Source organism: Psychrobacter sp. SZ93C1, assembly GCF_015864635.1.
Taxonomy (GTDB): domain Bacteria; phylum Pseudomonadota; class Gammaproteobacteria; order Pseudomonadales; family Moraxellaceae; genus Psychrobacter; species Psychrobacter fozii.
The window spans coordinates 173015-288357 of record NZ_JADYWY010000003.1; the positions used below are offsets into that span (position 1 = coordinate 173015).

Here is a 115343-nt window from a genome sequence, read left to right on the forward strand (position 1 = left end):
GTGAATACAGACGTCCGTGACAAGCTATTAGCAGGGTGCAAAGAGAACCAAGCACTGTCAGAGAAACAACTTGATGATTTTGTAGCGCTATTTTCTATACCCTCTCAAGATGTCAAAATTAAGCTAGATCTACCAAAGCTTGCAGCTATGCAGTTAGAGACTGCTGGCGTGACGGTTATTAATGACTTGCCTGTAGACTGTAGTTATGCCGACAGTCGTTATTACTCGTATCGTCGTCAGACACATTTACAGCAGCCAGCCACGGGACGTATGGCATTAGTGATTGCCCGTAGTACGCAGAGCAGTGATGGCTAGAAAAGTAGCGATGGCTAAATGAGTGTTGTCTGATTAATACAATATGCGTTATACAACAAAAAACAGCAGGTTAATTTTAACCTGCTGTTTTTTTATTCAATCACCACTATTTTTATTAACAGACTGAGTCGCTAGACTTTGGCACTGACAATCCAAATAAAGGACGTAAATACAGAGCCAAGAACGTGCCAGCCATCGCGAGTATGCCCCAGATATAGCCATGTAAGCTAAAAGAAGCGATACCACCAAAATAAGCACCGATATTGCAACCAAATGCTAGACGTGCGCCATAACCCATCATCAAACCACCAATCACTGAAGCTGCAAAGTTGCCCTTAGTAATGGTTGTAAATTTGAATAAGCCACCAGCCGCTGACGCAATGAAAGCGCCAATGATGATACCAATGTTTAGTACCGTCGTTGAATCAGCAAATATAGACGCATTTAGCGCTGCTGCGTTTGCGCCTTGCCAATAGCCCCAACTCGCGACATCAACCCCAAAAGCGCTCGCAATTTTAGATCCCCATAATGAAAATGCAGATGTGATACCCCAAGGCTGACCACGTGTTGCTAGCGTTAATGCATTCAGTACACCCAGTACAATCGCTGCTGCAAATAGCGGCCAAGAACCACGGAAAATACGTTTCCAGCCTTTTTCAGAAGGAACAGGCGCCATTTTAGGGGCTTTGGTTCTTTTTTCAACGACCAAAGTTATCCATGCGATTATAGCAAAAAGCGCCAAAGAAACCATCCAAGCACCGCTGTAACCAAGACCGGTAGAGGTAGCTAAAGAAAACGGCTCAAAGCTCGGTAGCTCTTCTGTCCAAAATGGCAGATGGTAAGCACCAATAGTGGCACCAACGATAAAGAAGATAAACGTGATGAACATCACTGAGCGGCCACCACCGACTGCATAGAGAGTACCAGAAGCACAGCCGCCACCAAGCTGCATACCAATACCGAAGACGAATGCGCCAACGAAGAGACTGACACCGATTGGCGCGACATAACCTGCGACTGGTCCACCAAAAATAGTCGTGCCAAAGGCTAGAATAGGGGCAAACAGCGTCACAGCAATGGCGAGCATCAGCATGTGTGAGCGCATCGCTTGTCCATTACCGACTGACATTAACCGCCTAAATGCAGAGGTAAAACCGAAGCGAGCATGAAAGAGGGTATAGCCCAGCAGCAAGCCAATGCCGAGCAATAGTGACTGAGAAATATGTTGCGTATCTAGCAAATAGACCAGCATGAGAAAGCTCACAATGGCACCGCCTGCTACCAGCATCTTTTGTGGATCATTCAAGCGAAGACTGTCTCTTACGATTGGATCTCGCGCCTCGTTTACGGGTTGAACTCTTAACGTGGTCACAGTAGTAGTCTCCTCTGCTTATAGGGTTGATTGTGATTTCTTTATAGCTTTCTTATGACTTTTTTAATTTATTAATTGTATTTATGAGTAACTTAGGAATAAGCGCTACATCATAATCCTATTACGGCAAAAATAAAAACAAGCCTGAAAGAAAATCTGGAATTAACATATGCGTATATGGAATAAATGATGTAATTATTAACGATTATTTTTTCTTATCTAATGCGCACATGGTGTGGTACATAACATTCGACAAAGTTTCGATTTACATAAGTGAGTTGATAATTTGCTGAATATTGCTACTCTATGACAGTCTGTTAATAGGTAGTGTGACTATCTTTGCACCTGACGATAGCGTCATTAACGACAGCTATCCGGTACTAACGATATGATTACAGGCTATAATGGCTGTAATTGCTCAGAAAATTCCAAACGTTACTATTATTTAGCCACTCATTATTCATCAATTCATTCATTACTAGAGCCCGTATGACTACATCTATATCGTCTGCTTCAACTGTCACTAACCAAGCTAATAATCTATCTATCGCGGTTATTTATCATAGTAATTATGGTCATACCAAGCGTGTGGCTGAGGCCATAGTGACAGGTGCTCGTCAGCAGTTACCAGAATCAAAAGCCAAGGCGGTAGATGTCCATGAAGTGGATTGGGAGTTTTTAGATCAAGCAGATCTGCTGGTATTTGGTAGTGCCGTGTACATGGGTAGTGTTACAGCTGAATTTAAGACTTTTATGGATGAAACCTCAAAGCGTTGGTATCACCGTAAATGGGAAGGGAAGTGGGCAGCAGCTTTTGCCAACTCTGGCGGATTAAGCGGTGACAAACTTGCAGTATTACAGCAGGTTTCTCTATATGCCATGCAGCATGGGATGAATTGGATTGGACTACCATTGATGCCGACAGGTCATGAAACTCACGACCTAAACCGTCTATCTAGCTTCCTAGGTTTAATGACGCAGTCACTCGATGGCCCACCTGAAGAAACGCCAGGATCTGGAGATATCGACACCGCTATTTGGTTTGGTGATCATCTGGCTAAAACTATTATCAAGCATCAACCAGCCAATACACAGAGTTAATATAACCTTATCGACCATAACCTGAATAAAAAAGCAGACTATAAAGTCTGCTTTTTTTGTGTCTCTCAATTCTATTACTGGTCATTCGATTGAGTCAAATTCGATGTGACAGGAATCGGACTATCAACAAACTGGAACGACTGACAACCTGTTAACAACAGAATAGATGTGAGTATATAAGTAAGCGTTAATGACTTCATAATGATGTCTCAGGCGGCGATTGGCAACGTGGAAATAGCGCCTATCATAAACAAAATATGGTGAGGTGCAATAACTATGTGTCATAGCATCATAAAAATATTATTTATAATCAGGTGATTTTGATTTAGGTCTATGTATCCATTATGTACAGACCAAACGAATAATGATAGTAAATATCGCTCATTTGCAATGTTTTCTCACAGTGATAGATCATTCATGAGAGACGTGATATTTTTAAACAGTCTATTTAGGTATTGTTTTTAAAGGGTTTTTTGAAATACGTATTATTACCCTATAAAAATACATGATAATTTTCTGGAAATAGATGGCCGTCAGGCAGTTCTTTAAGTTTTGTAAAAATTTTAGGCCAATAAGTTACCATTCAAGTAATAGTAGCGAAAAAGTCTTACATTGGTGAGGTGAGTAGACATTATCTAGAAACTATTTTTGCTAGATGCTTTCTTTACCAAGTGCTTCTTTGTTAGATGTCTTCTATAAAGATAGTTTGCTCGTTATTTTGTTTTTTAATGAATTGTTTGATGTTTGACGCATAGAGCAGCAAAAATAAATAGTTATAAAGACGCTACTCACTATCGAATGTGTCGTCAAACCTCTCTGTGAAATACCCTAGGTACCAGCTATATGAGGATATTATGAAGCCAATTCCTATGATGTTATCGATGCTCGTAATGGGTATTACTTCCAGTGCTGTGATGGCTGAAGGAACAAGCCTTCCTGATACAAGCACGGCCAGTGCTCGCTTGCCCACCACCACATTAGCTGATACCAGTTTACCTAATGCCAGTCTGCCTAATGTGCGTCCCGCTAATAGCGATATCGTCAACCGCGGTGCTTATATTGCTCGTGCTGCTGACTGTGTGGCATGCCATGGTGAAGATTATGCTGGCGGTACAGCGATTGACACTCCGATGGGAAGTATCTATTCAACCAATATTACCCCGTCTAAGCGTTATGGTATCGGTGACTATACCGAGATGGATTTGAAAAATGCGCTGCAAAAAGGTCGCGCTCCCGACCATATGTTATATCCTGCCATGCCATATGCTGCATATAGCGGCATGAAGGAAGAAGACATCAGCGCGTTATTTGCCTATCTGCAAACCGTGCCAGTCGTTGATGAGGCACCAACGCAAAAAACTGAATTGCCATTTCCTTTTAACATTCGTACGCTCATGCTGGGCTGGAACTTTTTAAATGTTCCTTCTACCGAGAACCGTGATGGACTCACCCAAACACAGCAACGCGGTGAATATATCGTCAATAACCTAGAGCACTGTGGCACTTGCCATACCCCGCGTAATAGCACCATGGGCTTTGATAAAGAAAAATATCTATCAGGCGCTCAGCTTGGTCATTGGCATGCGCCAAATATCACACCTGATGAGTTGAGCGGCATTGGTAGTTGGAGTGAGCAAGATATTGTCACGTATCTACGCACTGGCGAGCTTGACCAACGAGCTTATGCGGGTGGGCCGATGGGCGAGGCAGTTGCGCACAGTACCCGCTATCTTAAAAATGAAGACTTGAGTGCCATTGCTTCTTATTTAAAAGCCGTCCCTGCGATTCAGACAGGGGATAAGGTCGCAGCCGTTGATATCTCTCGTCTACCAACACCAATCAACGAGTCCATTACGCACGATTTACTTGCCCAAAATGAGTATTTGACTCAAGCTAAAGCAGAGGTTGGCAACGGTAGTGATTCATCAGAATCGCTATATTTGGCGGCTTGTGGCAGCTGTCATGGTGTCGATGGTAATGGACAGCCTGATGCACGTTATGCGCCTATCGTCGGACTCAGCAGCATTCGTCGCGACAAGCCTGATGCGCTCGTGAACATGATTCTTCATGGGGTAGAAGGAGCGACCAATACTTCGCCTATCATGCCAGGGTTTTCAGATGAGCTTAATAGCGAGCAAATCGCTGGTATCACCAATTATGTACGTGTGAATTTTGGTGGCCTTACGAGTAGTGAGGTGAGCGCTGATGATGTCGATCGCATCGCAACGACGGGTGCTGATACGCCATTTTTAATCAAATATGCGGGCCTGCTGGCAATAGTCGGCATTATCGTAGCCGTCATTATTATTGTATTTATCATACGAGCAATCTTGCGTGCTAGGCGTCGCCGTTAATCCAGTTATTTTATGAATACGATTTAAATACTTATGACAAGAAAGGCGTTAGAGGCAACACGGTAAGGTACGACAGCTTAAACAACAAAATGAAAAACTAAGCCAAGCTGATTCATCGTCTCAATGCCTCCTGTTTTGCACGAACGCCTACTTTAAGGACTTTATTATGAAAGACATGCCTCAGTCTCCAACGCGGCGCCAACTGCTCTCGATGATTGGTAAGACAGCGGGTGCAACGGCGATGTATCAGGCAATGACGACATTAGGATTTGCTTCAGAGTCGAGTTTCAAAGAGACCATGGATTTAAAAGGTGCACCTCCGGGCGCTAGCATTGTCATTCTCGGTGCTGGTCTTGGTGGACTGACAGCGGCTTATGAGTTACGTAAAGCAGGCTATGATGTCAAGGTTCTTGAATATCAGAACCGTGGCGGTGGTCGCAGCTGGACGTTGAACAGCGGTGATAAATATACAGAGCTTGGCGGTGAAGAAGTCACTTGTGATTTTGAAGAAGGCAATTATTTTAATGGTGGGCCATGGCGTTTGCCCAGTCATCACTATGCCATCTTCCATTATTGCAAAAAGTTCGGTGTTGAGCTACAGCCATTTATTCAGACCAATGATCGTGCATATCTACATCGTAGCACTCATTTTGGCGGTGTACCTCAACGTTTGGGTGATGTAAAAAACGATATCCAAGGTCACGTCGCGGAGTTGTTATCGAAGTCCGTTAATGTCGGCGCTCTTGATCGTTCTGTGAATAAAGAAGACAAAGAGAAACTGTTAGAAGGCTTAAAAGGTTGGGGCGTGCTCGATAAAGACTATCGCTACCGTGCCAGCAATGAGACCAGCAAGCATCGCGGTTTTAGTGTGTTTCCGGGTGGTGGCCTGATGCCTGATGCGACCCCATCAAAGCCACTGCCTATCAGTGAGATATTAGAGTCAGGTATGTGGGCAGATATCTATAGCAATCATATGACTTATGGGCATCAGCCAACCATGTTTCAGCCAGTGGGCGGTATGGGTAAAATCGGTGATGCATTCACCCGCGAATGTCGAGATATGATTGAGTTTAATGCAAAAGTCACCAAAATCCATCAGGACGAAAGTGGTGTGACGGTCGATTATGTCGACAGCAATAGTCCAGATGGCGCCACTAAGACCATCCGTGCAGATTGGTGCGTCTGTAATATCCCACTAACGATATTGACGCAGATGGATATCAATGTCTCAAAACCTATGAAACAGGCGATGGCCGCTGTGCCTTATGAGAGCTCTTATAAAGTTGGCTTAGAGTTTAATCGTCGATTTTGGGAAGAAGATGAGTGGATATTTGGTGGTCTGACTTATACCGACATGCCCATTGCTCAGATTGCCTATCCGTCACAAAATATGTTCAAAGATGGGACAGGGGTGTTGCTAGGCGCGTATGGTTACGGCCCGACATCTTATAAGTTCAATACCCTAACGCCGAAAGAGCGTATCAATGTTGCACTTGCCTATGGTAAATATATCCATCCTCAGTATCCCAAAGAATTCCGCGCAGGTACGTCAGTTGTCTGGCACCGTATCCCATGGACGCTTGGCTGCTATGGCATCTGGAACGAATCGACCCGTCGGCAGCATTACGATACCCTGTGCAGTATTGATAATCGTATCGTACTGGCAGGCGAGCATTGTTCACACATTCCAGCATGGCAGGAAGGCGCTATTCTATCTGGTATGGATGCCGCAAAGCGCCTACATAAAAAAGCAAAAATACTAGGTTAATACGAATAACTATAAAATTCAGAGGCTATCATGGATAATGCAATCGTGAAGAAGACAGTCATAAAAAACATGACACCCAAACTGCTGAATGTGATGTTGCTAAGTGTGGTGAGTAGTGCGACACTGCTAGGTTGTAGTCAGCGGTCGGATGATGCACAAACGATAGCCAGTGTACAAGAGAAAGAAGCTACGCAACCTGCTGATTATCAAGCCAGCCGTAATACAGGCGCTTGGGGTGCAGTCCATATGAGTCGTGATGAGCTTGCAAAACCTTCTACAAATATCGTCGATGACAGCTCACTGCCCAATATGGAAAATGACCCAAGTATTACTAAGTGGGAAGCAAAATTTGAAGGCACCAATGCATTTGTGACAACAGATGGTGAAAAGCTATATCACGACTCTTGTGCAGCCTGTCATATGCATAAAGGTGAGGGTGCTTACGGCGCAGGCTATTATCCACCACTGGCTAATAACAGTAAGATGCAATCAAAGTATTACATCATTGATATCTTAATGAATGGTTTTCGCGGTATGCCGTCATTTCATGGGATGATGAATGATGAGCAGATGGCTGCGGTTACTCAATATGTGGTCAGTGACTTGAATGGCTTTACCGAGACGGTAACGGCTGAAGACGTAGCAAAACTGCGTCATGACAACCCACCAGCAGGTGATCCGAGTGATGATTAATACTGTTTACACTTTTAGCTAATGGCTATTAAAGAAAAATATCTAGGGCGTGTCCTCATTTTAAAAATGGTGATAAAAATGAGATAAATCGCAGTCAAACAAGGAAAATAGCGCAGATAATATCGAGATATTAGTCAGCTATTTGACGTTGTTTGGCAAGATTTAGCCATTTTTAACCCATTTAGATGACTATCGATTGAATTGAGGACACGCCCTAATATACAAATTACTTCACTACTGCTCTTAGAAAAAAAGCGCTTAACAGATAGTTAGGCGCTTTTTTATATACAAGGATTTATAGATTGAGAAAGAAAGTAAGTGGATTATTTACTTCGGACTGGCTGACCATACTGGTGAGCGAATAGTACCTTGTCCGGACTTGCCAAACGTCTCACCACCATTTAGTGATTTTATTGTAATAATACCTTTACCACCTTGTTTTGAAGCATAGACTACGCGCTTACCGTTAGGCGAAAAGCTCGGTGCTTCATCAATGCCCGTATTGCCCAAATTAGCCGTTATTGCGCCATTGCTATTCATGATAGCGGCTGATGAGCCATTTAAAAAAGCAATTTGTGAACCATCGCTATTGAACTGCGGGCTAGTCGCATAACCACTATTTGATAGCTTCGTCGTACGTCCTGAGCCAAACTCATAACGATAGATTTGTGGCTTATTGAAACCTGCGCGGTCACTGACGAACACAAAAGATTGACCATCAGGCGCATAGCTTGGCTGTACTTCACTGCTTGGCCAGCTAGTGAGTCTTTTAGGTTGACCGCCACTGGCACTTATCTCGTAAATATCAGCACTGCCTTCAAAGCTGCTAGAGAATAATATTTTGCTGCCATCTGGTGAGAATGAGGGACTCAAGTTACTACCAGAAAAGGGCGTTAATGCGGTTGCGCCGCCGCCATCAACGTTTTGTACGTAGATGACTTGATAAGACTGATCACGTTGTACAGAATATGCAATGCGTTTACCGTCTGGTGACCAAGCGGGTGAAAAGATAGACCCTTTGACTTCAGCAAGTGTTCTCGCATTTTCACCATCAGCATCCATGATTTTTAGGCGTGAGACTTTATTTTTACCGCTTAATTCCTCTTCAATATAAGCAATACGTCCTGAAAAATCTCCTGGCGTCCCGGTAATCAACTCATATACTTTATCTGCGATGACGTGGCCAGCATAACGCATACTTTCTTTATCGTTATTAGCCGTTAGACTTTGTTTGCCTGCTAGTATTCGCCCTGACTTTACTTCAATGACTTCATAGTTGGTGGTCACTTTACCGCGATTGGTACTGCTGCTACCGACGACTAGGTAAGGAATGCCGATACTTTGCCATACGGGTAGTGTACCTGCTAACTCGTTGCTACTATGCGGTTGCTGTGGCAAATTTTCGCTAGTCACTTTTAGCTCGGTTTTACCTAAGTCATTTGAGATAATAGGAGACATGAGGGTGTCACCGGCGAAGGGAACGAAAGCGACTTGATTTTGTTGTTTTGGTACATCTACCACCACTTCAATCTCGAGTGGCGCAGCAGCTGCCATCAATGGAGCTAAAAATAATGGCGTTAATAAAAATAGTTTTGATAATCGATGAGCCGAACGAATATTTAAAGGTGTCATAAGTAGGCCGTTAATCTAATGAATAAAGTTTATTGGGGTTTTTTTAATTAATGAAAACTGTTTGGCAATCAGTATAGATAAAAAATATCGTACCATAATAGGCAATGGCTAGAGAATTAATAATTAACATTCAGCTAAATTATAAAGCAGATTTTGGCATTGTGAACTGAATAACAATTTGAGCGTAATCATGGGGTTTTTCTAAGTTGATGGGTAAAGGGCTGGCTTCTCTTATAGCTGACATTACGGCCTGATTTATTTGTTCACTTGGACCGGTTGCTGATACTGTGATCACGTTACCTTTATCATCAAGCCGTATGATAGCTTTCACTGGCTCTCTGGTGAAAGTAATAGGTGGCGTATAGTGATCACGAATAGCTGCCATAATGCTTTTTTTATGTGAATCAGAACTAGAGAAATTTGAGACGCACTCTTTTTTATTAGTTACTGAGTCTTTATCATTTATTTCACATGCTGATGCTGATGACGTAAATAACAAACAGAAAAATAAAGAACGGAGAGTTTTTGATACCGTTATTCGAGCAAGAAATAAACCCATCACTATATCCTTTCGTTATTTCATTTACTGATTTTAACTTTTACTCTTTTATCACTATTAGGTTAGGACGCTGAAGGTATTGTAACGGTCACTCGAATCTCTTTATAGTCTTCAAAATTATCAGCGTCTATATCTAATGGACTGGCTTGTCTTGTTGCAGTAATTGCTGCTGCTTGAGCCACGTCACTGCCTCCTGATTCTGGTGCCACTGTTACTGATGTTACGGAACCAGACTTATTAACTTTTATGATTAACTTTACCGTTTGGCCATAAGTGTTTTCTGGAAATGCAAATGAATTCTTAATTTGAGATACGATACCATTGATATATTGTTTTTTTGACTTGGAAGAACCACCACTAGGGCCAGATTGGCTGGACATACTTGCTGATAGGGTAGGTTTGCCATCGTCTGCCAAATTATAATTCTGAGGTGCGTTATCGGAACCACTGGGTTTAGACTTTAAATTATCATCAGCCTTAGTAGGACGCATGATAATATCAGGATGCTGTCGTTTATAGCGTAATTCCTCGAGCTCAGCTTTGCTCTTTTCTAGCTCCTTTTGTTTTTTTTCCTGAATTGGGTTATGACTTTCTGCTATGGACTCATCCAATTCCTCTGCCAACTCAGCCATCCGCTGCTCATACTCTCTATTTTGTTCAAGCAAGCGTTGATGATGCTCTTCGCTCATGAGTAAAGGGCGGCCAGTAGTGTCATCAGGGCGGCTAAAACTAGGTACTTGCTGAGAGCTTGATTGGCTGCTGTTTTGGTTGGCATCGTTACTGTCAGACGCATCTGCTTGCGTGAATGCCGTTGCACTGCTGTTGGCATTGGCTGCTTGAGCTTGTGCTGCAGCACGATTGGCCAGTATCTGACCTTGCATATCAGCCAGTTGCTCAGGTGACACCATGACCGTTTCGAGACTACCAGTCATGTCTACTTCAGTGTGTTGATAGTTATAAACGAGCAGGCCAATCACAAGACCATGTGCGAGTAAACTGAGTAACGTAGGCAAGGTCAGCCCATTGCCTTCAGGTTGGGTAGGCACATAGACGGCAGGAGCATTATGCATAATATTTATACTCATGAACGTGGTTCATTGGGTTGACTACGATTCTATTATAAGCTTGATCGAATGTGGTGCTTATTAATCTGTTTATTACAGTGAAGGCGTGGGTAGCGGCGCGCCTGTTAGTAGTCCTACCTTTTGAATGCCGGCTTGTTGCAACGTCGCCATTAGCGTCATGATTGCACCATATTGATTGTTTTGGTCGGCATTTATCATCACCTGTACGGGTGACGCTCCGGCATCACTGTTTTGAGTCTGCAAATTAGATAAGGTATTAATCAGTTCAGGTTCGCTCACTGGCAAATCGACATTACTTTCGTAACTGATAAAAATCTCTCCATTACCAGTTAGAGATACGATCACCGGTAGCTGGCTTTGGCTCATGGTGTTGGTTTGCTCTTTTGGCAGATCGACATCAACACCCGTAATCAACATCGGCGCTGTCACCATAAATATGACCAGCAACACCAGCATCACATCGATGTAAGGAACGACATTCATCTCCGCATTTAGCGCTTTCTTTTCACGGCGATAGGGACTTTGCTTCATGGCTTCATCGTCCTTATGCTTGACTAGTGGTAGATTGTGTTTCTCTGCTGACAGGGTTTGCTGCACTGGTCTCACGTTGGAGCATGCCGGTCATCTCATCACAGAACAGCGCCCGCGAGTCATATAAGCGGCTAGATTTTGCCGTAAAGTGATTGTAAGCCAGTACAGCAGGAATCGCTGCAAACAGACCCATGGCAGTGGCGATTAAGGCCTCGGCGATACCAGGCGCAACAGAGGCTAGGGTGGCTTGTTCTGTCTGCGACAATCCTAAAAAGGCATTCATAATACCCCAGACCGTACCAAATAATCCGATATAAGGCGCCACTGATCCGATACTGGCCAGCGTTGTCAGCCCTGATTCGAGCAGTTGCTGTTGACGACCTAGCCCAACTCTTAGCTTACGCTCAACGCCATCGATAATGTCATCTTTAGGTTGGCGCTTTTTATGCATTCTTAGGTACTCTGAAAACCCAACATAAAAAATCTGTTCAAGTCCTTGGCGTTCAGGTGATCCTTGCACACCTTGATATAGTTTGGCTAAATCCTCACCTGACCAAAACCAAGTTTCAAACTGTTGATCGAAACTTTGAGCTGTACCAAGCCGCGCACTCATACGAAAAATAATGATCCAACTGAATAAAGACGCTAATAATAATAGTGCCATCACAATCTGCACCAATAGACTGGCTTGGGTAATAAGATCAATAATATTTAATGACTCAGGCATGTAATGAACTCACGGATAATGGACAAGAGCTGGCATGGTGCAATACGCAGGCCAAATAGGGTATTGGATAACATAAAAACATGATGGAGCAATAATTCTGCACACTTATATTAACCGCCTAGTGTACTGCTAAATGAAGGAAAGGTCATTTAATAAAGTGTTAAATACCAAATAATTAATGAATGTTTAGCTATGTTGTTTTATTCAAAAGGTAAATTCTGCTGGTGCATCTATCGGTAGATATCCTGAACATGTTCTTTATTTACCTAAAATTCTGTCTAAATATGATTTCTAAGTAGCAGGAGAAATCGTGTTTGTACGCCTCGGGTACTGGTAGTGATTGAATTTATAGTGTAATTTCTCTAGAATGTTACACTTCGTTACTGCTGCCTTTCTATAGATGACGTCACGATTTGTCTGCTGACGTTATGTTTACTCTAGGCATTAATAAATTTGTTCTTTCACTAGCAAGCTGGGCGCGACACTTATGAATGCAATCGAACGCTATTTTGGGATTAACGGTGAAAACACCACGGTAAGAACTGAAATTCTTGCTGGCTTGACCACTTTTTTAACGATGGCCTATATTATCTTTGTTAACCCCAACGTGCTAGCAGATGCTGGCATGGATAAAGGCGCTGTGTTTGTTGCTACTTGTTTGGCAGCAGCAATCGGGTGTTTGATCATGGGGCTTTATGCTCGTTTACCTGTTGCTCAGGCTCCTGGCATGGGTCTTAACGCCTTCTTTACTTACGGCGTGGTACTTGGCATGGGGTACACATGGCAAGTTGCGCTTGGCGCGGTGTTCTTGTCTGGTTGTATCTTTGTGCTGTTGAGTCTGTTCAAAATTCGCGAAATGATCATCAATTCTATTCCCGTGTCGCTCAAGCAGGGCGTGGTCGCTGGTATTGGTGCATTTCTAGCGTTCATTGCATTACAAAGCTCAGGCGTCATCGTCAATCATGACGCTACGTTGGTTGGCTTAGGTGATATGACAAGCTTTGGACCGGCGATGGCTGCTGTTGGGTTTATTGTTATTCTCGCTTTGTCTTATAAGAAAGTCCCTGGTGCGGTGACTATTGGTATCTTGCTTGTGGCTTTGGTCAGCTTATTAACTGGCAATACGCATTTCACTGGTATTGTCTCTGCACCGCCATCGATTGTACCTACATTCATGCAGCTTGATATTGCTGGCGCGTTTGATGTGAGTATGATCAGCGTTATCTTTGCTTTCTTATTCGTCGATTTATTCGATACAGCAGGTACGTTAATTGCAACCACGCAACAGGCAGGCTTGGTAGATAAAGATGGTAAAGTTAAGAACATGGGTAAAGCGATGTTTGCAGACTCTACTGCGACAGTAGCAGGTACTTTACTTGGTACGTCATCGACAACCAGTTATATCGAAAGCGTTTCAGGTATTGCTGCAGGTGGTCGTACTGGATTGGTCGCTGTGACTGTCGGTGTGCTATTTTTGCTTAGTATATTCTTTGCGCCATTGGCCAGTATGATTCCTGCTTATGCAACAGCAGGCGCGATATTTTATGTGGCGGTATTGATGTTAGGCACTCTAAAAGACGTAGAGTGGTCTGACTTGACTCAAGCAGCACCAGTCGTTGTCGTATTATTATTTACCCCACTGACTTACTCTATCGCAGATGGTATCGCACTTGGTTTCATCACTTATACGGCGACCAAAGCATTGACGGGTAAGTTTTCTGACATTAGCATTCCAGTATGGATATTGACTTTCGTACTATTGGCAAAAATTGTCTTTGTTTAACGGTTTAAAGACAGTCAGCAGTCTTTGCTAAACGATACAATTTTAGCTTAGCTTGCAATAAAAACCCCTCCTTATCTGACATAGATAAGGAGGGGTTTTTTTGATATAAGTGCTATATCGAGTGTTAGCCCATTGAGATGAATATCGCGTGAATTGAAGGCATACGCTAGTATTTTTGATACTGATATCTAGTGCTGTAATGACAATCAATCGGCAATAGTAAACAAAAAAACATAACCAAAGCGTCATGGTCAGAAATATCTACATAAGCTATTGTTATATAAAGATTTATTTATCGATAAAAATAAAAAAAATCGTTAGTTCGAAATTTTTTTTCATGATATTATAGCCACGTTAAGCGCATCACCTCAATCAACGCCGTAGAGGTTTTTCTTACAGTGAATTAGCGTCACCTAAGATGATAGATTGGTGTTTATTAAAGCGACCGTATGTCGTTTCGATAAACTGGTATCTGACCATCATACTCCTTTCACTACTAACAAGAAGAAGGCACTAATGCCGCTTAGCTTTGCGTTGTTGCCTTTGTATTGTTAGCGTAGCCCGTTTAACAGTCGAACGACCTACTTAACCGTCTCCAGCCTCTGCTGGATTTTTAGTTTTGTGATGGCGCCGTTTGGTCTTTTGATTATTACTGTGAGTATCCGTTAATAACCACTATTCAATTTGATAGCGGTTGTGAGCCGTCACACAGAACGATCAGACTTCCTAAAGCACCATTTATTATGGTTTTTAAACGATAGTTATGGAGTTATTATGAACCCAGTAGACCAGTTTACCCCGCAAGAGCCTATCTTGTTTTCTGCTGTTGATTTGCTGAAGCCGGCATATCTTACCCAGTCATTAGAAACGCTACATACCCGTATTTCACCGCTATATAGTGTGGATGAAGTGCGTTGGTTGTCTGAGCTGTTACCCCTTGCCAAACCTAGTGATGAAGAGCGCGATGCTGCTGCTGAGCAAACGCGTAAATTGGTCGAGCATGTGCGTAATGACGGCAAAGCCGTCAAAATGGTTGACTCATTATTGCTTGAGTATAGCCTTGATACCCAAGAAGGTATCTTGCTCATGAGCTTGGCAGAAGCCTTGATTCGTGTGCCAGACAACTATACGGCCGATGCCTTGATTCATGATAAAATGAGTGTGGCTGATTGGAAAAAGCACATCAAAAATGACAACGGCTTTATGGTCAATGCTTCCACTTGGGGCATGATGATGACGGGCCGCGTCGTGAGCATTGATAGCAGCACGACAGCGTCAGGCTTCTTAGACCGTATGACCAAAAAGATGGGCGAGCCTGTCATTCGTAGTGCGATGCAAAAAGCCATGCGTATCATGGGTCATCAGTTCGTATTGGGCGAAACCATTGAAGACGCTAATAAGAACAGCCAGCCATATCGCAATAGAGGTTACACCTACTCATTTGATATGCTAGGTGAAGCGGCCATCACGCACAGAGATGCTGAAAAATACTTCAATGATTATCTGCATGCCATCAAAGCCACTGCGAGCATCAAAGTTAAAGATGGTATGCCAAAGCCATCAGTATCTATCAAATTATCAGCACTGCATCCTCGCTATGAAGCCACTCAAGAAACGCAAGTCATGGGTCTGCTGCGTCAACGCTGCATGTTGCTTATTGAAGCGGCACGTGAGGTCAATGTTGATCTTAGTATTGATGCTGAAGAAGCAGATCGTCTTGAGATTTCTCTAAAACTGTTTGAGTCTTTATACCGTGATAACTTGACGGCTGGCTGGGATGGTTTGGGTATCGTTGTACAGGGTTACTCTAAACGCGCTATCGCAGTCCTCGCTTGGTTGGCTTGTCTCTCAAGTGAAGTAGGCGACCGCATCCCAGTACGCTTAGTTAAAGGCGCTTATTGGGATACAGAGATCAAACTGGCGCAGCAAAAAGGTCTATCAGGTTATCCTGTGTGGACTCGTAAAGAAGGCACGGATACCGCTTATCTTGCGTGCGCGCGTTTCTTATTATCAGATCATTTGCGCGGGCTAATCTGGCCACAGTTTGCCACGCATAACGCTCACACACTTGCCTCAATCATTACGATGAGCGCGCACAGAGACTTTGAGTTCCAGCGTTTGCATGGCATGGGTGATGCACTCTATGATCATATTTTAGATGCGTATAAGATTCCAGTACGTATCTATGCACCAGTCGGCGCGCACAAAGACTTGCTGCCGTACTTGGTACGTCGTTTGCTTGAGAACGGCGCCAACAGCTCATTTGTCCATCAGTTATTAGACAAGTCTTATCCAATCGATAAGCTGACTGTGCATCCATATGACAAGCTGCTGGCCAATGCCACGTTGAACAACCCAGATATCCCATTACCATCAGGAATCTATGGTGAACGTCGTGCCAGCTTTGGTCCTAATATCTTTATTGACTCACAGTGGGCTCCGTTTACAGCGGCTATCGATAGCTACTTAGACAAGTCTTGGTCAGCGACACCTATCATCAATGGCAAAGCCGTTAATGATTACGAAGTAGATGGCACAACGCATCAGTTAGATGCTCAGACGGTACGTGCGCCTTGGAACCATGAAGTTAGCGCTGGTGAAGTCAAATACGCCAACGCTCAACTGGCTCGCCAAGCCATCGATGCTGCTGTTGCCGGTCAAAATGAGTGGCAAAATGTATCAGCTGCGAAGCGTGCTGAGATATTGCGTAAGATTGCAGAGCTATACGAAGAGAACTACGCTGAATTGATGGCATTGTGCCAAGTTGAAGCGGGTAAAACCCTGCAAGACGGTATTGATGAGATCAAAGAAGCGGTTGATTTCTGCCGTTTTTATGCAGACGAAGCCGAGCGTTTAGAAGCGACTGCTTATGAGTTTACCGATTTGTCTGGTAAACAAGCGCGTCAAGTCTACAAAGCACGTGGGACTTTTGTCTGTATCAGTCCATGGAATTTCCCATTGGCAATCTACACCGGTCAAATCGTGGCGGCACTGGCTGCAGGTAACACGGTAGTGGCCAAACCTGCCGAACAAACCAGTTTGATTGCGCACTTTGCTGCACAATTAATGTATCAAGCAGGTATTCCAGCAGCGGCTCTGCAATTGGTCACTGGTGCAGGTGATGTGGGCGGCGCATTGACGGCGGCTGACAACATCGCAGGTGTGATCTTTACAGGTTCTACTCAAACCGCGCAGCGTATCAATCAAAGCCTAAACGACCACGCCCAAGCCAGCGGTGAGCTGCCAGTATTTATCGCAGAAACGGGTGGCCAGAACGCGATGATCGTTGATTCAACGGCACTGCCAGAGCAGGTTGTTAGAGACGCGGTATTATCAGCGTTTGGTTCAGCGGGTCAACGTTGTTCAGCTTGTCGTATCTTGTGTGTACAAGAAGAAATGGCAGATGATTTGATTGAGCTACTACAAGGCAACATGGCAGAACTGTCTGTTGGTAATCCACTTTATGCTGCCACCGATGTGGGCCCAGTGATTGATGCGGATGCCAAACAAGGTCTAGAGGCACATATCGCGCGTATGGAAGCCGAGCCAACCGCGACGATTTTGGCACAGACGCCAATGAGCTCAACCTCAGTCGTGAGCCAAGATCAGTCTACGTTTGTATTGCCAACGGCGATTGAAGTCAAAAGCATCGATGTCATCGGTGGTGAGCACTTTGGCCCGATTTTGCATGTACTGCGTTATCAAGCTCGTGATTTGAACAAGCTGATTGATGCGATTAATGCAACAGGTTTTGGTTTGACTTTGGGTATCCACAGTCGTATTGAAACCACCACTGAAAACATCGAGCGCCGCGCGTTCGTCGGTAATACCTATATTAACCGTAATCAGATTGGTGCTGTGGTCAACGTCCAACCATTTGGTGGCTGTGGTCTGTCTGGTACTGGCCCTAAAGCGGGTGGTCCACACTATGTATCACGCCTCATGCAGCTAGTCTCAGAACCAGCGACTGATATCGAGGCTAGCAATAGCCAAGCTCAAACCACCACTCAAACAGAACTTGCATAAGGAGTAGCATCATGGCGACTGAATTCAAAAAAAATCATGCACAGGTCTGTGAGTCTTGGAGATTGCTGGGCGCAGTAAACCGTGCAACCTATCTACAGGCAGCCATTCCAAAGCTGGCGCTGCTAACTGGTGATGCCAACAAAGCCAAGCGCTTATTCAATCATCTATTGAGTGCAGCACCTAGTTTGGATGAGATGCATCGTATGGTTGGTGCCACTGGCGAATCAAACGACTTGTACGTCACTGGTCGCGGTAAGACGATGGTGGTGGGCGGTGAGTCTGCCCGTGCAATGGCCGTACTAGGCCAGCTGGTTGCAGCACTATTGACAGGCAATGAAGTCATATTGCATTGCCCAAGCCAAGATGAGATGTGTGTTGAAGCAGCAAAAGTGCTTTATGAAACGGGCATTAGCGAAGATGTATTGAGCGTTGCTAATGACTCACAGACCATTACTTTGTTGTATATCGATCGTCTTGCACAAGTGGCAGTGTCTGGTAGCCGATCTGATGCACAGACAATCAGCCAAGAGCTGGCTAAAACTGATGGTATTTTGACGCAGGTTATTAGCGTGACGGATATGGAAGGTTTGTCAGAAATGCTAACGCCTGATTATCTGCATCGTTTTGTCACCGAGCGTGTGAAAACCATCAATACCACGGCTATCGGTGGTAATGCTAGCTTGCTTGAGCTTGGTACATAAGAAAAATTAAATGTGCTAGGTAGTAAGATGCTACTTAGCATTGTTTGAATAACGGTTGATGTTTGTTTTCAAGAGCTTCAAAACTCTTAGTTAATGAGCATTAACCGTTTTTTTATGGCTGCTTTTCAAGTATTTCATATTTCAGGCGGTGAATACTTAAAATCTTATGACTTATGACTTATGACTTATGACTTATGACTTATGACTTATGAACGCTATTTTATCGCTTGTCGGCAAACAGCAGTAGTGATATCATCATAAAACCTGACCAAATGGTCATCTTTCAAATCGGTGTTATCACTAACACCAAATCACTCAGACCAAAACTATTAGCGAGGCTGCCGGCACCTGTTATCAAGAAGTGTTAGTAGACTTAAAAATATATTAATCAAGGATGATTAACAGTGCCTGAATCTATAGAGTCTCAAAAAAACAGCGAGTTGATGTATCAGCTCAATGACAATCCTAGTTTTTGGCCGGCAAGCTTCGCGGCTTTACAACACCTATTAGCCAGCATCGTTGCTATTGTTACACCCACTTTGATTGTCGCTGGGACTTTGGGGTTGGGTGAATATGTTCCTTATTTGATTAGCTGTGCTCTAATCTCCTCTGGTATTGGCACTTATATTCAATGTAAAAAAATAGGTCCCGTAGGCGCTGGCATGTTAAGTCTACAAGGGACTAGCTTTGCTTTTTTGACTGCGATTATTTCTGCTGGCCTGATTGTAAAAGGACGTGGTGGTTCACCAGAAGATATTTTGGCCACCATCTTTGGCGTTAGTTTTTGCGCTGCCTTTGTCGAAGTTGTACTGAGTCGTTTTATTCATAAATTAAAAAGAATATTTACGCCTGTTGTCACTGGTACTATTATTATTCTCATTGGTGTTCCGTTGATCGAAGTGGCCATGACCGATATTGCAGGTGGCTATGGTGCCGAAGATTTTGGTAGCTTACAGAATCTGTTTTTAGGTATGGTTGTACTGGTATCAGTGATTGTTTTTAACCGCTCAAAAAATCCCTTGTTAAGACTTTCCTCGATTGTTATTGCTTTAGTTTTAGGTATGCTAGCCGCCTTTTTTATGGGTAGGTTGGATTTCTCTTCACTGAGCAATGTTGGCTTCGTGACAGTTCCTATTCCCTTTAGGTTTGGTTTTCAATTTGATATCGCCGCCTTTATTCCATTAGCCATTTTGTATTGTGTGAGTGCGCTTGAGACGACAGGCGATTTAACGGCAAATGCTGTGGTGTCAAAAGAACCTGTCACAGGACCTGTCTATCTCAATCGCATTCAAGGTGGAGTATTGGCAGATGGTGTGAACTCTATGATTGCCGCGACTTTAAACAGTATGCCGTCGACGACTTTTAGCCAAAACAATGGTGTTATAGCGCTTACCGGAGTTGCCAGTCGCCATGTCGGGATTTATATTGCAGCGCTCATGATTATCATAGGGATGTTTCCTATCTTTGGCGCCTTATTACAAACCATGCCTCAGCCAGTACTGGGCGGTGCAACCTTGGTGATGTTCGGCACAGTAGCGGTGGCTGGTATCAAGGTATTGTCGACCGCCAAGCTCGACCGTCGCGATATGTTGATTGTCGCGACTTCTGTCGGAATGGGAATCGGTGTGTCTATGGTGCCTGACGTGTTATCACATGTGCCTGAATTGATACGTAACGTGCTGATATCACCTGTAGCAATTGGTGCTATCACAGCCATTACATTGAGTTTGTTTTTACCAGTGGATACTCAAGACACTGATATATAATAAAAATATAGTCAATCCTCTACAAAAGAGTGACAGCGTTAACCTCGCTTGAAGTATCACAGTTACATCTGCACTCGGTTGCCTTGACGCTCTTTTAAAATGAATTAACTATCTAGCCAAAAAGTATTATTAAATGCCATGATTGTTTAAGGTTTATTAAATATAGATTGATTGTTTTGAGCGATTTAGTAGATATTTATGTTGGTGGTTTATCTGAGCTGCCTAATTTTATAAAGCCCAATTTTTTAGCCGAGTCTTGCTATGATTAGTTTCTATCTGAACGGAAAGCACCATGAGATAACCCACCTCAATCCGAATACAACGGTACTTGAGTATTTACGCTTGCACGAACGACAGACCGATACCAAAGAAGGCTGTGGTAGTGGTGACTGCGGTGCCTGTACCATCATGGCGCAACGATTGGCTATAGATGATAGCGAACAATCTACCACTCCTTTTTATACTCTAAACTCCTGCATTACTTTGCTTTCACTGATGGATGGTCATCATCTGATGACAGCGGCTTATCTCGCGGACAATCCTGAGCATCATCCAGATCGCGCCTCATTGCACCCAGCCCAACAAGCGATGGTTGACTGTCATGGTTCGCAGTGTGGCTTTTGCACACCTGGTTTTGTGATGTCGCTGGCCAGCGTTTATGAAAACCATCGTCTGCAAAAAGTGCAGGATGCGACGATAGATGCGCTAAGCTATGATGATATTGTCGCTTCAATATCGGGGAATTTATGTCGCTGTACGGGTTATCGCCCAATTATTGAAGCTGGTCTGGCCATGGGTACTATTGGTCAGCAGCGCGACGAAGCGCATACAGCAGCGAAAGATCTCACGATAGCGCTAGCTACCGATGCGATGGCAACTAGCAAGGCGTCTGTTCCACCGAAAGATAATGCTATCGAACCTGCATTGACGCAAGACTCGCGGCAGTTGTTTATTCCGCAGTCAATTGATGCGCTGAATCAAGTACTAGCGGCCAATCCAAAGGCGACTATTTGGGCAGGCGGGACTGATCTGGGTCTAAGTGTGACGCAGCATTTGGTTGATCATGAAGTGATTGTGCAGCTCTCTGCGATTGATGAGCTAAAGACTTGGTCAGTGGTGGATGCTAATGATAATGCCAATGCGCTATCAGATGATAAGCAAAACGTAGCATCAGCATCTACAAAATCACTGATACTCGGCGCTGGTATGAGTTATAAAAAAATACTGCCTGTGCTTGAGCAGTATTTTCCTACATTTGCTGCGGTATTTGAACGTATTGCTTCACCACAAATTCGGAATATGGGTACTATCGGTGGCAATATTGCCAATGCCTCACCGATTGGCGATTTACCACCGATTCTATTAGCATTAGATGCGCAGGTTCATTTACGTCATTGTGATATGGCTAATCGTAACGGTGTTTCTCAGGCATCTTACTCTGATGAGACGATACCTTTATCAGCATTCTTTTTAGATTATAAAAAAACCAAGCTACGTGCAGGCAGCTATGTGGTCGCCGTCCATATACCACTTCTGCAAGACAATCAATATCTATACATCCATAAAATTAGTAAGCGTTATGAAGATGATATTTCTGCCTGTCTGCTTGCAGCAAGACTGGATATCTCAGCAGATGGCATGACCATTGAGGATGTCAAATTTGGGCTAGGTGGTATGGCGGCTATCCCTCTGCTAGCGACAAAATCTCAGCAAGCATTGATTGGACAGCCTTTGACGGTAGCTAGTTTTGAGAAGGCTGCAAAAATGCTACCAATGGATGTATCACCAATGACAGATGTGAGAGCGAGTCGAGAGTATCGTATGCATGTGGTGCAACGACTGCTCATTAAGTGCGGTAAGCAACTGGTAGCAGAGCTGCAAACGATAAGCGCTTGATAGAGACAGCTGGTATCGAAAGTGGATCTGAACTTCCTTTGCCCCAAATATAGATATTTATAACCGTTATGATTTTGCGACAGTGCTTTTGACAATAATATTATTAAGTTTAGCGTCTGACTTAACTTTCAATAGAGCCGTTCGCAACATAGCTTTTATCATACCGTCAAAACGCTAGAAGCCGAACATACAGGTTTGACCAAAAATATAAGAGAGCATCATCATGAGTCATCATTCTTCATTATTTGACAGCTACAGTATCCGTCGCGTACGTCCACCTAAAAACAAAATCGGTACTGGCGCAAAGCATGATAGTGCGATCAGTCATGTGATGGGCACTGCCACTTATGTCGATGATATGCTAAAACCACAAAGTACTCTACATTTAGCCATCGGCAAGAGCACTCATGCACATGCACGTGTATTGAGCATGGATCTGGATATGGTGAAAGCAGCCGATGGGGTAATAGACGTGATTACCTTTGAGGATATACCAGCTAAAACTGATATCGGCCCCGTCTTTGATGGTGATCCACTGATGGTGGATAAGATAACAGAGTATGTGGGTCAGACACTGTTTGCCGTCGTTGCTACCAGTCATCGAGCAGCCAAAAAAGCCACGCTCAAAGCAGTTATAGAATACGAGCCATTACCAGCGATATTGACTATTGAAGACGCATTAAATCAAGAGCAGTTTGTGCGTCCTAGCCATTTTATGACGCGCGGGGATGCTCAAGTAGCACTTGAATCTGCGTCTACTCGTATTGCAGGCCATATTCATATGCTGGGGCAAGAGCATTTTTATCTCGAAGGTCAGGTGTCATATGTGGTGCCTTGTGATGATGGTGGTCTGGAGGTTTACACTTCATCGCAGCATCCTAGCGAAGTACAGCAGCTCGTCGCTGAAGTAGTCGATCTGCCTTTTCATGCAGTGACTACCGTGGTACGTCGAATGGGTGGTGGTTTTGGTGGTAAAGAAACGCAAGCCGCTGCTTGGGCTTGTCTGTGCAGCATCGTGGCCAAACGCCATAATGTGCCAGTGAGTATGCGTCTAGACCGTCAGGATGACATGGTGGTGACGGGTAAACGTCATGAGTTTGCCAACCGATATGATGTTGGTGTCGATGATGCAGGTCAAATACTTGGCGTGGATATGCAATTATCAGGATTGTGTGGTTATTCACCTGATTTGTCTGATGCTATCGTTGATCGTGCGATGTTCCATTGTGACAATGCCTACTACTATCCAGCGGCACAGATAGCAGGTCATCGCTGTAAGACACACACCGTTTCTAACACGGCATATCGAGGTTTTGGTGGTCCGCAAGGGTTACTAACGGCTGAATATATGATGGATCATATCGCTTATACGTTGGGAAAAGATCCGCTACAAGTACGATTAACGAACTTATATAAAGATGGTCAGAGCACCCATTATGGACAGCCGATTGAGCATTTTGATCTTGCCACGATTATGAAGTCGTTGGCTGATGACAGCGAATATGATAAACGTCGTCAGCAGGTTCTAGAGGCCAATCAAAAAGCAGAAGCTGAGGGCAGTGATAAGCGCTTAGGTCTTGCATTGACGCCTGTCAAATTCGGTATCTCGTTTACCGTACAGCATTTGAATCAAGCAGGGGCATTGGTACATATCTATACTGACGGTACTATCCAGATCAATCATGGTGGTACTGAGATGGGGCAAGGGTTATATGTCAAGATTGCCCAGATTGTCGCCAATGAATTTGATGTAGATTTAGACACTGTAAAAGTTACGGCGACACGTACGGATAAAGTACCGAACACCTCGCCCACAGCGGCTTCATCGGGTACAGATATCAATGGTAAAGCGGCACAGAATGCTTGTATTACTATTAAAGAGCGCTTGGTTGAGTTTGCTGCTGAGCATTTCGAAGTTGTTGCAGAGGACATTAGGTTTGAGAATAATCACGTCTATATTGCCGATAAAGCCACGCTTACTTTTGCTGAATTAACATTGCTGGCTTACCAGCATCGTATTAGTTTGTCTTCGACTGGCTATTATAAAACGCCAAAGATTTTTTATGATCGCTCAAAAGCGTGGGGTCGTCCGTTTTTCTACTTTGCACTGGGTGCATCGTGTTCAGAGGTCGAGATTGATATTTTAACGGGCGAGTATAAAGTACTGCGCTGCGATATCTTGCATGATGTTGGACAATCTATTAATCCAGATATTGATATTGGTCAGATTGAAGGTGGCTTCGTTCAAGGTATGGGCTGGCTGACGGCGGAAGAGCTGATTTGGGATAAGACGGGCAAACTCGCTTCTAATAGCGCGGCTAGCTATAAGATTCCAACGGCTCATGACTTACCAAAACAGTGGAGCGTGAAACTGTTCGATCGCAAGAATGAAGAACAGACTATTTATAATTCTAAAGCGGTAGGTGAGCCACCATTTATGTTGGCCGCCAGCGTCTGGTGCGCGATTAACAATGCAGTCGCAAGCTTAGGTGATTATAAGAAAAATCCAGAGTTGACCATGCCAGCGACGCCAGAAGCCGTATTGAAAGCTGTGATGCGTATGCAAGGTCAAGCGTGGGAGATTGCTGATAAAGTAGATACGGACACTATTGAGAGCTTAACGTCTGTTGACGATAATTACGGTATCGATGATGATCGAGTACAGCCGCAGCAAGTACCTCATGGCAAAGATATTAATCCGACAGAAACTGAAGGCCAGTTATTCGACGATCAGCCCGAGGCGATAAAAGATCCAAATGTATCAACGGCTAGGGGTCCTGCGCACGGTGAGTAATATATCAGCGCCACAAACACCAGCATCACAAGCATCCGAGCCACACGTATCTGAGCCACAAATGTTATCGTGTTCAGCTGTACACTCGATGCCTTTGATATCCTCGATGCGTTGGTATGATGGACTGGCACAATATCAGCAGCGGGGTGTTGCACATGTTTTGGCCACTGTCGTTGCTGTTAATGGTTCAGCACCTCGAGAGTTACAGTCTAAAATGATTGTAACGCTTGATGACTGCTGTGACACCTTGGGCGGCGGTAGTCTCGAGCATGATGTGACGATAACCGCTAGGAAGCTACTCAAAGGTGAGCTAGATATAGATGACTCAAAAGGCTCCAAACCATCAAAAGAAGGTAAGTCTGAAAAAGCCAAAGCAGTACGCCGAGACGCTGTTTATACCAAACATTACCCATTGGGCGCCAAGTTAGCGCAGTGCTGTGGTGGTAGCGTTACGGTTATGTTTGAATGTTTTAATGTGACACCGCCCATGTCGTTATTGGTTTTTGGGGCAGGGCATGTCGCAGCGGCATTAATGACCATACTTGCCGATTTACCTTGTCAGGTCGATTGGGTGGATAGCCGCGCTGAGATGTTTGAGCGTTATGTGACGCAGGATGTTGATGCTATAGATGGCCAAGTTACTTATCAATTGCCTGCGCATATTCGTCCACATATCGAGGAAGATCCTGTGGACTTTGTACGCCCATTCATTGCAAACAGCCACCGGAATGCAGCAGCCAACAAAGGGTCTCAGTACTTTGTATTAGTCATGACTCATGATCATAGTCTTGATTTTGACTTGGTGCGTGCTGCATTGGATGCTTCTATAGATATAAATGCCGATGCTCATGAGGCCACTACCGACGATAGCGCATTACAATCTATACCTTATCTAGGTTGTATCAGTTCAAAAACCAAAGAAAATCGTTTTAGAACGCGTTTGCTTCAGCGCGGCTATAGTGAGCAAGCAATTGCCCAGCTAACCATGCCAATCGGACTTGATATTGGTGGCAAAGAGCCTATGGCCGTTGCGGTATCTATCGCTGCTCAAGTTTTGCAGCTTTATCATTGTGCATAAATGTCATAGGTCATAACTGATATTGACCCATAAACTTTGCATTACTGTTCAACTTTACTGTTTAACTTTCTATTATTCAGACATTACTTTCGTCTTTTATCTTTGTACGCCATAACGATATATAGGCTGCACTCAGTCACTTTGTGTTCAAAATATGCTCGTCATGTTTGAGTGTTTAACATGGCCTAATCTTGTGCCAAAGTGCTGATCCATTAATGTGAGATTTTTTATGGCCATACATATTTATCAAGCCCAATTACTGCATTACCTTACCGAAAATGATATTGCTATCCGATCAAAAGAATTGGAGGCTGCGGCAAAAGATTCAGACAATGCCCAGTATCTAAATACCATAGAGCTGGATAGCAGTATCTCACTATTACCTGTCATCGCAGGCATGAACGTTTATCCTGAGTATATTGCAGACGGTGCACTCGTAGTCGATGATGCAACAGGTCTAATTGTGGATTATGGTGATTGTGCCTCAATGATGTCGCAGTATGGCAATGAGAGCGAGCAAGAGAGTAGAGCATCAGTACAGATTCATAACTGTAAGCACAATCTCATCATGCCAGGTTTTATCGATACTCATGTGCATTACCCGCAGATAGACATGATTGCTGCTTTTGGAGAGCAGTTGCTTGATTGGCTCAATAATTATACTTTTGTCACCGAGGCAAATTTTGGTAATCCAAAAATTGCCCATGATACCGCGCGATTCTTTTTAAACCAGTTGTTGGCCAACGGTACGACGAGTGCATTGGTGTTTTCGACCAGTCATCCGCAATCGGTAGAGGCTTTCTTTACTGAAAGCATTCGACTGAACACACGCATGATTACTGGTAATGTTCTCATGGACCAAAATGCGCCTGATAACCTGTGTGTGCCTACTGAGCAGGGCATCCGAGATACACAAAATATCATCGATAAATGGCATGAGCGTGGACGTCAGCATGTGGCCATCACCCCAAGGTTTGCGATTACATCGACGTCAAAACAATTACAAATGACAGGTGAGCTATACCGCAGTTACGATAGTGTTTATCTGCAAACGCATCTGGCCGAAAACCTTGATGAAGTGGCTTTTGTACGTGAGCTTTATCCCAATCACAAAGGCTATCTGGATGTTTATCATGATATGGGCTTACTGGGTAGACGAACCACACTGGCACATGGTATTTACCTTGAAACCTCAGAGTACGAAGTGTTACGTGATACAGGCACTCAAATAGCGCACTGTCCAACCTCCAATTTATTTTTGGGTAGTGGGCTGTTCGATTTGTCCAAGACCTTGAGTTATACTGGCGTGAGTATCGCGACTGATGTGGGGGCGGGTACTAGCTTATCGATGCTGACGACTTTATCAGAGGCTTATAAGGTTCAGCAATTACAGAAGAAGTCACTATCAGCCCATCAAGGGTTGTATCAGATTACATTGGGCAATGCGCAGTCGCTATTGCTGGATGATAAGATTGGTAATTTTATGCCCAACAAAGAAGCTGATTTTGTCGTGATAAATATGGGCGGTACAGAATTGATTGAGCGTCGTATGACACAGACTAAGTCACTTGAAGAGCAGTTGTTTGTATTGATGATGCTAGGCGATGATAGAGTGATTGAGCAGACCGTTATCGCTGGCGTGAGTCGCTATAAAAGATCTACTATTTTATAGAGTAAGTGTTTGTAGAATTAGTGATAAAAATATGGTTTGTTTAACAAAGTATAGCGCTTCAAACGATAGCGTTTAAATGTGCATATCCGAATGGATTTTATTTGAATGGCTCTTATTTTAATAGCCTTTATTTGAATGGTACCCAGTGTCTATTTTACTAAAGTTACTCTGTAAATAGACACTGAGCGGATTATGTTATGAATGCTGTTTAAGCTTTAGTTAAATACCAGTATTAGCACATTATTCAGGATAATTAATCCAAACCCAGCCGTTTTCTAACCATTCACTCAATTCATCTGGATCAATATCCGTGACATCTTGATTTGTTAAGTGCTCGCCACTGGCCAAGCGTATCAACACCGTCGTTGACGCATCATCTAGCCCATCAATACGCTGACCGTTCGCATATAGTAGGATGCCATCAGCAGTGTGGCTGTAGATCAAGCGGTTGTTATAGTCTGCTTGCAGTGTTGCGCCTTCAGCCAAAGCTTGCATCAGCTCATCTGTATCCAAAGTTTCTTCTGGTACGAGGGCATCATATTGACGCTTGCTAACCACTTCAGACACTGCTTGGCGAATCATGTCGTCACCACGATCAGATTGTAGCATTTGCAATAGTTGGTTTTTGATCGCTTGGATACTGTCAGTTTGTAGCTCACCTGATGCTTGTAGCGCTTGTGGCAGTATCATCGGTATAAATAAATCGCTATCGTTGGTTGCGATATCAGCCATATTATCGATGACTTGCATCAAGTTTGGGCGACGGCAGCCAAAAGAAAACGTCAAACAGTCATCTTGTGCAACGCCAAAGTGCGATAATTTAGGTGGTACGTACAGTACATCGCCAGCTTCTAATATCTCATCAAATATAATCTCGCCCATATCGTCAAAAAGCCTGATTGGCTCATCGGCGACGAACTCTGTGCTTTTATCACAGAATTTGCCTAGCTGCCAACGGCGGTGACCGTAACCTTGTGCCAAAAATACATCGTAATCATCATAGTGTTTGCCCACTGAGCCGCCTTTTGGCGCATATGAGACCATAATGTCATCGCGCTGCCACTGAGGTATAAAGTCAAAAGCTTGCCACAGTTGACCAAGCTCAGGTGACCATTGCTCTAGATTCTGTACGAGCGCCGTCCATTGCTCAGGCAAGTTATCAAAATCAGCTTCAGTCAACGGGCTTTTTTTGAGTTGCCACTGTGCTTGGCCTTCGGTTTTGGTAGCAGACTGGGTCAGTAGGCGTGCTGATGCTTCTTCTTCTAGTGCTAGGCCTAGCATGTCATCAGGTTCAAACATGCCGATGAGTTGTGGTAAGCCTTGCTTAATAAGGAGCGGTTTTTTTTGCCAGTATTCTGCTAGGAATTGTTCAGCAGTGATAGAGGCTGGCAAGCATAGAGGTATAGAGGTCATGAGTAAATCCGTGTCTTTGGGTAGGTATAAGATTAATAATGAGGATTGCTTTATAGGAGGGGTTTAATAGTTTATGATTATCACCTATCTAATAGCGAGTATAATGCTTGCTATCGGAGCCTCTCATTAATCGTAGGAAATTTATGAAAAAGTTACATTTTATTGTCATTATCGCCAGTGTGTTCTTATTGCAAGGCTGTATACATAAGCTTGTGACTGTCCCTGCTAAGATTGCTTATAAAACCACTAAAGGCGTGGTAAAAGGTACGGTCGCAGTGGGTAAAGCCATCATACCGGGCGATAGTGATGACGACAAAAAAGATGATTAGTTTATTATTCAGCTGTTATTTTCGGCTACTTGATCATAGCCCTATCATGACGAATTTGAAATAGAGTAATCACCGCAGCAATTAGCCCACCGAGTAGTGCTAATGCCATGTCTTTGTGGGCATCCCAAACATCACCTTGCTGACCATTATAAGCTTCTGCTGCTTCTGGCGATAAGGTGGTTGCAATTCCCCATTCTAATAGCTCATAGAGCAAACTTGACGACATATTAATCATGAGTGCAATCGCTATCAAAAGTTTGATGGATGATATCTTAAAGATAAATTTTGAGCTCTCAACCATCGCACTGAACAGCAAAAGCCCATAGCTAAAATGTACGAGCCTGTCATACATATTCCGCTGCCAACCAAACAAATCGTTTAAGCTGACGCCAAATATGAGCTGTGTCCAATCATCGTAGGGCACATATGAGTATAGATAACGTGCACCGATAATATGAATGAATAGAAATATTGAAGCGAGAATATAGGAGCGTGAGCTAATATGCCAATAGCGATAGGCTAGCAGCATCAACCCTAAAAAAATCAAGGCACCCAACTGATGTAGTAGGTAGCTTGACCATTCTAGAGGCTCAATACTTGCCAGCACCATTACGATGAATACCGCAATGGTGCTGGCAACCACAGATTTAAAATTTCGCTGCATTTTGCCCGCTTATTTTTTGCTCGCTGTTAATAGCAGCCAATTAAAGCTTGGCAATCCAATCTTTAATGGTAAGGGCTTGCTCAGTGGCATTACCAATATAAGTGGCCGGTGTCATGTCACGTAGACGTGCTTTATCAGCGTCGCTCACGGCAGACAATTCATCACTTTCGACAAACGTTAGCATGGCTTCGCGAGTCATTGCGTTACCACGGGTCAATGCTTTAAGCTTCTCATATGGGTTCTCCACACGGTAGCGACGCATCACGGTTTGAATTGGCTCAGCCAATACTTCTTGTGCATTGTTTAAGTCGTCATTCAAACGCTGTGCATTCAATTCAAGCTTACCAACGCCTTTTAAGCAAGCGTCAAAAGCGATCATGCTTTGTGCCAGACCAACACCGATATTACGCAATACGGTTGAATCTGACAAATCACGCTGCATACGTGAGATAGGCAGTTTTTCGCCCAAATGTGCCAACATAGCATTTGCAACGCCCAAGTTGCCTTCTGAGTTTTCAAAGTCAATTGGGTTGACTTTATGCGGCATGGTAGAAGAACCCACTTCGCCGTCTTTTAGACGCTGTTTGAAATAGCCTAAGCTGATATATTGCCAAATATCACGGTTAAAATCGATCAAGATTGTATTGAAGCGTTTGACGGCATCAAATAGCTCAGCGATGTAATCATGTGGCTCAATCTGAGTGGTGTAAGGGTTAAAGGTTAGCTCAAGACGCTCACCGATGAAGGTTTCAGCATGTGATTGCCAGTCTACATCAGGATAGGCTGAAAAATGAGCGTTATAGTTACCAACCGCGCCATTGATTTTACCCAATAGCTCAACTTGACCGATTTGTTTGATTTGGCGAGCTAGGCGATAGGCCACGTTTGCCATTTCTTTACCAAGGGTCGTTGGGCTAGCAGTCTGGCCATGTGTACGCGACAACATAGGTTGCTCGGCATGAGTAATGGCCAAATCAACGATACTATCGGTCACTTGCTGCATTTTGGCAACCACAATCTCACGGCTGTCTTTCAGCATCAAGGCATATGATAAGTTGTTGATGTCTTCACTGGTACAAGCAAAGTGAATGAACTCTAGCGAATCAATGAGTGCGTCCTGACCACGGAATTTGTTTTTGATGAAGTATTCAACTGCTTTTACATCGTGATTGGTCGTGGCTTCGATGTCTTTGATAGCTTGCGCATCGGCTTCACTAAAATCATCAACGATAGCATTTAAGAAAGCATTCGTTGCCTCATCAAATGCTGCCAATTCGCCGATAGCGCTATTATCAGCCAATGACTGTAACCAGCGAATCTCAACGGTGACGCGAGCTTTGATCAGACCGAATTCAGATAAATAAGGACGTAAACTGTCGGCTTTAGACGCATAGCGACCGTCGATTGGAGAAAGGGCTGTCAAGGCAGAAAAAGAGGTGGTCATAGATATCCTTTAGCTTAGTCAGTGATTGTAGTGAAATAAATCGTTTTAAGTACAACAGTAAAAATAATCTAATAATGGTGTCGTGGTTCTCGAAAGTAACGCTATAATTCTTTTAGAAGCCGCATGGCGCATCAATCGAGGCAATCACGCCGCCGCCTAGACACACTTCGTTGATATAAAATACGGCTGACTGACCCGGAGTGACGGCACGTTGTGGCTCGTCAAACACCACGCGGACATCGCTTCCGTCAGCACTTGTCGCAAATACACGACACGCTTGATCTGGTTGGCGATAGCGAGACTTTGCCATACAGAGTAGACCCTCTGTGGTAAACACTTCTGCGGGTGGCAGGCCGTCGACCCAATCCATTTTATAAGCCGTCAGCTCATTGCTAAGTATCATTGGATGTTCGTGTCCTTGACCGACGATTAAACGGTTTTTGTCTAGGTCTTTTGCCAATACAAACCAAGGCTCTTCAGGACGATCTTTCACACCGCCAATACCAATACCGCCACGTTGACCTAAGGTGTAATACATCAAGCCATCATGAGTGCCGATAGTATGCCCATCGTCGGTCACGATATCGCCTTTTTGGGCAGGCAAGTACTGTTGTAAAAAGTCTTTAAAACGGCGCTCACCGATGAAGCAGATACCAGTAGAATCTTTCTTTTTAGCCGTTGCTAAATCATGCTCTTCTGCAATCTGGCGCACGACAGGTTTTTCGAGCTCACCGACTGGGAACAATGTCTTGGCAATTTTGTCGCCGCCGACAGCATGTAAGAAGTAGCTTTGATCTTTATTATTATCTAGACCACGTAAGAGCTGAGCAACTTCATCCCCACTGGCATTGGTATAATTTACACTGCGTCGCGTATAGTGACCAGTAGCGATGTAATCAGCACCAAGGGTCAAGGCATAGTCTAAGAATGCCTTAAATTTGATTTCTTTGTTGCATAAAATATCAGGGTTTGGGGTGCGTCCCGCTTTATATTCCGCTAAAAAGTGCTCAAATACGCGATCCCAATATTCCATGGCAAAGTTGGCCGTGTGCAGCTTCATGCCGATTTTGTCACACACGGCTTGCGCGTCTGCCAAATCATCCATCGCCGTACAGTATTCCGTACCGTCATCTTCTTCCCAATTCTTCATAAACAAGCCTTCTACTTTAAACCCTGCTTGCTGGAGTAGGACGGCAGATACAGAAGAATCAACACCACCTGACATACCGACAATCACATGCTTGGTGCTAGGATTATCAATATCGGCAAGCGTCAAAGTACGCTGGGCGCTGAAAGAATCAGAAACGGGTATGTTTGATGTATTTGGGATGGCTGACATAAGACGGCTCAACTATTTATACCTTAATTCAAAATTTAACATGACCATATAAGCTGGTGCTGCTTACTAAAGTTACTAGATTTAGTAAGTTGACCACATTGACACTGTCATCTCATCTTTCAGATTTGGTATTATGATAAAATAAGCGTCATATTATACCAGTTAATTGAAACTGGTGGCGACCTATGGCATCTTACTGCTCGTAAAACTGCTTTGGAAATTTAGATAGTAGTTTTAAATTATTTTAATCGCCTCTATTTTATTTGGAATACTAATGATAAAAATTGGACAAGGTATCGATGTTCATGCTTTCCATAATAATGGTCAGCAGCAGCAATATGTCATATTAGCAGGCGTGCCCATTGAGCATACTCACAGTTTGCTTGCACATTCTGACGGTGATGTGGTGTTACATGCGCTCGCTGATGCACTGCTTGGCGCACTAGCGCTTGGTGATATCGGTCAGCACTTTCCTGATACCGATGCGGCACATGCGGGTTTGGATTCGCGAGTCTTGTTACGCTACGTCTATGGCAAAGTACAAGAGGCAGGATATCGGTTAGGCAATGCGGATATTACTGTGATGTGCGAACGTCCAAAGCTGGCGCCGCACAGTCAGGCAATGCGTGAAAATATCGCCAGTGATTTGCAAACAGATATCAGTAATATCAGTGTGAAAGCCACCACGACTGAAAAGTTAGGGTTTACAGGTCGTCAAGAGGGCATCATGGCCAATGCCGTGGTATTATTAGTGCCTCATAGAGTTGATGTTTAACCGATATATAATCATACTTGTAATATCGTGTTGATTGCCCCATGTATCAGCCGTCTCTTTACTCAATTATGTTGTAATATTAATTACTGTTTTCAATGAACCGCTTTATCAATAGGAGCTTTTATGACTGAGCAAACCCCAAACACTGCTGCAAACGACGTTGAACAATTGATCCGTGATCAAATCCGTGACAATAAAGTTATTATTTATATGAAAGGCACACCGCAGTTTCCACAATGTGGCTTTTCTGCTAAATCGATTGAAGTTCTTACTCAGATCGGTCGCCCATTTGCCTTTGTAAATATTTTAGAAAACCCAGAAATTCGTGCGACTTTACCAAAAGTGGCGAACTGGCCAACGTTCCCACAATTATGGATTGACGGTGAGTTGATGGGTGGATCAGACATCATCTTGCAGATGTATCAATCAGGTGAGCTAAAGCCATTGGTTGAAGCAAACAGCCCAGCTGCTTAATGCTAAAAACACTTATCTAAGCTTTTTTATTATAGCCATTCCATTATAAAATTATTACAGCATTAACCTCGCTTGAAGTATCACATATACATCTACACTTGGTTGCCTTGTACTACTTTTAAATTGAATCGACTATATCAAGCTGATAAGTTTTAACAATAAAAGCTCGAGTCAGTCCTTAAGTGGTCGCTCGGGCTTTTATTGTTTTTGTCAGTCTTGCCCCCATATATGGCTCAATAGCAAATATTATAAAAACATAAATAATGAGAGAGTATTATGAGTAATCAACCAACAGAACAACAATTGGCTGAACCGGTATCTGCTGAGCAAGCAGCAATAGAGAAACGCCGCGAGCATTTAAAAAATGAATCGACACGTATCATCGAAATTGCCAGTAGTGAGTCCAACTCAGCACTGAAATGTATCCATCAGCTTAGTGTGGCAGGCGGCGCGACAGAAGCGACGTATGTTGCTATCGAACAGCGCATTGTCGCCGATCAAGATACGGCAGGTGCTTATCATTTGGCATTACTGGCACAAAACACACCAGATCTACCAATTGACGCGCGCCAGCTGATTGAGTTGGTGGCCAATAAAGGTGATAACCAACAGCGCTTGGCATTGCTTAAAAACTTATTATTACCGCCTGTTGAATTGATTAAAGAGCAGATCTTAGCCAGTGCTGACGGCGATGCGATTGGTCAGATGAATGCGTATCTACAGATTAATCCAGAAGGCTATGGTAGCCATCATATGCTGTCTAGTGGTCAATTCGATCAGATCGTACCGCTAAGCCCTGGGAAATAATTTTTATAGTAGACCCTAATTTTAATAGTTTTTGCTATGACGTTTTTTAAGCATCAAAAAATTGTTATAATGATGGGTTATCTACCCAATTACCAACGACTTATCTGAGTCGTTGTCTTTTTTATAAATTCGACTGACGTTTATTTGCCGATTGCCATACTATTTTATAATCACACGGTTTGATAATAAAATAGGGTAATCGGCAGCGTTATGAGTCAAGTGAGGCACACATGCAATACCCAAAACATTACGACGTGATAGTAATCGGTGGCGGTCATGCTGGCACAGAAGCTGCTTTGGCGGCCGCACGTATGGGCGCGCAGACCTTGCTGTTGACTCATAACATTGAGACACTCGGGCAGATGAGCTGTAACCCTGCGATTGGTGGTATCGGTAAATCACATCTGGTGCGTGAGATTGACGCATTGGGCGGTGCGATGGCGCTAGCAACGGACAAAGCTGGTATCCAGTTCCGCGTATTGAACAGCCGTAAAGGTGCTGCCGTTCGTGCCACACGTGCGCAAGCGGATCGTATTCTTTATAAAGCCTCTATCCGTCATACGCTAGAAAACCAGCCAAACCTTGATCTATTTCAGCAAGCTGCTGATGATATCTTGGTCGAAAATGGCCGCGCAACGGCAGTGGTCACCTCAACGGGTATTATCTTTAAGACTGAAACAGTGGTACTGACTTCAGGGACTTTCTTGGGTGGTGTGATTCATATCGGCCTAGAGAATTCCAAAGGTGGGCGTGCAGGCGATCAGCCTTCTATCAAATTAGCCGATCGTTTGCGTGAGCTTAAGCTGCCAGTCGGTCGTCTAAAGACAGGTACGCCAGCACGTATCGATGCGCGTAGCGTTGACTTTAGTGTGATGACCGTACAGCCGGGCGACACGCCGCTACCAGTCATGAGCTATATGGGTGATGTGTCTATGCATCCAGAGCAAGTGAACTGCTATATCACGCATACCAATGCGCGTACCCATGACATCATCCGTGAGAATTTAGATCGTTCGCCGATGTTCTCTGGAAAAATCGAAGGCGTAGGCCCACGTTATTGCCCATCGATCGAAGACAAGATTCACCGCTTTGCGGATAAAGATAGCCATCAGATATTTATCGAGCCAGAAGGCCTGACCACGCACGAGCTGTATCCAAATGGTATCTCAACCAGTTTGCCATTTGATGTGCAGTTAGAGTTTATTCATAGTATGAAAGGACTAGAGAACGCACACATTACCCGTCCAGGCTATGCGATTGAGTATGACTACTTTGATCCACAAAACCTAAAGCCAACGCTCGAAACCAAATCTATCGATCGTCTGTACTTTGCTGGTCAGATCAATGGTACGACGGGCTATGAAGAAGCGGGTGTGCAAGGTTTGCTCGCAGGTACAAACGCCGCATTAGTGACTACTAATAACAGTGAGTTTGATGTGTGGACACCGCGCCGTGATGAAGCGTATCTGGGCGTGTTGGTTGATGATTTGATTACCCATGGTACTACTGAGCCGTATCGTATGTTTACGAGCCGCGCAGAGTATCGCTTGCTGTTGCGTGAAGACAATGCGGATCAACGCTTGACTGAAACGGGTCGCAAGCTTGGCTTGGTTGATGATGTGCGCTGGCAGGCTTATCAAGAAAAAATGGAAGCGATTACGACAGAGACTTCACGCCTAAAAGACATGTGGGCAACCCCTGCAAATGCGCTAGGTAAAAAAGTGACAGAGCAGACAGGAGAGGTGCTTAGCAAAGAAGCGACAGCCTTTGATTTGCTCAAGCGTCCGCAGATACATTTTGCTGATATTGCTGCTATTACTGATTCGCAGGTCGATACACAAGTAGGCGAGCAGATAGAGATTTCTGTCAAATATGCAGGCTATATCGATCGCCAGCAAGAAGACATCGATCAAATGAAACGTCTCGAGAATACCGCACTACCGATGGACTTTGACTATAGTGTCGTATCTGGACTCTCAAATGAGATTGTGCAAAAACTCACGCAAGTCCGTCCTTCGACTTTAGCCCAAGCTGGACGAGTGAGTGGGGTTACACCTGCCGCCATTCAATTGTTAGCCATGACAGTCAAAAAACAGAAAAAAGCGAAGGCTGCGCTAGATTCATAATAACCGTATTAATTTTTGATGACAGCCTAACAAAGCCTTTCATAACAAAGTACTTATAGTATAAAAAGCCCGTAACGAGATATCGTTACGGGCTTTTGTTTGTTAGGATTACAGTTGGTTTCGAAAGAAAGGAGCATGTGACCTTGTCTTACTTGCTACTTTGTCTCTATACTAGGTCAGAAACTTTCTCATTACTTGTTAATTTATCTCGCTGATGTCCATATTATGATGGGCTTGTCATCGAACTGAGCCTATTTATGATTGATGCTATTGTATTTGCTATTACTATCGTCTTACCCAACCTTGCCTTAATGTGGTTGGGTTTTTTTATGCAAAGACGTGGCGAAGCGAGTAAGACGTTTATCGATCAAGCCTCTAGTTTTGTCTTTAATTACTGCTTGCCTTGTTTGCTATTTTTCAGTGTGGTCGACAGTGATGTCGATTATGCCAAGCAAATCACACTGATTATCGCTGGTATCTTAGTGACGTTCCTCTTATTTATTGGAGCGGAAATTTACGCCAAGTATTTTGTGAGCAAACCTGCTGACCAAGGCGTATTTGTGCAAGGTGTATTCCGTAGTAATATGGCGATTATAGGGTTAGCCACGGTTGCCAACGCCTATGGAGAGCGAGGTTTAAGTATCGGGGCCGTCTACATGGGAGTCGTCACGATATTATTTAACATCTTAGCCGTGATTACCCTCAGCCGTGTGTCTAAAAGTGTGGATGATACATGGTCCAGTCGCAGCATTATGATTGTCAAAAAACTATTGACCAATCCACTAATTCTAGCATTGGTCAGTGCTTTTGTTTATAAAGCGCTGCCATTGCCGCCTATTACTGGCGTTATTCATACGACCGGCGACTTATTGGCAGCAGTGGCCTTGCCATTAGCACTTATTTGCGCAGGTGCGAGCATCGATATGAAGTCTATGTTGCATCCATCAGGGTTGTCTATGCAAGCCAGTATAGGACGTATCGTCATTGCGCCAATCGTTGCTATCGCCATTGGCTTGGCATTTGGTCTATCTAGCGTACACATGGGTGTGCTGTTTTTGATGGTGGCATCCCCAACCGCCGCGGCCAGTTACGTGATGGCAAAAGCGATGGGTGGCAATGACATACTCGCGGCCAATATTCTAGCGTTTACCACCGTCGTTGGTATGTTTGGCATGGCAATTGGCGCGGCAACTTTACGCGGATTGGGTATGATGTAAGCTCTGTTTTGGGGCTATAAGATGACACATATAGTCAGTGAACTACTAAACCGCTACGGCGTTATCCTCCTTAGATGTACTACTTGTACAATCTGCAGTCGGCTGCCTTGTAGCCATTTTAGAGTTCTTTGACTATAAGTGAAATAATAAATTCATAAGTAGGAGCATTAAAAGTGCAATTGTTAAATAAAGCAGTCGTGACGGAACACCTTAATATGCAGGCAGCCGTTGATGCAATTGAGACATTGTTACATCAGCAAGCAGCACATCCTAATTGGATTAAATCTCCTGAGCGTTTGGTGATAAGCACCTTTACTGATTCTGATAGTCATCGTTCAGGCTCACATTTATCTATGCCAGCCACGATGTATGATGGTGAGAACGAATACACGGTCGTAAAGTTAGTGACTATCTGTCCTGATAATCCCAGTCGTGATATGCCAACGACTACAGCTATTGTTACCGTATCAAATAACGATACTGGCGCTATACTAGCAATTATGGACGGCATCTATATTACGCAGGTACGTACCGCCGCATTGTCAGGTATCGCGACCAAGTATATGGCAAAAGCCGATTGCCATAGTGTCGCAGTGGTTGGTTGTGGCGGCATGGCTTATGAGCAATTGCATGCAGTGCTAACGGTACGCCCAGAGATTGAGACGGTGTATTTATGGAATAGAAATCATGAAGGTGCACAGCAATTTAAAACGCGTTTTGCCCGTGATTATGCCCAATGGAATGTAGATATTCAGGTCTGTGAAGCGTTAGACGATGCCGTCCGTGATGCCGATATTATTAATGTAGCAACTCGTGCTACTGAAGGTTTATTTAGTATTGATCAAATCAAATCTGAGGTACATATCAATGCAGTCGGGGCTTATCAGCCTTCGATGAAAGAGATAAGTAATGATGTGATTGCCAATAGTAAGATGGTCATCGTGGATGATTTGGCTGGCAGCCATCACGAAGCGGGTGACTTAATTCAGGCGCATGACAACGATGACTGTACGTGGGTATGGGATGACCTGAGCGGTGATTTGCAAGCGTTGGTTACCGCAGAATTAAAAGAAGGCATTGCTAAGAGCGATAAAGGTATGACGCTATTTAAATCGGTTGGTGCAGCCAGTTTTGATGCGGCAGTTGCATTATATGTGGCAAAACAAGCCCAACAACAGAGTCTAGGTTCTTCAGTAGATTGGTAAAATCTGTTTATCGTTGAAACACAATAAGTTATTCTGTGACGGATAGTAAAATTAAATAAGCCCCCTTTTCAAATAAGAGAAGGAGGCTTTTTTTATGAATTCAAATTGTCTTTATTGCGTTTGTCTTCTCTACGCTGTTTACGTTTTGGGCTGGTACGGTATGTCAAATAACCACCAACGACCATCACGGCAAGAAACACGACAATATACAAAAATATCGATGAACCAATCAAAGTAGAAGTTTCCATAGCACTTGTCTTATTAGGGTTTATCAATAATTATGCAATTGTCCTATATCATTGTAAAGTAAACAAGTTTAGCTCAGATGTAAGTTCAAGTGAACGCAAACGAGCTGCCTGATCGTAGATATTGGCAGTCACAATTAGCTCATCTGGCTCATATTTTGCGAGAAATGCAGCAAGTTTTGGTTTGACGGTTTCGACAGAGCCGATGAACGATACTGACAATGCATTATCTACCATCATTTTTTCTGCTTGGCTCCAAATACTATCTATATCGTGAGTAGGCTTTGGCATTTGACCTGTTTCACCGCGGCGCAAGCGTACAAAACTCTGTTGCGCTGAGGTAAAATGATACTGTGCGGTCGCATCGTCATCTGCCAGTAACAAGTTCGCGGCTAGCATAACATAAGGCTTGTCTAAATAAGCGGATGGCTTGAACTGCTCACGATAAGCGGTAATCGCTTGCTCAAGCATTTGTGGGGCAAAGTGAGAGGCAAATACATAAGGCAACCCAAAATGTGCAGCTAGCGTCGCGCCAAAGAGAGACGAGCCTAATATCCAAATAGGAATGTTTGTTTTTGCTCCAGGGAACGCTTGCACAGCACTGCCATCTGTATCATTGCCTAAGAAATACATCAGCTCTTGCACGTCTTGCGGGAAGCGCTCAGCATCTTTCATTTGTCGGCGTAATGCCTGAAAAGTCGCACCATCAGTACCGGGTGCACGGCCCAGACCTAAGTCTACACGATCGCCATACAATGCTTGCAAAGTACCAAATTGCTCAGCGATGACGAGCGGCGCATGGTTGGGTAGCATGACACCGCCCGCACCGATACGTATACGCTTGGTTTGACTGCCAATATGAGCCAATAGTACTGAGGTTGCCGCACTAGCAATACCGGGCATGTTGTGATGCTCGGCCATCCAGTAGCGGTTCAGACCGAATTTTTCTGCTTGCTGTGCAGTGTCAACGGTCTGGGCAATACCTTCAGCGATGGTTTTGCCTTGAGGTACGGGTGCGAGATCTAAAAAAGATAAGGGAATGGTTTTACTCATAAATCACCTGTTTGGTCAGTTTAAAAGCATTCATCGTTTTTCTGACAGTCTTATAGGCTGTTTATAAAAACGTTGAGTGCTTGACCCTTAACATGATGGGGCAGTTCTACTGAATATAAAGGTCAGAGATGGAGACGATAACAAATTTTAATAATGTGATATGAATACAAGAGGAGAAGATTGAGAGTAAGTTTCTAACAGAAATGGCGGTATGAAAAGCAAACTGCACCCTTATCTAGTGACGAGGGTGCGGCCGAATTTTGTATGAATAGAAATATTAGCTAATTTGTCTTTGGAATTGAAAAGGTTTTTTAGCTAAGGTAGCTTTTTAACTAAACTGCTTTTGGCATAATTCCATAAAAGCACGTCCATATTGGCGAATTTCAGCATCGTCACGTACAGCCATCCAACTGGTAAAGCGACCAAAATGATCCACTGGTATCGCGGTCAAGTTCTGATAATGACTCGGCTCAAACGCCATCTCGGCAATAATACCAATGCCTAAACCAAGACCGACATACGTGCTAATAACATCAGCATCAAGTGCTGCTAGCACGATATCTGGCTCTAATCCTGCCTCGTCGAAAGTCTTATCAATCGCGCCACGTCCAGTAAAGCCACCGTGATAGGTCACGATTGGATAGCTGGCAAGCGTCGGCAAATCAATAGACTCTTGATTTGCAAGTTCATGGTCGCTTGGCACAATGACTCGATGCGTCCAATCATAATAGCGATAACAGCGTAGATAGTTATTGTGCAGCAAAGACTCGGTTGCGATACCAATATCGGCTTGACCACGAATAACCATCTGGGCGATGGTTTCTGGATCTGCCTGTTGTAAGATGAGATTGACCTTTGGAAAACGCTCTTTAAACTCTTTTACCACTTGCGGTAACACGTAACGTGCTTGTGTGTGAGTGGTGGCAATGGTTAATGTGCCGATATTTGGGTTATTAAAATCAAGACTAAGATTTTCAATAGTACGAATTTCAGCGAAGATAGACTCAATGTGAGGCATGAGCGCTGTACCCATCGTCGTCAGACCTGTTAGGCGTTTGCCTTGACGCACAAAAACCTCGGTCTTTAGCTGGTTTTCAAGCGCTGCAATATGCTTTGACAGACTTGATTGGCTGGTATGTAGCACGGTCGCCGCTTGACTTAAGTTATAGCCATTAATCACTGTATGCCATACTGTTTCCAGCTGCTTGAGCTGAATCTGTAAATGTCGCTGATTGACCACTACATCGATTGCCATAACTTAGTCCTGTTATATAAATATACAAACCCTGTCCGTATACATAAAATAAAAATGTATCAATATATAATAAGAGAACAGTGTAAAACAAAGTGGTTATTCTTGTATATACTAAATAGTTATCTATTTATATTTTTTTGGAATATGCGGTTAAAAGTATACATTGAAATTGTTTTTGAGTACTCAGAAGTGCTGATAGAATCTTTCATCTGCTAGACTCAGCAACGCTTCATCTTCTAATGTGTCTCCATAAGCATATATAGTGTCAAAATTACTCAGATTATATTTTTGTTCAACCAACTGCTTTTTCGTTATTCCGCTACAGTCATCATTGATATAGTTACCTGTCAATATACCATCAACGACATCTACCTTAGTACATATCAAGTCTAGTCCATATTTTGTACACCACGGACTGAGATATAAATCCAAAGATGCAGAGACGATAACGACGATGTCTCCTCTTTGTTGATGCCATTTTATTTTTTCGAAAGCATTAGCTCTTATATAATTAGGTATCATCAGCTCAGAAAATGCTTTACCTTTTATTCTAAGCTGTCGCTCATTTGTCCCTTTAAAAGCGAAGTTATAAACTTTTTTTCGAATCTCGCTACCGTGTAATCTACCTAGCTTATATTTAACGATAGTTGGTAATAAGATGATTTTACCTACATTAATTTTTCTTTTATTTGCTGCGAATAATATAAATTTGGTAAAGGTATCTGTGTTCGTTATGGTGCCGTCAAAATCAAATAAGGCTATATTCATAATTTAATTCTCTAATAGATAGGGCGTATTCATTATAATATTTACTTTGGATTAGATGTGATACAAACATAAAAAAACAGCCACCTTTCGATGACTGTCTTAGCTTGTAATTCAAATAACAATCTTGCCTTTAATGATTCTTAACTGAAACGATCCGCATTCATGACTTTGTTCCAAGCACGAACGAAGTCACGAACGAATTTCTCTAAGTTATCATCCTGTGCATACAGTTCAGCATATGCGCGCAAGATAGAGTTTGAGCCAAATACTAAGTCGACACGGCTGGCTTGCCATTTGACGTTTCCAGTAGCGCGCTCACGCAATTCATATAGTGCCGTGGCATCATTATTATCAGTCTTAACAGGATTCCATGTATTGCTCATGTCAGTCAAGTTCACAAAGAAGTCATTGCTAAGCGTACCTGCACGCTCAGTGAAGACGCCTTGCTGGCTTTGAGCATAGTTGGTATCAAGGACACGCATACCACCGACCAATACAACCATTTCAGGAGCAGTTAGACCCATTAGCTGGGTACGATCTAATAGCATCTCTTCAGGAGATACCACATAGCTACCTTTAATCCAGTTACGGTAACCGTCATGTATCGGCTCAAGATCAGAGAAGCTTTCGGCTTCAGTCATCTCGTCGCTAGCATCACCGCGACCAGCATCGAATGGTACTTCAATCTCAACACCTGCGTTAGCTGCGGCTTTTTCAATGGCAGTATTACCAGCCAATACGATTAGATCCGCTATGCTTACTTCTTTATCGAAGTTCGTTTGGATAGTCGTAAGCGCTGCAAGTACGCGATTTAATTGCTCAGGCTCATTACCTGCCCAGTCTTTTTGCGGCGCTAAACGGATACGAGCACCATTGGCACCGCCGCGATAGTCTGAAGCACGGAAGGTACGAGCGCTGTCCCATGCGGTAATAATAAGCTCGCGATGATCAATGCCACTGTCTAATATCTGTGCTTTTAGGCGATCGATATCATCAGTACTCAGATCAGCGTTACCTTCTGGAATTGGATCCTGCCATGTGAAGTCTTCTGATGGTACGTCTGCACCTAAATAGCGAGATTTTGGTCCCAAATCACGATGGGTTAGCTTAAACCAAGCTCTTGCAAAAACTTCATCGAAGTACTCTGGGTTGTTGTGGAAATTCTCTGAAATTTCACGATAAATAGGATCTTTAATCATCGCCATATCAGCATCAGTCATGATTGGGTTACGGCGTACACTTGGGTCATGCGCATCTAAAGGACGATCTTCTTCTTTAATATCGACTGGCTCCCATTGCCACGCACCTGCTGGGCTTTTCGTTAGTGCCCACTCATGATTGAGCAGTAGGTCAAAGTACTCATAGTTCCATTCGGTTGGATTCGTGGTCCACGCGCCCTCGATACCACTTGAGACGGTATCACCTGCATTACCCGTGCCGTTAGGGTTGCGCCAGCCTAGGCCTTGCTCTTTGATGTCAGCACCTTCTGGCTCATCTTCTAGTATCGTTGCATCACCATTACCGTGACACTTACCAACGGTGTGACCACCCGCTGTCAAAGCAACCGTCTCTTCATCATTCATCGACATACGGCCAAAAGTGGTTCGGATGTCTTGTGCCGTTTTGATTGGGTCAGGGTTACCATCGACGCCTTCTGGATTGACATAGATCAAGCCCATTTGCACAGCGGCTAAAGGATTCTCTAATGATTCACGTTCTTCATCATTGTCGTAACGGTTTTTGGTAGCGGCAAGCCACTCACGCTCAGAACCCCAATAGATATCTTTTTCTGGATGCCAGATATCAGCACGTCCACCCGCAAATCCTAGGGTTTTGAAGCCCATAGATTCATAAGCCATGTTACCTGCTAGGATCATCAAATCTGCCCAAGACAGTTTATTGCCGTATTTTTTCTTGACTGGCCACAGTAGACGACGTGCTTTGTCCAAGTTGACGTTGTCCGGCCAGCTGTTTAGAGGGGCAAAGCGTTGATTACCTGTATTAGAACCACCACGGCCATCAGCGCGGCGATAGGTACCGGCAGAATGCCATGCCATACGAATCATCAAGCCACCATAGTGTCCCCAATCTGCTGGCCACCATTCTTGTGATTCTGTCATTAGATTTTTCAAATCAGTTTTGACTGCTTCTAAGTCTAGCTGTTTGAATGCTTTAGCGTAATCAAAATCCGCACCCATTGGGTCTGTTTTGTAATCTTGCTGATGTAAGATATCTAGATTAAGCGCATTTGGCCACCAATCTGTTGCAGCAGATGCAGTGGTAGTATGTGCTTGATGCATAACTGGGCAGCCACCCATGCTAGGGCGTTTTGGCTCGTGTGAGTTATCAGCATTTTCACTATGAATAGTCGGTCCAGTGCCATCCCCTTTTTCATAGGTGGTATTGGTTGATGCAGTATTGCTGCCTTTATGATCTACAGGACAGCCGCTATTATCTGCTGTGTTCTTATTGTCAGTTGAAGTATTGGTTGAGTCAGACATGGTATTACTCCTGGGTTATGATAATCGAAAAGAACAAACCGTTAATCTTGGTAACCGTTGTTTATGTAAAGAGCATAACCAAACTTAGTAGATTTATAAAACTAATATATAAGAATTATATGTTTTAAATTATCAATCATAAAAATTTTGATGTTTTGTTTATTAAAATCGTTGTTAGTACCATCGCTCATTACTATTGGTTTAATAACAGCTGGTTGAACATACGGCAAACCTACCAAGCAGGCATCCATTCCATTTTTATTTATATATTGCCCATCTATTACATGTTGCCCATTGATAATGCCATTATTAGAACTCTTTAAAAAGGGGTAATAGTAAGAAAAAAGAAAGCCAAACCAACCCTATTGAAATATTACTACCATTTGCGTTACTACTTAGAAAGATAGTCTACTGTACAAAGGCTACGAGCCATAAGTTAATGTAAAAACATCTAGTCAAAATAAAGGTTCTCAAGTACCATAACTGAATTTTGTTGTAATCGTAATATTGGTGCAACGTAGAGCAATTTTTATCGATCCTTTCGTTTATAACTTATTCTAAAGATTGATAAAAATTGTGCACGGTTGTGTTCTTTGTCTGAATTGTTGGTGAGTTATTATGTCTGCTGTCAAATCTGTACCACCCAATCAACCGGCTATCAAAAAATCATGGGGAGAAGCTGCAAAAGCTTATTTAGACCCCCGTGTCATTATCATGTTGTTTTTGGGCTTTTCAGCGGGTATTCCCATACTGCTTATTTTCTCCAGCTTGTCCTTATGGCTCAGAGAAGCTGGTATTGATCGTAGCGTCGTGACCATGTTTAGTTGGGCAGCACTTGGCTATTCGTTTAAGTTTATATGGGCACCATTAATCGATGCGCTCCCTGTGCCATTTCTGACCAAATGGTTGGGCCGACGCCGTAGTTGGATGGTGGTATCGCAGCTGCTTATCATATTGGCTATCTTTTTGATGGCAAATGTAAACCCTGTTAGTGAAGACGTTTTAGTCTACATGGCAGGGGCTGCGGTGCTGTTGGGCTTCTCTTCTGCCACACAAGATATCGTGATTGATGCTTACCGTATTGAGTTAGCACCGCCATCGATGCAGTCGATTCTATCTTCTATCTACGTGTCAGGCTATCGCATCGGTATGATTGTGGCTGGGGCAGGCGCTTTATATTTAGCTGACTTTTTTGGCTCGAATGAGACTTTTTATAGTTATGAGGCATGGCGTAATACTTACTACATCATGGCAGGGGTCATGACGTTAGGGGTATTAACCACGTTTGCCAGCTATGAGCCAACGGCTGAGACGTTACAACACAAAAAGCAGAAGAGCAATCTTAAGGTATTTCTGATTTATTCTGGTTTACTACTAATACCGGGATTGATTTTTAGTTTGATATATCTAATCAATATTTTGGTCAATAAAGTATTTAGCAGTACCATAGCGATGATACCGTTAATGGCCATGCCAGCAATTAAGTTTTACTTTTTGGCCTTGGTCGCTTGTGCGCCTTTATTGCTGCTGTACTTCATTATCAACCAACCTAAAATTATCAATAAAGCCCCATTAGTTGCTGAAACTCGCGAAGATTACGTAAGATTGGTATTGCTATTTGTATTCTCTGTCGTTGCGTTTGTCATGGCTTATGTCTTGATTGGACCATTATTTCCAGAGTTCGAAGGCGCGTTTTCTAGCTTCTTTGTAGAAACATTACATCTGCTGATAAGCTTGGGTGTGGCGATGGCTGCAGGTTATGCACTCGTACAAGTAGGGTTGGTCAAAAAAGAAGTGGCGATGGCCACTTGGGTTGAGCCAATTTTAGATTTCTTTAGACGCTATGGTAAAAAGGCATTTTTATTATTGGCGCTCATTGGGTTATACCGTATTTCAGATATTGTGGCAGGCGTGATCTCCAACGTCTTTTATCAAGACATGGGCTTTAGTAAAACGGATATCGCCAACGCAGTGAAACTCGTCGGTGTGATTATGGCGATTGCAGGTGGGTTCTTGGGCGGGCTATTAGCACAGCGATTCCGTATGATGCATGCCATGATGATTGGCGCTATTCTTGCGTGTGCTACTAACTTGTTGTTTGTGCTACTCACTTACAATCCAGGCAGTTTGCCGTTTATGTATGTTGCGGTCATATTTGATAACTTAGCAGCAGGACTGGCCAGTGCGGTGTTTATTGCTTTCTTATCAGCGTTGACCTCCATACGTTTTACAGCAGTACAGTACGCTATTTTCTCATCACTCATGACGTTGATTCCTAAAGTAATGGGCGGATATTCGGGTGCTATCGTCGATAATATGGGCTATCCATTTTTCTTCATTTTTACCTTTGCGATAGGTATTCCGATTCTGGCGCTGATTTACTATGTCGATAAGCATATCGTCATTGGTGACAACGATGACATTTATGGCGATGATGAAGGTGATAATAGTGGTGGTAATAAATTAACAAAAGCCAATCCAAGTCTGTCCGATACCAAAGAGCCACCACGTGCTACGGAGTAGTGGCTGCATCTGGTTTTTATCTTATTCACCACGCACATTATTTTTAAGAGCTACCTATGACAGCATCCATTCGTCAGATAAAGCAGCACATTCAGCAATTGATGAATGAGGCTGTAAACAGCAAGCTACCGTCATTTTGGTTCACGGATTGGCTGTTGTATGTCGTTGATAAGCCTGCGATAGCGTTGATGACAGATGAAGATTATCAGCTAACAGACAGCGAGTTTGAGCAATTCAATGCAGGTGTGACCAAGATGCAGGCAGGAATACCGCTTGCGTATTTGACGGGTCAGCAAGAGTTTTGGTCACTGACGTTTACTGTTAATAAGCATACGTTGATTCCTAGACCTGATACTGAAGTGTTGATTGAGCAAGTATTAGGCTGGATAGCAACTCAATCAAAATGTACAGATGCTAGTCAACCAAAGCGCTTGCTTGACTTGGGTACAGGATCAGGCTGTATCGCGATCAGCCTTGCACATGAATTAAAGTCAAAAAATATTGGTGATATATCCGATAGCTGGCAAGTGGTTGCAGTTGATTTGTCGCTAGAGGCGCTGAAAGTAGCTGAGCACAATGCGGCTATCAATGACGTCGCTGATATTAAGTTTATACAAAGCAGTTGGTACGACAGTCTGCCTACTGATGACAGTCAGCTATTCGATGTGATTGTATCTAACCCTCCTTATATTGATGAGGAAGATGAGCATTTAGCTCGATTAGTCGCTGAACCTATTAGCGCGTTAAGTGCACCCAATCATGGACTGGCTGATATAGAGCATATCGTCCAGACAGCTTCGCAATACTTGCGTGCAGGGGGATTGTTAGCGATTGAACATGGCTTCGATCAAGGTGCACAGGTTAGACAGCTGTTTTCGGATAATGGCTTTGAGTCTATTCATACGGTAAAAGACTACGGTGATAATGACCGTGTGACGCTAGGGAAAATTTAATAAATAGATTCAGTAAACAAATATTGTACTGAACGGCTTACTGAGTTGCTTAGTGTTGATTTTTTTGTTTGAGAATAGATTTTAGACAGTAGTAGATAAGGGCTAAATATGGCAGATTCATTAGAGACAGCGCAGCTATCGGATGAAGAGCTGCTGCGTTATGCACGGCAGGTATTACTCGATGGCTGGGATATTGATGCTCAAATACGCTTGAAGTCGTCTCGTGTGGTCATTATAGGTGCGGGCGGTCTAGGTTGTCCTGCTTCTGAGACGCTAGTGCGGGCGGGACTTGGGCACATCCATCTAATCGATGACGATGAGATTGAGGCCAGTAATTTACAGCGTCAGACATTGTTTTTACCTGAAGATATCGGTAAGCCTAAAGCGATAGCAGCGGCGCAGATGTTAGAGAAAACGAATCCTTTAATCACTGCTCGAGGTACGGTGGCGCGATTGAATGAAGATAATGCTTATGAATTGCTGAATATAGCGACCGGTAAGCCTGATTTGCTCTTAGACTGTACTGATAATTTTGCCACACGTGATGTGATCAATCGTATTAGTGTGCGTTATCAGATTCCATTATTATCTGCCTCAGCAATTGCGATGCAAGGGCAGTTAGCCCTGTATGAGCCACAGTTAAACACTGGCTGCTATCATTGCGTGTTTGGTTCGGTGGTGAGTGATACAGAGTCTGATGAGCGTACTTGTGCCAACTCAGGTGTGCTTGCTAGTACGACTGCGATTATGGGAAATTTGCAAGCCAATGCCGCCCTGCAATACCTTGGATTAACCAAAAATCCACTGACAAATAAGCTGCTCATATGGGATGGTGGCCAAATGCAACAACGGCTAATGGGCTATCGCCAAGATGCAGAGTGTCCTGTCTGTAGCAGTCATTAATCAATAGATATGAGTTGGTGGCTACTTGGCTCATCTGCATATATTACCGTCTATTTTCCCACATCCTTTTTATGACCATAGTTGTTTCTTATGAAAATTCACCGTCCGCATTTATTAAAACATACGTTCAATGTTGTCAATCGTGTTCGCCAAACAGCGAGTGTCGCTGGTTTGTCGGCGCTCAGAGTCGCGAGAGGGGAAAAGCCCGACGCGATGCTATTAAAAGAAACATTTGAGCAATTAGGTACGACTTATATCAAGATTGGCCAATTCATCGCTAGCACGCCGTCTTTATTTCCACGCGAATACGTAAAAGCCTTTCAGAGCTGCTTAGATCAAACCACGCCCTTGTCTTATGCTTATATCGAGCAGGTACTAAAAGAAGAGTTGGAGGCTGACGGTATGACGCTAGATGATAAGTTTGCCCATATCGACTCAGAGCCACTGGCTTCAGCGTCTATTGCCCAAGTTCATGCTGCACGATTGCATAATGGCGATGAAGTGGTGTTAAAGGTGCAAAAGCCTGACGTTGAAACCATTATGCAGACGGATTTGGGCGTATTGCATGGCGTAACCAAATTACTTGAAATCCTTATGCCATCGATGAAGTTTGCCAGTATTGCGCCAATTATCGATGAGATTCGTCTGCGTATGTTAGCAGAGACAGATTTTATCGCTGAGGCACAGAATATCCGCGATTTTCAGCAGTTTTTAGCCGTATCAGGCAATACTCGTGTGGTAGCTCCGACCGTATATGAAGCGTTGACTACTAAGCGCGTACTGACCATGAGTCGCTTGTATGGTGTCTCTATGGTCGATGAATCACTCATGCGTCAATACTGTGCTGATCCTGCGCAAGTCATGGCAGATACGTTGAACACATGGTTTGCTAGTCTGATGCTGTGCAACAGTTTCCATGCTGATTTACATGCGGGCAACTTGATGTTATTGACTGATGGCCGCATTGGATTTTTAGATTTTGGTATCGTGGGTAAGCTAAAAGCGGAAAGCTGGCGCGCGTGTATGGGTATGATGCAAGCCATGCAAGACAGTGACTATCAAGCAATGGCGCGTCATATGATTGATATGGAGATGACGCATGGTGGCAATCAGGTCGATGTGGTGGCACTGGGTAATGATTTACAGCGTATGATGAAAACCATCATGGCAGAGGACAGAGCCTTTACGAGCGGTGTACCTTTTAATAGTAAAGAACAAGCCGATGAGCTCAATCAAATGATGCTTGAGATTGTGGAAGTAGGTAAGCGTCATGGTATTCATTTCCCACGTGATTTTGCCTTGTTGACCAAGCAGATGCTATATTTCGATCGGTTTATGCGTACACTGGCACCGGATATGGATATGTTTAGCGATCAGCGCGTACAAATGCTAGGGCAAGCATAAAAGTCATTGGCATTAGACGCTATTAAAAGGATGCAACCTTACCAGTTATATTGAATATAGTCGTTCCACTATAAAAGTATTACAGCGTTAACCTCACTTGAAGTATCACATATACATCTACACTCGGTTGCCTTGTACTACTTTTAAATTGAATCGACTATACTATTGAATATGTCATCGCTTTTAATGAGGGGTTGTATAGAGTGTCATTGACATGCATTGTTCAATTCTATACAACCGCTATGTTCTCAATACGTTCAATATCATTTGCATCCTCTGATACAGAGGGCTTTGTGTTCATTGACGACAGAGGATTGTGATCATTGCCGAAAAATGGCTCTGTCATGATTACGCCCTCTAAAAGCTTTTTTTTCCTATACTTAGTGTACTCACTCACGAATTTAGCAGCAGTTGTTTACACCACGCTACGACTAAACACCTCTCGTAACTCAAAACTGGTATGTACTTGCGCGACGCCTTCGATACGATTCAATCTGTGCAATAAAAACTCTTCATAATGCGCCATGTCACGTACTCTGACTTTGATGAGATAGTCTTCGGAACGTCCTGTGACAATGCTGCAGCTAATGACTTCATCGAAGCTCTGTATTTTGGATTCAAACTGTTCAAAACGCTCGGCAGTATGACGATCCATACTAATCGCAATGAACACGGCCAGCGGGTAGCCAAGCTTTTGCGCATCTGTTTTGGTGTAATAGCCAGTGATAACGCCAGCATCCTCTAAACGTTTGATACGGCGAGCACAAGGCGTGGCTGAAAGGTTCACGTGCTCAGCAAGCTCTGTGATGCTCATGCGTGCCTGAGTCTGTAATAAGCGTAATAATTGTCTATCGATCTCATCTATGTCAGCCAAAGATGTGCTATCAAAAGGACTACTTGGCATAATTTATGACCTTATTAGTGGATTCATCTAATTATACTTATCAATATAAACTTTTCCACTAAAAAAATCTAAAATTTAATAGAAGAAAGCCGGTTTCTATCTTACAAACTTTGATATTATAATGACAGAAACATTGGTTATCTCGTATGAGAAAGATTGACCTAGTCATCAACCATTTAGCTACAACATAAATTCCCATACTTTCTAAGGATTGATTATGTCTGACCAAGCCACACGCACTGTAGCCGCTAAGACTGCAAAGGTTACACCCAAAAATGCCACTTTTGATTATAAAAAGTATCGTCCATTTGCATTTGCACCATCGTTGCCAGATCGTACTTGGCCGAGCAAAACAATTGAGAAATCACCGATATGGGCAAGTGTGGATCTGCGTGATGGTAACCAAGCACTGATTGATCCGATGACTATCGAACAAAAAATGCGCTTTTTTGAAACCCTGGTCGATGTGGGTTTTAAAGAGATTGAAATTGGTTTTCCATCAGCTGCGCAAGTTGAGTTCGATTTCGCTCGTAAACTTATCGAAGAAAACCATGTGCCTGACGATGTGACTTTGCAAGTTTTGGTACAAGCTCGTGAGCATTTGATTGCTCGTACCTTTGAATCATTGAAAGGTGCGAAGCGTGCTGTTGTCCACGTATATAACTCAACATGCCGGATTCAACGTGAAAAAGTCTATGGCAAAGACAAAGCCGAGATTAAAGAGATTGCTATCACGGGTGCCAAGCTATTGCAGCAATATGCCGCGAAATATCCTGAGACAGAATGGGTTTTTCAGTATTCACCAGAAAGCTTTAGCCAAACAGAGACTGAATATGCAGTAGAAGTCTGTGATGCAGTCTGTGAAGTATGGCAACCACAACATGGCCAAGAAGTAATCTTTAACTTGCCAGCGACGGTTGAAGCATCTATGCCTAACGTCTTCGCTGATCAAGTTGAGTATTTTTGCCGTCATCTTGCCCAGCGTGAGCATGTGATTGTTAGTTTGCATACGCATAATGACCGTGGCTGTGCGGTTGCTGCTGCTGAGCTTGGTGTATTGGCTGGTGCAGATCGCATCGAAGGGACGTTATTGGGTAATGGCGAGCGTACCGGTAATATGGATATTATGGTCATGGCGATGAACTTGTTTAGCCAAGGTATCGATCCGGATCTTGACTTTAGCAATATGAGCGAAATCGTTCAGGTTGTTAGCGAATGTAATAATTTGCCTTTGCATCCACGTCATCCTTATGTCGGTGAGCTAGTATTTACTGCATTCAGTGGTTCGCATCAAGATGCTATCAAAAAATCTCTCGACTATAATGAAAAGCATCAAGACGAAACAGACAACGTTTGGGATGTGGCTTATTTGCCGATTGATCCGGCACATATTGGTCGTAGCTATCAAGACGTGGTACGTATCAACAGTCAGTCGGGTAAAGGCGGAGTTGCTTATATCTTGCAGCGTAATTATGGCTTTAATTTGCCGCGTTGGATGCAAATCGACTTTAGCGGTGTGGTACAAAAGCAAGCTGAAAGTGCAGCACGTGAATTGCAGAATGACGAGATTTTACAGGCCTTTGAAAATACCTATCTACAGCAAGGTGAGTTTGAGCTATTAGACTATAGTGTCAATAATAAAGCGGGTGAAGTGTGCTTTGATGGTCAAGTACAGATGAATGGCGAAACCATTAATATTGATGGTACGGGTAACGGTCCATTGTCATCATTCATCGATGGTCTTGCTCAGCATACAGGCAAGTCGATACATGTTATCAATTATGCTGAACATGCGATCAATCCGCAGCATAATAGCGGTGATGGCATCGATGACGATACCAATCGTGATAACAAAACCAATGCCAATGCAGCAGCTTACATTCAGCTAAATGTCGATGGTGAGGTGTACTCAGGTATTGGTACATGTAGTAGTACTGTGTCAGCCATGCTTAAAGGCGCACTATCCGCTTTTGCTCAGGCACTTAGTACTGCGACTACTGCTTAATATCAGAAAATATTAAGTTTAAAATAACATCATCGCTTCTTGCTTATTTATAGCAAGTGAAGTGATGATGTTATTTTTTTGCATAAGAAAAAGAAAAGCCATTTTAGAGCGTGCTACCGCAACACAGTCTATATTTGAGCTGCTTAGCGTGCTAAGACCAATAGCATAATATTACTTGTGTTTTTGGTGTCTAAGACTTACGCTAATGTATATAGTAACTATTATAATATTAATATAAACATAAGGTTAATCATGGAACCTCTATCCTTTGCTTCAGTGACATTGGCATCTATTCTGGCTTCAGTGCCAGCGAATGGTGAAATTATCACTAAGCCGACCATTACTACCCATATTAGTCCAGCTATTGCAGGACAATGGGAGATCGACTTAGATAGTCCAATTACGATGACAAAAGAAGCCAAAGCCGAGCAAGATACGCTGAAATCTCCCCAACAGGCAGAAAGTACCGAGCCTAAAGTAATGGCTAGTACAGAGGGCGGTATTTTCTCGCAAAGTGAAAGTCGTGTTTTTGATATCAAGCCTAATATGAATACAACATTGAGCGCATCTACGAAAAAGCCAAATCAGTGCCGTGAGCTGTATAATTTTGGGGCTGATAATGAGATGTGGGCAGTGAGTGGTAAAGAGCGGACTTATAGTCGTTATTTGGTCACGCACCGAGAGGAAGGGCTACCAGTCATTGCGATTAGAACGGTCTCTGACAATAATGAAATAGACTGCTCTGGCAATCAAGTTGATCAGACTGGCGAAGCATTGATTGCTTTTTTGAATCACGATGGTAATCAGATGCAGTGGTGTGCAGACCCTGAAGGTAAGGAATGTTTTATGAATTTTCATAAAGTGTTGCCATAGAGGTCAGGTGTTTATCACCTATCACCGCTATTGAACACCGCTCATCGATTTCTACATATGGCTATATGCATTAAAGTATAGCTATCTAGTATCAAGCACTTTACCTAACCCTATTATTTATACAAATAAAAAAACCGCTATCTATTTAGGTAGCGGTTTTTTAGGTTCTGAATCAGTTGAATAACTTATGACTTGGCTTTTTCTTTATTCGCAGTCAAAAGCTCTCTTTCTAGATAATGAATATTTTGCGCTTCATGAACAAAGTTATCATCTGCCAAAATCACATCACGATGTAGCGGTATATTGGTTTTGATACCTTCAATCACTAATTCATCGAGTGCATGCAACGTTTTAGATATCGCTTGCTGACGTGTTTGGCCATGGCAAATAAGCTTACCGATCAATGAATCATAATAAGTCGGTATCTCATACCCAGGATATAGATGCGAGTCAAAACGCACACCTGAGCCACTTGGCGCAAACAATTGACTAACGGTGCCAGGGCAAGGAACAAAGGTCGCAGCATCTTCAGCATTGATACGACATTCAATCGCATGGCCTTGGATTTCAATTTCGCTTTGACGATAAGACAAGCCATAACCAGCTGCAATCTTAAGCTGCTCAACGACAACATCAATGCCAGTAATCATTTCGGTCACAGGATGTTCGACCTGTACACGAGTATTCATTTCAATAAAGAAGAACTCGTTGTTTTCAAATAAAAACTCAAAAGTTCCCGCTCCGCGATATTTTACGAGCTCGCATGCTTTGACACAGGCTCTTAAAATAGGCTCGCGTACGTCGTCAGGGATATCTGGTGCAGGGGCTTCTTCTAGCACTTTCTGATGACGACGTTGTAATGAGCAATCACGGTCATATAGATGGATAGCATTACCGTTACCGTCACCAAGTACCTGTACTTCTACGTGGCGCGGGTTTTGTAGATAGCGTTCCATATAGACCGTATCATCACCAAACCATAGCTCAGCTTCTTGTTTGGCAGCTTGTACTTGTCCGATCACTTCTTCAAAGCGTTCAACGACACGCATACCGCGACCACCACCGCCAGAAGCTGCTTTGATCAATAGGGGAAAGCCGATATTGCGCGCTTGTTCTTCAGCGTTATGTAGTGTCACAGCACCAACAGAACCAGGTACGGTGGGTACACCTGCTTTTTTCATAGCATTAATAGCAGAAACTTTATTGCCCATTAAGCGGATATGATCAGCATTAGGACCAACAAAGGTCAAACCTGCTTCTTCAACTTGTTCAGCGAATTCAGCATTCTCTGATAAAAAACCATAGCCAGGATGAATGGCATCGGCACCAGTGATTTCAGCAGCGGTTAGAATAGTATTGATATCAAGATAGCTTTGATTGGCATTAGGTTTGCCAATACAGATTGCCTCATCAACAAAACGCAGGTGCATCAAGTTGGCATCAGCCGTGGAATAGACACCGACGGTCTCTATGCCAAGCGCTTTACACGCTCGAACGATACGTAGGGCAATCTCACCTCTATTGGCGATGAGCAGTTTTTTTATCATGGGGTCATCCTTGTCGAAGCGGCAGTCATTGATAGAGTCGTTATTTTGGCATCGTGACGCTAAGCTATTATAGTTAATGCACTATAACTCAAACTCAGATGCCAAATGGTAACGAGGTCTCAATCATAATGAGATAAAGTGTGGCGAAAGTTATCGTTATGCTTTGTAGCGTACGATAGGTTGGCCAAACTGTACTACTTCAGAGTTATCGACTAAGATTTCGTCAATGACGCCACTTTGAGTTGCCTCAAGCGGATTCATGATTTTCATGGCTTCAATGATACCGAGCGTGTCACCAGCCTGTACCTTTTGTCCAACCTTGATGAAAGGTGGGTCATTAGGGCTAGGCGCTGAATAGTAAACACCAACCATTGGTGATGTCTCAACGCTACCAGCTTTTACCGCAGGTTTTGCTTCGGCAGCAATGGGAGCCGCGCTCGCAGTAGGAGCAGCCATCATCGTTGGTGCAGGGGCATCATAGTGACGAGTCAAACTAATGTGTTCGTCGTCTGAGCTGATTTCCAAATTAACCAGTTCACTTTCTTCCATGAGTGCGATCAGAGTGCGTATTTTTTCAATATCCATAGTTTTAATTTTGCCTTGTACTAAATTCGAGAAATAGTGTAACTAAATATTGTGCAGATAATTGCTAATGATACCTATATTCACGTCAATGAGCAATCGATGTACAGTTGTTAACTGAGATTTTTTACATATTATGACGTATGCATATGTTATGCGTAAGAAATGCTCAATGATTTATCATAGTCTATGTGACCATATAGCGCCAGTGATGGTTACCAGATACTATAGTCAAATTCATATAAATTCGCTATATCGTCATCCTCACTAACCATACTAATGTATAGCTTGCACTCGGCTTCCTTGTATCGAAATTGTTTGGATCAACTATATGTTAGATAAACATGATTTAGATAGTCTATTAAGCCCACTTTACCGTTAAACGTCTCTGTTGATAGCGCAGTCGCAGAGTCAGTAGAATAGACGATAAAAACAACCCTGTGATTAATGCCATCCAAAACCCTTGGGCGCCAACGTCAGTGAAACGCACCAAATAAATACCGAGCGGTAGAGCGACTAACCAATAGCAAAATAGCGTGACCCACATTGGTATGGTCGTGTCTTGCATGCCGCGCAATATACCAGCAATGTTGACTTGCCAGCCATCAAATAACTGATAAGCCAGTGCAAAGATGAGCAAGTGCATGGCTTGTGCTCTGACCACTGGATTGTCAGTAAATGCTGCTGCCAGTTGTGGTCTAAACAGCCATATGCCAAGCATACAAGTGATGGCAATCAATACGGTCCAAATCAACCCTGTGGCTTGTACTTGTCGTAATGCCAGTAGGTTTTTTTCGCCGAAACGATTGGATATCATAATAGTCAGCGCCATGGCGACTGATATGGGTATCATAAACAGCTGCGAGGTTACCGCCAATGCTACTTGGTGTGATGCTGTTGCTATCTCACCTAAGGGACTGATAACTAGGGCACCTAAGCTAAATAGACTGGCTTCAAAAAATATCGAGATACCAATCGGAATGCCCAGTTTCAGCAGTTTTTTGATCTGTTCACGATTAGGACTGGCAAAGCCATAAAAAAACCGTGTGCTAGCAAACTGTTGTCGCTTAGTGAAGCTGGTATAAGCAGCAAGTAGCAGTACATTTATCCATAATACTAAAGCTGTCGCGACACCGCAGCCTGCGCCGCCCATCTCAGGCATGCCGAATAAACCATGAATAAAAATATAGTTAAGCGGAATATCTGCCAGTAGACCAATGATACTAATGACGGTGACAGGCTCAGGTCGCCCAAGCGCTTCGCAATAACTGCGTAGGACGGCATAGACAGCCAGTGCAGGGAAACCAAACGAGACACCATGTAAATATTGCGTAGCGATTGGCTGGATGTTTTCAGGCACCCCCATGATTCCAAGTACGTTTGGGGCCAAATTAACCACAATAAAGCCAATAATACCAATGACACCAGCAGTCCATAAGGATTGCTGCGTGATATGAGGTACTTGGTCATGCTTGTTTTGACCAATTGCCTCACCAATGAGCGGTGTGGTAGCAATCAAAATACCAGTGGCTAATAAAAATAATGGCAGCCAAATACCAGAACCAACGGCAACGGCAGCCAAATCGAGCGCAGAGACTTGACCTGCCATAATAGCATCGACTACGCCAAGTGCCGCTTGGCAAAATTGGGTAATCAAGATAGGTAGTGCGAGCACACCTAAACGTAAGCTGTAGCTTTTAAAATCTCTAAAGGATAATGGGAAAACCATAGTGAGCAACTTTTTATTCTTTACGGTATTTATTAGGAACGAGCAAAACCTGCCATCAATAAACTAATAGCGAGACAGGGAGATAAAACGAAACAATGAGATGAGAATAGTGCCGACGATAATACTCCGATAAATAATATGAGCAAGCCTATAATGTTGCCTAAGTAGATAAATAGAGTATGAAAAAAAGTGACGGCACTAAAATAAAAATAACCCGTCAATCCAAAGGGTGGATTGACAGGTCATAAATAAATAAGATGGTAAAGAAGCTGGGCTGTAATGTCAATGTTTCAAAGGCGAGCAATGATGGTGGATACAAGACAACTATAAAGAAATATAAAGAAAGAAAAACATGACCTTTTATATGAGATCCAGCGTTTCTGCCATATCCATAATCGTTTGCCAATGCTTTGGCTCTAGCGGAATGACCGTCAACTGCTGACAGCCTTTTCTGAGTAACAATGAATCTTCAAGCGCGGGCAAAAACTTAAGATCTAGTAGTGGTATGACATCAGTAAAGGCCTGCTCAAATTCGACGTCTACCATATACCAGCGTGGCTCATCTTCGGTTGCAATAGGATCGTAGTGGCGATGTTCAGGGTGAAACTGGGTGGGATCAGGATAGCCCGCTTTGCTAATAGTCATGATGCCAGCCACGCCTGATGGTTTGGCGCTAGAATGATAAAAAATTACTTGGTCACCGACTTTCATATCATCGCGCATAAAGTTGCGCGCACGATAATTACGTACGCCATCCCAACGATCCGTTTTTAAACGCTGCAAATCCTCAATACCAAAAAACTTTGGATTAGATTTCATCAACCAGTAAGCCATATTTTTATCCTGTTAATTATTATGGTTTTGTTAGGGGGTGGTGAATATTCACCAGCCGTTAACCGACGACAGTAGTAGCTATTTTGCCAATAAGAGGATGTAGTTAACATGAGTGTTTGTTACTGGTTTTGTTATTGCAGGGATTTTCTTTAAGAGAGTCTTTTTTTTACTGAATTTAGGCGTTATCCTAGCGCTACTTTCTGCTAATGACAGCAGCAACGCATTTATAGATAAATCCTTTTATGTCAAATATTCAATCTGTTCACGGTTCAACTGATATTAATGCCTTCAATAATGATAATGCGGGCGCAATAGAGGTGAGTACCATTCCACTAGCGTTATATATTCATATACCGTGGTGTGTAAAAAAATGTCCCTATTGTGACTTTAACTCGCATGAGCTACCGATCGATAGTCAGATATCGATGTATGACGAATACGTAGATGCATTGCTGCTAGATGCAAACATGCAGCAATCACTAGCCCAAGGGCGCGAGATTAGTTCAATGTTTATCGGCGGAGGCACGCCATCGCTATTACCGATTGCACAGTATCGTCGACTATTTACTAGCTTGCGTAATACTTTTACATTCGCTGATGATATAGAAGTGACCATGGAGGCCAATCCGGGCACGCTAGAGCATGCACCCTTTGCTCAATACCTAGACGTCGGTATCAATCGTCTGTCGATTGGTGTACAGAGCTTTGCTGCTGATAAGTTGACCACGCTTGGACGCATACACGATCCTGCTCAAGCACTGTCTGCCATTCATGCTGCACGCGCTGCTGGCTTTGAGCGCGTCAATGTCGATCTGATGCATGGGCTGCCACAACAAACGATGAGCGAAGCGTTGGATGATATTCAAATGGCGCACGATGCAGGGGCGACACATATCTCTTGGTATCAGCTGACGATTGAGCCCAATACCGTGTTTTATCGTAGTCAGCCTATTTTGCCAGACGAAGACAATTTGGCAGATATTGAACAAGCGGGTCAGGCGCTATTGCAGCAATTGGGCTACAACAATTATGAAGTGTCCGCTTGGGCAGGCGCATCCGATCAGCCGTGTCGTCATAATGTCAATTATTGGCAATTTGGGGATTATTTGGCCATTGGGGCTGGTGCACATGGCAAAGTGACAATTAGTCATAAAGCGACGATGCATCACAAAGCTAGCGAAACAGCAGAAACGAATAAAACGTTAAAGAGCGAGTTGTTAATACAGTCTGGTATTTATCGTTTTAGTAAGTCGCGATTGCCTAAAGACTATGTAGGGCATTTAGATGCTAATGAGCAATCTATCGTAAGCCAAAACACACCTAAGATGGTGGGCTGGCAAGAAATTGACAGTGATGAGCTGGTCAGTGAGTTTATGCTAAATGCACTGCGCTTACATGGCGGGGTGGCTTGGTCGCTGTTTCAAGAAAGAACAGGACTAAGCGCTAATAGTATTGCACCATCAGTAGATAAGCTCGTAGCTCAAGGTTTATTGACAGACAGTGCTGAGCGGTTACAGCCAACAGAATTAGGACAGCGTTATCTCAATCAAATATTACGAGAGTTTTTATAGCACTATATTTTTATGGCCTTTCAGAAGAAAGTAGTAGCGTAAGATAAGCATCAAATAAAGGAATAAAAAAAGGCTTACCAAATAAATGATAAGCCTTTTCTAAAATCTAAAAAAATCAAACCTTAGATTTTATCTTGTACGTCTTGAGCGCCACCAGTTACAGCATTACCAGCGCTTGATACGTCTTGTCCTAGACCTTTAAAAGTGTTGCAACCAGTTAGTACAAACATAGCGGTCAAAGATGCGATGATTAATTTTTTCATAATAGTATCCTCAAAAAATAAATGGATTGTTATAAATAATAACAGCGATGCCAAGCGCAACGCTTAACACTCACTGAAGGTTTATTAGATAAAGAGATAGTTATAAGTAATAACCATCTCTTTATCCGTTACAGACATCATAGTGAAAGTTAAAAACGGTGCACAGTATCAAAATGTAATTATTGGCAGTAAACTGTAACTTTCGATTACTTATCGATGATAAATACAAATAATAAGTTTTGTCCACTGACGGAGTTAGTATGACCATCCATATTGTGTTGGTAGCCCCTAAAATGCCCAGTAATACTGGCAATATCATTCGTTTGTGTGCCAATAGCGGGGCACAGCTACACTTGGTCAGACCTTTAGGGTTTGAGCTCGATGACAAGAAGCTACGCCGTGCAGGTTTGGATTATCATGAATACGCACATCTGCAAGTACATGATGACTGGGCAGCCGCAAGAGAGGCATTGGACGTTGCCGATTGCCATGTGGTCACAGCATTGACCACCAAACTGAGCAAACCATTTTACGATTATGATTTTAGTGGACTGCAAGCTAGTGAAAATTTGAATAATGCTCAGACAGCTAAGAAAATACCTAATATCGCATTGGTATTTGGTTCTGAAACGGCAGGTCTGGCAGATGATATACGTGAAGATATTGGCGCTGATAATTGGTTAAGATTACCTATGCTGGCTGATTCGCGCAGTCTAAACCTATCTAACAGTGTTGCGATATGTCTGTATGAGATATGGCGTCAGCAAGGCTTCGCTGGCGATGAAGGACGTAGTGTCGGCTATGAGACCTTGACGGTGTATGATCCCAAATAGCGTGGTTTTTGCTGACTAGTGAAATACTGAATATACAGCAAGGTATCCATATTTAGATCAAGGTGTAGCACCACGCTAATGAGCTATACCTTTAATGATGTACTATTGGGATAAATATAAGTATTTGATAGCTTATCTTTGCATCAATACAGCAAGCGAAAAATTTATCCCAATAGTTAGTAGGTGTTTTTAGTAGGTTGCTGTGTTCAGAATGACGTTAAGAGCGATTTGATATGGCAGTTAATCATTCATTACAAACAGTTGGGTGGTTTAGGTAGGCCTGATAGGCGATTGACATGGCGGGCGACCAACCCTGTTTTGAATAGCTGCTGTAGTTTTTGATTACTGATATCGTGCTCAGGTAAGGTTTTTTGTAGCCATTTAATCAATGGGCGCGTGGCTGGCGCATGATTGAATTTAGCAAAAAAGGCACGTACTTGTTGTAAAATCTGCAAATGCTCAGCTTCCAACTGGACGTCTAACGTGTCGGCCAGTTGCTGTGCGATATCAGGTGTCCAGATAGTATGATCACACAGGTGACCGTCTTGATCTAATTCAACACTGATTTCAATATTACTAGACGTCATAGCAGGGGCAGTAGTAGCGTTATTACTATTCATAAGGCAATGGTCACGACTTTATCAAATTGTGTGTCTTGAGTCAGCTCGACCCACTCGTCATCTGTCAATATTCTACTCAATTTTGCCTCTAAATTAAGCTTGAGAGTCGTATTGGTCGTTAGTTGCGCGACATCATCGGCTAGTGCATAAATACCAGCAATACCCTCAATCTCAATATCGCCCAAATAAGCATCTAACCAGTCGATAAAGGCAATGGTAGTGCCTAGCAGTAAAATGCTATCGCCAGTGCGCCACGTGCGTGACATCTCGTCAATACCGCGTCTCAGTGTATCCATCGGACTATGCAATTGATATAACGTTGCCATTTAGTTCTTCCTATCTGCTCAGTTAAAAGGTCAGTATCTGCTCAAAGTCTTGAGAGTTGACGACTTCTGGTATCAAGGTTAGTTGTGACGCCAGATCTGCTGGCAGCATACCTGTAACCCATCCACTGAAGACATCATCAGGCAGCCAAGCCGCTGGCATGTCGTACAGCTCAAGTGACTGAATCATGCCATGCAAACGCGATTCAGACTGCATCAGTAGGCCAAAAACAGGTGCATCCAAATATAATTGTACGTCATGGCCAAAGGTTGCTAGCGTTAGCGCCAGCGCGCAGCCCTCATAGCTGGCCATTTCAGTCGGCGTGTGCAACTGAATCAATAGTTTCATGGTGAAATCCTAATCTGATTACTGGCGTGACGATTGCTGTTTTCGCAATCACATCTTCCAAGCCAAAATATCTCAAAACGATGCGTTGTTAAAATTGAATCAGGCGGCAGTCTTCTTGCATCATCATCGCAAGCTCACTCAGGCCGACCAGCGAAAATCCTGTTGCAAAATTGTCACCATTGAGCTGATGGCGTGAGCTGTTATCCATGTCACTAATCCCTCGACTGAGAGCAGTACTGACGCAGATGGGTAGCGATAACTGATACTGCTCGGCAAGGTTTTGCCATTCTTTGGTTAAATCAACTTGCTCTGCTGACTGCCAGCGTAAGCGGTTGGCAGTATGGGCAGCATCTCCATAAAAAAAGACATTTAACGTTTTACTGCTATTCGTTTTTTCTTCGTTTGAGGTGCTTTTAAGATAAGCACGAGCATAACGTAGCGCTAGAGAGCCCAGTGGATGACTGGGATCAGCGGTAATCAAAAGTAAAGGGGGCATGGTTGTCATAAGGATTCTTGTCGATCATCAATGCTAAAGGTGTTTATGCTACCATAAAGCGCTCAAAAGCAAAGTGCGTCAGTGTGATTAAAAGTGGTTTTATCATAAATACTGGCATATATTAGTATGGTTGTCAGATTCGGTGACTACCTCGTAAGAAAAAACGCTAATATTATGCGCTAGGTTCACGTAGTCTTATCATTCCATGCAAGGAGTTTATTTACCTATGTTACCTGCTATGCCTTCACGCGAGACCTATGGTACAGATAGTCAGCCTACAGTAGAGCAGCTGCAAGTATTGCAGACGGCGAGTGAGTTTGCTTATCAGATTTGGGAGAGCCGTACGGTCTCATGTCAAACTTTTTTGCGCAGCTATCCATTAGATCAGACCCTAACGCGCCAGCAAATTGACGATCTGATACAAGACTATACTTTGGATGAGAACTATCAGATCGCTGATGAAGCCAAGGTAATGAAAGGACTACGTGATTTGCGTACTCTGCTAATGATGCGTTGGATCTGGCAAGATGCCTTACAGCTGATCTCACTTGAGCAGTTGACTGATGAGCTTTCTGAGTTTGCAGGGGGTTGTATCTCTTTTGCCAAAGATTATACCTATCAGCATTTGATTGAGCAGTATGGTGAGCCGACTTTTATTGATGCCAAAGGTAATGTGCAAATCGATGATATGGCCATCATGGCAATGGGTAAACTTGGTGCCCACGAGCTGAATCTATCTAGTGATATCGATCTGATTTTTGTCCATCAGGCGCTAGGTGAAACCAATGGTGATAAGGCCAAAGGCACTCGTAGCATAGACAACAAACGCTTTATGACTCGATTGGGTCAAGGTATTATCAAGCTATTGGATCATAAAACAGCAGATGGTTTTGTCTTTCGCGTTGATATGCGCCTGCGTCCGTGGGGCGATGGTAGTGACTTGGCCATTCATTTGTCGGCGCTACAAAAATACTTTTCTCAACATGGTCGCGCATGGGAGCGTTTTGCTTGGCTAAAAGCCCGTGTGGTTGGGCAGTTGGATCAGCCGTTCTATGATGAACTACAAGCACTCATCAAGCCATTCGTCTTTCGCTACTATGTCGACTACAGTGCTTTTTCAGCATTGAGAGAAATGAAGTCTCTTATTCAAAACCAAGTGGCACAGCGTGAGGATTTAGACAATATCAAGCTTGGTGCAGGTGGTATCAGAGATATTGAATTCATCGTACAAGCGTTTCAATTGATTTATGGCGGTAGGCATCCTCAGCTACAGATCAAATCCTGTCTGGACGCGATGAAGGTGCTATATCAACTTAAATATCTAGAGCTTTCGACCTATAAGCAACTGCAAGCTGCCTATCGATTTTTGCGCCGGCTTGAACATGCGATTCAGGCGATTAACGATCAGCAGACCCAGCGCTTACCACATGATACGCAGTGGCAATATAATCTGGCTATCACCCTTGGATTTGAGGATTGGGCTGCGCTACTCAGCACACTCAATCAGCATCGAAATAATGTAAATGTCCCATTCGAGCGCATGGTCACCGAACGTCAAGTACCGGATCAAGAAGATGCTAGCCTCGAGCCAAAAGATCTTGATGAGCAGATTGCACGATTGGACAACGTACTCACAGAAAAAAACCGAGATCTATTAGAGAATTTTTGGCAGTCAAAACTGGTTGCCAATTTAAGTGATGAAGCCCGAGAACGTTTAGATGATGCGTATCCTGTCATCGTCCACGCGCTGTTGGCACATCAAGACCAGCAGCAACTTGCTAATACGGCATTGCCTCGTCTTATCTCGTTACTCGAAGCGATTTGTCGTCGTTCCATCTACTTAGTGATGATTGCAGAAAACCCCAATGCCACGATTGAGCTGATTCCAATGCTGTCAGCCAGTCCTTGGATTGCAAAAGAGCTAGCGCATTATCCTGTACTGCTAGATACTTTTTTACAGCAGCGCTATCACCATCTACCTGATAAGCGTGAGCTGCGTGACATTTTACGTCAACAATTACTACGCGTAGAGCCTAATGACGAAGAGAAGCTGCTCAGCGTTGTGCGGCTGTTTAAAAAGAACCAGATACTGGCAGTAGCGGCTAGTGATATATTAGCTGCGCGTCCGATTATGAAAGTGTCGGACTCCTTAACTTATATCGCTGCGGTGGTACTAGAAGCGGTGTTAGAGCGGGCATTTGCAGAGATTGTCAGGCGTTATGGTTATCCTATTGGCCAAGATGGAGATCCTGTAACTGAAGCTGATTGTGGCTTTGCTATTATTGGTTACGGCAAGCTTGGTGGGCTGGAGCTGTCGTATTCTTCTGACTTGGATTTGGTGTTTTTACACAAGATAAAAGAGCAGGGCATGACCACGGGCGAAAAGTCTGTCAGTGGAATGAAGTTTGCCGCGCGCTTGGTACAAAAATTAATGAACTATCTCAATACCCAAACTCGAGATGGCCGTGCTTACGAGATTGATATGCGTCTGCGCCCATCAGGTAATGCAGGCATGATGGTGGTGTCATGTGACGCTTTTGAGACGTACCAACTAGATAAAGCCTGGTCATGGGAGCATCAAGCATTGGTGCGCGCGCGGGCGATTTGTGGCGATAAACGAGTCACAGCACGCTTTTGTGATATTCGCCGAAATGTACTAGCATTGCCGCGTACGCTAGAGCAGGTACGAACGGAAGTCACCAGTATGCGTATCAAGATGCAAAAGCATCTAGGAACCAATCAATGGCAGCAGAAATCTGGTAAGTTCCATCTCAAACAAGATGCGGGCGGAATAATCGATATTGAGTTTTTAGCACAATTTGCGGTATTGGCTTACTCGCACGAGCATCCAAGTTTGACCAAATGGAGTGACAACGTCCGTATCTTCGAGGAAGTTGCCTTACTTGGCATTTGGGAGGCGCAAGTCTGTCAAGATTTGACAGATGCTTATCTAAGAATTCGTGCAGCTACCCATCAACTGGCATTGTCAGAGCAATCATTGTTGGTTGACGAGTCATTATGGAAAGAAACACGGGCATTGGTACAAGACCAATGGAAGCATTTGATGGGTGTAGATACAGCAGATGAAGAGTAGTATGAATCTCCAGTTTTTTAACTATAAATAATAGCCTACTAGGTCCAAACCAAAAGAGTTCATTTGCTAGGACTGCCAGTGATATAATCGGTCACACATCGTAATACGACTGGCGATTATTCATCATTTATTAGTGACAATAATGCTGAATTTTAGCAATGAAATTTGACGCAGTGGTGTTATCATATGATGTCAATAAATACTATGAAATATAATTTACCTAAAAAAGTTAGACGTTAGCGCTAGCATAAGGACTACAAAATGAACATGGCAACACAAGACGGTAAGCTTTGGATGAATGGCACAATGATTGAGCAGCCAGATGCTAAAGTTCACGTACTGACTCACAGTTTGCATTATGGCATGGCTGTATTTGAAGGTGTGCGTGCTTACCAAACTGCTGATAATCGTACTGCTATTTTTCGTCTAAAAGAGCATACCGAGCGCTTGTTAGGCTCTGCAAAAATCTTTCAAATGGACGTACCGTTCGATGCAGCGACTCTAGAGCAAGCGCATAAAGATGTGGTTAAACAGAACAACTTGGCAGAAGCTTATATCCGTCCATTAATTTGGGTCGGTGCAGAAAAGCTAGGTCTGTCTTCGCGTGACAATAGTATCAATGCGATGGTTGCTGCTTGGCATTGGGGTGCGTATCTTGGTGACGAAGGTATCAAAAACGGTATCCGTGTGAAAACGTCTTCATTCACACATCATATGACCAATGTGACGATGTGTAAGGCTAAAGCATCAAGTAACTATCCAGTGTCTATCATGGCCAATCAAGAAGTCACTCGTAATGGTTATGACGAAGCTATCTTGATGGATTCACAAGGCTATGTTTGCCAAGGTGCAGGCGAGAACTTGTTCTTAGTAAAAGATGGCGTATTGCATACTCCGGATCTCGCTGGTGGTGCGTTAGATGGTATCACTCGCCGTACTATCATTCAGTTCGCTGATGACCTAGGTATCAAAGTGGTTGAACGCCGTATTACTCGCGATGAGTTTTACTTAGCGGATGAGATATTTATGACAGGTACTGCTGCTGAAGTGACGCCTATTCGCGAATATGATGATCGCACGGTTGGTAACGGTGGCCGCGGGCCTTTGACTGAAAAGCTACAAACTTTATACTTTGATGTAGTACACGGTCGCAATGAGCAATATATGGATTGGTTAAGCTTTATTGATTAACAATGCAGTTACTTTGAAAAACTAAAAAAGGCTGAACGTAATTGTTCAGTCTTTTTTTTATGCTAATATAGCCATCATATTTATTCATATCGTTAAAGTGAGCAGCCAATGCCAATAGATTCTAATACAGCAGATAATAAAAATATCAAACAAATCATTTGTATTAAATGGGGTACAAAGTACGGGGCTGATTATGCCAACAAACTATATGGCATGGTGTCTCGTAATATTACGCCGCCATTTCGTTTTGTTTGCTTTACAGATGATATAACCGATGTGCGTCCAGAAATCGAATGTCAAGCATTGCCGCCGTTAGATGTCACTATGCCAACCAATACACTAGGTAAGTGGCCAAAATCTCGTTTATGGGGTGAAAAGCTTGGCGATTTAACCGGTACAGTACTGTTTGTAGACTTGGATGTGATTATCGTCGATAGCCTCGATCCTTTCTTTGAGTATGGCAAGCCGGACGATGTTATTTTATCTTATAACCCGAGCAACCCACTAGAGCGTTTGGGACAAACTTCTTGTTTCAGATTCCAGATAGGTTCGCTTGTTTCACTACAAGAAAAATTCAAGGCAGATCCACAAGGTATCGCTGATGAGTATCGTTTTGAGCAGCGTTTTGTCACACGTAACGCACCCGGTGGTGTAAAGCTGTTTCCAAAGGCATGGGTGGCGCACTTTAGACGTAAATGTCGTCAGCCGTTTCCGTTCAATTATTTTAAAGAGCCAAAGATTCCTAAAGGTGCTCGTTTGGTTATTTTCCCTGGTGATTTATACCCTACGCATGCAATTGATGGCATGTATAATAAAAATGCGGCTAATAATGCTAAAGATCATTTGAAAAGAATTACTGAGCCCAAAAACTTGAAACGCCCTTTACGACATTTACGTCACTTTATCTTGCCAGTAACTTGGATTGAGAAATACTGGAAGGAATAGGCTTAGCTCTATATCTGAGTATTATCACATTAGACGTAATTAAAACTGATGTTTTATAGCCTTGTAAATAACTAAGGCTAGAGTATTTTTTAGTGAACGGATAGAACTATGAAAACAAACGATACCATTAGAGTCTTTGTGGGCTGTGACCCAAACAACTGTGATCTAGAGCAGATGATGGTTCTAGATTATAGTATCCACAAACATACCAGTGTACCAGTAGAAATAGTGTGGATGCAGCTCTCACGTGACCCTGATAGTTATTGGTATTCTAACCCTGAGACTGGTAAAGGCTGGGATACCACCAAGTGGTCAACGCCTTTTTCAGGTTTTAGATGGGCGATTCCAGAGTATTGCAATTATTCTGGACGTGCGATCTATATGGATGCTGATGTCGTTGTTTTAGATGATTTGGCAAAATTATGGCAACATCCTATCGAAGGACAGGCCGTAGTAGCAGCTAAAACGAATGCTGATATGACTCGACTATGTACTTGCGTTTGGGATTGTGAAGCTGCAGAATATGTTATTTTAACTATCGAGAAACTCAAAAAAGATCCTAAAAGCCACAAAGAAATGATGGCGGTATTTAAGAAAAATACTCAGCTGATTGAGTCTTATCAAAATAGCTATAACTGTATAGATGGTGAAGACTTAGCGATAGAGGAAATCAAAGTCTTGCATTACTCGGATATGGGAACGCAGTTCAGTCACAAATACTCGTTACCCAGAGTGAGTGAGGAAGGGTTCGAGCATTGGTTCGATGGTGAAATAATGCCACATCCAAGACAAGATTTGGTCGACCTTTTTGATAAGTATTATCATGAAGCGCTTGCCGCTGGATATCATTTAGACAGTTATCGAATTGAACCTTTCGGTAGTTTTCCAAAAAAATCTCAACAAGGCTACACTGGTAACAAAGTCACTCGTCCGAGTGCTTCCAAATCACTGTTTTCGAGACTCTTTAAGCGCTGATTTTTCGATCAAATAATTATAAGTTTCTTTAAGTGAATAAAGATATCACTCGATAGGTCGTAGTTTATGAAACAGCACAAAAAAATAGTGTTACTTGTTATTAATTGCTTACAAGGCGGCGGTGCGGAGCGTGTGGTATTGACGTTAGGTCAAGGGTTTTATGAATTGGGCTACGAAGTACATGTTCTAAGATTCAAACCCTTGGTAGAGTATGAGTTGAGCCCAGACCTTCATTATCATGTGCTCAAATTTAAACCTTACAAGCTCATACCAGGATCTGAAAGGCGTGATAAGCTTTTTGCGCGTTCTGTCGATAAGTATGTTTCACAAAATATCGGTCAGCCTGACATGATACTTTCTAATCTTGATCGTGCGGATAGTATCTTGAGTAATAGTAAGCTACCGAATATCACTTATATTATTCATAACACCGTATCGCTGCTCTACAAATTCAATAAAAATCAAGATGCTGAGCAATTAAAAAGAAAAATGGTCGAGATTTATTCTAAACATCCTTGTGTATGTGTGAGTGAGGGTGCTGAAAAGGATTTTGTCAAAAGCTTTGGCAATATCACACCAACGGCGGCCATCCACAATCCAATTGATAGAGACAATATCCAAAAACAGGCCAATGCTTTTGTTCCTGAATATCAGAACTATATAATACATGTAGGAAGTTTTAAAGATGCGAAGCGTCACGATGTATTGGTAAAAGCCTACGCAAAGACTGATCAATCTATGCCATTGTTGCTCTTAGGCCAAGGCAAGCATAAAAATGAGATAGAGAATTTAGTCACAGCGTTAAAACTAGAAAATAAGGTGGTGTTTTTAGGCTTTCACGAAAATCCTTTTCCTTATATCAAACATGCACAATTTAAGGTACTGACTTCTGACTGGGAAGGCTTTGCTTTAGTTATTGCTGAAGCTTTAGTGCTAGGTACGCCAGTTATAAGCACCAACTGTCCGTCAGGCCCGAGTGAGCTGCTACCTGAAAGCAACTTGATGCCGATGGGAGATATTGAAGCCATTGCCGAAAAAATGCGTCAGGCCATGAGCAACCCACAACAGTTCCATGCCCCGTTTGACGAATCACTGCTTCCAGTTAAAATAGCTGAGAAATATCTAGAATTCTCTCAAAGACTAGATGTCATAAAGTGATACTGTCAAATCCTCTTTATACTCAAAATACTCACTTTTAAGAAAGTTTAAAATGACTAATAATGCCACGAGCATAAGCAATAATTTACCCAGAGAAAATAAGAAAAAAATACTTTTAGTCATCAACTGCCTACAAGGTGGTGGCGCTGAGCGTGTTGTACTTACATTAGGGCAGGGCTTTTATGAGTTGGGATATGAAGTACATGTTTTAAGATTCAAGCCTCGGGTAGAGTATGACCTTAATCCGAACCTTATTTATCATTTAATTAACTTTAAGAAATATAAACTCATACCAAAACTAGAGCGCCGTGACAAATTTGTTTCAGGTGTGGTTGATAGATATGTCTCAAAGAAAATTGGTCAGCCGGATATTATCCTATCAAACCTTGATCGTGCGGACAGTATTCTTAGCCACAGCAAAATGCTCAATATTATCTATGTGATTCACACTACGCTATCATTATCATACAAGTTCAAAAATTTAGATGATGAGCAGAAAAAACTAGCGTTTTCTGACATTTACTCAAAGAATAGCTGCATATGTGTTAGTGAGGGTGTTCAAAAAGACTTTATAGAAATTTTTGGCGATATAACACCAACTGCAACCATTCATAATCCAATAGACAGAGATTGTATCTTAGAGCTAGCTAATGCATTCGTTCCTGAATATCAGAATTATATTATTCATGTGGGTAGCTTTAAAGAGGCAAAACGTCATGATGTACTGCTAAGAGCTTATGCTAAAACAGATCAGTCTCTACCTTTATTGCTTTTAGGTAAAGGTAAACTTAAGAATGATATAGAGCAATTGGTAGTAGAACTCAATTTGGAAGACAAGGTGGTTTTCTTAGGTTTTTTAGAAAATCCTTTTCCTTATATAAAGCATGCAAAATTTAAGATATTAACTTCAGACTGGGAAGGCTTTGCTTTGGTGATTGCAGAGTCTTTAGTTTTGGGAACACCAGTTATCAGCACCGATTGTCAGTCTGGCCCCAGTGAGCTATTGCCTCAAAACAACTTAATGCCAATGAGAGATATAGATGCTATTGCTGCTAAATTAAGCTTAGCAATGAAAAATTCAGAGCAATTTCATTCTGAATTTAATGAGGCATTGCTACCTATCACGATAGCCAAAAAATATATTGAGTTCGCTTCTAATTGTGAGAATGCAGGTGAGAAAGCTTAATCCCACCACCATTTAGACCAATCATCTCTGTGTAATTGCCGTAGCGTGGCAAACGCACTTTGATTATTTTGTAGTTTTTCGAATACAGCCAATAGTATAGTTGTCGCTAATTTGTCGACTTTAAGGAATTTACTATAGCGTTTGCGCATATTTCTTAAGCTATCGTCTGTACCTATACGAAAATAGGTAAGCCCGTCATATAAGGGTAAATCCCCAGCATAAAGTTGATCAGTTTTTTCATCCAGTAGTGGCATAGGTTCAGCCTTAGCACTTAACTGTAAAAAACTTCTAGTTTCATGCACTCTCAACGTATTCATTAGAGTAATGACGTTCATCAGGATTGCAGCTCTATTAGTATCATCTGAATAGTCGATGAAAGTATCGCAAGCAGAAACTATCCAACGTAATGAGAGATGCTCTAATAAATAATCGCTTTCTGCCTTCCAAAGTCTCTCAAATTCAGCAAAGGTTTTATCTGTTTTGTATTTGCGACGCATCAATATAACAAGCGTATTGTGATAAAAACAGAGCTCAGACTCACCCAACGATTGATGCTTTAGGTTATTTAAATGGATCTCTAAGTCTGTACTTTTACGCTCATCTGTTAGCGATTCAATATCGCACAATGCTTCAGTAATGGTTATTGCTTTCATCTCATCAAAGCTTTTGCCATCATAATTTTTAAAAACTTTACCCGCATTCAATCTTTTTTCACTTCGAAATATTAATAGCAGTTTTCTTTGCCAGTTTGTAGATGTGGTCATGTCACTAAAATCCTTTAAAAAGGTATGATGCGATTAGAGCTTAAATGTCCGAAACATAGGTGCCTACATTGTTTGTGAAAGATCCCTAATCATACTGAATAATATTGTTTATACCAAGTGACAAACTTTTCAATCCCATCTTCGATGCTAGTCTCAGGTTTAAAATCAATATCATCTACCAAGCCGTCTATATCTGCGTAAGTGATCGGTACATCGCCTGCTTGCATAGGTAACAAGTTCTCTTGAGCTTTTTTGCCACAAGCGCTTTCAATAGCAGTGATAAAACGGCGTAAAGTTACAGGTTGATTATTGCCAATATTATAAATCTTATAAGGGGCTGATGTTGTAGTGATAGTGGAATGTTGGGGAGAGGGAACTTTGTCTATTATTCGAATGACACCTTTTACGATGTCATCAATATAAGTGAAATCACGCTGCATATCGCCATTGTTGAAGACGTCAATTGGGTCGCCAGCCAGTATTCTTTTAGTAAAAGAGAAATATGCCATATCAGGTCGACCGTAAGGGCCATAAACCGTAAAGAACCGTAGTCCTGTCGTTGGAATGTTATATAGGTGACTATAGCTGTGTGCCATGAGCTCATTTGATTTTTTTGTGGCAGCATACAAGCTAATAGGGAAATCAACACAGTCAGAAGTTGTAAATGGCTGCTTGATGTTCATACCATAGACAGAGCTAGAGCTTGCATAGATCAGATGCTTGATAGCATGGTGACGACAGCCTTCGAGGATGTTCACAAACCCAACCACATTTGAATCAACATAGGCGTGTGGGTTTTCTATAGAGTAGCGGACACCTGCTTGTGCACCCAAATTAATAACCGTATCGAATTGATAGGTTGAAAAAAGTCCAGATATGGCTTCGCGATCAGCAAGATCCAATTTAATGAATGTAAAATTTTCTGGCTCTGATAAGTCACTTAATATTTTTAGACGTTCTGCTTTTAGATTGACGTCATAATAATCGTTGATGTTATCGATACCAACGATGAAATGGTTTTGATCAGTCGACTCTATTTTTAAGAGCGCCTTGATTAAGTGAAAACCGATAAAACCTGCCGCACCAGTGACTAATATATTCATCAGTCGCTCCCGAATAAGTCTCTTGTGAATACTTTATCCGCTACATCTTCTATATCAGTAGATAGGCGGTTTGCTACAATGACGTCACTCATTGATTTGAATGCTTCTAAATCTTGAATAACTCGCGAGTTAAAGAAGTTGCTTTCTTTCAATACAGGTTCGTAAACAACGACTTCGATACCCTTTGCTTTAATACGCTTCATGATGCCTTGAATAGCAGACGCTCTAAAATTGTCTGAGCCACTTTTCATAACCAGTCGATGAATACCCACAATTCTGGGCTTTCTTTCGATGATTTTATCCGCAATGAAATCTTTACGGGTACTATTTGAGTCAACGATGGCTCTAATAAGATTGCTTGGCACCTCATCATAATTTGCCAATAGCTGTTTGGTGTCTTTTGGTAGGCAGTAGCCGCCATAGCCAAATGATGGGTTATTATAGTGGTTGCCAATACGAGGATCTAAGCCAATGCCTTCTATAATTTGCTTGGTATCCAGTCCAAAGGTCTGGGCGTAAGTATCTAGCTCATTAAAATAGGCAACACGCATCGCTAGATAGGTGTTAGAAAATAACTTAATGGCTTCAGCTTCAGTAGATTCTGTAAACAGCTGAGGGACTTCTTTTTTTACGGCGCCTTCAAGAAGTAAGTTTGCAAATTGCTTGGCACGTTCAGATTGCTCACCAACGATGATTCTAGAAGGATAAAGGTTGTCATAGAGCGCTTTACCTTCTCGCAAAAACTCAGGAGAAAATACAATATTATCTGTTGAAAAACGTTCTTTAACTTCGTTGGTGTATCCAACAGGGACGGTAGATTTTATGATGATTAACGCAGTTTCATTGACACTAAGCACTTCCTCAATGACATTCTCTACACTTTTGGTATTAAAGTAATTGGTTTTTGAGTCATAATCAGTAGGAGTGGCAACGATAATGAAATCAGCATCTTTATAAGCAGATTTAGCATCTAACGTAGCGGTAAAGTTGATATTTTTATTCAGTAAAAAATCTTCAATCTCTGTGTCTTCAATAGGCGACTGCTTTGCATTAAGCAGCTCGACTCTTTCAGCGATGATATCAACAGCTACAACGTCATTGTGCTGAGCAAGCAACATAGCATTAGATAAACCGACATAGCCTGTACCTACCACTGTTATTTTCATAAAAATCCCAATATTATATTTTGTTTATTATTTTATCGACTGTTATCTAGGGCGTGTCATCAATTAGCACATTAATACATTTAGTGGCCTTAAAATGGATAAATTTTGCTAAACATCGTCAGTAATTTTGTCAATATGTTCATATTAACGGCAATTTCTTCCTCGTTTATCTACAATTTTTCTCATTTTAAGCCTCACAATCTAATTGATGACACGCCCTAGCATTTATTAGTTAGCAGCTTGTAATAGTGATGGCGGCAGATACGCTGAAAATTTATGAATCATAGCATCGCTAATTTTTTTGCATGAGCCTGAATCGAGTAAGTCTAAGCTTTGTATGCAGCCATATTTGATTGATTCTTTGTGCAAATCAGCTAAAAAACCTTCAACACTACTTTCATTTTTGAGGTAGTTAACGGATATCGGTGGTTTAAGAGAGGTTTCGTTCTTCTGAATCTTTAAATGATTCATTAGTGTAATAGGATTTATTTGAGCCACGTCTCTAAATTTATACCTAATCTGCTCGTTCAGCAACTGAGGGTTGTCTAGTAGATAGCTCTTTAAAACATTCTTATCAACGACATGTGGATAATGGTGAACCTCAAAAAACTGATTCATCCCAAGCGTTTTAGCACTTAACATCTGAGCAACGGTATGTTTGGGTTGAACAGCTTTACCCGATAATTTTTGTAGAGATTTCCGATAATTTAGCTTGGCTTGTAAGAGAGCGCTTTTTCTCCAATGTCCATAAATAATAATATTGTCATTGTCTAAAAAGTCTTCCTGAATCGCAGGCTGATTAAAGAAAAAATCATCATTCATGTATATAAAGTAGTCAGATAAACCTGAGATATTCCATAGCATGGTCTCAATAGATCTGGTATTGAAGGTCGGCAGAAATTGCTCATATCCAGAAAATATTTCTTTATGATCGACAATACGTATTTTATCTTTAGCACAAATACCTTTATTGGCAAATTCAGAGATAAGTGCTGGCTGCTGTTGGTCTGTAACCACATAAATATAGCGACAAAAAGGAACGTATTTTAAGATAGAAGCAATGTTGTAATAAATCTCATCATTACTAGCGAATCGTGTTGAGCTGACGGCGTCAGAGGCAGCGCTCGTTGTTTTTTGATACTGTGCTCTTTTTTGTTTAAGCGCTGGATCATCACCATCTACCCAAGCAATGACGATATCTATTTGTTTTTCATTATCTGACTTCATGGTTTATCCTCTGTTCGAGCCTATCGCCAATAATCTTTAAGCCAAGGGCTTGGCTTCACATGACGATACCATTTGCCGCCACTACCGTTGATGGCATCTGGCGGATTGATCTCACCATGAAAAATAACAATCTTTGCGTTATCAGGCAGAGTAGGTGTACGCACGAAATTAAATGGAATAGGGGCAATGCATTGATATTTGAAGCTGACACACCAAGTTTTATCCCAATACTCTAAATGATGATGCTCACGCAAATAGTTGGATAAATAAGCTTGCTCGTGGCGTACTTGCTGACGAATGGTGTCGAAGTTTCGCTCAAAATTTGCAAGCAAATCAGGATAAGTGCCCATACCAATGTTAAAGCGATACACGGAACTATTACCAATCATCCGCCATGGCTTTTTCCAATCACGAATAATCACAACACTGTCTCTATGCGCAGCTTCATAAGTGAAAAAAGCATCGATATTATCGACAATTACAATATCGATGTCTAAAAACAGCGCGACCCCTTTAAGGTCATATAGCTCTGGTTTAAACGTCGTGAGTTTTTTCCAACCACGCTCAGGACCCGCTGGTAGATCCATCTCTGGGATAGGGTGGCACGTAATAGCAGGATCAATGCCCGTACTATCATCGGTGAGACAGACCATTTGAAAATCTAAGGTAAGGTGGCGGCTGACCATATTATAAAGGCGATTGACGTATTCAGGACCGTATTTATCACCCCATTTCATACAGATAACATAACGCTGATCAGCAACTTTAAGCTTTGCTTTCGTGTGGTCTGTCGATGAGGTCTTCGTTACGTCAGTTGCCATAATGCACTCATATTGATTTCAATAAAAAATGGTTAATAAAATAAAAGATATAAAAATAAAAGATTTAAAAGTTAGCTAATATTAGCACGACTACGATTCACCACCTCTCTAAACGCTTAACTGATTGTACGGTTATTACTCATTGCTATTGGATTTGGCCGTATCACTAGCGTTATGATCGTGATGAATAGACTGCTTATTATTGCGAATGAATTTCGCCAAAGTTTCTTCATTGGTGTTATAAGGATTTCCCAATGAGGGAATGCGCTTGAAACGTCGATAGCCCCACATATAGTGACTACACTTGCTCTCAATCATCTGTTGCATGGCTTGGTTCAGCGCATGAGCAGCTGTTTCGGCATTGCGGTCGTAGAGTGCTGGGTCGTCGAGTTTATAACAATAGATATCAAACCCATGACCATCTTTACGGCGAATACAAGATATGCCGACTAGCGCACATTTGGTTTTGCTAGCGAGTTTCGAGGCCAGCGTACTGGTCAATGTTTCTACCCCAAAAAAGGGTACAACCACACCGCCCGATGGGTCAGGTACATGGTCAGGAAGCACGATACTAAAACCACCTTGCTTAAGGGTTTTAAAGACAGCTTTGACGCCGCTACCATCAGTAGGAACTAACGTGGCATTGAGCCGTGAACGACCTTGTAAGACAAAGTCATTGGTAATATTGCCCTTGACGGGCTTATACATGATGGTCGGCGAACCAAACTGGTTAAGCCAAGCATTCATCATCTCCCATGTACCGAGATGTGGGACGATTGCAAGCATACCGTTAGGACTCGCCAGTCCTTCTAATAAAATCTCTTTATTATGGACATCACGAATTTGAGCGATACTCCATTCAGGAGACATTGCCCAGCTTTTGATCGATTCAATACTGGTTAAACACTGGTGATAGATGATTTCTTTGGTTAACGCTTGTTTTTGCGTAGTGGATAATTCAGGGGCAATCAGCGCCATGTTGGTACTGACAGTACGCATAATACTTAAGCTGGGTATTTTTATAATCACCCACGCAACAAAACGTGCCAGCATCTGCAATACAGACAATGGCACGATTTTGAAAATATGATACGGATTCATGACCATTCACACGGTGATAAATCACGTAACCAGTTAGATAGCAAAGAACTAAACATTATCTTAACTATTTACTGTGCAGGTTGATTGGTGTCAGCCTGTGCTTTTTCACGCACACGGATACCAAGTTCACGCAGTTGCTTACCATCAACACCAGCAGGTGCTTGAGTGAGTGGGCACTCAGCAGTTTTGGTTTTTGGGAAGGCAATTACGTCACGGATAGAGTCAGCGCCTACCATCAACATAATCAAACGATCCAAGCCAAATGCTAAGCCACCATGCGGTGGTGCACCGAATTTCAATGCATCAAGTAAGAAACCAAACTTGTCTTCAGCTTCTTGCTCACCGATACCTAAAGCTTCTAATACGGCTTGCTGCATATCGTAAGTATTGATACGTAAGCTACCACCACCAACTTCTGTACCGTTCAATACCATGTCATAAGCGATAGATAGGGCAGATTCTGGGTTGTTTTTCAATTCTTCAACTGAACCTTTAGGCTTGGTGAACGGATGATGCATTGACGTCCAACGACCATCGTCAGTCTGCTCAAACATTGGGAAATCAGTGACCCAAAGTGGCGCCCACTCACAAGTCGTCATTTCCAGATCGAGACCAATTTTTTGACGTAATGCACCAATCGCATCATTCACGACACTGGCTTTATCGGCACCAAAGAAGATGATATCGCCATCTTCTGCAGCAGTACGCTCGATTAGGCTGACAAGTACATCGTCAGTCATGTTTTTGATGATTGGAGACTGTAAGCCAGACTCTTTGTCCACACCGTTGTTGATGCTGCTAGCGTCATTAACTTTGATATAAGCCAAACCGCGTGCGCCATAGATACCAACAAACTTGGTATACGCATCGATTTGCTTACGGCTTAATGAAGCGCCGCCAGGGATACGTAGGGCAGCCACACGACCTTTAGGATCGTTAGCAGGACCTGCGAACACTTTGAAGTCGACATCTTTCATCAAATCTGCAACGTCGACCAGTTTTAGTGGAATACGTAAGTCAGGCTTGTCTGATGCATAGTCACGCATTGCTTCTGCATAAGTCATGCGAGGGAACTGTTCAAACTCAACATCCATCATGGTCTTAAACAAATGCTTGATAAGGCCTTCGTTGATGTTCATGATTTCTTCTTCGTTTAAGAAAGAAGTCTCAATATCCACCTGAGTAAATTCAGGCTGACGATCAGCGCGTAAATCTTCATCACGGAAGCATTTAGCGATTTGATAATAACGGTCAAAACCTGACACCATCAATAACTGTTTAAACAGCTGTGGTGACTGCGGCAATGCAAAGAAGTTACCTGGGCGAGTACGTGATGGTACTAGATAATCACGCGCACCTTCTGGCGTCGCACGAGTCAGAATAGGTGTCTCAACATCTAAGAAACCATGATCATCTAGATAACGACGAATTGTTGAAGTCGCTTTGGCACGGAACACCATACGCTCTTGCATTTGTGGACGGCGCATATCGAGATAGCGATATTTCAGACGCAAATCTTCTGATACGGTAGTCTTCTCATCATTCAATGGGAATGGCGGTGTTTCAGATTTGGCCAGTACTTCAATCTCTTTGCCCAGTAGCTCGATGTGACCACTGGTCATATTGGCGTTTTCAGTGCCTTCATAACGGCGACGCACACGACCAGTAATTTTTAGCACATATTCAGGACGTACCGCATCAGCAGTAGCAAAAGCTTCTGGGGTATCAGGATCGACGACTACCTGCAAGATACCAGCGCGGTCACGCATGTCTAAAAAAATCACGCCACCGTGATCGCGACGACGATGTACCCAGCCTACGACACTAATGGTTTGCTCAATTAAGCTTTCGGTTACAGCTCCGCAATATTCGTCTCGGTATTCGCTATGCGTCATAATATAGTTATCCAGTTGTCAGCCCAATTCGAAATACAATAATGCAGCCATTACTGCGCGATTCAAGCTATTCGCTAAAAAAACGCACAAACAACGCGATTAAGACAAATGGTCATCACGTCGACTGCAGAAAATTTAATGTAAACGCGTATTATGCCTAATCTGCCCTTGTTATACAACCAGCTGAGTCCAATCGAGGTATAGGAATGCTTAGGTATCGGATGTATTTGTGCCCAAACATTTGTATTGGGTTAAAAATTGTCATTTTGCTTGAAAACATGAGTGACTGTGCACATATCAAGCTCACTTATAAAATCCTATTGATCCTATTACTATTGATCTTATTAAAGTTATCTTAATCATGTAAGGAATACTGCTCATGCTTTTTCATCCTGCCAAAAACCCTGTTGAATTGCGCGTCATTCATCTAAACAAAAACCAAGAGCAACGCCGTGAAGACTTAATGGAAGCCACGCAAGGTAAAGCGGCGCTTAAGCAGTTCAAAAAAACAATGGCTAAGAAAGCCAAGCAGGCGCTAAAAGTAAAAACCAAAAATAAGAAAAAACATGCTGATGATAAAGCACAAGTTTTTGTCCTTGATTTTGATGGTGATATCAAAGCAACAGCGGTTAAGCATCTACGCGAAGAAATCAGCACGCTTATCAGCACGGCAAATAAAGGTGATGAAGTCGTCGTGCGCCTTGAGTCGGGTGGTGGTGTGGTGCATGGTTATGGTTTGGCCGCAGCGCAATTGGTTCGCTTAAAAGATGCAGATCTAAAGCTAACTGTCTGTGTTGATAAAGTCGCAGCGAGTGGTGGATATATGATGGCTTGTGTCGCAGATAAGGTAGTGGCGGCACCATTTGCTATTATTGGCTCAATTGGCGTGGTCTCACAATTGCCAAACTTTCATAAATGGCTAAAAAACCATGATGTAGATTATGAGATGTTTACCGCAGGTGATTACAAGCGCACAGTTACTGTGTTCGGTGAGAACGATGCTGAAGATCGTGCCAAATATCAAGAAGAACTAGAGCAGACGCATGAGTTATTCAAACACTTTGTCAATAACTATCGTCCAACACTCGATGTGGCAAAAGTGGCCACTGGAGAGCATTGGTATGGCGAAGATGCGCTAAAACTTAATTTGATTGATAGCTTGCAAACATCAGACAGCTATATTTTAGAGCGCATGGAAGACAGTGAAGTGTACGCACTACATTCACGTCAAAAACCGACACTCGCTGAAAAGCTAGGATTGGCGCAAGCAGCTGAGGCAACGTTAAGTATAGCAGTTGATAAACTGCCTGATGCACTCGCGCGTTTTGATTTAAATAGTCGCTTAAATATTCTAAAATAATGTTAGATATCATTATGATAGTCAACCTCTAATACTTTAGAGTTCAAATGGTTTTTTATACATTGTTTGTATTTTGTAAAAGGCGTGGCCTAGCTGGTCGCGCCTTTTTGCTGTTTATTGATAATTGCTGTGATATAAATGTAGCATACAGAAAACAGTATACGTACGTGCACTATAGTCATTTCAATATAAAAGTATTACTGCATTAACCTCGCTTGAAGTATCACATATACATCTTCACTCGGTTGCCTTGTACTACTTTCAAATTGAATCGACTATAAGGTTCTCATGGAGCTTTTTATTAACAATTGATTTAGACGATCAATAAAGAAAAGGAAGTCATTTATGTCTAACGATAATTTAATGTTTACCGCAACAGAACATGGTCAAGCCATGCATGCCAAAGTCAAAGCGTTTATTGAAACGCACATTGAGCCAATCGAAGCGCAATTTTGGGAAGATTGTCATAAGAAAAACACTGATGGTAATTGGGAAAACTGGGAGTGGCCTGAAGCTTACGAAAGCCTACGTAAACAGGCCCGTGAAGCTGGCTTGTGGAATTTATTCTTGCCTGATGATACGTTAGGTGCAGGGCTTTCGGTAACTGATTACGCGCCCATCGCAGAGTTAACGGGTCGCAGTTTGCTTGCGCCGCATGTATTCAATTGTAATGCACCTGACAGCGGTAATATGGAGCTATTGTGGCGCTACGGCACCCAAGAGCAGCAAGACAAGTGGCTGACCCCAATCCTAGAAGGTAAGACGCGCTCTGTATTCTGCATGACTGAGCCTGATGTGGCATCAAGCGATGCAACCAATATGGAAGCAACCGCTGTAGTCGATGGCGATGAGATTGTCATAAACGGTAGCAAATGGTGGTCATCTGGTCTTGGCGATCCTGCGGTTGATATTCTAATTGTCATGGCATATACCGCTGATGAGAGCGCAGACCGTCATCATCAACATTCAATGGTGCTTGTACCAGTCAAAACGGCGGGTGTGAACATCAAGCGTATGCTCAAAGTATTTGGTGATTATGATGCACCGCACGGACATGGTGAGATTAGCTTTGAAAATGTACGTGTGCCAGTCAGCCACTTTATTGGTGGACCAGGTAAGGGCTTCGAGATTGCACAAGGTCGTTTAGGGCCAGGTCGTATTCATCATTGCATGCGTTGTATCGGTGCTGCCGAAAAGTCTCTAGAGTTAGCAGTCAAGCGTGGCATGTCGCGTACTGCCTTTGGTAAGCCATTACTACAATTAGGTGGTAACTTTGAGCGTATCGCTGAAGCCCGTATTAAGATTGATCAAGCTCGTTTGATGACCTTATATGCTGCACAGAAGATGGATGCGCACGGCACCAAAGCAGCATTGACTGAAATCTCTGCTATCAAAGTCGTGGCGCCAACTGTATTACAAGAAGTCGTCGATATGGCCATTCAGATTCATGGTGGTATGGGCGTCTGTCAAGACACGCTGCTACCGAATTTCTATGCGCAAGCACGTGTGCTACGTTTGGCAGACGGTCCTGATGAAGTACACAAAACCATGATTGCCAAACTAGAACTCAAACGTCAGGGCTTTAGCCGTTCGACTAAATCTGATAAAGCTTAAGCTTAATCTCAACAAACGGTTGTGTGAGTCAGTCTTGATCTGCTCATGCAACCTTTATTAGAAACAAGCCAATCGTAATGCTAATTGAAAATTCACTATTAACGACTTAGTAGTGAATTTTTCATCACTACTGATGTTTTATCACTAGGGCGTAACCTCATTTCAAAAATGGTAATAAGCATAAGATAAATTGAATTGAGAACTAGCTCGCATATCTGTTATAAAAATAAAAGACCACATGATAAGGAATATCTCATGGCAACTGATAATAAAGTACTAGACCAAGGCGGCGTGGTACGTGAGGGCGAAGAGCTCGATGCACAAGCAGTTAGTGAGTGGCTTCGAAGCCAAGGCGTAGACGTCATAGGCGAGCCTACCGTCACTCAGTTCTCAGGTGGCGCATCAAACTGGACCTATCGTTTACAGTACGAGGGCGCAGACGATGATAAAGGTCAAGATCTGATATTACGCCGTCCACCAAAAGGTACCAAAGCAAAATCTGCCCATGACATGGTGCGTGAGCATACCGTTCAAAAAGCCTTAAAAGAAGCCTATCCTTATGTACCAGAGATGATTGCTCTGTGTACCGATGAAGCTGTTATCGGTTCAGATTTTTACGTGATGGAGCGCATGGAAGGCATTATTCCTCGTGCAGAATTACCAGAGGGTATCGATCTAGATCCGGAGCAGATTCGTCTACTTTGTACCAATGTCCTAGATGCCTTGGTTGAACTACATCAAATAGATTATACCGAGCACCCTGATTTGGTAAATTTGGGTCGAGGCGATGGCTATTGCGCGCGTCAGGTGAGTGGTTGGGACAAGCGTTATGTCAAAGCAAAAACCCCCAATGTACCCAGCTTTGCGTTAGTCAGAGAGTGGCTTGCCAAGCACACACCTGCTGATAGTAAAACCTGTATTATCCATAATGATTGGCGTTTTGATAATGTGATACTTGATGTGGCTGACCCCACTAAAGTCATCGGCGTTCTTGACTGGGAGATGGCAACGCTTGGTGATCCATTGATGGATTTGGGTAGTGCATTGGCTTATTGGATTGAAGAAGATGACAATGTCGTGATGCAGCAGTTCCGTCGTCAGCCCACCCATCTAGAAGGAATGATGACACGTGACGAAGTGGTTGCTTATTATCTAGAGAAATCTGGATTAGAGATAGACAACTGGACTTTCTATGAAGTATTCGGCTTGTTCCGCTTGTCAGGTATTATCCAACAGATTTATTATCGTTATTACCACAAGCAAACGACCAATTCTGCTTTCAAAAATGCGTGGCTTGCCATACACGTGATGCATGCTAAATGTTTGAAACTAATTGCGCAATACGAAGGTGAAGCACTATTCAGTGCGCACGTTCAGCCACATTTAGAAGACATAGGCGTAGATGCTGCTGCTATCGAGCAGTTACCAAGCCATGTTCAACAAGTTGTCAAAAGTATTTTACCAAAAGGTTATTTTGCAAAAGCACCTCATTCTCCTGAAGCTTAAGCATTCAGAAAACCGTACTTTAGCAAATATGATAAAAGGTAATAATTTATGACAACCATACTTTTAGCACGTCATGGTCAAGCGTCTTTTGGGCAAGAAAACTATGATCAACTCTCAGAGCTGGGTGGTATTCAGGCGCAAATGTTAGGTCAGCATTATGCAGCCACACAGCGCCGTATCGATGCGATATTTACTGGCAGTTTGGTAAGGCAACAAGACTCTGCACGGCACTTTTTGGCACGCTATCAATTGTCTATTTCTTCTAATGAGAGCAATGGTATGACTGTGTTGCCTATCATGAATATAAATGAGCCTGATAGTTATATTTTGCCGCAATTTGATGAGTTTAATCACAAAGATGTATTCATTAAATCTGATCCTGACTTTATGAATAAAGGTGCGATTACGGCTGAGGTGGCTAAATCAGAGGTGCCAGCCACGCGTTTGGCTGAGCTATTTGATCAGGCAATGCAGCGCTGGCATGGTGGCGATAACGATCAGGACTATATTGAAAGCTGGCCGCAATTTAATGACCGTGCACAGCAAGCGCTTGAACAGGTACGCGCACATGTGACAAGCTTAGGGTTAAGTCGTGACAGTACGGTGTTGGTATTCACCTCAGGTGGTGTGATTGCAGCTATCACTGCACAGCTGCTAAAGCAAGGCAGTCAGACGGCTTATCAATTGAATAAAAGCTTGGTCAATACTGGGGTAACCTCGGTCACATTCAAAGATCAAAGTACTCGCTTGATGTCACTCAATGAATATAGTCATTTATTTTCTGATGGCAATTCTTTTGTGACGTGGCGGTAGGTTAGCAACGAATAAATAGAGATAAAGGTGGAGTGAGGCGGTTACTTAAGAGAGGTAGCCGTCCTTTATCTGATTAATCATCATCATTGAATATTATGGATTTATTTTGATCACTGACAAAATCAACCTAGAAATTTGCGATATGATAGATTATCGTTTTGATCTTATATCGATATGAAAAGGACTGTCCATGCAAAATAAATTGATAAATTTAGTCACCAAAAGCGCTAGGCAACACAAAGACCAGATAATCAGTGCTGTTCAGCCATCACATTATTTACGAAAGTTAAATAAGCAGCAGGTTGGACACGACAAAACTGTACTCATTACAGGGGCGAGTTCAGGTTTGGGTGAGGGGATGGCCAGACTCTTCGCTAAGCTTGGCTACAACCTTGCGATATGTGCTCGTCGTACTGATCGCTTAGAGAGCTTACAGTCAGAACTAGTAGCGGAATATCCTAATATTCGTATTGAGTACCGAGCTTTAGATGTCAGTGACTATGATGCCATATTTGAGGTGTTTGATGCGTTCACCACGGATTTTGGTCATATCGATAAAGTGGTTGTGAATGCAGGTATTGGCGAAAGCCGCCGGATTGGTAAAGGTCGTTTTGAGACGAACCGCCGCACGGTTGAGATTAACTTTATCTCAGCATTGGCGCAATGTGAAGCTGCCATGAATATCTTTCGGGCGCAGAGTAGTGGCCATCTAGTGGTCATATCAAGCATGTCAGCCATTCGTGGAATGCCCAAGCATTTGACAGCCTATGGCGCTAGTAAAGCTGGTTTGGCGCACTTAGCAGAAGGCATTCGTGCTGATATGCTACTAACTAAATTACCCATCAAAGTTTCTACTATTTATCCAGGCTATATTCGCACTGAAATCAATGAAAATGCGAAGCCATTACCGTTTGAAGTAGACTCCGATACAGGTACCAAGGCAATCGTTGCGGCGATTGAAGCTGGTGTTGACGAAGCTTGTGTACCAAGTTTGCCATGGTCGATCGTGGGACAGGCGATGAAGCATATGCCACTACAGGTGATTAATAAAGTAAATAAGTAGCTAGTGCGTGTCATCAATTAGCACATTAATACATTTAGTGGCCTTGAAATGGCTATGTTTTGCTAAACATCGTCAGTAATTTTGCCAATATGTTCATATTAACGGCAATTTATTCCTTGTTTATCTACAATTTTTCTCATTTTAAGCCTCACAATCTAATTGATGACACGCCCTAAAGTAAACATATTACAGAAGAATAAGAAAAGCCCTTTACCTAATTAGGTAAAGGGCTTTTCTTATTCTTTCCACCTTTAAGTGTACAGCGCTTAAAAATTAAAGGGTTTGAGGGTTGTCTGATATATGTTTTTCACGTAGTTTTTGACGCAGGACTTTACCAACAGCACTCTTTGGCAGTTCACTCACAAACTCAATATGACGTGGGCACTTATAACCAGTTAAATTTTCCAATGCAAATTCTTTAATATCACTTTTGGTGACATTGTTGTCTGCAGGCACGACATAAATTTTAACCGCTTCGCCTTGATGTGCATCAGGAATACCAATGACTGCGCAATCAACAATAGCCTTACAATCTAGCATGACAGATTCAATTTCATTCGGAAAGACGTTGAAACCTGAGACTAGCACCATGTCTTTCTTACGATCGAGTAGGGTGATATAGCCTTTTTCATCCATGCTAATAATATCGCCAGTGCGGAAATAACCATCACTGGTGAAGTCATTACTACTATCTTTGTTGAAATAGCCTGAAGTGACGTTAGGGCCTTTGATGCACATTTCACCCGCTTCATTCAGTCCCATACGTTTGCCGTTCTCATCGACCACGATGACATCAACACTAGGAACTGGTATGCCAATAGTGCCGTTGAATTTACGGTCAGTGATAACGTTGGCAGTACCTGCGGCTACTCCTTCAGTCATACCCCAACCTTCAACCATAGGGCAGCCAGTCACTTCAAGCCAGCGTGCTGCTGTCTGTTCAGTCGCAGCCATACCGCCCGCTTGAGTGATACGTAATGAGCTAAAGTTCAAATCTTTAAAGTTTGGCTGATCGAGCAAACCTTTAAATAGGGTATTTACCGCAGGGAAAATATGGAACGGTTGCTTTGATAAAGTTTTGATGAACCCTGGCATATCGCGCGGATTGGGTATCAATATAAAGGTGTAGCCAGAGCGCATACCGAGCAGACTTAGCATAAACGCAAATATATGATATAGCGGTAGGGCCATCACCATATTGATATAGACTTCATTAATATCTGAGGTCACGGGGCGGTACCATGCTTCTGACTGCATGGCAGCAGCAACGATGTTACGTTGAGTTAAAACAGCCCCTTTAGACAGTCCAGTCGTTCCGCCCGTATACTGCAGAATGGCTTTTTGTTGCATGGTGGCTTTTGGTGACTGAACAGGTAGGTGCTTACCTTTTTTGAGTACTTCAGGAAACTTAGTAACATGGTACTTAGGATCATTAAGATTATATTTGGGAACAAGTCGTTTAACTTGACGGATAACCGTATTGACCAAGATACCTTTTAGCCCCATCATATCGCCCATTTTTGAGAGGACAATGCGCTTGATGTTGGTCTCTTCGATGACTTGCTCAAGTGCTTGGGCAAAGTTGTCAACCACAAAAATAACCTGAGCGCCCGAATCATTCAACTGATGGCGCAGTTCACGACCAGTATAAAGTGGATTAATAGGCGTACACACGTATCCTGCGCGCAAAATACCAATCATCGTAGGCAAGTATTGTGGAACGTTTGGCATCATCAATGCCACAACGCTGCCTTTAGGAATGCCTTGTGCTTGTAACCATGCTGCAACCGCCATTGAGGCTTTATCAACATCGCCATAAGTATGAGTAACACCCATACAGATGGTCATAGGATGCATACGGAATCGCTCAAAACACTCCTCATACAGTTCTATAAGACTGGTATATTGATCAGGGTTAATAGTTTTGGGTACGTTTTTTGGATATTGAGCAAGCCAAGGTTTATCTACTGTCATACTTGAAGTCCCTAAGTGTTGAAATAAGTTAAGGTTCTATAAAAAAGTAGTCACATCCGTGTCAACAATATTTTATCGCTAAAATAGCAATAAATTGTCGAGTGACATCATAGTGATTCACAGACTGCTAGAATACGGTGGCCTTTACATGTATAAAGTTTTTAACTACAAATTGATTTAACCGCAAAAGGTAAGAATCTGAGTAGATTAAACGGCGGGTTATTTCTTTACTGCCAAAAAAAGTGAAGTAACTTATTTTGGTAATACATTAACATAACTACAATTGATTTCGTTATGACAATACAAGAACTTGATAGTTTATACTTAAATTTGATAAAAATAACAATATATGTTGTAACTAATACTGAGATAAACGGTTAAAAAAACTGATAAACGGTTTATTTTCGAGAAATTTGTTAAATTATTATACCAAGTATCTCTCTGGTAAAACAGTTCGCTACATAATTACTTTAATGTCATTGTTACAATTCTGCAATTTTTTTAATAACAATTATTAGCTCTGCACAAAAAAGCGCTCTATATTGATATAGAACGCTTTCTTATTATAGAACTTCTATCTAAGGTTTCGGATTGTCTGATATGTGTTTTTCACGTAGTTTTTGACGCAATACTTTGCCGACATTACTTTTTGGTAGCTCGTCAATGAACTCGATATAACGTGGACATTTGTAGCCAGTCATATTATCTAGAGCAAATTCTTTAATATCACTTTTGGTGACATTTTTATCAGCAGGAACGACATAAATCTTAACGGCTTCGCCTTGATGTTCATCTGGAATACCAATGACTGCACAATCAACAATAGCATTACAATCCAACATGACAGATTCAATCTCATTCGGGAATACGTTAAAACCTGAGACTAAAATCATGTCTTTTTTGCGATCAAGTAGGGTGATATAGCCTCTTTCATCCATGCTGACAATATCACCAGTACGGAAGTAACCATCATTGGTAAAGTCCTCACTACTGTCTCTATTAAGGTATCCAGAGGTGACATTGGGGCCTTTGATGCACATCTCCCCCGTTTCATTGATAGCAAGACGATTGCCCTCATCATCGACCACAATGATATCAACGCTCGGGAGTGGCAAACCAATAGTGCCATTAAATTTGTGATCCGTCACAATGTTAGCGGTACCTGCTGCCACACCTTCAGTCATACCCCAACCTTCAACCATAGGGCAGCCAGTGACTTCAAGCCAGCGTGCAGCTGTTTGCTCAGTTGCAGCCATACCACCCGCTTGAGAGAGACGCAGGGAACTGAAATTTAAGTTTTTAAAGTTTGGATTATCGAGTAAGCCCTTATACAAAGTATTAACTGCTGGCAATATATGGAATGGTTGCCTTGATAGCGTTTTGACAAATCCTGGTATGTCACGTGGATTGGGTACCAATATAAAGGTGTAGCCGGAACGCATGCCTAACATACTGAGCATAAATGCAAATATATGATATAGCGGTAGGGCCATCACCATATTGATATAAACCTCATTAATCTCTGAGGTAATCGGCCGAGTCCATGCTTCTGACTGTAAGGCCGCCGCAACGATATTACGCTGCGACAAAATCGCACCTTTAGACAGTCCAGTCGTTCCACCTGTGTACTGCAAAAATGCTTTTTGACTTAATTGCATGGCTGGTTTATGGAACGGAAGAACTTTACCTTTTTTGAGCACATCAGGGAATTTGGTCAATTCGTGCTTAGGGTCGTTCAGCTTATATTTAGGAACGAGGCGTTTGACCTGACGGATAACTGTATTGACCAAGATACCTTTGAGACCCATCATATCGCCCATTCTTGAGAGGACAATGCGCTTGATATTGGTTTCATCAATGACTTGCTCAAGTGCTTGGGCAAAGTTATCAACCACAAAAATAATCTGCGCACCTGAATCATTCAACTGATGGCGCAATTCTCGACCGGTATAAAGTGGATTAATAGGTGTACATACATATCCTGCGCGTAAAATACCAATCATCGTAGGCAAGTACTGTGGAACGTTTGGCATCATTAGCGCGACGACGCTGCCCTTAGGGATACCTTGTGCTTGCAACCATGCCGCAACTGCCAGTGAGGCTTTATCAACGTCACCATAAGTATGAGTCACGCCCATACAGATGCTCATAGGGTGCAAACGAAAGCGATCAAAGCACTCTTCATATAGATCTATGATGCTGTTGTATCTATCGGGATTGATCGTCTTAGGCACAATATTAGGATAATGGGCAAGCCATGGTTTATTCGGCGTCATAGTCAGCGTCCTTGAAATTTACTATTTAAAATTGTGATGTGGCAGTCGTATCCGTGTCAATGATGCTCATCAGCGCTGACGTGATCGTTTGCTGTTGAGAGTGATAAGTTCTTATCAATTGACTGACTGATGGGTTTGTTTCATTGTTGTATAATAGAATCTAGCTATCATTCAAAAAAATAAATCATTCGAGAGAATAATTTTTAGAAAGTATAATTTATCATTAAGAGCGTTCAAAAAACAGATGCCTTAATAATAAAAAAGTCTATTTTATATGGTTGAAGTATCCAAAAATAAATAGAATATTTATTCAATACATTAGCACGAATGTGGCTTAAGGAAATATTGGTTTGCAGCACTGGTCAGTACATAAATTGAGCTCAAATATATAGCTAATATTAAATATATAGAAGTATGTTTCAAACATAAGGTGATTGTTGTAGTTAGACATTAATACCGCAGTATTTACGGTAGGATAAATTGATGTTTTTTATTAAAAAAACGTCGATAGATAAGCAATGCATTGATTGTACAGCCGAGCGTGCTACTCACACATATCAAAAACATGGTTACAATCTGATAGCGCACTGCTTGAGTAGGGTCGGCGCCAGCAAGGATTTGACCTGTCATCATACCCGGTAAACTGACAATACCAACGACTAACATTGAGTTTAACGTTGGCGTCATGCCATTGACAATCGCGGCACGTATGGGTTCATGTACGGCTTCAAATGGTCGCGCAGATAAGCTGAGCATCATCTCGATGCGCCCGCGTTGCTCATGGAAGGATTCAATCAGTTGGTTGCTGGTCAAAGAAATGGCAGTGAGCGAGTTGCCCAGTATTAAGCCTAGTATAGGAATGATAAATTGCGGGGTGTACCAAGGCTGGACCCTCAAAATAATAATGATTGCGATTGCCGTGACGAATACGGCTGAAGTACTGACTGCGATAAACGTATCGGTGAATAAGCCTTTATAGCGACGCTTGACCCGGTTTTTGGCAGCGCTGCCTGCAATTAAGGTCATGATGGTTAAAATGAGGAGTACTTCATACCATTGTTCACGTGCAAAGATCCATGCCAATATCAAACCAATGAAACTAAGCTGGACCACGGTACGAATAGCAGCGGTTAATAGTATCTTAGTGAGATGCAAGCGCAGTCGCCATGATACGAGAAGTACGATGAGAATTAGACTACTAGCTAAAGCGACATCCCCATAAGTCAAAACCATCTGCATATCATCCGTACCACTCATAAGTGCTCATTATAGTTAATCCTCTATAAATTGGATACGGTGTCAGTCTCGCTTAGACTACTATTTGTAGCGCTTGCACTCGGCTTCCTTGTATCCAAATTATATTGAACCGACTATATTATAATATAAATATAAGATAGAACCAGTCAGTGAAGATATGACATGAGGGGGAAGTATTGATTGGGTATCGATACTAAAAAATTTCGGTTAATACGCCTGCTTGCATATGCCAATGATGATTGGCGAGTGGCATGATATCTTGCGTATCATGAGTGACCCATAGTAATGTGCGCTGTGTATCTAGTTGTAGCCAGTTCAGTAGTAGCTGTACCAGCTGTGCCGAAGTGTCAATGTCTAAAGCAGCTGTAGGCTCATCTAGTAATAATACCTGTGGATTCAACTGTAAAAGACGTAAGGTATTGACCAGTTGCCGCTCACCACCTGATAAGTGATAGGTATCTTGCTGTAAAAAATCAGTGTTTCGTTGCAAGCGTTCGAGCTGTGCGACGTGCCAATCTATATCAAAATCGAGATGCTGATGAGCTTGTAGGCGATACGGCATTGTTAGATTGTCAATGACACTGCCTTCTAGCAACTGTGGATGCTGTGCGAGCAGAGCAACTTGCGTGCGCCATTGTGTGGGCAACGTATCGTGAATATTCTGAGACGCACTGACATTTGATGCATCATTATTATTTAGATAGACGTCACCGTTGTTCATTGGCAATAGTCCCGCTAATACTCGTAACAACACAGATTTCCCACTACCAGAAGACCCTGTCAACACCGTGACTTGTCTTGATAGCAATGTACCAGTCACACCATTTATCAATACTCGCTTATCAGCAGGTAAGACAGGATCTGGCTTTACTGTTTTTCTTAGTTTGTCAGACCATTTTTGATAAATATGAGATGGTGTAAAGGGGTTTGTTTGAACGCTAGTGGCATTATTAGACATATTGTTAGATGCATTGTCAGAAGATGACGAAATCACTGTAAGTCTGCTGTGTACCCAAATATTTTCGAATGTAAGCATAACTTCAAACTCACCTTTATCAACCACACCTTTGTTATGGAGCAAGCTCATCTATTAGGATTATTGACTACCCATTTGCTCGCTAATAGCTTGCTCGATAGCACTACGTAATTTCTGTGGTACACGGATAGGGCGCATGGGTGCATTGTTCGCAGCGGTAGCATCTGATTTATCATTAGATATAGGCTCTGCTTGAACTTGATTTTGTACACAGGCGATAACGATTTTACCGCTACTTAGTAAGCTGTTGCTGCTGTCTGTAGCGGTGCTACCTACCATATGGCGATGAATACTTTGATAAAAAATCATACTAGCAGGTTTCAATTCGACTTTATCGACACGCACGCTGATCACTTCATCTAAGAGAATGGCTCGTTTGTATTGCAAGTCTGCCTGACTCACGACAAAGTGCTGTATATCACCATTGTCCGTCTGTAGAAAATAACCATTCAAACCAAGTTGGCCAAACCAATCACGGCGGCAGTTTTCAAAAAACACCAAGTGATTGGCGTGGTAGACTATACCACCGGCATCAGTATGGTTAATATAGACGTTATAATCTTTAGCAAATAATGGCGTCAATGCGGCAGTTGAGTTTTTGCTGTTAGTGGTTGTCATAATCATGCTCAGTATTTTTTATCAGTATAAATAAATAGAAATGGCTTAAAGTTTTTGCTTAATAAAAGGTTAGGGCGTGTCTTCAATTCACTCGTTAGTCATCTAAATTGGCTAAACATCGTCAAATAGCTGGTTAATATCCCGATATTATCTGCGCTATTTTTCTTGTTTGACGGCAATTTACCTCATTTTTATCACTATCTTTAAAATGAAGACACGCCTTAGTATTGCCTTTTGAATAAATAACAACACTGCTTTTAATAATAGGGTTTTGCGATAATAAAGTGTCATTCAAAACTATTATAGAAATAACAGTTAATAATAAGAGCTACTCTAGCTTAAGATATCAGGACACGCAATAGTTAGGTTGCGCTCCGTCTGTTATCATATAGTCATTCCACTATAAAAATATTACTGCGTTAACCTCGCTTGAAGTATTTAATATACATCGACACTCGGTTGCCTTGTACTACTTTTAAATTGAATCGACTATAGTGGTTTGTATTTTTTGCCTCTTAACTATTCGTATTAGCACCGTATTTCATCAATCAGTATAGGATAATTTATGACCCGTTTTGTCAGTTTTAATATTAATGGTATTCGTGCTCGCCAACATCAGCTTGAGGCTGTGCGAGACGTCATCGATCCTGATGTGATGGGTCTGCAAGAAACCAAAGTACATGACGAGCAGTTTCCCTTAGAAAACATAGAAAGCTTGGGTTATCACGTAGAGTATTTCGGTCAAAAGGCGCATTATGGTGTTGCACTCTTGTCTAAAGTCGCGCCTATTTTTGTGCAAAAAGGCTTTCCGAGTGAAGAGGAAGAAGCACAAAAGCGTTTTATCCATGCCCGCTATGAGTTTGAAGGCCGTGAAGTCGATGTGCTTAACGGTTATTTTCCGCAAGGAGAAAGCCAAGACCATCCGACCAAATTTCCAATGAAGCGTGCTTATTACGCAGATTTGATGGCTTATATTGATACGTTAAAAGCAGAAGGCCGCTCGCTTGTAATTATGGGTGATATGAATATCGCTCCAGAAGATATCGATATCGGCATCGGTGAAGTCAATGCCAAGCGCTGGCTGAAAAACAGAAAGACTTCATTTTTACCAGAAGAGCGTGAGTGGTATAGTGCATTGATGTCGCGTGAGCTGACAGATACGTATCGTTTGCATTATCCAGAAAGTACTGAGCTTTATAGTTGGTTTGATTACCGCAGTCGTGGTTTCAATGACGAGCCTAAGCGTGGACTGCGTATCGACCATATTTTGTGTACCGCAGACCTAGTTGAAGCATGTGTTGATGCAGGTATCAGCTATGATCTGCGCGCTATGGAAAAACCGTCTGACCATGCGCCAATTTGGTCAGCATTTGACTTAAAAAAATAGTAATACGTTTATATAGTTAATCCTCTATAAATTGGATACGGTGTTAGCTTCGATTGGTCTATTGTTTTTAGTACTTTTACTCAGCTTCCTCGTATCCAAATTATATTGAACAGACTATAGTATTGATCAAAACATAGTCTATAGATCATAATAAGACTTGAACAATAAGGATGTAATGATGGCTGTCGGAAATATTGAAGTACCCAATACGATTTATCCTATCGAAGGTATCAAGCTAAGTGCGACTGCAGCGGGTGTACGCTATAAGGATCGTGACGATCTAGTCGTCATAGAGATAGCGGATAAGGCGACTACTGCAGTTGTTACTACCAAAAATACCTTTTGTGCTGCACCTGTGCGTGTATTGCGCGAACACTTCGCTAAAGCCAGCCCTCGCTACTTGGTAACCAACACAGGCAATGCCAATGCAGGGACGGGCGCTGATGGCAAGCGTCGTGCTATCGATATCTGTGCTGCATTGGCTCATAAAGCTGGCGTAGATAGCAATGCTGTATTGCCATTTTCTACAGGTGTCATTGGTGAGCCACTAAATAGCGACGCAGTGATCGCAGGCTTAGACAATGCACTTGCTACTTTAGCCACTGACAGTTGGCTTGCTGCCGCGAATGGGATTCGTACGACGGATACTATTCCAAAACTTGCTAGCCAAAAAGTTGATGTAGCGGGTACCAGTTATCATATAACGGGTATGTCAAAAGGCTCAGGTATGATACGCCCGAACATGGCGACCATGTTGGGTTACGTGGCGACGGATGCCAACATCGCTGCTGACTTGTTACAAGAAATGCTAAGTGCCATCAATGAGCAGTCTTTTAATCGCATCACTGTCGACGGTGATACTTCTACCAATGATTGCTGTGTATTGATAGCCACTGGCGCTGCTAGCTCAGAGATGATCGATAGCCCAGAACATCCACATTATCAGTCAGTATTCACGGCGTTGACAGAAGTGTTTGTGCGTTTGGCGCAATTAATCGTGCGTGATGGTGAGGGTGCAACTAAGTTTATGACGGTTAAAGTCACTGGCGGTCAGACGACGAAAGAGTGCTGCGATGTGGCATATGCAGTTGCACATTCACCACTCGTAAAGACTGCGTTCTTTGCCAGTGATGCCAATTGGGGTCGTATATTGGCTGCGGTTGGTTATGCGGGTATCGAAGATTTAGATACAGAGCAAGTCGATGTGTATCTGGATGATGTGATGATTTGCCAAAGTGGTGGTGTTGCGCCTAGCTATACGGAAGAGGCGGGCAAGGCAGTCATGAGTCGTCCTGAGATTACCATTCACATTAATCTTGCGCGCGGCGATGCCAGCGATACGGTATATACCTGCGACCTATCTTATGATTACGTTAAGATAAATGCTGATTATCGTAGTTAGAAGTTGTTAGGTGTAAAATTATCGTTGAACAGGTTTACGATTGAGCCAGAGTGACTGTCACTCTGGCTTTTTGCTATCTGACGCTCACTCAGTATCAATTTGCCCTACTAGTTAATACGTGTCATTAACATCAGTTGCAAAAGCTGACGTTACTTTACAAAGCAGTTATAGAGGGATAGAGGGCTCGCACCTTATACTAATTTTAGTAAATAACACACGACAGGGCTTATAAATATTGATGACGTATTTCTTTATGACGAACTTGTAGTGCCGTACTTACTACTAAAAAGATTGGCTATTACAAAGACCAACTATTACAAAGATTAGATGTAAAAAAATAAATTTAAATAAGCTACTTATAATTAATAACAACTCACTGAGGATTTTATAATGAAAAAATTAGCACTCGCAGCATTGATGACGACTTTTGCACTCTCTGGTTGTTCTACCATGGACAATGAACGTACGATGGTGGTTGAAGGGCAGCCTATGAATGTAAAAGTGGTTAATATTCCAAGTTTTGAAGTAGAAGTTGCACCGCGCAAAGCCGTATGTGATTTGACGGCAACTGATGGCTCTATGGTTGAATCTCAGTGCTTGCAGTATCGTCAAACTTATCAGAAAAACTACACCACCTTAAACGGCAATATCCAAGGCTTTACTTATGAGCCTAACTATCGTTATATGCTCGATATACGCCAAGAAGCAATGACTGAAGAAGGCTCTGACGTCGTGCAGCCTGTTTGGATCTTAAATAAAGTTATCTCAAAAACTGCTGAGTAACACTTGCTTGGTTTACTGAATGTTCTATAACTTCTCTATAGAAAAGACAATAAAAAAGGCCTCTAATGAATTAGAGGCCTTTTTTATTGTCTTTTTTTAATTAATTATGGAGTAGTTTTAACACTGGCTGTAATTGACAGTAAAGCCGCGGGTTGCCGTAGGAATGCGATTGTCTGCATAGACGGCAAGTCCGCCACGCGATGTTTCTTTATACTTATCAAGCATATCAGCACCGGTTACTTTCATTGTCTCGATTACTTTGTCTAAAGAAACGAAGTGCTGTCCATTACCGCGGCAGGCAAGGCGTGCTGCGTTCACAGCTTTTACCGCACCCATCGCGTTGCGCTCGATGCAAGGCACTTGTACTAGTCCGCCAACAGGATCGCAGGTGAGACCTAAATTATGCTCAATACCAATTTCGGCAGCATTGAGACATTTGGCAGGATCGCCACCTAGGATTTCAGCCAATGCCGATGCGGCCATCGCACAAGCAGAGCCAACTTCACCTTGACAGCCGACCTCAGCACCAGATATAGAAGCATTTTGTTTGATTAAGCTACCGATAGCAGTGGCATTTAATAAAAATTTGCGAGCGCCTTCAATGCTGTAAGTTGATAGGAAGTCACGGTAATAATGCATGACAGCAGGAATAATACCTGCAGCACCATTGGTAGGGGCAGTCACAACATTACCACCATTGGCGTTTTCTTCATTGACGGCTAGTGCGTATAGATCAATCCAATCCATCGCCGCAAGCTTATCATTTTTCGTCACAGGTTGATTTTTTTCAGCGCACAGTTGCAGATGCAGCGCTTGAGCACGACGCTTTACATCTAGGCCACCAGGTAATATACCGCTATTTTGACACCCGCGTGTCACACAGTCCTGCATAGAAGCCCAAATAGAATCTAAATAGGCAAATACCTCTGTTTGATTGCGGTAGTGACACTCATTGGCCAGTACCAGATCACTGATGCTTAGACCATGCTGACGGCACTGATCTAAAAGCTCTCCGGCGCTATTGAATGGGTAAGGAACCACATCAATCGTTGGGCTGGCATGATCTTCATCTGGATTGGTGGCATCTTCTTCATTAATCACAAATCCGCCGCCGACTGAGTAATAAGTCTGCTGATAGTGAATACCGTCTGTCGATATGGCTCGAAGCATCAAGGCATTGGGGTGATAAGGAAGCACCGTATCGTCATACCAATAAATATCGCGTTCCGTATCAAAGTTAATGGCATGAGTACCCGATACATTCAATGTCTTGTCAGAAAATATAGGCGATAAATAACTACTGGTCATGCGTGTATCAATGGTGCTAGGAGCGTGTCCAAGCAGACCTAGCAAGATGGCAGTATCGGTGGCATGTCCTTTGCCTGTCGCAGCCAAAGACCCATAAAGTTCAATTTCAATCGCTTTAATCGTTGTCAGTTCTTGATGCTTACTTAGTGAAGCCAAAAAAAGATTTGCAGCAAGCATCGGCCCGACGGTATGTGAGCTTGATGGTCCTATGCCGATTTTAAATAAATCAAAAACACTGATCATAATAAGTTACCAAAAGTTTTGAGTGCTTTAGCCTGTTGTATTGATTGCTTTAGGCACTTTTATTGAGAATATGATAGACAGCCACCACCCTTATGCACCGAAAGCAAACGTGTGCAGGGCAACACCTATGAAAGTATGAGCGTAAAGGGGTACAACTGGTGATTGAATAATAACTTTTATTTATTTTGAAACTCCGTTATCATGCTCGGAGTCAACTGCCGTGTAACATCCTGTAAGTTGGTTGTCGCTATAAAGTACGTTGAGTACATAACGGCCGAAATCGTTTTTAGTAGAACATATCCGACCTGATACATCTAGCAAAACATGGTCATCATACCAAATAATACTTTTGGTTTGCCATATTGCAACATAAATGAATGAATTAGGGCGACATATTATAAATGAAAGGATGTGGAGCTTGCTATAGTCATTCCACTATAAAAGCATGACAGCGTTAACCTCGCTTGAAGTATTTGATATACATCTGCACACGGTTGCCTTGTACTACTTTTAAATTGAATCGACTATATTCATCTTTACCTCCATCTCTTTATCTATTGAATTCACGATTTGACTCAGTTTTGATTCCATCATTTATTGTCGCCTATTATTTTAGCTCAGCTCACATAGGATAAGCGCATGCCCTCTCAAAAAGACCCTTCCTCACATTCAGAAAATAGCGCCCAAGAGCCATCGGCTCACAACGCACTAGAAGCTGCAGGTATTGATTCAGCAGCCATGAGCTATCCAAAAAACCCAGATTTTGAAAACGGTCGTTGGTTTCCAACATGGCGTTCTTATCAGGGTGATCTGGATCGTGATCCAGTTGGTATCAATGAATACCTACCACCATCAAAAAGTGTATTGCTAGGTGTACAGCATACGTTTGCAATGTTTGGGGCGACGGTACTGGCACCATTGTTAATGGGTTTTGATCCTAACTTGGCTATTTTAATGTCAGGTATCTGTACTGTGATGTTTTTTATGATCACAGGCGGGCGTATGCCAAGTTACTTGGGCTCAAGCTTCGCTTTCATCGGTCCAGTTATTGCTGTTACCGCGTATGCAGGTGCAGGGTTCAATGATAATTTAAGTGTCGCTTTGGGCGGCATTATGGCGTGCGGTATCATCTATTCGTTGATTGGACTGTTGGTGATGAAAACAGGCACCGGCTGGATTGAGCGTCTGATGCCACCTATCGTTACTGGTGCTATCGTGATGATTATTGGTCTTAATTTAGCACCAGTGACTATTCAGGGAGTGTCTAGTAATCAGTTTGATGCTTGGATGGCGACATTGACAGTCATACTGATCAGTGGTGTGGCTGTGTTTACAGGTGGCATGTTACGTCGCTTACTACTACTGGTCGGTCTGATACTATCGTATCTTGCCTATTTTGTAATGACTAACGTCCTAGGCTTTGGGTCGCCGATTGATTTTAGTAGTGTGGCAGCCGCTTCATGGTTCGGTTTACCAACGATTCATACGCCTAGTTTTGACAAAAACGCCATTATTCTGATTGCGCCTGTGGCCTTTATTTTGGTCGCTGAAAACTTAGGGCATTTTAAGGCCGTCGAAGGCATGACCAAGGCTCGTGTAACGCCTTATATGGGTCGCGCATTTTTTGCAGATGGTTTAGCAACGACTTTTTCAGCAGGGTTTGGTGGTACAGGTGTGACCACTTATGCCGAAAATATTGGTGTTATGGCAGTGACTAAAGTATATAGCACGACGATATTTGTTGTAGCAGGTGTGGTTGCCATCATACTTGGGCTATCACCAAAGTTTGGTGCCATCATTCAGACGATACCAGGGGCATTATTGGGCGGCGCGTCCATCGTCGTGTTTGGCTTGATTGCACTTGCAGGTGTGAAAATCTGGATAGACAATCATATTGATTTTAGCAAAAACAGCAACTTAATTATTGCTGCGGTCACTGTCATCATGGGCACAGGTAACTTCAGCTTACACCTAGGTGGTTTTGATTTGGGCGGTATCGGTACAGCTACGTTGGCAGCTATCGTATTAAATGCATTGTTTAATCAAAGTGCTGAGATGAAGGCTGCTAATAAATTATTGGCTAAATAATCAGCTTTTATACCAGTTGGGTTTTACACTTTTAGATCATTCAAGTAAGAAAAAAAGCACCCATGCTATCGATAGCATGGGTGCTTTTTATTGGATGAAATTGCCAAGATTATTTATACTTACGTTTATAAAAGCGTGCAAAAAACCGATAACGTCGTAGGGCGCGTGGTTTGGGCTTTAACGATCCTAAATAAATGGCAAACATGGTCAACAAAGCACCGCTCCATTGCAAGGTATTGATAGGTTTGTCTAGCCAGCTATAGTCAATTATTAATGCGGCCACCGGCTCACTCAACAGAAGTAGCCCTGTTAGTGCCAGTGACATCTTGGGGATAGAGTAAGCAATGAGTCCCCATGCCAAGCATTGCATGACCGCGCCATAAATCAGTATCCACCCAATCTCAGACCATGTATTGGGTAATATGTGTCCCATATCAAATACAAACATAGGCACAATCATCGCTAATACACCACCAATACTCACCAATTGCATCAATACAAATATGGGTGTGGGTTCTGTGTCGTGAGTTTTGCGAATAAACGTCATAGATGCGGCTAACATGGCTCCTGATAGAATACCCGTCACAAACCCCCAAATGGCATCTGTGTTATGCGCAAACTCAGGGCTGCCAATCATGGCCACACCCAACATGGCAAGGCACAAGCTAATTAATTGCAAAATAGATTGACGCTCTGCAAAATACAAAAATCCGATAGCGGCTAAAAAGAAAATCTGTAAGCTATTAAGCAGGGTTGAAATACCAGGTCCGACCGCATAAATACTCTCATGCCATAGCGCCAAATCTAACCCCAAAAATGCCCCTGATAATAAACCATAAATGATGGCACGCCTTGAACGTGGCAAATGTTGCCCTGTTAGTTTGGCCAGTACGGTAAAGATGACACCGGAGATGGCCAGCCGCCAAAAGGCCATTGCCCAACCGCCAACATCCACATGAGCCACAATCAAACTGCCCAAACCAAAAATGATACAGCCGATGACCAAGCCGATAGATGCAGAGCGCGAAGAGGTCACTGCCATAAATTATCCTTACTTTAATACTTATGACTAAAGTGATGTTATGTTGGGAGAGTGCTGTCATTTATAGACAATAAAATGATGATTATAGTGCGATGAGCTGGTATGAGTAATGCTCGATTTTATATAAGTCTCACTGTAAACGTTTTGGCTTAAAAAATGAATGCCCTGCTAAGTAATTAGTAAACATTTTTACAGGGAAAACTAAAAACCTGAGAAAAAATAACATCATATTTTTTTATTTTGACGGCTGCACGATAGTATGGTCATGCGAGCCACCTTAAGTAGCTATTCGCTATTTATCAATGTGAAGGTTTATAATGATCATAAATCATAAGGGCGTGTCATCAATTAGTACCTTAATACATTATTAAGTGCGATATTAGTGCTAAGTGAATTGTCAGCCAGTCGTGAAGGTTTAAAACGCCACCATACTTTTAGTTTAGGGTTATTTATGCGTCAACGTTCTTTGTCTTTTTTGCCATTACCTGCTTTAGTCCGTTTATGGTCATCTCCAACATATGCGCTTTACCTGTGTCTTGGGGTTTTATTGGCCATTGCGATAGGTATGCCCGCGCATGCTGCAAGTTGTAAATTGCCCAAGAGCTATTATAAAAACGTCTCTTGTACGTCAAGTAGCGGTTATTTTTTGGCAATAAAAGATTTCGGTGCGCCAGTGGCTTTGATTAATAGTAAAGGCAAAGCTGTCGTTGATTTATCACGTTATCAAGAGATCAAGGCAGATAAAATCGCTGGCGGCCTAATCCCCGTACAACGCAGCAATAAAGTTGGTTACATCAATATGCAGGGTCGTGAGGTTGTACCAGTCGTTTATGACCTATTAGGCGAGTCAGCAGGCTGGGCAAGAGGAGTCTCGGAAGGCCGTATCGTCGTGAAAAAAAATGGTAACTATGGAGTAATTAACACTGCCAATAAAACCATTGTGCCATTTTCGGCAGCGATTAGTGATATCGATGATTATCGAGGTGGCGTAGCTCGCGTCAATAAAAGCCGAGCAATCAGTTGGTTGGATAAAAACGGCAATACGACCAGTGATCCAAATGGCAAAGATGATGATGGATCCTCTTCATCAGAATCTAATTCTGTCCAATCCGGTCTTGCCCAATCAAAGACAGCACCTCTCAATCGTTTTACGACATTGCAGCCGAGCCAACAAGATGGCAAGTGGGGTTTTGTTGATGACAATAACGTGATTATGATTACGTATTCGTTTGATGAGGTGCAGTCGTTTTCCGAAGGCTTAGCTGGCGTACGAATTGGTAAAGACTGGGGGTTTCTCAGTCTTGGTGGTGAGCTTGTGATTCCGTTTCGTTTTTCTTACAGCGGTGTGTCTGAGAATGATAGCTACAAAGGTAAGCCTGCGTTTGTATTTACAGATGGTAAGGCGTGGATTGGTAATCTAAAGAATGGTAATAAAATGTGCATTGATAAAGAAGGGAATAGTATCAGTTGTGAGTAGAGGCTGCCCTTATGTTTAAAGTCTTATATATAGTATTTAGGTCGTACCCTAGCAATAAAAAAGAGTGTAAGCCTATGAGTTGATAATAGGTTTTACACTCTTTTTTATGTGAAGCAGTTAAGCTACTATGGTGTATCTTCAATTCACTCGATAGTCATCTAAATGGGCTAAAAATGGCTAAATCTTGCCAAACATCGTCAAATGGCTGGCTAATATCCCGATATTATCTGAGCTATTTTTCTTGTTTGACGGCAATTTATCTCATTTTTATCACCATTTTTGAAATGAAGACACGCCCTAGTACTTTAAAAAACTATTTTTCTAATAAGTGCGAGCCAATCAAATCAACCATATATGGCTGGTAGTACTCAGGAATGTCATGCGCCATGCCTTCGATTAGATGGAATGTGGCATTAGGAATGGTCTTGGCAACGACTCGGCCCTGTGACGCAGGAATTAAGCCATCTGCGCTACCATGTAGCACGATAGTCGGTGCTTTGACTTGTTTGCTAAATCGGCTTATAGAACCTGATGCCAAAATAGCGTTGAGCTGTTGCACCGTACCGAGCGGATGAAAATTGCGTTGATAACGAATTTTGGCAATTTCACGCACCATACGCACATTGACATGTCCAGGCGTTCCGACAGTCTTCATAAACCAGACACTATGACGCACAATATCACGCTCAGAATGGCTTTCAGGACGATTAATGAGTGTATATAGCTGCTTTGGTTTTGGTGGTTTCAAAAAAGCACGGTTGGTCGTGGTAAACATCAACGCCATGCGTTGTACTAAGCTTGGATAACGTGCTGCCACAATTTGGGCAATCATACCGCCCATAGAGGCACCTAGAATGTGTGTTTTACCCAACTGCAGTGCCTTAATCAAGCGCACGGTATCTTCTGCCATATCAGTCAAATTATAAGCAACTTGCGTACTTTTATTAGACAGACCTGTTTGCAAGCGCATCATCATTTTCAGTTGACTGATACGTGGTAGACCTTCAATCTGAACTTTAGAAGACAAGCCAATATCACGATTATCAAAACGAATCACAAAGAAGCCTGCATCAATGAGGCGTTTAATGAAGTTATCTGGCCAAAATATCATCTGTGAGCCAAGCCCCATAATCATCAGCAGTGGTGGATTGTTAGGGTTGCCACCAGCCTCGACACAGAGTTCAATACCATCACCGATGTTGATCATCGATTGATACAGGTGTTTGCTCAAGTCAGAATCGCACCATTGATGCGCGCCAAACTTTTGCCATTCAGCAGTAGGGTAGCTCCCTACGCTGTCATCAAGGCTTGCAGATGGCTTGGCACTTACTTTGGCATTATTGATATCATTTGATATAGTCATGAAGTGTCCTAATTAGCGAGTCGTCTACTACAGCTCAATCATCTCAAAATCAAGCTTTCCTACACCGCACTCTGGGCACGTCCAGTCATCAGGGATGTCATCCCATTTGGTACCTGGTGCGATTCCTTCTTCTGGGCAGCCGAGCTCTTCATCATATATCCAGCCACAGACAATACATTCATAACGTTTCATAAATAGTCCTATCGATCATTACTAGTGTTACAGTGCGCTATTGACACTTATATTTGGGATTACAGTCATTATATTAGACTGCGAAAGCGCACGTAGTTTAGCATATAACCGTGATTTTCGTAGTTAAGTTTACACTTGTATATTGAGATTGCTTTGCTTTTATCAAGAGAGATATTGGTTCTGTCCCAAAACTAATAAGCGACAAGCCTGATAGCCTAGCCTCAATGCTAATATCGGTTATGCTATAATGACTGCCGCTAAACTCACCGTATTAGCCATCATTTATCGTTGATACATTATTATCCAGTTACTATTCAGTTATTGTCTAAGCCATATAAGCTAAGGGTTGTCCATGAGCACTAGTGCCGCTGCTACATCTACAAACACCGAAAACGAGCCGTCTAATATGCTCAATACCGATCATCCATTTTGGCAAGTTATTCGCACAGTACCAAACTTCCCAAAAGTTGGCATTGATTTTTATGATATTACACCGTTATTGCGCAGTCATATCAACGAGGTCATTGATGCATTACTTGCCGCACTGCCAGAAGGGTTGATGGACGAGGTAGATTGTTTTGGGGCTGTAGAAGCACGTGGGTTTGTGTTTGCAAGTTTGCTGGCAGGCCGTTTGGGCAAGGGTATGATTTTGCTACGTAAACCCGGTAAGCTGCCACCACCCGTTGCGAATAAAGCCTATGCTTTAGAGTATGGTAAAGATACGCTGGAAATGCAAAATAATTTGCCACCTGAGCGTGTATTACTGGTTGATGATATCTTGGCGACTGGTGGTACGTTGACTACGGCTTATGAGCTGTGCCGCTCAGCAGAACATACTGTCGTCGGCGCTTTGGTGTTGCTAGATTTGGTTGATTTGCATGGTGAATTTCCAGTACCTGTTTATACGGTGTTGAAAGCTTAGCAGTAGTATTTACATGCTAAAATACGCCCTAGGTATTTAAAATAAAAAAGCGCGCTGATATTATTCAGCGCGCTTTTTTATTTTAAGCGGTTTCTTTGGCTTGCTCGTAGTTTTCACAAGCTTGTTCTACTAGTGTCCGTCCGACTGTATTGGGCGTCGTGGTTTTAAAGTCCTTGGTGGTTAGTATTGGCTTTTCTGATTGCCAAGAGGCCAATACCTTATCCTTAGCCCCGTAGTTCACATAGGCACGTCTGTAGTAACTGGCATCTTTGCAAGAGATTAGTAGTTGCTGGTCGCTATGATGAATGTTGTCTTTTTTTGCTTTGTCTTTCTTGACGTTATCTTTTTTTGCGTTATCTTCTTTCGGCTCATTCGTTTGTGTAGGATAGGTTCGACGAATAGACACGGTAATATTTTCGACGTCTTTTTCGTCTATGATATTGATGTCGGAGCCTTCGATAGATTCCAAGTCTAAGCTAAAAATTGATCCAGTTTGACTCTCTGATACTTTTGACCAGTCCACTGCATGCGCACTGACTGCGAGAGCACCGCTTACTAATAACATTGATAGCCGCTTCATAATCAAGCCTTGCTTCTGGTTGTTGGAAATGGGCCATAATAGCCAACTTGCTATTAGCAGGCAACTTTCTTTTATTGCCTGTTGTTACAGTTTGCAGAGTATTATCGCTATTAGTGGCTGCGCCAGTGACTGCATCAGTGATTGTGAATCTTAACTTCGTGTTTTAACTTCGTGTCTTAACTACGTATAGTCGCTAGCATCTTAGCAAGCTCATCACGCGCATTGATAAAACCATCGATACCTTTTGGTAGTAAGTCTTGTGTGACCGTATCTTTTTGATAGGCCGCACTGAACTCTTCGTTGGTCAAACTCACGCGGGTCATATCTGCCATATCCAATGACATGCTCGATGACAGCTGCTGCACGACTTCAGTGTCCATCGCTGCGAGCTCGTCAATGAGATTAGGTGCAATGGTTAATAGGTCACAACCTGCTAGCGCCAGTATCTGCTCTGTTGAGCGGAAACTTGCACCCATGACTTGGGTGTAATAGTCATGCTGTTTGTAGTATTGGTAAATGCGCTTCACTGATTGTACGCCCATGTCGTCAGAAGCTGGCACGTTTTGACGATTTTGCTGGCGTTTTTGCCAATCTAAAATACGCCCAACGAATGGTGATATTAGTGTTACGCCAGCATCGGCACATGCAATCGCTTGGTGCTGTCCAAATAACAAGGTTAAATTGCAATGAATATTTTGGGTTTCAAGATAGCGTGCGGCCTCGATGCCTTGCCAAGTCGCGGCCATTTTAATCAACACACGGTCTGAGTTGATACCTGCCTTTTGATAAGCGTCCATAAACGCTAAGGCTTTATCAATCGTCGCTTGAGTGTCATAAGACAAGCGTGCATCGACTTCGGTAGATACTCGGCCTTCGATGAGTTCTAGAATATCACAGCCAATCTGAATGGTAAGTGCATCAATCACAGCATCTATATCGCCATTATGGCGGCTCATGGTTTCTGATAGCATGCCTTGATTGTCAGGGTGGATGAGTGCCTTGGTGATTAAACTTGGGTTGGTGGTTGCATCGATAGGTTTTAGACGCGCAATGGCGGTAAGGTCTCCGGTATCAGCGACAATGGTGGTCATGGTACGAAGCTGTTGTAATGCGTTCATCTAATATCCTCTATTTTTCAATTTATAATGCCATTCATTAATTGGTTGTTTTCTTATTTATAGTGCTATCTGTTGTTAGTTTTAAACTGTAACACAGTTTTGAGCCAATATTGCCCCATAGTTTGACCGTGCATTTCTGTCATATCTTATAACTTTGCTAATATTAGCGGGTTTACACGTATTTACACATGGGCACTGACCATAGTTTTTGTTATAGTAGAGCGGGTCAGTGGTTTGGCCGCTACATTTGCTAGCTGACGTGTCGTTGGCCTGTCGTAACAGTGCTAGACAGGTTTAGGCAGTTAACGTGTTTTTGATAGATTATTCGATAGAATGTCATTTATCCTAAGCATTATTGCTAGAATGCTTTATCTCAATAACGATAACTTCATAGCTGCTACCTAAACGTTTATGAAGTTTGACGATACGCCAAGCATTTAGAACCAATTTATTAGTATTTATTAGTAGTACCTAACAGTTATAAAACTCAGTAATAATATTAGAAAAAGGATGGGCGGTAATGAGTGAGCAGTCACCAGAGCAAAATATAGACAACCTAAATCAGAGCATTGCAGGCACTAGCGATACCGCGACTGAAAAAGAGTTTTTAAATAATATCCGTCAAAACATCGATGCAGTAGACTGCGAAATTCAGACGTTGATCAATAACCGTGCCAAGCTGGCTCAGCAAGTGGCAGCAGTTAAGAAAAACCATATTGCTAATAGCTCAGCGACCGAAAGTAGCAATCCTATTTTTTATCGTCCTGAGCGCGAAGCGCAAGTGTTAAAGGCCGTCATGGAGCGTAACGCTGGCCCAATCGCTGATGAAAAAATGGCACGTTTATTCCGTGAAATCATGTCAGTTTGCTTAGATTTAGAAGCGCCGCAACGCATTGCATTCTTGGGTCCTGTTGGCACCTTTACACATGCTGCCGCGCTCAAACATTTTGGCAAGGCTGCTGATACGGTACCGATGACGACCATTACCGATGTGTTCCGTGAAGTGGAAGCGGGTACAGCAATGTATGGTGTGGTACCGGTTGAAAACTCTTCAGAGGGTGTGGTCAATCATACTTTAGATGGCTTCTTATCGTCTACCTTAAAGATTATTGGTGAAGTTGAGCTGCCTATTCATCAGAACTTCTTGGTCGCTGAACACACCAAGGTAGAGGCGCTAAGCCGTATCTATTCTCATCAGCAATCATTGGCACAGTGTCGTCATTGGCTCGATGTGAATTTCCCTAATGTTGAGCGTGTTGCTGTATCGAGTAATGGTGAAGCAGCACGTCGTCTGAAAAACGAATGGCACTCAGCTGCGATTGCGGGTGATGTAGCGGCGGCAGAGTATGACCTACATAAGCTCTACTCAAACATTGAAGACAATCCAAGCAATACCACACGTTTCCTCATCATTGGTCATGAAGCGATTGCGCCATCAGGACAAGACAAAACCTCTATCGTCGTCTCTGCCCATGATAAAGCAGGCGCACTTATCGAGATACTCAAGCCTTTGTCTTATCATGGCGTGTCTATGACCAGTATCGAAACACGTCCTGAACGTCCTAATAAGTGGGCATACGTATTCTTTATTGATATGGACGGTCATATTGACAATCCAAATGTCAGCGCGGCCATCAACGATATCCGCCCGCTAGTTAAGGATTTACGTGTATTGGGCTCATATCCAAAAGCCGTACTATAAATCTCATAAGCGCTATCGTTATACGCTATTGTCTTTAAGCTATTGTCTTTAAGTCGTAGCGTATAACAACTGGCTACCACCACTAAGATTCACAGGCTTAACCAATAATAGGTGCGTTCTCACATCTAAGGATAAATCATGCAATCATCTCAGTCGATAGAGTCAAGCTTGTCACCGCTTGTACCTGCCTATGCCAGTATTTTATCATTGGCACCTTATCAGACAGGCAAGCCAGTAGAAGAATTAACGCGTGAATACGGCATCTCAGATGTGGTGAAGCTTGCGAGTAATGAGAATCCAGTAGGGTGCTCGCCGAAGGTCACGCTAGCGATTACTGAGCAGTTAGGTCAGCTGGCACGCTATCCTGATGGCAACGGTTACTATCTCAAGCAAGCATTGGCTGATTTTAATGATGTGAATGTCGACCAAATCACCTTAGGTAATGGCTCTGATGATTTGCTTGATATCTTGGCGCGTAGCTTTGTTGGTGCTGGTGATGCCATCGTTTATAGTCAGTATGCCTTTGTGGTGTATTCGATGCTAGCGAAGATGCAAGGTGCTATGGATGTTGAAGTGCCTGCACAGCGCTTTGGTCATGATCTAAAAGCGATGAGCCAAGCGGTTCAGGACAATCCCAATACTAAGCTCGTGTTTATTGCCAATCCTAATAACCCAACGGGCACTCAGCTTGCGCATAAAGAGCTGCATGCATTTATGGCGAGTGTGCCAAGCTCAGTCTTGGTGGTGCTAGATGAAGCCTATATCGAGTACAGCCCTGAAAGTAACAATCGGGCGCTGCTCGACGAGTTTGATAATGTCGTCATCGTCCGTACTTTCTCCAAAGCGTATGGGCTGGCTGGCTTGCGCGTGGGTTACGCACTTAGCTCAGTCGCCGTTGCTGATCTACTGAACCGTATTCGTCAGCCATTTAATGTCAGTCGTATCGGTTTGGCAGCCGCCGCCGCACTTGCGGATCAGGACTTTATTGAAAGAACGCGTCTGATGAATGATGAGCAAATGCGTTGGTTGGAAAAGCAGTTTGACGCGCTAGGATTAGGGTTTATCAAGTCACATGCTAACTTTATTATGGTAAAAATAGAGGTTGAGATGGAAGACATAACTGCTGCTTCTATCCATGAAGCGTTACTAGAGCAGGGTGTTATCATCCGTCCATTAGCTGCTTATGGTCTACATAACTGGCTACGTATCACTGTTGGTTTAGCAGAAGACAATCTACGCTTGATCGATACGTTACGCTCTATTTTAACTGACGATTAAATAATACTATTCGTGTATTTTTTAAAGTAAGTCAAACTACCCTAAAGTTTATAATGAGAACGTGAGTTCTTTTGAAACTGATATATCTAAACGGACGTTAATTTGTTCAATGAGAAAAGCCGTGAATAGCCAAAAAGACAGTCAACAAAATAATAAAAAATCGCTTACCAATATGCAGATGCCACGATTCAAGCAAGTTTGTGTCATTGGACTTGGACTCATTGGTGCCAGTCTTGCTCAAGCCATCAAAGACAATGGTCTCAGTGAGCGTTTGGTCGCTGTTGATAGACACGCGCCAAGCATCGAGGAGGCCATTCAACATGGCTTGTTAGACGCGGGTAGTTCAGCATTGAGTGATGTGGTCGCTGGTAGTGATTTGATCGTCATTGCTGTGCCAGTACAGGCTGTGCAAGCAGTGTTTGTCGATATCAAAACCGCGATGGATAATGGACAAATGACGACTGATTGCATCATTACTGATGTTTGTAGTACCAAGGTCAATATCATCGATGCAGCCAAATCGGTGTTTGGTTCGCTACCGACAGGACTAGTGCCAGCGCATCCGATTGCTGGTGCTGAGAATTCAGGATATCAGGCCAGACGCGCCACCTTGTTTGCCAATCATAGCGTTATTATCTGTGAGCTGCCGACGACCAGTATCGTCGCGACAGATAAGCTACGACGGTTATGGGAAGCAGTGGGTGCTAGCGTGATGGCAATGGAAGCCGAGCATCATGATTCGATCTTAGCGCATACCAGTCATTTGCCACATTTGCTCGCTTTTAATCTGGTTGAGCAGTTAGCCAGTCATGATGATAATTTAGATATGTTTCGCTATGCAGCGGGCGGCTTTCGTGATTTCAGCCGCATTGCTGCCAGTGATCCTAAAATGTGGCACGATATATTTTTTGCCAACGAAAGCGCGATTGTTAGCGCCCTTGATGAGTATGGCGTCTATCTACAGACCATGCGTCAGCTTATCATTGATAAAGATTCAACCGCCCTGATGGGACTTTTAGGCCGAGCGCAAGCCGCACGGCGACATTTTGGCCATATGTTAGCCAGCACCCCTTATACGGATACTTCTGCCATGTCAGCATCTTATAATATTACTCCTAGCAATACCGTTTCAGGCACCATCACCATTCCTGGTGACAAGTCTATCTCTCATCGCAGTATCATGCTTGGCAGCCTTGCAACAGGTATCACACATGTCACTGGATTTTTGGAAGGGGAAGATGCACTTGCGACCTTGCAAGCATTTCGTGACATGGGTGTGACGATTGAAGGACCTGATAACGGCAAATTGACCATTCATGGTGTCGGTATGAATGGACTCAAACCAAGCAAGACGCCGTTATATATGGGCAACTCAGGCACCAGTATGCGTCTGCTATCGGGTATCTTGGCAGCACAATCATTTGATAGCGTATTGACAGGGGATACCAGTTTAAATAAACGTCCGATGGAACGTGTGGCTGCACCACTTCGCGCCATGGGTGCTGTGATTCAAAGCACAGGGCATAGTGGTACCGCACCACTTAGCATTACTGGTCGTGAGACGGTTGGTAAGCCGCTGCAAGGTGCTGAATATGATATGCCAGTAGCGTCTGCACAGGTCAAGTCTTGCTTATTGCTGGCGGGACTGTGGAGCGAGGGCACAACGACTGTCATCCAACCTGAAGTCAGCCGTGACCATACCGAGCGTATGCTGTCAGCCTTTGGTTATCCAGTGACGGTAGAAGGTAATCGTATCAGTGTCACAGGTGGTGGTCAGCTAACGGGTGGCGATATTGCCGTGCCTGCTGATATCTCCTCTGCAGCATTCTTTATGGTCGCTGCTGCGATTAGCCAAGGGAGCGAGTTGACCTTAACACAAGTGGGTATCAATCCGACCCGCACGGGCATTATTGATATCTTAAAGCTGATGCAGGCTGATATTAGCTTGAGCAATGAGACTCATGTCGGTGGCGAACCAGTCGCTGATATTACGATTCGTGGTTCAAACCTAGTGGGTATTGAGATACCAGAGCATCTCGTACCGTTGGCGATTGATGAGTTCCCAGTATTGTTTATCGCTGCTAGCTGTGCAAAAGGCCGTACGGTGTTGACTGGTGCCAAAGAGTTGCGTGTTAAAGAATCTGATCGTATTGCGGTCATGGCTGAAGGATTGCACACTCTCGGTATTGATTGTACCGTTACAGAAGATGGGCTAATTATTGAGGGTCAAGGCACAGAAAGCGAGAACGGCGAAGTCAATAACAGCCAGCCTGTATTCGGTGGTGGTCACATTATCTCACACCATGACCACCGTATTGCCATGAGTTTTGCCGTTGCTAGTTTGCGTGCGTCTGAGCAGATCACTATTGAAGGGGTTGAGACTGTTAATACCAGCTTCCCAGGATTTGCAGAATTGGCCAATCATATTGGTATGTCTATTCAAGTTGATAGCACTAATGGCTAGGCTAGTACGCTAATTGATTGAGCTTTACGTAAAATAGTTTTTTAAAACAGCGTTTATCGTTAGCAATGTGTTGATGCCCAAACTGGTATCAACGCATTGCTTTTTTACTTTTTACCTTATCTGTAGTAACCCTGCGTTCTTGCTTTGATACTTCTATTGTTTGTAGAAGCAGGTGAGATCGCGCTTTGCTCTAACACGTTGTATTGTATTATGACCACCCAGAATATTGTCAAAAAACCCGTAGTCCCTATCAAAACGACGAGAAGCGGTATTATCACTGCGCTTATCGCTTTCTGTATTTGGGGCGCTTTCCCCCTTTATTTCAAACAGCTGGCTGCCTACAATGCGACAGAAATTATCGGTCATCGCATTGTTTGGACGTTTGCGTGTTTACTCATCGTAGTGGTCGTGACCAAGCGCTGGCAATGGATAGATACCCTGAAGCAAAATCCAAAATGGATCGCATTAACTTTTATATCAGGTATTATTATTGCGACTAACTGGCTCACATACGTATGGGCGGTCAATCATGACCGTATCCTTGAGGCGAGTTTGGGTTACTTTATTGGCCCGCTCGTTGGTGTCGCGCTATCGATGATTTTGTTCAAGGAGCGCTTGCGACGCTTGCAGTGGGTCGCTATTGGATTTGCACTGTTATCTGTGGTCATTCAAGTGGTTATGATCGGTAGTTTACCGTGGCTATCGCTTGTGCTAGCCTTTAGTTTCAGTACTTATGGTACGATTCAGCGTCAAACACCGCTAACGCCTGTCGATGCGATGTTTGTCGAAACTACGATGCTCGTCCCTATTTTTCTTTGGTGGTTTTGGCAGTCTGATGTGGTCAGTAGCCAGTTGAGCTTTTGGTTTACGTCGGATATTTGGCTGTTAATGATTGCGGGGCCTATTACACTGATACCATTATTGCTATTTAATAAATCGACTAAGATGGTCGCGTTTAGTATTTTAAGCTTTATGAATTATCTGACCCCGACCTTTATTTTCTTTTTGGCTGTATTCTATTATAAAGAGCCATTTGATTTACATCGTTTAGCGGTCTTTGGCTTGATTTGGCTAGGTCTGCTACTATTCAGCATTGACTTATGGCGCCATCGCCCAAGCAAGGCCTTAAAAGCAGCGCGTTTGCGTGAAGAAGCACTGCAGCAAACCAATTAAAAAACTGAGTTCAAAACTCTAATTAAACACTTAGCAAGCAAGGATGAGAGCATGTTTCATACTGAATCTGATGTGGTATTTGTAAAAGGTTTAAAAGTAGAGGCCGTCATCGGTGTCTACGATTGGGAACGGGCGATTACGCAACCGCTATTAATTGATATCGCGCTGGAAACGGATATTAGCGCTGCTGCTGTGTCAGATGATGTCGATGATGCACTGAACTATAAAGCAGTCTGTGATGATGTCAGCGAGTGGTGTAAAGAGATTAAAGCGAAACTGCTTGAGCATTTGGCAGGTCAAATTGCTGACAAGCTACTCACGAAATATGCTTGCCATAAAATCACGTTAAGTGTTGCTAAGCCAACTGCTATTTCACAAGCGGATGCGGTTGGGGTGCAAATCACGCGCTATGCATCAGCGTCAACAGACAAGCTAGCTATTAAAGAAGCTGCCAAAGAAGTTAATGACAGCCAAGCCGATGATGCATAAAGTATCAAT

The 115343-nt window shown here is 42.8% G+C and carries 94 protein-coding genes (2 of these 94 running past the window's edge); 51 read left to right on the plus strand and 43 right to left on the minus strand.

Features of this window, described 5'->3' with window-relative positions; all coding sequences use genetic code 11:
• A protein-coding gene (locus I6E83_RS05395; RefSeq protein ID WP_197100270.1) for a polyphenol oxidase family protein crosses the window boundary here: on the plus strand, positions 1-315 show its 3' end. It extends 603 nt beyond the left edge of the window; the window shows 315 of its 918 coding nt (coding positions 604-918); its start codon lies off the left edge, out of view; its stop codon occupies positions 313-315.
• 115 nt (positions 316-430) lie between these two features.
• Here I6E83_RS05395 and I6E83_RS05400 read toward each other — a convergent pair whose 3' ends face one another.
• Positions 431-1687 carry a YeeE/YedE family protein gene (locus I6E83_RS05400; protein ID WP_197100271.1) on the minus strand — a complete coding sequence of 419 codons (1257 nt, stop codon included), beginning with the start codon at positions 1685-1687 and terminating at the stop codon, positions 431-433.
• Positions 1688-2176: 489 nt separating this feature from the next.
• Between I6E83_RS05400 and I6E83_RS05405 the strand changes: the two genes are divergently transcribed.
• The 4 genes from I6E83_RS05405 to I6E83_RS05420 all read left to right on the plus strand — a co-directional run bounded on the left by I6E83_RS05405 (position 2177) and on the right by I6E83_RS05420 (position 7603).
• Entirely contained in the window at positions 2177-2788 is a 612-nt protein-coding gene (locus tag I6E83_RS05405; RefSeq protein WP_197100272.1) for a flavodoxin family protein, read from the plus strand.
• A gap of 854 nt (positions 2789-3642) precedes the next feature.
• The gene (locus I6E83_RS05410) at positions 3643-5142 is read left to right on the plus strand and encodes a cytochrome c (RefSeq protein ID WP_197100273.1); all 1500 of its coding nucleotides are present in this window, start codon (positions 3643-3645) and stop codon (positions 5140-5142) included.
• A gap of 166 nt (positions 5143-5308) precedes the next feature.
• Positions 5309-6910 carry a flavin monoamine oxidase family protein gene (locus tag I6E83_RS05415; protein ID WP_197100274.1) on the plus strand — a complete coding sequence of 534 codons (1602 nt, stop codon included), beginning with the start codon at positions 5309-5311 and terminating at the stop codon, positions 6908-6910.
• 30 nt (positions 6911-6940) lie between these two features.
• Positions 6941-7603, plus strand: coding sequence for a cytochrome c (locus tag I6E83_RS05420; protein ID WP_197100275.1), 663 nt, complete (start codon positions 6941-6943; stop codon positions 7601-7603).
• Positions 7604-7930: 327 nt separating this feature from the next.
• On the opposite strand, the gene I6E83_RS05425 is transcribed toward I6E83_RS05420, so the two are convergent.
• The 5 genes from I6E83_RS05425 to tolQ all read right to left on the minus strand — a co-directional run bounded on the left by I6E83_RS05425 (position 7931) and on the right by tolQ (position 12137).
• Positions 7931-9235 (minus strand): PD40 domain-containing protein, encoded by a 1305-nt coding sequence (locus I6E83_RS05425; RefSeq protein ID WP_197100276.1) that lies wholly within the window; start codon positions 9233-9235, stop codon positions 7931-7933.
• A gap of 139 nt (positions 9236-9374) precedes the next feature.
• Positions 9375-9794 (minus strand): TonB C-terminal domain-containing protein, encoded by a 420-nt coding sequence (locus tag I6E83_RS05430; RefSeq protein WP_197100277.1) that lies wholly within the window; start codon positions 9792-9794, stop codon positions 9375-9377.
• A 62-nt stretch (positions 9795-9856) separates the two neighbouring features.
• Positions 9857-10879 carry a cell envelope integrity protein TolA gene (locus I6E83_RS05435; protein WP_227680826.1) on the minus strand — a complete coding sequence of 341 codons (1023 nt, stop codon included), beginning with the start codon at positions 10877-10879 and terminating at the stop codon, positions 9857-9859.
• 72 nt (positions 10880-10951) lie between these two features.
• Complete coding sequence (gene tolR, locus I6E83_RS05440; RefSeq protein ID WP_110922960.1) at positions 10952-11410, minus strand: protein TolR; 459 nt, start codon at positions 11408-11410, stop codon at positions 10952-10954.
• Positions 11411-11423: 13 nt separating this feature from the next.
• Entirely contained in the window at positions 11424-12137 is a 714-nt protein-coding gene (gene tolQ, locus I6E83_RS05445; protein ID WP_110922959.1) for a protein TolQ, read from the minus strand.
• A gap of 487 nt (positions 12138-12624) precedes the next feature.
• Here tolQ and I6E83_RS05450 point away from each other — a divergent pair, with 487 nt between their 5' ends.
• The 8 genes from I6E83_RS05450 (at position 12625) to guaD (ending at position 27853) form a co-directional block, all read left to right on the plus strand.
• Positions 12625-13920, plus strand: coding sequence for an NCS2 family permease (locus I6E83_RS05450; protein WP_194197501.1), 1296 nt, complete (start codon positions 12625-12627; stop codon positions 13918-13920).
• A gap of 774 nt (positions 13921-14694) precedes the next feature.
• Positions 14695-17946 carry a bifunctional proline dehydrogenase/L-glutamate gamma-semialdehyde dehydrogenase PutA gene (gene putA / locus I6E83_RS05455; protein ID WP_197100278.1) on the plus strand — a complete coding sequence of 1084 codons (3252 nt, stop codon included), beginning with the start codon at positions 14695-14697 and terminating at the stop codon, positions 17944-17946.
• Positions 17947-17957: 11 nt separating this feature from the next.
• Entirely contained in the window at positions 17958-18647 is a 690-nt protein-coding gene (locus I6E83_RS05460; RefSeq protein ID WP_197100279.1) for a 1-pyrroline-5-carboxylate dehydrogenase, read from the plus strand.
• 404 nt (positions 18648-19051) lie between these two features.
• Entirely contained in the window at positions 19052-20413 is a 1362-nt protein-coding gene (locus tag I6E83_RS05465) for a nucleobase:cation symporter-2 family protein (protein WP_320158380.1), read from the plus strand.
• A 261-nt stretch (positions 20414-20674) separates the two neighbouring features.
• On the plus strand, positions 20675-22309 hold the full coding sequence (locus tag I6E83_RS05470) for a xanthine dehydrogenase small subunit (protein ID WP_197100280.1): 1635 nt from the start codon (positions 20675-20677) through the stop codon (positions 22307-22309).
• Positions 22310-22532: 223 nt separating this feature from the next.
• Entirely contained in the window at positions 22533-25103 is a 2571-nt protein-coding gene (gene xdhB / locus I6E83_RS05475; RefSeq protein WP_197100281.1) for a xanthine dehydrogenase molybdopterin binding subunit, read from the plus strand.
• A complete protein-coding gene (locus tag I6E83_RS05480) occupies positions 25096-26181 on the plus strand; it encodes an XdhC family protein (protein WP_320158381.1) in 1086 nt (361 codons plus the stop codon). Before xdhB ends, I6E83_RS05480 begins: the two co-directional genes overlap by 8 nt.
• A 229-nt stretch (positions 26182-26410) precedes the next feature.
• Positions 26411-27853, plus strand: a complete 1443-nt coding sequence (guaD, locus tag I6E83_RS05485; protein ID WP_197100282.1) for a guanine deaminase — start codon at positions 26411-26413, stop codon at positions 27851-27853.
• A 240-nt stretch (positions 27854-28093) separates the two neighbouring features.
• Here the strand turns inward: guaD and I6E83_RS05490 are convergent, their stop codons facing one another.
• A complete protein-coding gene (locus I6E83_RS05490; protein WP_197100283.1) occupies positions 28094-29266 on the minus strand; it encodes a cupin domain-containing protein in 1173 nt (390 codons plus the stop codon).
• A 143-nt stretch (positions 29267-29409) separates the two neighbouring features.
• Between I6E83_RS05490 and I6E83_RS05495 the strand changes: the two genes are divergently transcribed.
• Entirely contained in the window at positions 29410-29595 is a 186-nt protein-coding gene (locus I6E83_RS05495; protein ID WP_110922951.1) for an NF038104 family lipoprotein, read from the plus strand.
• Positions 29596-29620: 25 nt separating this feature from the next.
• Here I6E83_RS05495 and I6E83_RS05500 read toward each other — a convergent pair whose 3' ends face one another.
• From I6E83_RS05500 to mnmA, 3 genes are all read right to left on the minus strand, one after another.
• Positions 29621-30259, minus strand: a complete 639-nt coding sequence (locus I6E83_RS05500; protein WP_197100284.1) for a DUF2238 domain-containing protein — start codon at positions 30257-30259, stop codon at positions 29621-29623.
• A gap of 40 nt (positions 30260-30299) precedes the next feature.
• Complete coding sequence (gene purB, locus I6E83_RS05505; RefSeq protein WP_197100285.1) at positions 30300-31703, minus strand: adenylosuccinate lyase; 1404 nt, start codon at positions 31701-31703, stop codon at positions 30300-30302.
• Positions 31704-31815: 112 nt separating this feature from the next.
• The gene (mnmA, locus tag I6E83_RS05510; RefSeq protein ID WP_197100286.1) at positions 31816-33042 is read right to left on the minus strand and encodes a tRNA 2-thiouridine(34) synthase MnmA; all 1227 of its coding nucleotides are present in this window, start codon (positions 33040-33042) and stop codon (positions 31816-31818) included.
• A gap of 274 nt (positions 33043-33316) precedes the next feature.
• On the opposite strand from mnmA, the gene ispF reads away from it, so the two are divergent.
• The 6 genes from ispF to I6E83_RS05540 all read left to right on the plus strand — a co-directional run bounded on the left by ispF (position 33317) and on the right by I6E83_RS05540 (position 39646).
• Positions 33317-33817 (plus strand): 2-C-methyl-D-erythritol 2,4-cyclodiphosphate synthase, encoded by a 501-nt coding sequence (gene ispF, locus I6E83_RS05515; protein WP_194197513.1) that lies wholly within the window; start codon positions 33317-33319, stop codon positions 33815-33817.
• 123 nt (positions 33818-33940) lie between these two features.
• Complete coding sequence (grxD, locus tag I6E83_RS05520; RefSeq protein ID WP_110922946.1) at positions 33941-34291, plus strand: Grx4 family monothiol glutaredoxin; 351 nt, start codon at positions 33941-33943, stop codon at positions 34289-34291.
• 276 nt (positions 34292-34567) lie between these two features.
• Positions 34568-35098: a hypothetical protein gene (locus I6E83_RS05525; RefSeq protein ID WP_197100287.1), complete on the plus strand. Its 531-nt coding sequence runs from the start codon at positions 34568-34570 to the stop codon at positions 35096-35098.
• Positions 35099-35328: 230 nt separating this feature from the next.
• Complete coding sequence (mnmG, locus tag I6E83_RS05530; protein WP_197100288.1) at positions 35329-37224, plus strand: tRNA uridine-5-carboxymethylaminomethyl(34) synthesis enzyme MnmG; 1896 nt, start codon at positions 35329-35331, stop codon at positions 37222-37224.
• A 257-nt stretch (positions 37225-37481) separates the two neighbouring features.
• On the plus strand, positions 37482-38441 hold the full coding sequence (locus tag I6E83_RS05535) for an AEC family transporter (RefSeq protein ID WP_197100289.1): 960 nt from the start codon (positions 37482-37484) through the stop codon (positions 38439-38441).
• A 173-nt stretch (positions 38442-38614) separates the two neighbouring features.
• The gene (locus tag I6E83_RS05540; protein ID WP_197100290.1) at positions 38615-39646 is read left to right on the plus strand and encodes an ornithine cyclodeaminase family protein; all 1032 of its coding nucleotides are present in this window, start codon (positions 38615-38617) and stop codon (positions 39644-39646) included.
• Positions 39647-39738: 92 nt separating this feature from the next.
• On the opposite strand, the gene I6E83_RS05545 is transcribed toward I6E83_RS05540, so the two are convergent.
• From I6E83_RS05545 to katG, 5 genes are all read right to left on the minus strand, one after another.
• Complete coding sequence (locus I6E83_RS05545) at positions 39739-39894, minus strand: hypothetical protein (protein WP_197100291.1); 156 nt, start codon at positions 39892-39894, stop codon at positions 39739-39741.
• Positions 39895-39942: 48 nt separating this feature from the next.
• On the minus strand, positions 39943-40944 hold the full coding sequence (locus I6E83_RS05550) for an LLM class flavin-dependent oxidoreductase (protein ID WP_197100292.1): 1002 nt from the start codon (positions 40942-40944) through the stop codon (positions 39943-39945).
• Positions 40945-41272: 328 nt separating this feature from the next.
• Entirely contained in the window at positions 41273-42199 is a 927-nt protein-coding gene (locus tag I6E83_RS05555; protein WP_197100293.1) for a LysR substrate-binding domain-containing protein, read from the minus strand.
• Between the two features lie 183 nt (positions 42200-42382).
• Positions 42383-42967: an HAD family hydrolase gene (locus I6E83_RS05560; protein WP_197100294.1), complete on the minus strand. Its 585-nt coding sequence runs from the start codon at positions 42965-42967 to the stop codon at positions 42383-42385.
• Between the two features lie 140 nt (positions 42968-43107).
• Positions 43108-45285, minus strand: a complete 2178-nt coding sequence (gene katG, locus I6E83_RS05565; protein ID WP_197100518.1) for a catalase/peroxidase HPI — start codon at positions 45283-45285, stop codon at positions 43108-43110.
• A gap of 801 nt (positions 45286-46086) precedes the next feature.
• On the opposite strand from katG, the gene I6E83_RS05570 reads away from it, so the two are divergent.
• The 4 genes from I6E83_RS05570 to I6E83_RS05585 all read left to right on the plus strand — a co-directional run bounded on the left by I6E83_RS05570 (position 46087) and on the right by I6E83_RS05585 (position 51251).
• Positions 46087-47991, plus strand: coding sequence for an AmpG family muropeptide MFS transporter (locus tag I6E83_RS05570; protein WP_197100295.1), 1905 nt, complete (start codon positions 46087-46089; stop codon positions 47989-47991).
• A 56-nt stretch (positions 47992-48047) separates the two neighbouring features.
• Positions 48048-48944 (plus strand): peptide chain release factor N(5)-glutamine methyltransferase, encoded by an 897-nt coding sequence (prmC, locus tag I6E83_RS05575; RefSeq protein WP_197100296.1) that lies wholly within the window; start codon positions 48048-48050, stop codon positions 48942-48944.
• A 108-nt stretch (positions 48945-49052) separates the two neighbouring features.
• Positions 49053-49847 (plus strand): HesA/MoeB/ThiF family protein, encoded by a 795-nt coding sequence (locus tag I6E83_RS05580; protein ID WP_197100297.1) that lies wholly within the window; start codon positions 49053-49055, stop codon positions 49845-49847.
• A 90-nt stretch (positions 49848-49937) separates the two neighbouring features.
• Entirely contained in the window at positions 49938-51251 is a 1314-nt protein-coding gene (locus I6E83_RS05585; protein ID WP_197100298.1) for an ABC1 kinase family protein, read from the plus strand.
• A 415-nt stretch (positions 51252-51666) separates the two neighbouring features.
• Here the strand turns inward: I6E83_RS05585 and I6E83_RS05590 are convergent, their stop codons facing one another.
• Positions 51667-52155: an Lrp/AsnC family transcriptional regulator gene (locus tag I6E83_RS05590; RefSeq protein ID WP_197100299.1), complete on the minus strand. Its 489-nt coding sequence runs from the start codon at positions 52153-52155 to the stop codon at positions 51667-51669.
• Positions 52156-52372: 217 nt separating this feature from the next.
• Between I6E83_RS05590 and leuA the strand changes: the two genes are divergently transcribed.
• Both leuA and I6E83_RS05600 read left to right on the plus strand, forming a co-directional pair.
• Positions 52373-54160 carry a 2-isopropylmalate synthase gene (gene leuA / locus I6E83_RS05595; protein ID WP_197100300.1) on the plus strand — a complete coding sequence of 596 codons (1788 nt, stop codon included), beginning with the start codon at positions 52373-52375 and terminating at the stop codon, positions 54158-54160.
• Positions 54161-54412: 252 nt separating this feature from the next.
• On the plus strand, positions 54413-55033 hold the full coding sequence (locus tag I6E83_RS05600; protein ID WP_197100301.1) for a hypothetical protein: 621 nt from the start codon (positions 54413-54415) through the stop codon (positions 55031-55033).
• Between the two features lie 185 nt (positions 55034-55218).
• Here I6E83_RS05600 and accC read toward each other — a convergent pair whose 3' ends face one another.
• The 4 genes from accC to I6E83_RS05620 all read right to left on the minus strand — a co-directional run bounded on the left by accC (position 55219) and on the right by I6E83_RS05620 (position 59725).
• Positions 55219-56580, minus strand: a complete 1362-nt coding sequence (gene accC / locus I6E83_RS05605; RefSeq protein WP_110922932.1) for an acetyl-CoA carboxylase biotin carboxylase subunit — start codon at positions 56578-56580, stop codon at positions 55219-55221.
• 156 nt (positions 56581-56736) lie between these two features.
• Positions 56737-57165 carry an acetyl-CoA carboxylase biotin carboxyl carrier protein gene (accB, locus tag I6E83_RS05610; protein ID WP_110922931.1) on the minus strand — a complete coding sequence of 143 codons (429 nt, stop codon included), beginning with the start codon at positions 57163-57165 and terminating at the stop codon, positions 56737-56739.
• A 358-nt stretch (positions 57166-57523) separates the two neighbouring features.
• Positions 57524-58891 carry an MATE family efflux transporter gene (locus I6E83_RS05615; protein ID WP_197100302.1) on the minus strand — a complete coding sequence of 456 codons (1368 nt, stop codon included), beginning with the start codon at positions 58889-58891 and terminating at the stop codon, positions 57524-57526.
• A 360-nt stretch (positions 58892-59251) separates the two neighbouring features.
• The gene (locus tag I6E83_RS05620; protein WP_197100303.1) at positions 59252-59725 is read right to left on the minus strand and encodes an EVE domain-containing protein; all 474 of its coding nucleotides are present in this window, start codon (positions 59723-59725) and stop codon (positions 59252-59254) included.
• 242 nt (positions 59726-59967) lie between these two features.
• Here I6E83_RS05620 and hemW point away from each other — a divergent pair, with 242 nt between their 5' ends.
• Positions 59968-61296 carry a radical SAM family heme chaperone HemW gene (gene hemW / locus I6E83_RS05625; RefSeq protein ID WP_197100304.1) on the plus strand — a complete coding sequence of 443 codons (1329 nt, stop codon included), beginning with the start codon at positions 59968-59970 and terminating at the stop codon, positions 61294-61296.
• A gap of 122 nt (positions 61297-61418) precedes the next feature.
• On the opposite strand, the gene I6E83_RS05630 is transcribed toward hemW, so the two are convergent.
• Entirely contained in the window at positions 61419-61559 is a 141-nt protein-coding gene (locus I6E83_RS05630) for an entericidin A/B family lipoprotein (protein WP_110922927.1), read from the minus strand.
• 260 nt (positions 61560-61819) lie between these two features.
• Here I6E83_RS05630 and I6E83_RS05635 point away from each other — a divergent pair, with 260 nt between their 5' ends.
• Entirely contained in the window at positions 61820-62392 is a 573-nt protein-coding gene (locus tag I6E83_RS05635; protein ID WP_197100305.1) for a tRNA (cytidine(34)-2'-O)-methyltransferase, read from the plus strand.
• A 251-nt stretch (positions 62393-62643) separates the two neighbouring features.
• On the opposite strand, the gene I6E83_RS05640 is transcribed toward I6E83_RS05635, so the two are convergent.
• The 4 genes from I6E83_RS05640 to tusD all read right to left on the minus strand — a co-directional run bounded on the left by I6E83_RS05640 (position 62644) and on the right by tusD (position 64189).
• Positions 62644-62979, minus strand: coding sequence for a TusE/DsrC/DsvC family sulfur relay protein (locus I6E83_RS05640; protein WP_197100520.1), 336 nt, complete (start codon positions 62977-62979; stop codon positions 62644-62646).
• A 29-nt stretch (positions 62980-63008) separates the two neighbouring features.
• Positions 63009-63338: a hypothetical protein gene (locus I6E83_RS05645; RefSeq protein ID WP_197100306.1), complete on the minus strand. Its 330-nt coding sequence runs from the start codon at positions 63336-63338 to the stop codon at positions 63009-63011.
• Positions 63339-63360: 22 nt separating this feature from the next.
• Positions 63361-63684 carry a hypothetical protein gene (locus I6E83_RS05650; protein ID WP_110922923.1) on the minus strand — a complete coding sequence of 108 codons (324 nt, stop codon included), beginning with the start codon at positions 63682-63684 and terminating at the stop codon, positions 63361-63363.
• Positions 63685-63772: 88 nt separating this feature from the next.
• Complete coding sequence (gene tusD, locus I6E83_RS05655) at positions 63773-64189, minus strand: sulfurtransferase complex subunit TusD (RefSeq protein WP_197100307.1); 417 nt, start codon at positions 64187-64189, stop codon at positions 63773-63775.
• A 217-nt stretch (positions 64190-64406) separates the two neighbouring features.
• On the opposite strand from tusD, the gene glnE reads away from it, so the two are divergent.
• The 6 genes from glnE to I6E83_RS05685 all read left to right on the plus strand — a co-directional run bounded on the left by glnE (position 64407) and on the right by I6E83_RS05685 (position 72729).
• Positions 64407-67274: a bifunctional [glutamate--ammonia ligase]-adenylyl-L-tyrosine phosphorylase/[glutamate--ammonia-ligase] adenylyltransferase gene (gene glnE / locus I6E83_RS05660; RefSeq protein ID WP_197100308.1), complete on the plus strand. Its 2868-nt coding sequence runs from the start codon at positions 64407-64409 to the stop codon at positions 67272-67274.
• A 261-nt stretch (positions 67275-67535) separates the two neighbouring features.
• Positions 67536-68465, plus strand: coding sequence for a branched-chain amino acid transaminase (locus tag I6E83_RS05665; RefSeq protein ID WP_197100309.1), 930 nt, complete (start codon positions 67536-67538; stop codon positions 68463-68465).
• A 108-nt stretch (positions 68466-68573) separates the two neighbouring features.
• The gene (locus I6E83_RS05670; RefSeq protein ID WP_197100310.1) at positions 68574-69410 is read left to right on the plus strand and encodes a glycosyl transferase; all 837 of its coding nucleotides are present in this window, start codon (positions 68574-68576) and stop codon (positions 69408-69410) included.
• A gap of 108 nt (positions 69411-69518) precedes the next feature.
• Positions 69519-70385 (plus strand): glycosyltransferase, encoded by an 867-nt coding sequence (locus tag I6E83_RS05675; RefSeq protein WP_197100311.1) that lies wholly within the window; start codon positions 69519-69521, stop codon positions 70383-70385.
• A 66-nt stretch (positions 70386-70451) separates the two neighbouring features.
• Positions 70452-71543 (plus strand): glycosyltransferase, encoded by a 1092-nt coding sequence (locus I6E83_RS05680; RefSeq protein WP_197100312.1) that lies wholly within the window; start codon positions 70452-70454, stop codon positions 71541-71543.
• Positions 71544-71595: 52 nt separating this feature from the next.
• On the plus strand, positions 71596-72729 hold the full coding sequence (locus I6E83_RS05685) for a glycosyltransferase (protein WP_197100313.1): 1134 nt from the start codon (positions 71596-71598) through the stop codon (positions 72727-72729).
• Here the strand turns inward: I6E83_RS05685 and I6E83_RS05690 are convergent.
• From I6E83_RS05690 to aspS, 7 genes are all read right to left on the minus strand, one after another.
• Positions 72726-73493 (minus strand): hypothetical protein, encoded by a 768-nt coding sequence (locus tag I6E83_RS05690; protein WP_197100314.1) that lies wholly within the window; start codon positions 73491-73493, stop codon positions 72726-72728. The two genes, I6E83_RS05685 and I6E83_RS05690, sit on opposite strands and share 4 nt — an antisense overlap.
• A gap of 89 nt (positions 73494-73582) precedes the next feature.
• Positions 73583-74596 carry an NAD-dependent epimerase gene (locus I6E83_RS05695; RefSeq protein ID WP_197100315.1) on the minus strand — a complete coding sequence of 338 codons (1014 nt, stop codon included), beginning with the start codon at positions 74594-74596 and terminating at the stop codon, positions 73583-73585.
• Positions 74596-75762, minus strand: coding sequence for a nucleotide sugar dehydrogenase (locus I6E83_RS05700; RefSeq protein ID WP_197100316.1), 1167 nt, complete (start codon positions 75760-75762; stop codon positions 74596-74598). Before I6E83_RS05700 ends, I6E83_RS05695 begins: the two co-directional genes overlap by 1 nt.
• A gap of 228 nt (positions 75763-75990) precedes the next feature.
• Entirely contained in the window at positions 75991-76989 is a 999-nt protein-coding gene (locus tag I6E83_RS05705; RefSeq protein ID WP_197100317.1) for a Stealth CR1 domain-containing protein, read from the minus strand.
• Between the two features lie 20 nt (positions 76990-77009).
• Positions 77010-77726, minus strand: coding sequence for a glycosyltransferase (locus tag I6E83_RS05710; RefSeq protein ID WP_406947663.1), 717 nt, complete (start codon positions 77724-77726; stop codon positions 77010-77012).
• Positions 77727-77945: 219 nt separating this feature from the next.
• Positions 77946-78911 (minus strand): lysophospholipid acyltransferase family protein, encoded by a 966-nt coding sequence (locus I6E83_RS05715; RefSeq protein WP_197100319.1) that lies wholly within the window; start codon positions 78909-78911, stop codon positions 77946-77948.
• A gap of 68 nt (positions 78912-78979) precedes the next feature.
• Positions 78980-80806, minus strand: coding sequence for an aspartate--tRNA ligase (aspS, locus tag I6E83_RS05720; RefSeq protein WP_197100320.1), 1827 nt, complete (start codon positions 80804-80806; stop codon positions 78980-78982).
• Between the two features lie 379 nt (positions 80807-81185).
• On the opposite strand from aspS, the gene sohB reads away from it, so the two are divergent.
• The 5 genes from sohB to I6E83_RS05745 all read left to right on the plus strand — a co-directional run bounded on the left by sohB (position 81186) and on the right by I6E83_RS05745 (position 87162).
• Positions 81186-82166, plus strand: a complete 981-nt coding sequence (gene sohB / locus I6E83_RS05725) for a protease SohB (RefSeq protein ID WP_197100321.1) — start codon at positions 81186-81188, stop codon at positions 82164-82166.
• 363 nt (positions 82167-82529) lie between these two features.
• Complete coding sequence (locus I6E83_RS05730; protein ID WP_227680843.1) at positions 82530-83780, plus strand: acyl-CoA dehydrogenase family protein; 1251 nt, start codon at positions 82530-82532, stop codon at positions 83778-83780.
• A 255-nt stretch (positions 83781-84035) separates the two neighbouring features.
• A complete protein-coding gene (locus tag I6E83_RS05735) occupies positions 84036-85286 on the plus strand; it encodes a phosphotransferase family protein (RefSeq protein ID WP_197100323.1) in 1251 nt (416 codons plus the stop codon).
• 48 nt (positions 85287-85334) lie between these two features.
• The gene (locus I6E83_RS05740) at positions 85335-86099 is read left to right on the plus strand and encodes a histidine phosphatase family protein (protein WP_197100324.1); all 765 of its coding nucleotides are present in this window, start codon (positions 85335-85337) and stop codon (positions 86097-86099) included.
• Between the two features lie 190 nt (positions 86100-86289).
• On the plus strand, positions 86290-87162 hold the full coding sequence (locus I6E83_RS05745; RefSeq protein WP_197100325.1) for an SDR family oxidoreductase: 873 nt from the start codon (positions 86290-86292) through the stop codon (positions 87160-87162).
• A 273-nt stretch (positions 87163-87435) separates the two neighbouring features.
• Here the strand turns inward: I6E83_RS05745 and I6E83_RS05750 are convergent, their stop codons facing one another.
• The 5 genes from I6E83_RS05750 to I6E83_RS05770 all read right to left on the minus strand — a co-directional run bounded on the left by I6E83_RS05750 (position 87436) and on the right by I6E83_RS05770 (position 94323).
• Positions 87436-89136, minus strand: coding sequence for an AMP-binding protein (locus tag I6E83_RS05750; RefSeq protein ID WP_197100326.1), 1701 nt, complete (start codon positions 89134-89136; stop codon positions 87436-87438).
• A 578-nt stretch (positions 89137-89714) separates the two neighbouring features.
• Positions 89715-91412: an AMP-binding protein gene (locus I6E83_RS05755; RefSeq protein ID WP_197100327.1), complete on the minus strand. Its 1698-nt coding sequence runs from the start codon at positions 91410-91412 to the stop codon at positions 89715-89717.
• 465 nt (positions 91413-91877) lie between these two features.
• Entirely contained in the window at positions 91878-92669 is a 792-nt protein-coding gene (locus tag I6E83_RS05760; protein WP_197100328.1) for an ABC transporter permease, read from the minus strand.
• Between the two features lie 193 nt (positions 92670-92862).
• Positions 92863-93705, minus strand: coding sequence for an ATP-binding cassette domain-containing protein (locus I6E83_RS05765; protein ID WP_197100329.1), 843 nt, complete (start codon positions 93703-93705; stop codon positions 92863-92865).
• Between the two features lie 60 nt (positions 93706-93765).
• Positions 93766-94323 (minus strand): thioesterase family protein, encoded by a 558-nt coding sequence (locus tag I6E83_RS05770; RefSeq protein WP_197100330.1) that lies wholly within the window; start codon positions 94321-94323, stop codon positions 93766-93768.
• A 565-nt stretch (positions 94324-94888) separates the two neighbouring features.
• Between I6E83_RS05770 and xthA the strand changes: the two genes are divergently transcribed.
• The 3 genes from xthA (at position 94889) to I6E83_RS05785 (ending at position 97895) form a co-directional block, all read left to right on the plus strand.
• Complete coding sequence (xthA, locus tag I6E83_RS05775; protein ID WP_110922898.1) at positions 94889-95710, plus strand: exodeoxyribonuclease III; 822 nt, start codon at positions 94889-94891, stop codon at positions 95708-95710.
• Positions 95711-95888: 178 nt separating this feature from the next.
• A complete protein-coding gene (gene argJ, locus I6E83_RS05780; RefSeq protein WP_197100331.1) occupies positions 95889-97112 on the plus strand; it encodes a bifunctional glutamate N-acetyltransferase/amino-acid acetyltransferase ArgJ in 1224 nt (407 codons plus the stop codon).
• A gap of 390 nt (positions 97113-97502) precedes the next feature.
• On the plus strand, positions 97503-97895 hold the full coding sequence (locus I6E83_RS05785; RefSeq protein WP_197100332.1) for a DUF4377 domain-containing protein: 393 nt from the start codon (positions 97503-97505) through the stop codon (positions 97893-97895).
• A gap of 117 nt (positions 97896-98012) precedes the next feature.
• On the opposite strand, the gene I6E83_RS05790 is transcribed toward I6E83_RS05785, so the two are convergent.
• Entirely contained in the window at positions 98013-99446 is a 1434-nt protein-coding gene (locus tag I6E83_RS05790; RefSeq protein ID WP_197100333.1) for an L-serine ammonia-lyase, read from the minus strand.
• A gap of 738 nt (positions 99447-100184) precedes the next feature.
• Between I6E83_RS05790 and I6E83_RS05795 the strand changes: the two genes are divergently transcribed.
• The gene (locus I6E83_RS05795; protein ID WP_413787054.1) at positions 100185-101534 is read left to right on the plus strand and encodes a solute carrier family 23 protein; all 1350 of its coding nucleotides are present in this window, start codon (positions 100185-100187) and stop codon (positions 101532-101534) included.
• Positions 101535-101643: 109 nt separating this feature from the next.
• Here I6E83_RS05795 and I6E83_RS05800 read toward each other — a convergent pair whose 3' ends face one another.
• Positions 101644-102576: a DMT family transporter gene (locus tag I6E83_RS05800; RefSeq protein WP_197100335.1), complete on the minus strand. Its 933-nt coding sequence runs from the start codon at positions 102574-102576 to the stop codon at positions 101644-101646.
• 451 nt (positions 102577-103027) lie between these two features.
• Between I6E83_RS05800 and I6E83_RS05805 the strand changes: the two genes are divergently transcribed.
• A complete protein-coding gene (locus I6E83_RS05805; RefSeq protein ID WP_197100336.1) occupies positions 103028-104053 on the plus strand; it encodes a WG repeat-containing protein in 1026 nt (341 codons plus the stop codon).
• Between the two features lie 313 nt (positions 104054-104366).
• On the opposite strand, the gene I6E83_RS05810 is transcribed toward I6E83_RS05805, so the two are convergent.
• Both I6E83_RS05810 and I6E83_RS05815 read right to left on the minus strand, forming a co-directional pair.
• On the minus strand, positions 104367-105416 hold the full coding sequence (locus I6E83_RS05810; RefSeq protein WP_197100337.1) for an alpha/beta fold hydrolase: 1050 nt from the start codon (positions 105414-105416) through the stop codon (positions 104367-104369).
• A gap of 27 nt (positions 105417-105443) precedes the next feature.
• Complete coding sequence (locus tag I6E83_RS05815; RefSeq protein ID WP_110922890.1) at positions 105444-105608, minus strand: rubredoxin; 165 nt, start codon at positions 105606-105608, stop codon at positions 105444-105446.
• 406 nt (positions 105609-106014) lie between these two features.
• Between I6E83_RS05815 and I6E83_RS05820 the strand changes: the two genes are divergently transcribed.
• Positions 106015-106530: an adenine phosphoribosyltransferase gene (locus I6E83_RS05820; protein ID WP_406947846.1), complete on the plus strand. Its 516-nt coding sequence runs from the start codon at positions 106015-106017 to the stop codon at positions 106528-106530.
• An 82-nt stretch (positions 106531-106612) separates the two neighbouring features.
• On the opposite strand, the gene I6E83_RS05825 is transcribed toward I6E83_RS05820, so the two are convergent.
• Positions 106613-107110: a hypothetical protein gene (locus I6E83_RS05825; RefSeq protein WP_197100339.1), complete on the minus strand. Its 498-nt coding sequence runs from the start codon at positions 107108-107110 to the stop codon at positions 106613-106615.
• Between the two features lie 176 nt (positions 107111-107286).
• Positions 107287-108228, minus strand: coding sequence for a transaldolase (locus tag I6E83_RS05830; protein ID WP_197100340.1), 942 nt, complete (start codon positions 108226-108228; stop codon positions 107287-107289).
• A gap of 520 nt (positions 108229-108748) precedes the next feature.
• On the opposite strand from I6E83_RS05830, the gene pheA reads away from it, so the two are divergent.
• The 6 genes from pheA to I6E83_RS05860 form a co-directional block, all read left to right on the plus strand.
• Complete coding sequence (pheA, locus tag I6E83_RS05835; protein ID WP_197100341.1) at positions 108749-109930, plus strand: prephenate dehydratase; 1182 nt, start codon at positions 108749-108751, stop codon at positions 109928-109930.
• A gap of 138 nt (positions 109931-110068) precedes the next feature.
• Positions 110069-111208, plus strand: a complete 1140-nt coding sequence (hisC, locus tag I6E83_RS05840) for a histidinol-phosphate transaminase (protein WP_197100342.1) — start codon at positions 110069-110071, stop codon at positions 111206-111208.
• Positions 111209-111317: 109 nt separating this feature from the next.
• Positions 111318-113672 carry a bifunctional prephenate dehydrogenase/3-phosphoshikimate 1-carboxyvinyltransferase gene (locus I6E83_RS05845; RefSeq protein WP_413787051.1) on the plus strand — a complete coding sequence of 785 codons (2355 nt, stop codon included), beginning with the start codon at positions 111318-111320 and terminating at the stop codon, positions 113670-113672.
• A 210-nt stretch (positions 113673-113882) separates the two neighbouring features.
• A complete protein-coding gene (rarD, locus tag I6E83_RS05850) occupies positions 113883-114845 on the plus strand; it encodes an EamA family transporter RarD (RefSeq protein ID WP_197100343.1) in 963 nt (320 codons plus the stop codon).
• Positions 114846-114896: 51 nt separating this feature from the next.
• Positions 114897-115334, plus strand: coding sequence for a dihydroneopterin aldolase (gene folB, locus I6E83_RS05855; protein WP_197100344.1), 438 nt, complete (start codon positions 114897-114899; stop codon positions 115332-115334).
• On the plus strand, positions 115309-115343 hold the 5' portion of the coding sequence (locus tag I6E83_RS05860; RefSeq protein ID WP_227680827.1) for a 2-amino-4-hydroxy-6-hydroxymethyldihydropteridine diphosphokinase. The gene runs 541 nt beyond the window's last position; only the first 35 of its 576 coding nucleotides appear in the window; the start codon lies at positions 115309-115311; its stop codon lies beyond the right edge, outside the window. Before folB ends, I6E83_RS05860 begins: the two co-directional genes overlap by 26 nt.

Excerpts from the sequence above, each read along its gene's own strand:
- katG (WP_197100518.1), bottom strand. The coding sequence starts at position 45,285 with ATGGGTGGCTGCCCAGTTATGCATCAAGCACATACTACCACTGCATCT.
- mnmG (WP_197100288.1), top strand. The coding sequence starts at position 35,329 with ATGCAATACCCAAAACATTACGACGTGATAGTAATCGGTGGCGGTCAT.
- mnmA (WP_197100286.1), bottom strand. The coding sequence starts at position 33,042 with ATGTCAGCCATCCCAAATACATCAAACATACCCGTTTCTGATTCTTTC.
- I6E83_RS05760 (WP_197100328.1), bottom strand. The coding sequence starts at position 92,669 with ATGAGTGGTACGGATGATATGCAGATGGTTTTGACTTATGGGGATGTC.
- I6E83_RS05570 (WP_197100295.1), top strand. The coding sequence starts at position 46,087 with ATGTCTGCTGTCAAATCTGTACCACCCAATCAACCGGCTATCAAAAAA.
- pheA (WP_197100341.1), top strand. The coding sequence starts at position 108,749 with ATGAGTGAGCAGTCACCAGAGCAAAATATAGACAACCTAAATCAGAGC.
- I6E83_RS05435 (WP_227680826.1), bottom strand. The coding sequence starts at position 10,879 with ATGAGTATAAATATTATGCATAATGCTCCTGCCGTCTATGTGCCTACC.
- I6E83_RS05765 (WP_197100329.1), bottom strand. The coding sequence starts at position 93,705 with ATGCTTACATTCGAAAATATTTGGGTACACAGCAGACTTACAGTGATT.
- I6E83_RS05545 (WP_197100291.1), bottom strand. The coding sequence starts at position 39,894 with ATGGAAACTTCTACTTTGATTGGTTCATCGATATTTTTGTATATTGTC.
- I6E83_RS05560 (WP_197100294.1), bottom strand. The coding sequence starts at position 42,967 with ATGAATATAGCCTTATTTGATTTTGACGGCACCATAACGAACACAGAT.
- I6E83_RS05535 (WP_197100289.1), top strand. The coding sequence starts at position 37,482 with ATGATTGATGCTATTGTATTTGCTATTACTATCGTCTTACCCAACCTT.
- tolQ (WP_110922959.1), bottom strand. The coding sequence starts at position 12,137 with ATGCCTGAGTCATTAAATATTATTGATCTTATTACCCAAGCCAGTCTA.
- I6E83_RS05620 (WP_197100303.1), bottom strand. The coding sequence starts at position 59,725 with ATGGCTTACTGGTTGATGAAATCTAATCCAAAGTTTTTTGGTATTGAG.
- I6E83_RS05750 (WP_197100326.1), bottom strand. The coding sequence starts at position 89,136 with ATGACAGTAGATAAACCTTGGCTTGCTCAATATCCAAAAAACGTACCC.
- I6E83_RS05630 (WP_110922927.1), bottom strand. The coding sequence starts at position 61,559 with ATGAAAAAATTAATCATCGCATCTTTGACCGCTATGTTTGTACTAACT.
- prmC (WP_197100296.1), top strand. The coding sequence starts at position 48,048 with ATGACAGCATCCATTCGTCAGATAAAGCAGCACATTCAGCAATTGATG.
- I6E83_RS05525 (WP_197100287.1), top strand. The coding sequence starts at position 34,568 with ATGAGTAATCAACCAACAGAACAACAATTGGCTGAACCGGTATCTGCT.
- xthA (WP_110922898.1), top strand. The coding sequence starts at position 94,889 with ATGACCCGTTTTGTCAGTTTTAATATTAATGGTATTCGTGCTCGCCAA.
- I6E83_RS05580 (WP_197100297.1), top strand. The coding sequence starts at position 49,053 with ATGGCAGATTCATTAGAGACAGCGCAGCTATCGGATGAAGAGCTGCTG.
- guaD (WP_197100282.1), top strand. The coding sequence starts at position 26,411 with ATGGCCATACATATTTATCAAGCCCAATTACTGCATTACCTTACCGAA.
- I6E83_RS05695 (WP_197100315.1), bottom strand. The coding sequence starts at position 74,596 with ATGAATATATTAGTCACTGGTGCGGCAGGTTTTATCGGTTTTCACTTA.
- ispF (WP_194197513.1), top strand. The coding sequence starts at position 33,317 with ATGATAAAAATTGGACAAGGTATCGATGTTCATGCTTTCCATAATAAT.
- rarD (WP_197100343.1), top strand. The coding sequence starts at position 113,883 with ATGACCACCCAGAATATTGTCAAAAAACCCGTAGTCCCTATCAAAACG.
- I6E83_RS05425 (WP_197100276.1), bottom strand. The coding sequence starts at position 9,235 with ATGACACCTTTAAATATTCGTTCGGCTCATCGATTATCAAAACTATTT.
- I6E83_RS05550 (WP_197100292.1), bottom strand. The coding sequence starts at position 40,944 with ATGAGTAAAACCATTCCCTTATCTTTTTTAGATCTCGCACCCGTACCT.
- I6E83_RS05800 (WP_197100335.1), bottom strand. The coding sequence starts at position 102,576 with ATGGCAGTGACCTCTTCGCGCTCTGCATCTATCGGCTTGGTCATCGGC.
- tolR (WP_110922960.1), bottom strand. The coding sequence starts at position 11,410 with ATGAAGCAAAGTCCCTATCGCCGTGAAAAGAAAGCGCTAAATGCGGAG.
- I6E83_RS05420 (WP_197100275.1), top strand. The coding sequence starts at position 6,941 with ATGGATAATGCAATCGTGAAGAAGACAGTCATAAAAAACATGACACCC.
- folB (WP_197100344.1), top strand. The coding sequence starts at position 114,897 with ATGTTTCATACTGAATCTGATGTGGTATTTGTAAAAGGTTTAAAAGTA.
- purB (WP_197100285.1), bottom strand. The coding sequence starts at position 31,703 with ATGACCACCTCTTTTTCTGCCTTGACAGCCCTTTCTCCAATCGACGGT.
- I6E83_RS05700 (WP_197100316.1), bottom strand. The coding sequence starts at position 75,762 with ATGAAAATAACAGTGGTAGGTACAGGCTATGTCGGTTTATCTAATGCT.
- argJ (WP_197100331.1), top strand. The coding sequence starts at position 95,889 with ATGGCTGTCGGAAATATTGAAGTACCCAATACGATTTATCCTATCGAA.
- leuA (WP_197100300.1), top strand. The coding sequence starts at position 52,373 with ATGTCTGACCAAGCCACACGCACTGTAGCCGCTAAGACTGCAAAGGTT.
- I6E83_RS05590 (WP_197100299.1), bottom strand. The coding sequence starts at position 52,155 with ATGCCAAGTAGTCCTTTTGATAGCACATCTTTGGCTGACATAGATGAG.
- I6E83_RS05745 (WP_197100325.1), top strand. The coding sequence starts at position 86,290 with ATGCAAAATAAATTGATAAATTTAGTCACCAAAAGCGCTAGGCAACAC.
- I6E83_RS05495 (WP_110922951.1), top strand. The coding sequence starts at position 29,410 with ATGAAAAAGTTACATTTTATTGTCATTATCGCCAGTGTGTTCTTATTG.
- glnE (WP_197100308.1), top strand. The coding sequence starts at position 64,407 with ATGTTACCTGCTATGCCTTCACGCGAGACCTATGGTACAGATAGTCAG.
- I6E83_RS05410 (WP_197100273.1), top strand. The coding sequence starts at position 3,643 with ATGAAGCCAATTCCTATGATGTTATCGATGCTCGTAATGGGTATTACT.
- I6E83_RS05555 (WP_197100293.1), bottom strand. The coding sequence starts at position 42,199 with ATGGCAATCGATGTAGTGGTCAATCAGCGACATTTACAGATTCAGCTC.
- I6E83_RS05705 (WP_197100317.1), bottom strand. The coding sequence starts at position 76,989 with ATGAAGTCAGATAATGAAAAACAAATAGATATCGTCATTGCTTGGGTA.
- I6E83_RS05490 (WP_197100283.1), bottom strand. The coding sequence starts at position 29,266 with ATGACCTCTATACCTCTATGCTTGCCAGCCTCTATCACTGCTGAACAA.
- I6E83_RS05500 (WP_197100284.1), bottom strand. The coding sequence starts at position 30,259 with ATGCAGCGAAATTTTAAATCTGTGGTTGCCAGCACCATTGCGGTATTC.
- I6E83_RS05810 (WP_197100337.1), bottom strand. The coding sequence starts at position 105,416 with ATGACTATATCAAATGATATCAATAATGCCAAAGTAAGTGCCAAGCCA.
- I6E83_RS05685 (WP_197100313.1), top strand. The coding sequence starts at position 71,596 with ATGACTAATAATGCCACGAGCATAAGCAATAATTTACCCAGAGAAAAT.
- I6E83_RS05815 (WP_110922890.1), bottom strand. The coding sequence starts at position 105,608 with ATGAAACGTTATGAATGTATTGTCTGTGGCTGGATATATGATGAAGAG.
- I6E83_RS05770 (WP_197100330.1), bottom strand. The coding sequence starts at position 94,323 with ATGACAACCACTAACAGCAAAAACTCAACTGCCGCATTGACGCCATTA.
- putA (WP_197100278.1), top strand. The coding sequence starts at position 14,695 with ATGAACCCAGTAGACCAGTTTACCCCGCAAGAGCCTATCTTGTTTTCT.
- sohB (WP_197100321.1), top strand. The coding sequence starts at position 81,186 with ATGCTTTTTCATCCTGCCAAAAACCCTGTTGAATTGCGCGTCATTCAT.
- I6E83_RS05600 (WP_197100301.1), top strand. The coding sequence starts at position 54,413 with ATGGAACCTCTATCCTTTGCTTCAGTGACATTGGCATCTATTCTGGCT.
- I6E83_RS05715 (WP_197100319.1), bottom strand. The coding sequence starts at position 78,911 with ATGAATCCGTATCATATTTTCAAAATCGTGCCATTGTCTGTATTGCAG.
- I6E83_RS05795 (WP_413787054.1), top strand. The coding sequence starts at position 100,185 with ATGAGCTATCCAAAAAACCCAGATTTTGAAAACGGTCGTTGGTTTCCA.
- I6E83_RS05790 (WP_197100333.1), bottom strand. The coding sequence starts at position 99,446 with ATGATCAGTGTTTTTGATTTATTTAAAATCGGCATAGGACCATCAAGC.
- I6E83_RS05635 (WP_197100305.1), top strand. The coding sequence starts at position 61,820 with ATGACCATCCATATTGTGTTGGTAGCCCCTAAAATGCCCAGTAATACT.
- I6E83_RS05805 (WP_197100336.1), top strand. The coding sequence starts at position 103,028 with ATGCGTCAACGTTCTTTGTCTTTTTTGCCATTACCTGCTTTAGTCCGT.
- I6E83_RS05615 (WP_197100302.1), bottom strand. The coding sequence starts at position 58,891 with ATGGTTTTCCCATTATCCTTTAGAGATTTTAAAAGCTACAGCTTACGT.
- accC (WP_110922932.1), bottom strand. The coding sequence starts at position 56,580 with ATGATAAAAAAACTGCTCATCGCCAATAGAGGTGAGATTGCCCTACGT.
- I6E83_RS05740 (WP_197100324.1), top strand. The coding sequence starts at position 85,335 with ATGACAACCATACTTTTAGCACGTCATGGTCAAGCGTCTTTTGGGCAA.
- I6E83_RS05710 (WP_406947663.1), bottom strand. The coding sequence starts at position 77,726 with ATGAAATGGGGTGATAAATACGGTCCTGAATACGTCAATCGCCTTTAT.
- I6E83_RS05430 (WP_197100277.1), bottom strand. The coding sequence starts at position 9,794 with ATGGGTTTATTTCTTGCTCGAATAACGGTATCAAAAACTCTCCGTTCT.
- I6E83_RS05830 (WP_197100340.1), bottom strand. The coding sequence starts at position 108,228 with ATGAACGCATTACAACAGCTTCGTACCATGACCACCATTGTCGCTGAT.
- hemW (WP_197100304.1), top strand. The coding sequence starts at position 59,968 with ATGTCAAATATTCAATCTGTTCACGGTTCAACTGATATTAATGCCTTC.
- I6E83_RS05460 (WP_197100279.1), top strand. The coding sequence starts at position 17,958 with ATGGCGACTGAATTCAAAAAAAATCATGCACAGGTCTGTGAGTCTTGG.
- aspS (WP_197100320.1), bottom strand. The coding sequence starts at position 80,806 with ATGACGCATAGCGAATACCGAGACGAATATTGCGGAGCTGTAACCGAA.
- I6E83_RS05755 (WP_197100327.1), bottom strand. The coding sequence starts at position 91,412 with ATGACGCCGAATAAACCATGGCTTGCCCATTATCCTAATATTGTGCCT.
- I6E83_RS05785 (WP_197100332.1), top strand. The coding sequence starts at position 97,503 with ATGAAAAAATTAGCACTCGCAGCATTGATGACGACTTTTGCACTCTCT.
- I6E83_RS05670 (WP_197100310.1), top strand. The coding sequence starts at position 68,574 with ATGCCAATAGATTCTAATACAGCAGATAATAAAAATATCAAACAAATC.
- I6E83_RS05845 (WP_413787051.1), top strand. The coding sequence starts at position 111,318 with ATGAGAAAAGCCGTGAATAGCCAAAAAGACAGTCAACAAAATAATAAA.
- I6E83_RS05645 (WP_197100306.1), bottom strand. The coding sequence starts at position 63,338 with ATGGCAACGTTATATCAATTGCATAGTCCGATGGATACACTGAGACGC.
- accB (WP_110922931.1), bottom strand. The coding sequence starts at position 57,165 with ATGGATATTGAAAAAATACGCACTCTGATCGCACTCATGGAAGAAAGT.
- I6E83_RS05585 (WP_197100298.1), top strand. The coding sequence starts at position 49,938 with ATGAAAATTCACCGTCCGCATTTATTAAAACATACGTTCAATGTTGTC.
- xdhB (WP_197100281.1), top strand. The coding sequence starts at position 22,533 with ATGAGTCATCATTCTTCATTATTTGACAGCTACAGTATCCGTCGCGTA.
- I6E83_RS05735 (WP_197100323.1), top strand. The coding sequence starts at position 84,036 with ATGGCAACTGATAATAAAGTACTAGACCAAGGCGGCGTGGTACGTGAG.
- grxD (WP_110922946.1), top strand. The coding sequence starts at position 33,941 with ATGACTGAGCAAACCCCAAACACTGCTGCAAACGACGTTGAACAATTG.
- I6E83_RS05450 (WP_194197501.1), top strand. The coding sequence starts at position 12,625 with ATGAATGCAATCGAACGCTATTTTGGGATTAACGGTGAAAACACCACG.
- I6E83_RS05650 (WP_110922923.1), bottom strand. The coding sequence starts at position 63,684 with ATGAAACTATTGATTCAGTTGCACACGCCGACTGAAATGGCCAGCTAT.
- I6E83_RS05680 (WP_197100312.1), top strand. The coding sequence starts at position 70,452 with ATGAAACAGCACAAAAAAATAGTGTTACTTGTTATTAATTGCTTACAA.
- I6E83_RS05690 (WP_197100314.1), bottom strand. The coding sequence starts at position 73,493 with ATGACCACATCTACAAACTGGCAAAGAAAACTGCTATTAATATTTCGA.
- I6E83_RS05820 (WP_406947846.1), top strand. The coding sequence starts at position 106,015 with ATGCTCAATACCGATCATCCATTTTGGCAAGTTATTCGCACAGTACCA.
- I6E83_RS05415 (WP_197100274.1), top strand. The coding sequence starts at position 5,309 with ATGAAAGACATGCCTCAGTCTCCAACGCGGCGCCAACTGCTCTCGATG.
- I6E83_RS05665 (WP_197100309.1), top strand. The coding sequence starts at position 67,536 with ATGAACATGGCAACACAAGACGGTAAGCTTTGGATGAATGGCACAATG.
- tusD (WP_197100307.1), bottom strand. The coding sequence starts at position 64,189 with ATGACAACCATGCCCCCTTTACTTTTGATTACCGCTGATCCCAGTCAT.
- hisC (WP_197100342.1), top strand. The coding sequence starts at position 110,069 with ATGCAATCATCTCAGTCGATAGAGTCAAGCTTGTCACCGCTTGTACCT.
- I6E83_RS05405 (WP_197100272.1), top strand. The coding sequence starts at position 2,177 with ATGACTACATCTATATCGTCTGCTTCAACTGTCACTAACCAAGCTAAT.
- I6E83_RS05730 (WP_227680843.1), top strand. The coding sequence starts at position 82,530 with ATGTTTACCGCAACAGAACATGGTCAAGCCATGCATGCCAAAGTCAAA.
- I6E83_RS05470 (WP_197100280.1), top strand. The coding sequence starts at position 20,675 with ATGATTAGTTTCTATCTGAACGGAAAGCACCATGAGATAACCCACCTC.
- I6E83_RS05640 (WP_197100520.1), bottom strand. The coding sequence starts at position 62,979 with ATGACGTCTAGTAATATTGAAATCAGTGTTGAATTAGATCAAGACGGT.
- I6E83_RS05675 (WP_197100311.1), top strand. The coding sequence starts at position 69,519 with ATGAAAACAAACGATACCATTAGAGTCTTTGTGGGCTGTGACCCAAAC.
- I6E83_RS05825 (WP_197100339.1), bottom strand. The coding sequence starts at position 107,110 with ATGAAGCGGCTATCAATGTTATTAGTAAGCGGTGCTCTCGCAGTCAGT.